Genomic DNA, 111307 nt, shown 5'->3' on the forward strand with positions numbered 1-111307 from the left:
GGTGCCGACCATGAGGGCGGTCGGGGTGGCGAGGCCCAGGGCGCAGGGGCAGGCGATGATCAGCACGGCCACGGCGGCGGTGAACGCGGCGGTCAGGCCCGCGCCGTTGCCGAGCCAGAAGCCGAGCGTGCCGAGCGCCAGGGCGATGACGACGGGGACGAAGACGGCCGAGATCCGGTCCGCGAGGCGCTGGGCCGCCGCCTTGCCGTTCTGCGCGTCCTCGACCAGCTTCGCCATCCGGGCCAGCTGGGTGTCGGCGCCGATCCTGGTCGCCTCGACGACGAGCCGGCCGCCCGCGTTGAGCGTGGCCCCGGTGACGGAGTCGCCGACGCCGACCTCCACGGGCACGGACTCGCCGGTGAGCATCGAGGCGTCCACGGCCGAGGCACCCTCGACGACGGTGCCGTCGGTGGCGATCTTCTCGCCGGGGCGGACCAGGAACCGGTCGCCGACCTGGAGTTCGGCGGTCGGTACGGTCACCTCGCCGCCGCCGCGCAACACGGTGACCTCCTTGGCGCCGAGCTCCAGCAGTGCCTTGAGGGCCGCGCCCGCCTTCCGCTTGGAGCGGGCCTCGAAGTAGCGTCCGGCCAGGATGAAGGCGGTGACTCCGGCGGCCGCCTCCAGATAGATGTTCCCGGCGCCGTCGCTCCGTCCGATGGTCAGTTCGAAGGGGTGCGTCATGCCGACCATGCCCGCCGTGCCGAAGAACAGCGCCCACAGCGACCAGAGGAACGCGGCCGAGGTGCCGACCGAGATCAGCGTGTCCATCGTCGCCGCGCCGTGCCGGGCGTTGGTCCAGGCGGCCTTGTGGAACGGCCAGGCGGCATAGGTGACGACGGGGGCCGTCAGCGTCAGCGAGAGCCACTGCCAGTAGTCGAACTGGAGCGCCGGGATCATCGACATCGCGATCACCGGCACGGCGAGCGCGACGGCGGTCAGCAGCCGCTGGCGCAGGGGCCGCAGCTCGTCGGCCCCGTCGGCCTCGGGGGCGTCCTCCTCGGCGCGTACCGGGGGAGCGGGCTCGTGCGCGGTGTAGCCGGTCTTCTCGACGGTGGTGATCAGGTCCTGTACGGAGATGTCCTCGCCCCGGTAGCTGACCTTGGCCTTCTCGGTGGCGTAGTTGACGGTGGCCTCGACGCCGTCCATCCGGTTGAGCTTCTTCTCGATGCGGGCCGCGCAGGAGGCGCAGGTCATGCCGCCGATCGCGAGCTCGACCTCTGCGGTGCCGGTGGCAGTGCCGGTTGTGGCGGTGTGCGCGGACACGATGTCCTCCCTGGCGGTGACGGTGATACCCCTAGGGGGTATGCATTGCTGATTCAGGTATACCCCCCTCCCCTATGAAACGCAAGGGTGGATATGCCGCACGGGCCCGGATCGTGAGCGTTCGATCACCCGATGTGCGTCTGACCTCACGTATCTTCGCCTGGCATTGAGGCTGCATCCTCGGTGTACCGACCCGTAGGCTGGCCATTGGACTAGACCTATTGATGCTTCCTGGAGGATGGGCCCATGAGCAACCGTGCAGTCCTGGAGGTGATCGCTCTCGACGCGGAGGACGCGGTCGCCGCCCAGGCGGGTGGTGCGGACCGGCTTGAGCTGGTCACCGACATGGCGGCGGACGGTCTGACCCCGTCCTGTGCGACCTTCGCGGAGATCCGGGCCGCGGTGGACATCCCGCTGCGGGTGATGCTCAGGCTGGCGGACGGTTTCGCGGCCGGCGACATCGAGGTGCTGGTGGACCGGGCGCGCGAGCTGCGCGCGGCGGGCGCCGAGGAATTCGTCCTCGGTTTCCTCGACGAGGAGGGCCGCCCGGACCTGGTCGCCGTCGAACGGCTCGTCGCCGAGCTGGACGGCTGCCGCTGGACCTTCCACCGGGCGATCGACCGGGCCGCCGACCGGGACGCCCTGCGCAAGCGGCTGGCGGACCTGCCCGGCCTGGACACGTACCTCACCGCCGGCTCGCCCAAGGGCGTCGACGACGGCATCCCGACACTGCTGGCCGAGGCGGCCCGCAAGGGCGAGCCCGGCTACGAGCCGCAGATCCTGGTGGGCGGCGGGCTGCGCCTGGAGCACCTGCCGGAGCTGCTGGCCGCGGGCATCGACGCCGTGCACATCGGCGGCGCGGCGCGCCCGCACGGGTGGTCGGGGCCGGTGGACGCGGCAGCGGTACGGGAGTGGCGCACCGTGCTCGACGCGTAGCGGGACGGGGATCCGGGGGTGCGGGGGCTCTGCCCCGCACCCCCGCTCCTCAGACGCTGCGTACCAGCTCGGCCGGCAGCTCCGCCGAGTGCACCACCGTCAGCCCCGACACCGCACGCGTCAGCGCCACGTACAGCCGACGCAGGCCCGTCCGTTCGTCCGGTTCGCCGTCGACCACCGCGGCCGGCTCGTCCAGCACCACGTAGTCGTACTCCAGGCCCTTCGCCAGCGACGCCGGGACCAGGGTCAGGCGGGACTCGGCGGTCGTCTCCTCACCGGGCGAGAGATACGCGTGCCCCGCCGCGGCCAGCGCCTGAGCCAGCGCGGGGATCCGCGCGTCGGCCGCGATCAGGCCGATCGAACCCTCCCGCTCCAGCGACTCCTCGCACGCCGCCAGCACCGCCGCGTCCAGCTCCGCCGGACCGCCCGCCGCCCGCACCTCCAGCGAACCCGGCGACTCACGCACCGACTCCACCGCCGCCAGGCCCGGCGAGATCACCGGCAGCAGCCGCGAGGCGTACGCGATCACCTCGCGCGGCACACGGAAGCCCGCCGTCAGCTCCTCCACCACCGCGTCCGACTTGCCGAGATGGTGCAGCGCCTGCGCCCAGCTCTCCGTCGACCACGGCGTCGTGCCCTGGGCGAGATCGCCGAGGACCGTCGCCGAACCCGTGGTGCAGCGCCGCCCCACCGCCCGGTACTGCATGGGGGACAGGTCCTGCGCCTCGTCGAGCACCACATGGCCGAGCGAATGCGTACGCGCCACCAGATCGTTCGCCTCGTCGATCAGCACCGCGTCCGCCGCCGACCACTTCGCCGACTTCACGCTCCGGGCCGGCTTCGTCCACAGGATCGTCTTCTGCTCGTCCTCGCTGAGCAGCCCCTGGGCGTGGGCGGCCAGGAACTCCGCGTCCGACAGCAGCCGCAGCACCAGCTTCGCCGGGTCGACGGCCGGCCAGATCGCCTTCACCGCAGCCTTCACGGCGGGATTGCGGGCCACCGCGTTCTGCACCCGGTCGTCGGGCGCCTCGCCCGCCTCCTCCATCCGGACCAGGACGGAGTGCGCGATGCGCTGCGGAAGCGCGTCGTGGGCGGCCCCGTAGCGCATGTCGCGGGCCAGCAGCTCGGTGACCATCTCCTCCAGCTCGTACGCCGGAACCCGCCAGCGCCGCGAACCGCGCACCACCACGACCGGCTCCGTCGGCGGCGTCACATGCGAACGGATCGCCCGCCGCAGCACTTCGGCCATCCGGGCGTCGCCCTTGACGACGGCGGCGTCCGCCGGGTCCTCCCCGCGCACCTCGATGCCGGCCGTCACCAGGTCGTCGACGGTCGCCTGCTTCACCGCCAGCTCACCGAGGGCCGGCAGCACCTGCTCGATGTACTGGAGGAAGGACCGGTTCGGCCCGATGACCAGGGTGCCGGTACGGGCCAGCCGCTCCCGGTGCGCGTACAGCAGATACGCCACCCGGTGCAGGCCGACGGCCGTCTTCCCGGTGCCGGGGCCACCCTGCACGCACACCGTCCCGCCGAGCTCGCTGCGGACGATCTCGTCCTGCTCGGGCTGGATCGTCGCGACGATGTCCCGCATCGGACCGACACGCGGCCGCTCGATCTCCGCCTGGAGCAGCTTGCTGGTCTGCTCGGCCTCGGCGGGGTCGGTGAGGTGCTCGTCCTCGTACGCGGTCAGCTCACCGCCGGTGTAACCGAAGCGGCGACGCTGCCCCACGTCCTGCGGGTCCTTCCTGGACGCCCGGTAGAACGGCTGCGAGACGGGCGCGCGCCAGTCGATGACCATCGGGTCCCCGCCGGCGTCGTGGACATGGCGGCGCCCGATGTAGAACTGCTCGCCCTCCGCGCCCTCGGCCTGCTCGGCACCGACCCGGTGCAGATAGTCCAGCCGCCCGAAGAAGAGCGGGGTGTGGGCGAGATCGGCGAGCGACTTGATGCGCTCGTCGATCTGCGCCTGCAGGACGGCCGCGTTGACCCAGTTCGCGGTGACATCGCGGATGTCCAGGGCCTGGGCGTCCTCGCGCATGGCGCGCAACGCGGCGCGGGACGCCGTGAGATGGGCGCGTTCGCGGGCCAGGGGATCGGTGGTGGTGTCGCTCTCGTGTTCGTGCGCGGGCACGGTGTTGCCTCCGGCTGTTCAACGCAGGACGGCGGACCGCAGCCCGTCCCCGGCAGGTGCTCGGGGGCGATGCGGTCCGCTGGGGGATCGATCACGGGTACGCGCAGCGGGTGCGCGTACGGCTGTCGGCCGGTTTCCGTCCGGTCGGCGGCGCTCCCCCGGCTGCCGGCGGGACCTTGCGGGCCGCTGCCGGTACCACGGTGCGGGAGGCGGGCAGACCGGCGATTGTATCGACCGCGTCCGCCGGGGGCGAGCGGATTACCGACGGCGTCCATCCCGTAGGGGACGGCATGCGACCGCAGACCTACCCGCGCCGCTCCCGGATTCCGCCCGCGGGCCGATGCCCGTACGAGCCGGACGCAGGACCATGGAACACATGAGCACAGTTCTCCTGAACCCCCGCAGGACCGGCCCCGCGCACGGCGCGACCGCGGCCACCGGTCACCACCGCAGCCACCGCCTCGGCGACGCGGTCCGCGCCGTCAAGGTCTTCGCCCGCGCCGCGTTCGGCGTGGTCGTGCTCGGCGAGTACGCGGAGGAGGCGGGCGTCCGCCGCCACCACGCCCACTGAGCACGACCGGGCACACCCGCGACCGCCGGTCAGCTGTCGGCCAGCAGCTCGTCCGCGTCCACGATCCGGTACGCGTACCCCTGCTCGGCCAGGAACCGCTGGCGGTGCGCCGCGAAGTCCTGGTCGATCGTGTCGCGCGCGACCACCGAGTAGAACCGCGCCTCGTGCCCGTCCGCCTTCGGCCGCAGCACCCGGCCGAGCCGCTGCGCCTCCTCCTGGCGCGAGCCGAAGGTCCCCGAGACCTGGATCGCGACGGTCGCCTCCGGCAGGTCGATGGAGAAGTTCGCGACCTTCGAGACCACCAGGACGTGGAGTTCGCCCTCCCGGAACGCGTCGAAGAGCTTCTCGCGCTGGGCGTTGCTCGTCTCGCCCTTGATCACCGGGGCGTTCAGATGCTCACCCAGCTCGTCGAGCTGGTCGATGTACTGCCCGATGACCAGGGTCTGCTCGCCGCGGTGCTTGCGCACCAGCGCCTCCGTCACCTTCCGCTTCGTCGCGGTCGTCGCACAGAACCGGTACTTCTCCTCGGCCTCGGCGGTCGCGTAGGCAAGCCGCTCCGAGTCCGTCAGATTGACCCGCACCTCGACGCAGTCGGCCGGCGCGATGTAGCCCTGCGCCTCGATCTCCTTCCACGGGGCGTCGAACCGCTTGGGCCCGATCAGCGAGAAGACGTCCGATTCGCGGCCGTCCTCGCGCACCAGCGTCGCGGTGAGACCGAGGCGCCGCCGGGCCTGGAGGTCGGCGGTGAACTTGAAGACGGGCGCGGGCAGCAGATGCACCTCGTCGTAGATCACCAGCCCCCAGTCGCGGGAGTCGAACAGCTCCAGGTGCGGGTAGACGCCCTTGCGACGGGTCGTCAGCACCTGGTACGTGGCGATGGTGACCGGCCGGATCTCCTTGCGCGTACCGCTGTACTCGCCGATCTCGTCCTCGGTCAGCGAAGTCCGCTTCACCAGCTCGTGCTTCCACTGCCGGGCCGAGACGGTGTTCGTCACCAGGATCAGCGTGGTCGCCTTCGCCTGGGCCATGGCACCGGCCCCGACCAGGGTCTTCCCCGCACCACAGGGCAGTACGACGACACCCGAGCCACCGTGCCAGAACCCTTCGACGGCCTGCTTCTGGTACGGCCGCAGCGCCCAGCCGTCCTCGGCCAGATCGATGGGGTGCGCCTCGCCGTCGACGTAACCGGCGAGGTCCTCGGCCGGCCAGCCCAGCTTCAGCAGCGTCTGCTTGATCTGCCCGCGCTCGGACGGGTGCACCGCCACGGTGTCCGGGTCGATCCGCGCCCCGACCAGCGGCTGCACCTTCTTCGACCGGAGGATCTCCTCCAGCACGGGCCGGTCGGTGGAGGTCAGCACCAGGCCGTGCACCGGGTGCTTGGACAGGGTGAGGCGGCCGTACCTGGCCATCGTCTCGGCGATGTCGACGAGCAGCGCGTGCGGAACGGGGTAGCGCGAGTACTGCACGAGGGCGTCGACGACCTGCTCGGCGTCGTGCCCGGCGGCGCGCGCGTTCCACAGCCCGAGCGGCGTCAGCCGGTAGGTGTGGATGTGCTCGGGCGCCCGCTCCAGCTCGGCGAAGGGCGCGATGGCCCGGCGGCAGGCGTCGGCCTGGTCGTGGTCGACTTCGAGGAGCAGCGTCTTGTCGCTCTGGACGATGAGAGGTCCGGTCACGCGCGTCGGCCCTTTCTGCGGGGTGCGGCCACGGATGCGGCCAAACGTCCAGTGTGCCGCATGCGGGCGCGGTCGCGCCGGGTGCGGGCCCGTCCGCCGGTCAGTCCGCCCGGCGGCGGCCCCGTCCTTCGGGGAGCTGCCCCAGGTGTACGGCGGCGTGAACGGTCTGCGCCAGTTGCCGGACGTCCTCGGTGAAGGTGTCGACGCGGATCCTGCGTCCGTCGGTCAGCACGAGGTCACAGGTGAAGCCCACGCCGCGGGCCTCGGCCAGCGGCCGGTCTTCCTCGCCGCGCGCGCCGACGGACGCGATGTCCTGCCACGGGACCAGGGTGACGGTGCCCGCGACGCGGTGGGTCAGCCCCCGTTCGTGGATGTCGAAGCACTGCTCACGGGTACGGAACCCCTGGACCAGCCGCCAGATGCCCAGCCCCAGCCCTATCAGCCCGACGCCGAGCAGCAGGCCGGCCAGCTCCGGAGCCCCGTGGGTGGTGCCGATCGACGCGACGGCCACCGGCACCCCGAAAGCCATGCCCACCGCCCCGACGAGGAGCATCATTCCGGCGTGCCGCAGCCGTCTGCCCCCGTCGGTACGGTGCTCACGGACGAATCCCCCCAGCTGCCTGGCCGCTTCGGTGCGCCGCATGACATCCCCCTCCAGCGTCGTGGACACGACAGAGTGTGCCCTTCGCCCGGCCGGCCCGCCCCCGATTCGCACGCACTGCCACGTCCGGCTGCCACGTCCGGCCGTGGCCGATGGGGAGGGGACGGGGAAGGGGCGGGGAGGTGCCGGGGGCTACGCCGTGGTGTCGTCGGCCAGTTCGGCGACGCCGGTGATGCGGTGCAGCGGGTACGTGCGGACCTCGTCCGCCGTGTGGTCGTACGCCGTGACGAAACCGCCCTCGACCCGGACCGGGGCGATGACGCGCTGGCTGGCGGCGCCGTCCGCGTTCACATAGCCGATCCAGAGCGCCGAGCCGGTCATCGCGGCGGCCTGGACGGTGGCGAGGGTCTCGGCGGAGGTGGTGCGGGGCAGGGCGCCGGGCGCGGTGGCGGGCGATTCCGGGGCGTCCTTGCGGACCACCGTGGCGGCCGTGTCCCCGGCGCGGATCGCCCGGACCGCCGCGCCGAGCAGGGTCTCGTCCGGGACCGGAGGGCCCTCCGGCACGGGGACGGGGGCCGTGCGGGGCGGGGTGCGGCGGGCGCCCGCGCGGGTGATCAGGACATCGCCCTCGGCGGACTCGGCGGCCGGCGCGTACCCCATCTCGCGCAGCCCTTCGAGCAGGGACGCGGGGTCGACCTGGGCGGCCACGGCGGTCGGCGCGAGGCGGCGCAGGCGCAGGGTGGCCGAGCGCTTGTCGGCGAGGATCTCGTTCAGCACGGCCTCGTCGTCGCAGCGCACGTACGAGGAGGCGGCGCCGATCCGGAGGTGGCCGTGGCGGCGGGCCACGTCGTCGATGAGATAGCTGAGCGGCTGCGGGACGGGCGTGCGGCTGTGGGCGGCGAGGAACGCGTGCAGGTCGGCCGCGGACTGCCCGGCGTCCAGGGCGCGGCGTACGGAGCCGGGGGTGAAGCGGTAGACCGTCGCGCCGCCCTTCGACTCGATGTCCGCGAGGGCGGAGAGCATGTCGGCCAGGGGGCGTTCCAGCGGGCCGGGGGCGACGGCCGTCAGGTCGGCCTGGAGCAGTACGTGGTCCAGCGGTTCCGGGATGAGCGGCGCGAGCAGCGCGGCGGCCTCGGCGGGCCCGGTGCCGAGCAGGGCCCGGGTGTGCGTGGCGAGCGCGCCGCGGCCGGTGATGCCGAGGAGCTCGGACTCGTTGAGCGTCCACAGGGCGATCCGGGACCGCAGGTCGACGGTGTCCCCGGCCGAGACGGAGGCGCCGCGCAGGGGGCGTTCCCAGCGCAGCCGGGCGAGGACGGTCTCCGGGTCGGGGGCGGTGCCGGGTTCCAGGGCGGAGAGGAGGGCGAGGACCCGGTGGCGTACTTCGGGGGCGGCGGAGCGGTCGAGTTCGGGGCCCAGCGCGGACAGGGCGCGGCCCTTGGCGTCCTGGCCGCCGACCAGGCCGGAGGTGCGGGTGGCGGCGAGCCAGGCGGTGGCGAGGGCCGTCCAGCGTTCCTGGGCGGGGAGTTCGGCCCAGTCGTCGTACGCGGGCGTCGGCGCGTAGCGTTCGTCGGCCTCCCCGTCGGAGGCGAGCAGCCCGGCCGCGTAGGCGAGTTCGACCCAGAACGCGGCGACCTGCTCGGGGACCTCCAGGGCGGTGGCGGTCTTCTTCAGCTCGCGGACGCTGAGCCCGCCGGCCCGCAGTATCGCGGGGCCGCCGCCGTTCCAGCTCTTCAGCAGCTCCTCGACGGTGTTCACCGCCAGGAACGCCTGGCCGGCCGCGGCGCTGTCCACAGCCTGTGGATCGCGGTTGGCGACCGCCTCCACGGCCGGCGGCCGCGGTTCCGGTACGCGGTGGGCGCGCCCGGCCCGCAGATGCAGGGCGGCCTCGCGGGGCAGCACCACGGTGCGGGTCGACACGGGCAGCAGCAGCCCGTGGTCGCGCAGCCACTTCACGGGCGGGGTGGGGTTCGGGGTCACCTCCCCGTACGGCGGCCCCCACACCAGCCGGTCCAGTACGGACAGGGCCTCGGCCGGGGCGCTGTCCAGCAGCTCTCCCATCCTGGCCCGGTCGGTGAAGAGCGCGGACAAGGCGGCCACGGCGGAGACCGGGTCGTGCGTGGCGGGGAGCCCGGCGGCGGTCAGGATCTCCTGGAGGCGGCCCGGCGACATGCCGGAGGTCGCCTCGGCGACGGTCGGCCCGAGACCGGTGGGGGAGGCGTGCTGCGGGGACGGCGCGAGGATCTCGCGCGCCGTGCGCACCAGCCGCAGCCGCTCGTCCTCGCCCCAGACGAGGGCCTGTTCGCGCAGGGTGGCCAGCGCGCCGGGCAGCGCGCCCGCGATCGCCGCGCCCGCGCCGTCACGGTGCTCGCCGTCGTCCCGGCCGTCGCCGGTGAGCAGCCCGAGCAGCGTCTCGTACGGGGCGGGGTCGGTGGCCACCGCGAGCGCCTCGGCGGTCTGCAGGGCGAACTTGTCGAGGTGCTCCAGCGCGCGTACGACGGAGGCGCGGGTGCCGGCCCTCGTCGCGAGCTGGGTGATGTCGCCCGGCACCGGGTTGAGGAGATCGGGGCGGGCGCGCAGCAGCCCGGCCAGCGACTCGTCGTCCCGGGCGCGAAGAGCTTCGGCGAGCGTCCGCGGTGGTGTGGTCATCCCCATCCGTCCCACGGTAGCCGCTCCGGACAGGCCCGAGAGGCTCCGAGGGCGCTACCGTCGGTGCACGGCGGTAGAGGGGAACGATCGCGTGGGGATCGAGAGCGACCAGCTGGTCTACGACTATCTGAGCCGGGTCGGGGACCTGGCGCAGCAGCAACAGCTGTCCTCGGCCGCCCGGATGAGGCTGGTGGCGACGCTCCGGGGCGAGATCGACCGGCAGCGCGGGAAGCCGTCCGGGGACAGCCCGGCGGCGGTCCGCCGCATCATCGGGAGGCTCGGCACACCGGACGAACTGGTGGCCGCCGCGGCCTCGTCGGGCGACGGCACGGTGGAGATCGCGGGGCGGCCGGAGCCCGCGGCGCAGGAGGGCCGGAGCATCCCCCGGCCGCGCAAGGGGATGCTCCGGAAGGACGGCAAAGACAGTTCGCGCAAGGGCGCGTCGCGGCCCGAGGAGCCCGAGGAGCCCGGGTCCGGTGCGCCGGAGGCGCCGGCCGGCCGGGTGCCCTCGCCGCCGCACATGGCCGGTACGGACGAGCTGGGCCCGTCCGGGAGCGAGCCCGACTGGTGGCGGATCGAGCCGGGGCCGTTCGACGACGGGGTCGCCGTGCCGGGGTTCGTCGGCGGGGTCGAGATCCCGGACATGATGAGGCGGCCGCCGTCCGGGGAAGCGGCAGCGGTGCCGCGCCCGCGCGCGGCGGGGGACGAGGAGCCGGACGGGGAGCCGGGTGCCGGGGAGGAAGAGGCGGAGCAGGAGGCGCCGCGCCGCCGCCGGTTCCCGCGGCTTTGGCGCCGTGCGGCGCGCGAGGACCGGGCGGGTGGCCACGGCTTCTCCCACCCGCTGCTGCTGCTCGCCGCGGTGCTGCTGGTGGCGGGCGCCGTGACGGGTTCCTGGCTGGCCCTGGCGGGCGGCTGGCTGCTCGCGTACAGCTCGCGCACCCTGTCCCGCGTGGAGGCGAAGTGGGCCGCGATGGGGCTGCCGGGCGTGGTCGCGGCGGGTGCCCTGGTCTGGCTGTGGGGCAGGACCGACGGCCGGTGGGGCGAGCCCATCGGGACCGGGCAGATGAACGACGCGATCGACCAGACGTGGCCGTGGGTGGTGCGGGGGGCGGCCGTCGCCTCCGCGCTCTACCTGGTGTGGCGGTCGCGGAGGCCACGGCAGTGACGGCCGGGGCCACGCCCTGGTTGTGCCGGGCGGGTTCGGGACGTCAGCCGGTCCTGGTCGTGTCGGCCGGGGCCGCGTCCCGGTTCCGCTGGGCGGGTTCGGGACGTCAGCCGGTCCTGGTCGTGTCGGCCGGGCTGCGCCCCCGCCGCGCCGGGCGGGGCCGGGACGTCAGCCGGTCATCTTCGCCTGGAACTCGTCGAGGATCCTGCCCGCGGCGGTGTAGCCGATGCCCGCGATCCACAGCCGGTCGTCGACCTTGAAGACCTTCCCGTCCCTGGACGCCTTCAGCCCCTTCCACAGGCCGCTGTTCATCGTGCTGGTGGTCCTCGCCTTCGCCGGGTCGCCGTACGTCGACGTGAAGACGACGTCCGCGTCCGCGAGGTCGATCTTCTCGGGCGACACGTCGTACGAGAAGCCGTCCTTGGCCTTGTCGGTGATCGCGGGGCGGCCCATGCCGAGGTCGGCGAGGATCGAGCCGATGTAGTTCTGCTTGCCGTAGATGCGGATGTCGGCTCCCTCGACGAAGCGGACGAAGTTGACGTCGGTGTCGGCGGCCTTCTTCCTGCCGCCGATCGCCTCGGTCACCTTCGCGACATGGGCGTCGTAGTCGGCGACGGCCTTCTTCGCCTCGGCCTGCTTGCCGAGCGCCTCCGCGTGCAGCTGGAAGTTCTCCTTCCAGGCGGTTCCGGTGGACTCCGTCATGACGGTCGGGGCGATCGCCTTCAGCTGCTCGTAACGGTCGCCGTCGCGGACCTTGGAGGTGAGGATCAGGTCCGGCTTCAGCGAGGCGACGGTCTCCAGGTCGGGGTTGGCGATCTCGCCGACCTCCTTGATGCCCTTCGTCCGGCTCGCGGGCAGGTAGGAGGGGAAGCCGTCCTCCGACGCCGAGTGCGTCGCGCCGACGGGCCGCACGCCGAGGGTGAGCGCGGAGTCCAGTTCACCGGTGTCGAGGACCACGACGCGCTCGGGGGCCACCGGGACCTCGACATCACCCATGGCCGTCTTGACCGTGCGGGTCTTCGCGGAGCCGGCGCCGGAGCCCGAGTCGGAGGAGCCGGTGGCGCTCCCGCCGGACTCGGAGAATCCGCAGGCGGAGAGCGTGAGCGCGCCGGCCAGGGAGAGCGCGCCGAGAACGAGGCCGCGGCGGCGGACGGAGGAGGCCATGGGGTGCCTTTCGTGGGGACGGGGGTGGTCGGTCGTGGATGTTCCGGCGCGCGGGCTCACGCGGCCGGTCCGGCCTGCCACGGGGCGCCCGGCACGACGAGCGGTGAACCGGTCACCGGGTCCGGGACGATCACCGCTTCCAGGCCGAAGACCTCGCGTACGAGTCCGGCGGTGACGATGTCCTGCGGGTGGCCCTCGGCGACGATCCGGCCCGCCTTCATGGCGACCAGGTGGTCCGCGTACCGGGCGGCCTGGTTGAGGTCGTGGAGCACGGTGACGACGGTCCGGCCGCGGCTGCCGTCCGCCGCCGGGGCGGTGAGCCGGCGCACCAGGTCCAGGACCTCCACCTGGTGCGCGATGTCGAGGTACGTGGTCGGTTCGTCGAGCAGCAGCAGATCGGTCTCCTGGGCGAGCGCCATCGCGATCCAGACCCGCTGGCGCTGACCGCCGGACAGCTCGTCCACGGACCGGTCGCCGAGCGCGGTGATGTCCGTACGCGCCATGGCGTCCGTCACCGCCCGCTCGTCCTCGTCGGACCACTGCTGCCACCAGTGCTGATGCGGCTGGCGGCCCCGGGCGACGAGGTCGCTGACGGTGATCGCCTCCGGGGCCACCGGGGTCTGCGGCAGCAGCCCGATCGACTGGGCGATCTTCCGGGTGGGGATCTTCGACAGCTCGGTGCCGTCGAGGAGCACGGCCCCGCCGCGCGGCCTGAGGAGCCGGCCGAGCGCGCGCAGGGTGGTCGACTTGCCGCAGGCGTTCGGGCCGACGATGACCGTGACCCGGCCGTCCGGGACGTCGAGGTCCAGCGCGTCGACGACGGTGCGGTCCTCGTAGGCGAGCGTCAGCCCCCGCGCGGTGAGCCGGCCGGTCGTGGTCCCGGCCACCGTGGCGTCGGACATCGGGGTCGAACTCATGCTGTGCCTCCACTACGGCCGCGACCGCCGCCCTGCCCGCGGATGATCAGCCAGATCAGATACGGGGCGCCGACCGCCGCCGTCAGTACGCCCACCGGCAGCTCGGTGGGGGAGAAGAGCCTGCGTGCCAGCAGGTCCGCGAAGACCACGATCACCGCGCCGAGCAACGCCGAGCAGAGCAGCGGGATCTGTGCGGTGCGGGTCATCCGGCGGGCGATCTGCGGGGCGAGGAGCGCCACGAAGTCGACCGGTCCGGCCGTGCCGGTCGCCACGGACGCCAGGATCACCCCGAGCGCGACCAGACCCAGCCGTACCCGCCCCAGCCGCACCCCGAGCGCGGTCGCGGTGTCGTCGTCCATCGAGACGGTGCGCTGCGCGCGGGCGGCCCACAGGACGGCGGGCAGCAGGATCAGCAGCGTCCAGCCGATCGGGGCGGCCTCGGCCCAGCCACGGCCGTTGAGGGAGCCGGTCATCCAGATGTGCGCCTGCTGGGCGACCAGGTAGTCGCCCTTCGTCAGGAACAGCGTGGTCACCGAGCGCAGCGCGATGGCGAAGCCGATGCCGATGAGGACGAAACGGGTGGCGTGCAGTCCGCCGCGCCAGGCGAAGACGTACACGAGTGCCGCCGCGGCCACCCCGCCGATGACGGAGAGGTACGGCAGCACCGTGTACGAGGTGATGCCGAAGGTCATCGCGCCCACCGTGAGCGCGCTCGCCCCCTGGCTGATGCCGATGATGTCGGGGCTCGCGAGGGGATTGCGGGCGACGGTCTGGATCAGTGCGCCGGCGATCCCGAAGGCCGTGCCGACCAGCAGCCCCACGGTCATCCGCGGCAGCCGCAGCGTGCCGACGACGAGTTCGTCGGGGGACGGCTGTCCCAGGACCACCTTCACGACCTCGCCGGGCGCGACGAAGCTCTCGCCGACGCAGAGGTACGCGACACAGACGGCGGCCAGCAGCACGACGAGCGCGGCGGCGACCAGGGCCGCCCGCCGGTGCAGCAGGAACCGCCCCCGCGCCCCGATCCGTACGACGTGATACCCGGCCGGCCGCACCCGGACCTCGGTCGTGGCGCTCATGCGGGCACCGCCTTCCGGCGTACGAGGGCGACCAGGAACGGCACCCCGATCAGCGCCGTCATCACGCCCGCCGGGACCTCGCTCGGCGGGAAGACGATACGGCCGATCACATCGGACACCAGCAGCATCACGGGCCCGAGCAGCGCCGCCATCGGCAGCACCCAGCGGTGGTCGGAGCCGACGACCGCGCGGGCGATGTGCGGTACGGCGAGCCCGATGAAAGCGATCGGCCCGGCCGCCGCGACACCGACCCCGGTCAGCACCGTGGCTCCGACGCCGCCGACGATCCGCACCGTCGCGACGTTCTGCCCGAGCCCCTTCGCGACGTCCTCGCCGAGCGCCAGCGCGTCCAGCCCCCGCGCGACGGACAGCACGAGCACCGTCCCGAGCAGCACGAACGGCCAGATCTGCCCCGCCACCTCGGCCTCGCGCCCGCCGAGCGAGCCGACCTGCCAGAAGCGGAACTCGTCCAGTGCGGACGCCTTGGTCGTCAGCACCGCCGAGACCACCGACACCAGCAGCGCGTTGATGGCGGCGCCGCCCAGCGCGAGCTTCACGGGGGTGGCGCCCCCGCGCCCGCTCGACGCGATCGCGTACACGGCGACGGAGGCGATCGCCGCCCCCGCGAAGCCGAACCACACGTACCCCGTGAGGCTGTGGACCCCGGCGAACGCGATGGCCAGCACCACACCCACCGAGGCGCCCTGGCTGATGCCGAGGATGCCGGGGTCGGCGATGGGGTTACGGGTGATGCCCTGGAGCACGGTGCCGGCGACGGCCAGCGCGGCGCCGACCATCAGCCCGATCAGGGTGCGCGGGACGCGCATGTTCCGGATGACTTCGGCGTTGTCGGAGTGCCCGCCGTGCAGCAGGGCGTCGAACACTTCGGACGGGGGTATGGAACGGGCCCCCACGGCCAGGCTGAGGAGTACCGCCACGAGCAGCGCCGCAACGGCCGCCGCCGTCGCAAGTGCGCGTCTGGGGCGGCGTGGAGCGGCGGCTGACATCGGACCCAATCAAGTGGCGGAGAACAAGTGGCGTGAACGGCGCAAAGGTAAGGCTTGGCTAAGTCTAAGCACCGTCATTCCGGGCCTGAAGGCCGCACCGGGCACGGACGCGCCGCCCACCCCCGCGACAATGGTGGTCATGCCTTCGCACCCCCTGACGGTCGGCTTCGACCTCGACATGACGCTCCTGGACACCCGGCCCGGCATCAAGGCCGCCTACCTGGCGCTTTCCGCCGAAACGGGGACGCCGATCGACGCCGACCTGGTGGTGAGCCGGCTCGGCCCGCCGGTCGACGAGGAGCTGCGGAACTGGTTCCCGGCCGAGAAGGTGGCCGCGATCGCCGACCGCTACCGCGAGATCTATCCCACACACGCCATCGCCCCCAGCCTCGCGCTGCCGGGCGCCCGGGAGTCGATCGCGGCGATCCGCGAACGGGGCGGCCGGACGATAGTCGTCACCGCCAAGTACCGTCCGAGCGCGGAACTCCACATGTCCCACCTCGGCATCGAGCCCGACGCCGTCATCGGCGGCCTGTGGGCCGAGGCCAAGGGCCACGCCCTGCGCGAGCACGGCGCCCACATCTACGTGGGCGACCACACCGGCGACGTACGAGGCGCCCGCACGGCCGGCGCCCTGTCGGTCGCGGTCACCACGGGCCCCTGCGACGCGACGGAACTCCGGGCGGCGGGCGCGGACGTCGTCCTGTCGTCCCTGACGGAGTTCCCGGCGTGGCTGGAGGAGTACGCGGCGCGCTGAGGTCTGCGGGGGGCGCCTACGCCTTGGCCGCGCACTCGGCCCAGAGCAGTTTCCCGCCCTGCCCCGGCAGTCCGCCGCGCATCGGGTACGCGCCCCAGGACTCCGCGTAGAGCGTGACGAGATACAGCCCCCGCCCGCGTTCGGCCAGTTCCTCCGGTGCCGGAGTGCCCCATCGGAACGGGGCCGGGATGTGCGGATCGGTGTCCCGGACGCTGAGCCGGATGCGGCTGCGTCCGGCGTCGCGCAGGCGCAGGGAGTACGGCCCCGAGGAGTAGAGGTAGGCGTTGGTGACCAGCTCGCTGGCCAACAGTTCGGCGATCTCGGTGAGTTCGGGCATGCCGTGCACGCGCAGGACGTTGCGGAGGGTGGCACGGGCGACGCCGGGGGCGCGGGGATCCTGCGGGAGTTGGAGGGTGTATGTCCAGGGCGGGGATACCGTGGAACCGACCATGGAAGTCTCCGTTCACGGGAGGAAGTTGGATCGCGGATTTCCGATTGCCCGGTGACGAGGCCGCTCCGTCGAGCGGGGTACTTCCGGGCGGGTGGCCTGAGACCCAAGGTAGAGCGCAACATGGAATACATTCCATGAAGTTCGCGGAATAGATGCCAGATACCCTCGTGTGGGTGACGAAGCCGGGGAGAGAGTGATGTCAGCCAGCACAACGCCAACAGCCCGCCGACAGCGGCTGGGAGCCGAGCTTCGCAAGTTGCGTGAGCGTGCTGGGATCACCGCGACCGAGGCCGCCAAGCTCCTCGGCGGCAACCAGGCTCGCATCAGCAACATCGAAGCCGGCCGCTATGGCGTCAGTGCGGAGCGCGTGCGCACACTGTCCAGCCACTACAACTGCCCGGACCACGAGTTGGTCAACGCGCTGGCAGCCATGACCGGCGACCGCAAGCGCGGCTGGTGGGAGGAGTATCGCGAGATTCTTTCCAACGGCCTGCTGGACCTGGCAGAGCTTGAGCATCATGGGGCCGCGCTGCGCACCTCGCACACAGCCGGACTGCCTGGGCTGCTCCAGACCGCAGACCATGCACGTGAGGTGTTCCGCCAGGTTGTTCCCGCTCTGCCTCCTCCGGAGGTCGAGCACCGCCTGTCTTTTCGCATCAAGCGACAAGGCGTCATCTTCCGGGAGGACCCGCCTCCTTACCGTGCGGTCATCCACGAAGCGGCTCTGCACATGGAATTCGGCGGGCCGACCGTGGCCAGGCAGCAACTGGCGCATCTCCTGACCATGAGCGAGCGTGAGCAGGTCACGATTCAAGTGATCCCGTTCAGGGCGGGTGCGTACCCAGGAGCGGGACAGCCCATCTACTACGTTCACGGGCCCGTGCCGCAGCTGGACACCGTTCAGCTGGATCAGGCACACGGCATCGTCCTCCTGGATGCCGAAGCCCAACTCAACAAATACCGCAAGGTCCTGGCCCGTCTGGAGTCGCTTGCCCTGGACGTTGCCGGGTCGCGAGACCTGATACACGCCGTTGCCCACAGCCTGTGAAGGGATCCGAATTGTCGAGTCACATGTGGCAGAAGTCCTCGTACTGCGGCGAGGGCGAGTCCTGCATACACGTAGCCGTCCCCGCCCCGGGTGCGGTCAGCCTGACCGAGTCCGCCGACCCCACCGGGGCGGTACTCCGCACCACACCCGGTGCATGGGCCGACCTCGTACGTACCCTCAGAGAGGGCCGCTGCCAGGGCTGACTCCCGAAGAGCCTGCGGCCGGTCAGGAGATGTCCTTGATCACGGCGTTTCCGGCTTCGGCCGCGCGGGCGTAGAAGTCGCGCAGGGTCGCGAAGTCGGCGGCGAGGCTGCCGTCTTCGGCCATGGTCGACTCGTGCTCGCTGCCGTCTTCCTTCCGGACGGTCGTGTAGAAGGAGTACACGTACACCTCGTCCAGTAGATCGCAGCGCTCCCGGATCATCTCGTCCAGGTCGATGCCTTGAAGAAATCGGTCGACGGCACGGACCTCGTCCGGCATCAGCAGCAGGAGATTGTTCACCGCAGGCCATGGCCACCGCGGCGCCCGACGATGAGGCCTCCCATGATGACGTCGCAGGCAGGCGGTTCACCGGTAGGGGGAGCGAAATCGACCATGTTGACGTTCTCGCACCCGGTCAGCAGCGTGTGGATCGCATCCCAGGTACGTGTGATGCATGTCGACTCCAACGTGCGCAGCAGGGATCCGGGCCGGTGACGGTCGTCGTCGGAGTTCCACTCGTCGCAAACCCGCTCCCTGCCCGCGTCCGGCCCTTCCGGGTGGTCCAGCAGTTGCAGGATTTCTGCGTTCTCGTGCCGGGTGATTCCCATCCAGAAGCCCACTAGCAGTTCCTTTGACGCAGAGGCGCTGCGTAGCTCGCCGGAGTGGTTTGCGTGCCTGCCGCGGACTCGCCTGCCTGGTTCGTCTGCCGGGTGCCATTCACATGGTCGTTGATCTGCCGCAGGCGCTGCCAGGCGGCGGGATCGGTGCCGTCGCCGAGCGCGTAGTGCAGGGCAGGCCGGGCGGCAGGGCCGAGCCGGGTCGGGGCGAAGGGGGTGCGGTCCGCGTCGAGTTCGGCCACGGCGCCGGGGCCGAGGGTGAAGGAGAGCGGTACCGGGGGTGGCTCGTGGTGGGCGGGGGTGGTCAGATCCGCGCGTGCGGTGCGCAGTTGGCCGATCATCGTGGCGAGGTTGTGCCTGGCGGCCAGGGATTCGGCCAGTTCAGGCATGGCGGCCACCGGGGCGTGCTGATCGGCGCGGTAGCCGACGGCCAGCGTGATGTGCTCCTCGACGCCGAGGTGGGTGCGGGCGATGCGCACGGTGGCGATCGCCGGGTGGTCGGGGGTGCCGATCGCGACGGCCCAGGTGGGCAGGGACTGCTGGGCGCGGGTGCGGGCCAGATCGGTCAACTGCCTTGGTGACCAGAGAACGCTGACGGGTTCGGAGGTTGCCCATCCGGCGGGCGGGGCTCCGGTGAGTGTGCGCCAGGCCTGTTCCAGGGCGCCGCCCAGGACGAGATGCTCGTCGGCGGGGTGGACCGTACGGATGGAGAGCAGCAGTTGCCGTTCGCCTTCGGTGCCAGGGCGGGGCCGGAAGGCCTCCGCGACCTGGGGCCTGTCGTCGGCGGCGTGGGTGAATCGCCCGCCGTGCCAGTGCAATACGGTCCCGGAGAGTCCGTCGTAGTAGCCGCATTCGGGGTCGCTCACGACCCAGCGGGAGGGGAGCCCGTCCAGCAGCGTGCGGGCAGGGAAGGTGAGCCGGGTGCTGGGCGGGGTGACGAGCTGGAGTTCGCGTCCGGTGCGGGCCGCGTTGCGCACCACGTCGGTCAGCCAGGTCGTGGCAGCGATCATGGGGCGGCCCTGGATGACGACGGCGGCCTTCTCGGTGAGCAGGTCGACGCCCAGGGGGGTCGCTTCCGCGACGGCCTCGGCGAGATCGGCCACGACATCGGTATGACCGGCCTCGCGCGGCCAGACCTCGCCCCCGTGCACGGCGACCAGCCGCCCGGCGACCGACCCGGCCAGCCGCGCGGCCCCCTCCACAGAACTGGTCGCCCGCGCCTCGGTCCACCACACGGGCGACTCCGCGTACACGTCCGGCCCGAGCAACCGGGCCACCTCGCCCGGTACTTGGACGTACCGGGGCGCCTCGACCGACACCAGCGCCTGCCCGGCAGCCGTGCACAGTTGAGCGACCGACCCGTCGCCCGCCCGGTTCACGAGCAGATCGGGACCGCCGGCGAGGAGCCCGGCCAAGAGCGTCTTGGTGTCCGGCATCTGCGGGGTGAGGGCTATGACGTCCTGGGTCATGTGCTGCTCCTGAAGCGCGGTTCGGCGGGGCAGACTCGGCTTGGTGAGCCGGATTCAGTCATCACTTCTGGCAGGTGAAAGGAACTCGTGGAAAGCGCGAATAGCGCAGAGAAATTCTGACTCCGGGAGTGTGATCGTCTCGAATTGACCATACTGAGACTCGATGGTCACCTTGCCCGCACCTGAAAGTGTTGCCACGGTCGCGTTGAAGGAAACGCCGTTGGGTTCCTCCGGATAGCGCCTCTCGATCTCCCTCCACTCCGACATGAGCCATTCCGTGGAGTGGATATTGCGCACGTCGTCGAAATAATTGGAAACAGCGTCGTTGATGGAGCTGTCGAAGTCGGGGTGGTTGGCGACGATGAAATCGTCTTCGTCGTACGAGAAGGACCACTGGTCTTTGGCTGGAAAAATCAATTACCTCACCCGCCGGGGAAGAACGTAGTCATGCTGCCCTTGTTGAACAACCCGACAACTCGCACCCCGTCATACGTGATCTTCGCTTTGCCCTTCTTCAAGGGTGCCTCTTCCAGGTTCCGGGCCACCTCGGCAATGTCCTTTACCGTCCAGTGCTCCGGAAAGAAAGTATGCTGGGTGCTCACTTTTTGCAACCAGTCCCCGTTGTCGGCACGCATTACTATTTGAGCATTGATGGTGTTGTCGGGATTCTTTCGGATCGTATCAGGGATAATTTTTCGGTCGGGCATCCCTTCGTCGAATGCGTGCCAGCCCTGTGGTTTGAAGTCCTTCACCTCGCCGAAGAGAACATGGTTCATGGCCTCCTTCGGCACTCCGTAGCGTCGCGACAACTCTTCCGCTACCTTGCCTCGTGCTGAGGGAGGGACAGCCGACAGGGGGTGCTCCCCAGCCAGGAGCTGGTCGGTGAATTCGTTGAGATCGCGAGTGGGTGCACCCGGGCGACCCGCGCCGGAGGGATCGGCAGCCCCGTCGCCGTTGCCGGACTCCGCGCCGTTGTTGCGATCAACGGTCTCACGCCTGGAATCAGCCCCGTGGTCGCCATCACCGGTTCCGTGACCAGGCACTGCCTCGCCCCGTGCAGTGCCTGCTGTATGTGATGAACCGCTCCCACCACCCGCGTCATGGCCGCCGCGCGGCGGCAGCCCGTCGCCCGCGTGGGCGGTCGCTCCGGGCGCGCGTCCTCCCACGCCGACCGGCTCGCGGTCGCCGTTCGGCCGGCCTGCGCCCCGTTCGGCGGCGGAGGGTTCGTGCCTGGCCGGATCCAGATTGGGTTTGCCGTCGGGGTCGAGGGGGACGAACTTGCCGTCCTTGTCGACCCGGTAGCGGCTGTCGAGGTCGAAGGTGCCGTCGGGGAACCTGGTCTTCGGTATCTGGAGGTGGTCGCTGACGTTGGCCAGGACCTGGGAGACCTTGGGCAGGCCCGAAAGCGCCTTGGCGGCCTTGAACGTGCCGGAGAGGGGGTCGAGGGCGTCGCCGATCTTCGCCATGGTGCCGGCGGCCTTCGCGATCGTGCCGCCCTTGCCGAGCTTGGCGGCAGCGGCAAAGGGGCCGGTGGCGAGGGTGAGGATGTTGAAGGAGACCACGGCGTGGGCGCGAGCCGGATCCTCGTTCGCCATGTCGTACGCGATGAACTGCTTGCCGAACTCCTTCGCGTACGGCTTGCTGTCGCGCTGCCAGTCGGACAGGTGCTCGTCCTGCCCGAACAGGTCCATGCCGTAGGCGTAGCCGCCGACGGCGGTGCGCCGCAGACCGTCCCATGCCTGGTCGCGGGCCTCGCCGCCATGGAAACCGATCAGGGTGCCCAGACCGTCGATGCCGCCCCAGATGCTGTCCTTGGCTATGCCGTCCCACGCCCAGCTCTTGGCTCCGTGCCCCCACCACTCCAGGCTCCAGCGCTCATAGGTGCGTCCCTCGGGGCTGCCCCAGGGCAGGTCCTTCATGTCCTTGAGCGCGCCGGCGCTCTGGCCGTACATGCCGAGGCCGTGGGTGCCGTCGTCGGTGATCCACGCAGGGCGGCATGCCCCCGGGCTGATCGCGTTGATCTTGTTGGCCGCGTTGCGTTCGGCCTCCTGGAAGCCCTCGCACGCAGCCGCCACGCCGTCCATCAATGCCTGGTGCGCGTCGGTCTTCTTCTCGTCCTCGGTCCAGTCGTCATCGCCCCGGACGCTGTCGACGAAGCCGATCGCATCCAGCTTCAGCTGCTTGAGACGGTCGGCGTGCGGCTTGGCCTCGTGGATGAACGTGTCCAGGGCATCGGCGAGCGACTCGATGTTCCCCGCGAATTCGTCGGCCGTGTCCATGACCGGCCGGGTGGAGGAGAACAGCTTCTCGGCCTCGGGGGCCTTGTAGTACGCGGCCGTCGCCTGGAAGCGGGAGTGGATGTCCCTCCCGCCGTTCCGGATGCCCGTGGCATGCGTACGCAGAGCGGACGCGGCCTTCTCCAACTGACCGAAGTCACCGGTGTACTGGGGTATCCCACCCGGTTCGATCACGGCGGCTACTCCCCGCCCCCGTGGCCGGTCTTCTGCCCGACCGCCCTGATCTCGGCGGGAGTCGGGGCCTTCGCCGCCTCGCGCTGGGCGCGGGCGGCCATGGCCAGATCACCCTCGATGTACTCGGTGGTGGCCTTGACGGTGCCGTCCATCGACTTCTTCGTGCGGGCGGCCATGAACCTGATCCGCTGCTGGGTGTCCGAGATGAAGTTCGCCACCGCGGCGCCGACCGGTCCCGCCGGTGCCTCGCCGCAGTACGGTCCGCTGATCGTCCCCGCGTGCAGCGCGGCGTCCTCCACGCTCTCGCCGTAACCCCTGACGCCCTTGCTCAGGTCGTCGGCGGCCAGCCCCACCAACGACAGAACGGATTCCACCCCGCTCGGCCTGATGTCCCACCCCGTCATGCCGTCCCCCCGCGTCCCCGGCCGATACATCTCGTCGACTGCGCCCGGCAGCACGCATGCCGCCGGCGACAAGATCTTCATCTGTATCAAGCGGGAAGTAGCAATGGCAACGCACTTCAAGCCAATCGCGCGTTGGATCGGGTACGCAGTGTTGCCATGTGGGTGCGATGGGCGAGATGGGTTGCCGGAGCCGGGTGGTTACCTGCCCTCCCTCTCCGGCGCCGTTCGGGGTGGTGATGGCCGGGCGGCGCGGTGGAGTGAGCAACTACGTTTGCGCTCGGGAATTGAGAGTGTGGTGAAGCGCGGGAAACGATGCGAGAGCACCGCCGTGCCTGGGCCCGCGGCTCGCCGCCCCGGGCCGCGAGCCGCGGGTGCGCTCAGTCGAAGGGGACGGCGTCCGCCGGGGAGGTGTGCCAGTTGGTGACGACCGGGCTGTCGACGGTGATGGTGCCGACCCGCAGGGAGACCGGGTCGGAGTCCTCGTCACCGATGGCGACGATGATGCTGTCGAGTTCCTTGCCGCCGTCCGCGTTGGTGGTCTTGGGGTTCACCCCGGCGTAGGCGGTGGTGTTTCCGCTCAGTGTGATCTGCTCGCCGACTGCCTGCTCCGCGGGGCCCGCCTCGGTGCCGTCGGAACCGAAGGCCACGGTCGGGAGCGCGGCGGGCAGGACGCAGGTGATGCCCGACTTCGCCTTCGCGGTGATCAGGATGTATCCGCCTGCCTGGGTCTCGGACTTGGTGCTCCAGGAGATGTCGTTGGCGCCGCAGACCTGCCCGACCTGCTCCCGCTCGCCGTTGCCGGTGTCCGCGCCGGAGCCCTCCCTGTCCGTGGTCCCCTTGCCCGCCGTGTCGGAGCCCTGGGTGGAACCCTTGTCCGTGCCCTGACCGCTGTTCGCGGCGGACGAGCCGGACGAGCCGTTCGGGGTGGCGGACGAGGAATTCTGCGCGGCACCGGTGTCCGTGGCCGCGTCCGTGTCCTGGCATGCCGTCATCAGCATGGCGCCGCCCACGAGTGCCGCGGAGACGAGGAGGGCCTTGCGACGGTTGCCGAACATGAAATCCCCTTGGTGATCAGTGACTGAGGCCGAAGCGGAGTCGGCTTCCCGGTGCTTGCCTGATCACTATGAGGGGCTGTGCGCCGCAAGGACCCTGGAGTCTTCGTTCCAGGACAACGCTGTCGCAGACCAGTGACATGATCACGACGCCGGACCGGTGACGCCCGCTTTGCAGGTGGCGGCCGGACGCATGCCGGTCAGCCGGTGGTCCTGACGGGTGCGCTGCCGCGTCCCTGGCGCCGGCCGCTCAGCTCGGCGTCGAGGGTCTCCTGAGCCACGCGCATGGCCTCGGCGTACACGGGAGTCCGCAGTCGCTTCCACATCTCGTCCTCGGAGATGTCCTCGACGCGGCTGACCACCCACCAGATGTTGCCGAACGGGTCCTTGATCCGCCCTCCACGCTGACCGAAGGCGTCGTCCACCAGAGAAGTGACGACCTGGCCGCCGACTGCGACGGCCCCGGAGAACGCCTCGTCCGCGTCGGTGACGAACACGCGCAACAGGCTCGGCATGGTGGGCCAGTCGGCGCGACGGTCGAAGGCCAGCACGACGGTGTCGCCGACCCGGATCTCACCGTGCCCGATCGAGCCGTCCTCGGTCGACACCCGCGCGAGCTCCTCACCGCCGAACGCCTGGGTGACGAAGTCGAGGAACGCCCCGGTGTCATCGGTGACGACCCAGGGCGCAACGGTGGTGTAGCCCTCTGGCGCGGTGCTGGTCTGCTCGGGCATCGCGGTCCTCTCGTCGCTGTTGCCTGCCGACAGCGACGGTAGGGGCGATATAGGTCCGGCTCCGTCCTACTGGCCCCCGGCCCTACCGCTTCGCGGACCCCGCCCGTACCGACCGGACCACGCCCGCCGCCGCGATCAGGAAGCCGACGCCCATCAGCATGCACAGCGACCAGGCGATGGACGGGAGCGGGTGGGTGCCGAGGAAGAGGGGGGCCATGGTGGCCAGGGTGGACAGCGCGCCGATGAAGAAGACGATCGCGCCGATCCGGACCAGCCGGTCACCGGCGCCAGAAGGTGTAGTACTCACCCCGCCAGGGTAGTTCCCGGCAGCGGCGGACGACCCCGCGGCCGACCCGGCGGGCGACCTCGCGGTCAACCCGGCGGTGACCGGCGTGCGCGGCAGGCGCCGTTTCCGGACAGAGTCCGGATGACCAGGCTTGACGAGGGGTACCCCCCCTGGGGAGGCTGCTGCCAGCAGGGGAGCACCACCACTGGATAGCCTGACCTGCTGAGGATTTGTTCCGGCATACAGGTTGCATACGGGTTCGAGATGGGGTGCGTGCTTTGCCGACTGGCAAGGTCAAGTGGTTCAACAGCGAGAAGGGCTTCGGCTTCCTCTCCCGCGACGACGGCGGCGACGTCTTCGTGCACTCCTCCGTGCTTCCCGACGGTGTCGATGCCCTCAAGCCGGGCCAGCGCGTCGAATTCGGGGTCGTCGCAGGTCAGCGTGGGGACCAGGCGCTCTCGGTGGCGATCCTGGACCCGACCCCGTCCGTCGCGGCCGCACAGCGCCGCAAGCCGGACGAGCTCGCGTCCATCGTGCAGGACCTGACCACCCTGCTGGAGAACATCACGCCGATGCTGGAGCGGGGCCGGTACCCGGACAAGGCGGCCGGCAAGAAGATCGGCGGCCTGCTGCGCGCGGTCGCCGACCAGCTGGATGTCTGATCCCGCTCGATGTCTGAATCCGGGTCTGAATCCGGGTGACGTCCGGCCTTGACCGACGTCTGCCCCCGATCTACCTCTGATCCCGGGGGATGTCTGATTCCGGGCGTTTTCCGACCTCGCTCGGCGTCTGATCCCGGGCGCGGCCCGGGACGAACGTGCGGTCAGACGAACGACAGCGCGTCGGGGCCGAGGGGCGGTACCAGCCCCTCGGCCGCCGCGCGGGTCAGCAGTCCGCGGATCGCCGCGTAGCCGTCCTCGCCGAGGTCGGCCGTGAACTCGTTGACGTACAGCCCGATGTGCTGGTCCGCCACGGCCGGGTCCATCTCCTGGGCGTGCTCCAGCACGTACGGCCGGGACGCCTCCGGGTCGTCCCAGGCCATCCGTACCGAGGTGCGCACCGACTCGGCGAGCAGCTTCAGCGTGTCCGCGCCCAGCGACCGCTTGGCGATGATCGCGCCGAGCGGGATCGGCAGCCCGGTCGTCTCCTCCCAGTGCCGGCCCATGTCGGCGAGGTTGTGCAGCCCGTAGTTCTGGTACGTGAACCGGGCCTCGTGGATGACGAGACCGGCGTCCACCTTCCCGTCGCGCACGGCGGGCATGATCTCGTCGAACGGCATCACGACGATCTCGCCGACACCGCCCGGCACCACCTCGGCCGCCCAGAGGCGGAACAGCAGATAGGCGGTGGAACGCTCGCTCGGTACGGCGACGGTCCGGCCCGTCAGGTCGGTGTCCGCCCCGTCCCTCGTGAGGACGAGCGGGCCGCAGCCCCGGCCCAGCGCCCCGCCGCACGGCAGCAGCGCGTACTCGTCGAGCACCCACGGCAGCACCGCGTACGAGACCTTCAGGACGTCGAGCTCACCGCGCTCGGCCATTCCATTGGTGAGATCGATGTCCGCGAAGGTGACATCGAGGGCGGGCGCGCCGGGGACCCTTCCGTGCGCCCAGGCGTCGAAGACGAAGGTGTCGTTCGGGCACGGCGAGAAAGCGATCCGCAGCGGGGCCGACGGGTCAGAAGTCGTTTCGGTCATGGTGGGTCCAACCTTCCAGTACGGGTACGAGCTTCCCGAACGCCTCGGTGAGCGCGGCCAGCGCGTCGCCGATGCGCCAGGCGTCCCGGTCGCGCGGGCCGACGGCGTTCGAGACGGCCCTGATCTCCAGGACGGGCACGCCGACGCGGTCGGCGGCCTCCGCGACCCCGAAGCCCTCCATGGCCTCGGCGGCGGCCGAGGGGTGCGTGGCGAGCAGGGCGGCGGCGCGGTCGGCGGAGCCGGTCACGGTGGAGACGGTGAGGATTCCGGCGGTGAGCGCGCCGGTGGCGGCGGCCACGTCCCGTACCCGTGCGGGCGGTGGGGTGAACCGGTCGCGTCCGAAGCCAAGGCCGGTGACGGGCACGAAGCCCTCGGGGGTCTCGGCGCCCAGATCGGCGGCGACGATCCCGCTCGCGACGACGAGCGAGCCGACCGGGGCGACGGGGGCGAATCCGCCGCCGATACCGGCCGAGACGACGAGGCCGTACGGTCCGGAGGCGAGGCCGAAGGCCGTCGCGGCGGCCGCGGCGGCCGGTCCCGCGCCGCCCGCCAGGACGTCGAAGGGGCCCGCGCGGTGGATCTCCGCGCCCGGGACCCGACGCACCTGCGCCTCGGGGATGTCCCCGCACGCACGCGTGACCGCGTCCCGTTCTGCGGGGACAGCGGTCACGACGAGCACACGCACGGGGCAGCCTCCGAGGCGCTGGAGAGGATCAGAAGGGCGTCAGGAGGACTTCTTCAGTTCGAAGTGCCAGATGCCGGTCAGCTGCTTGCCGTTGGTCTCCACGATGCTGATCTGCGTCTTGTCCGTGGTCTCGCCGGTCTGGCTGGAGAAGAAGGCGCTGCCCGGGATGGACCGGTAGGTCTTCTTGTACGGCTCCTGCTCGGCCTGCTGGCCGTTGATGAACAGGGTCCAGCCGTTGTCCGCGATCTCCGGGTCGACGCCGAAGCGGACCTTGTCGTCCATCGCGACCTCGACGGACTTCTCCGCCTTCTTGTTGAGACAGCTCTGGTACTCGGACTTCTTGAGCGGCTTGCCGTCGTTGTAGCAGGTGGCCTCGGAGCTCACCGAGTTGCCGCCGACCGTTACGGTCGCGAGCGGCGTCGGCTTGTCGCAGGCGGAGAGGACGAGGAGTCCCGCGGACACGGCACCAAGAGCGACGCCGATTCGGCGGCCCTTACCGGAGAAGAACGCAACGGTCATGGGCCGAAGGCTATCGGTCGCCGAGGTTCACGCCACGCGGGGGTGTGGCGAGCCGCGTCGCGCGGCGCCCAGCAGACCCCTTACGGACGTTGCGGCGCCGAGGGCGAGGATGCCCGCGGCGACCGACATGCCCAGTACGCCGTTGAGGGGGAGGAGGATGCCGATGCCGCCGCCGACCACCCAGGCCATCTGGAGCAGGGTCTCGGAGCGGGCGAACGCGGAGGTGCGCACCTCTTCGGGCACGTCGCGCTGGATCATCGCGTCCAGCGAGAGCTTCGACAGGGCCAGCGTGAAACCCGCGGTGGCGCTGAGCGCGGCGACCATGACCGTGCTGAAGAAGAGCGCGGCGAGCACGGCGACGCCCAGGGCCAGGGTCAGCATCGAGACGACGATCACCTCGGGGCCGCGGGCCCGCAGCCAGGAGCCGACCGCCGTGCCGGACGCGTTGCCCACGCCGGCCGCGACACCGACGATGCCGAGCGAGACGGCGGCGCTCTGCCCGGGGAACGGATGCTCGCGCAGCAGGAACGCCAGGAAGAAGATCAGGAAGCCGGAGAGGGCGCGGTGCGCGGTGTTGGCCTGGAGCCCGTTCAGCACGGACGGGCCCACGGACCGCAGACCGGGCCGCTTCTCGCCGTTGCGCTCCCGGCCCCGGGCCCGGCCCTTCCGGGGCTCCCTCGCCCCGGATCCGGGGGCCGCCGTGCCGTGCGGCGGCACCAGCTGGGCCTTCCGCTCGCCCTTCGCGGAGTCGACCTTGTGCGGCAGCGTGAAGGCGAGAACCGTCCCGCCGATGAAGATCAGGCACGCGCCGTACAGCGGCCAGCCGGAGCCGAGGGTCTGCAGCCCCGCCCCGACCGGGGCCGCGATCCCGGTCGCCAGCAGCCCGGCGAGCGTGACCCGGGAGTTCGCCTTCACCAGGGAGAAACGCGGTGGCAGCAGACGCGGCACCACCGCGCTGCGCACCACCCCGTACGCCTTCGAGCAGACCAGGACGCCCAGCGCGGCCGGATACAGCTCCAGGCCGCCGGTGGCGACCGCGCCGGACATGGTGAGCGCGAGCACCGCGCGGGCCAGCATCGCGGCGGCCATCGCGGCGCGCCGGCCGTGCGGCAGCCGGTCCAGGAGCGGGCCGATCACGGGGGCGAGGAGCGTGAAGGGCGCCATGGTGATGGCGAGGTAGAGGGCGACGCGGCCGCGGGCCTCGTCCGTCGGCACGGAGAAGAACACCGTCGACGCGAGCGCGATCGTGATCATCACGTCGCCCGCGCCGTTCACGGCATGCAGTTCGATCAGTTTGCCGAGCCCGGACTCCCCGGCGCCATGGGCGTACGTCGCCTTCCGGATGCCCCTCGCGGTGCCGGTGAACGGCTGGTGGAGAGCATGGCCGATCACCCGGCCCGTCCTGCGGAGCGGGCCGGGCCCCTCGTGCGACCTGGCGGAAGTCACCCCGTCATAGTGCCCCAGTAGCGGTGGTGGCGAACCGGCATCGGCGCGGGACGCGGTGCACTCCGCCCTGTCGGGTCAGCGGTCCGCCCGCCCGGGGCCGTGACCGTCCGACAGCCGCCGAGGGAGGTCTCCCCAGCGGATTCGACAGGGATTCACGAGGGATTCGCAGCGGGATTCGCCGAGGACACGACACCGGATACGGCCTCGTTTGGGACGGGCAGGTGGGCGGGGGGCGGCGGAGAGGGTAGCGTGCGTAGCGCGCCACCGGCGGTTGTTCTCGGCCGCGCGCCTCTCGGCGATCCCGCAGAATGGATTGCAGAAGGTGCGCCCGAGGCAGGCAGCAACGGGTGTGGACGTCGACGCGGCCCTCTGGTCCGCTCCGCCCGCATCCGTCATGGCCGAAACCGATGGATGTGCTGGCGCGCTCGTGAGACTGGCGTAGGAGAGAAGCGAGACCTGTGAGTGCTGCGACGACGCGAAGCCGTACGGCCCGTACCCCCGTTCCCGACCGTCTGTGCGCCGAGGCGGTAGACCTGGCCCGCGCGGCGGCCGAGGAGGCAGCCGCGCCGGGGATCGTCGGTGAGCATGTGGGCGTGGTCTCCGAGGGAGACCGGGTCGTCACGCACTTCTTCGAGTGCAAGGAGCCCGGCTACCGGGGCTGGCGCTGGGCGGTGACCGTCGCGCGGGCCTCCCGCGCGAAGTACGTCACCCTCGACGAGACGGTGCTGCTGCCCGGCAGCGACGCGCTGCTCGCCCCGGAATGGGTGCCGTGGAGCGAGCGGCTGCGCCCCGGCGACATGGGGCCGGGCGATCTGCTGCCGACCGAGGCGGACGACATCCGCCTGGAGCCCGGCTACACCGGCGAGGACGAGCCGCCGCCGAACTCCGCGGTCTCCGAGATGTCGCAGGAGATGGCCGACCTCGTCGACGCGGAGGACGCGGAGCTGACGACCCGCCCCGCGACGACGGGCCGGGGCTCGATCGCGGCGCTCGCGGACGAGCTCGGCATGCGGCGGGCGCGGGTGCTGTCGCGGTACGGGTTGCACGCGGCGGCCGACCGGTGGGACGAGGCGTTCGGCGCGAAGACGCCCATGGCGCAGGCAGCCCCGGCCTCGTGCGTCACCTGTGCCTTCCTGGTGCCGCTGGCGGGTTCGCTGCGGCAGGCGTTCGGGGTGTGCGCGAACGAGTTCGGTCCGGCGGACGGGCGGGTCGTGTCGCTGTCGTACGGGTGCGGTGGGCATTCGGAGGCGGCGGTGATGCCGAAGCCGCCGAAGCCGGCGCCGCACGCGCTGGACACGATGCAGGTGGACGAGTACCCGTTGCGGCCGGCCCGGGACTCCGGCTCGGTCCCGGCGGAGGCGGACGCGCCGACGGAGGACCTCGGCCACTCGTAGGCGGTGACCGGGGGCGGGGGGCTTCCCGCAGGGCACGCGGTGCTCCGGCGGGCCGGGTCCGCCCTCGATCGCCGGGCGGGCTTGGTTCTGCTGCTCGTCCGGGGGGTTTCGTGTCTGCTCGGCGAACGGGCTTGTCTTCGGTTGCCGGGCGGCTTGGTTCTGCCGTTCGTCCGGGGGTTTCGTGCTTGCTCGGTGAACGGGCTTGTCTTCGGTTGCCGGGCGGCTTGGTTCTGCCGTTCGTCCGGGGGGTTTCGTGCCTGCTCGGCGAAAGGGTCCGTCCTCGGTCGCCGGGCGGGCTCGATTCTGCCGACCGTCCGCCGCCACGGGCCCGAACCGGCCGATGCGCTGTTCCGCCGTCCACGTACGGCGCGAGGACCCGGTACCTTCGGGCGCACACTTGGCGGCATGGGCAGTGCGTAACCGGAAAGAGCGGAGTCAGAGCGTGAGCATGAATGCGACCGAGGGGGCCGACCCGTTCGGGACCGCGCGGCTGCGGCGCGGTGTGCTCGACGCCTGGGGCGCCGGCCCCGCCAGGTTCCGCGAGGACGCCAATGCCGAGGAGGACCTCGCGCTCGGCGGCTACCGCGACCGCCTCGTCGTCGAACTGGCGCAGAACGCCGCCGACGCCGCCGCCCGCGCGCAGGTCCCCGGCCGGCTCCGCCTCACCCTGCACCCGGCGACCCCGGACACCCCCGCGGTCCTCGCCGCCGCCAACACCGGCGCGCCCCTCGACGCCACCGGCGTGGAGTCGCTCTCCACGCTGCGCGCCTCCGCCAAGCGCGAAGGGCACGAAGGCGCCGTCGGCAGGTTCGGCGTCGGGTTCGCCGCCGTGCTCGCGGTCAGCGACGAGCCCGCCGTCGTCGGCCGGCACGGTGGTGTCCGCTGGTCCCTCGCCGAGGCCCGCGACCTCGCCGCCCGGACGGCCGTCGCCAGCCCCGGCCTCGGCGACGAACTGCGCCGCCGCGACGGCCACGTACCGCTGCTCCGCCTCCCGCTGCCCGCCGAGGGCACCGCACCCGACGGGTACGACACCGTCGTGGTCCTCCCGCTGCGCGACGGCGGCGCCGAGGACCTCGTGCTGCGGCTGCTCGACGCCGTCGACGACGCCCTGCTGCTCACCCTGCGCGGCCTCGACGAGATCGTGATCGAGACCCCGGGCACCGTACGGACACTGCGCCGCACCGAGCACGGCCCGTACACCCACGTCGAGGACTCCGCGCACGGCACCAACCGCTGGCGCACCGTCACCCACCACGGCCCCGTCGAGCCCGCCCTGCTCGCCGACCGTCCCCGCGAGGAACGGCTGCGCCCGCACTGGTCGGTCACCTGGGCGGTCCCGGTCGACACGGAGGGCGCCCCGGCGCGCCCCCGCACCCTCCCCGTCGTCCACGCGCCGACGCCCACCGACGAACCCCTCGGCATCCCCGCGCTGCTCATCGCGTCGCTGCCGCTGGACACCGCCCGCCGCCACTTCGCGCCGGGACCGCTCACCGACTTCCTGGTGCAGCGCGCCGCCGACGCGTACGCCGAACTGCTCGCCGGCTGGCAGCCGGTCTCCGTCGACACCATCGACCTCGTACCGGGACCGCTCGGCAAGGGCGAACTGGACGGTGCGCTGCGCGGCGCGATCCTGGAACGGCTGCCGCGCGTCGCGTTCCTGGCGCCCGCCGCCCCGCGCGACACCACCGCCGAGGCGGACCGGTGGGACAGCTGGGACGTGGCGGCGGACGGCCTCCCCGGGGCGGCCACCACCGCGCTGCGGCCCATCGAGGCCGAGGTGCTGGAAGGCGTCGGCGCCGAGACCGTACGGGTGCTCGCCGAGGTACTGCCGTGTCTGCTGCCCGCCGGGCTGGAACGCCGCAGCGAGCTGCGCACCCTCCAGGTCGCCCGGGTCCCGCTGACCGAGGCGATCGACCGGCTCGCCGGTCTGGAGCGCGACCCCGGCTGGTGGCGGCGGCTGTACGACAGCCTGTCCGGCATCGACCCGGACCGCCTCTCCGGCCTGCCCGTACCGCTGGCCGGGACCGCGGAGAGCGCGGACCCCGGGACCCCCGCCGTGCCCCGCACCACCATCGGACCCCGCCAGGTCCTCCTCCCGCTCCCCGACGCGGCCGCCGGTCCGGTGCTGGAGCGCCTGGCCCGGCTCGGGCTGAAGGTCGCCCACCCGGACGCCGCCCATCCGCTGCTGGAGAAGCTGGGCGCCCTGCCCGCCACCCCGCGCGCCGTGCTGACGACCCCGCAGGTGCGGGCGGCCGTCGCCGGTTCGCTGGACGCGGGCGAGATCTGGGACGAGGACGCGCTGGACGGCGACGAGCTCGCCGAGACCGTCCTCACCCTCGTCCGGGACGCCGATCTGGCACCCGGCGACGAGCCCTGGCTCGGTGCGCTCGCCCTCCCCGACGAGGACGGCGAACCGGCCCCCGCAGGGGAACTCGTGCTGCCCGCAAGCCCGTTCGCGGCCGTCATGCGGGAGGGCGAACTCGCCCTCTGCGACCAGGAACTGGCCGACCGCTGGGGCGAGCAGCCGCTCACCGCCTGCGGGGTGCTGGCCACCTTCGCCCTCGTACGGGCCACCGACGTCGTACTGGACCCGGACGAACTGGAGCCGCGCGAGGGCGACTTCGCCGAACCCGACGACGCCGGTCTGCTGGACGCCGTGGACGTGTGGTGCGAGGACATCCTCGACCAGCTGCCCGACACCCCCGTACCGCCGGTCGCCACCGAGATCGTCGCCGTCCGCGACCTGGACCTGGTCGACGACGACGCCTGGCCGCAGGCGCTCGCCATGCTCGCCCGGCCGCCGCTGCGCGACGCGCTGACCCAGCCGGTGCGGGTGCTGCTGCCGGACGGCACCACGCAGTCCGTCCGCCCCTACACGGCCTGGTGGCTGCGCGACCACCCGGTGCTCGACGGCCGGCGCCCCGCCGGGCTGCGGGCCGCGGGCGGCGACCCCCGGCTGGCCGGGCTGTACGACTCCGCCGACGCGACCGGGTTCGACGACGCGCAGGTGCTGCGCGCCCTCGGCGTACGGACCTCCGTGGCCGCCCTGCTCGACGAGCCGGGCGGCGCCGCCGAACTCCTCGGCCGGCTCGCGGACGAGGACCGCCCGGTCGGCCCCGTACAGCTGCACTCCCTGTACACGGCGCTGGCCGACCTCGACCCGGAACAGGTCACGCTGCCCGACGAGCTGCGAGCCGTGGTCGACGGCGAGGCGCGGGTCGTCGACGCGGCGGACGCCGTGATCGCGGACGCCCCCGATCTGCTGCCGCTCACCGAGGGGCTCCCGCTGCTCCCGGTCGCCCCGACGCGCGCCGCGGAACTGGCCGAGCTGTTCCAGGTGCGGAGGCTCGGCGAGAGCATCGAGGCGGAGGTGTCGACGGAGGGCGAGGAACACCAAGTGCCGGACGCGGTACGGGTCCTGCTCGGCGCCGGTACCCCGGACGTGTACGTCGAGCACGGCGAGCTGCGCGCGGGCGGCGTCGAACTGGACTGGCGCCGCACCCCCGACGGCACCGTGCACGCCGCCACGCTGGAGGGTGTCGCGGCGGGTCTGGCCTGGGCCGCGGGGCAGTGGCCGCGCCGCTTCGAGGTCGCGGCGCTGCTGGAGGACCCCTCCCGTACGGAGGAACTGGCCCGGGACCGCTGGTTCGACTGACGGGCGCTCACGCGCACCGGTGGCGGGCACTCACGTGCGCCGGGGTACCTCCACGGAGGGATCTTCGCAAGAAGTTCATCTCCGTGTACAACCCTTCACATGCGTCACGGGTCTGGTTTGACGAGTCAGCAGACTCACTGTCCGAACCAGCCCCGCCCGTGGCGCTTCACGTGCCCGCGGGGCCTTTCTCCACTGGGGAAACACATGCGTATTCGTGCCACCGTGGCCGCCGTCTCCGGCGCCCTGGCCCTGTCTGCTCTGGCTGTCCCGGCCGCGCTCGCCGGTGACCACTCCGTTCCGAACCTGAACAAGCCGACGTCGGGTGCCGAGGCCTTCGGCACCGCCGCCGCCCGGGGCGTCTCGAAGGCCGCCGCGGCCACCGCCGCCGACGCGTCGGAACCCGTCATCTCCAAGGTCGTCGTCAACGGCGGCAAGGACGTCGTCCTGGGCACCACCGCCAAGAAGACGATCTCCATCTCCGTCACCGCCTCGCACGCCACCGGTGTCGTCGACGTCTACGCCGACCTGTGGCACGGCACGAACCCGACGTCGGAGAACACCATCGACGGCGCGATCCTGCCGAACGAGGACGTGTCGAAGTGCACCAAGGTCAACGCCACGACCTCGACGTGCAAGCTGACGTACACGATCGACCCGCGCTACGACCTGTACAAGAACTCCCTGGCCGGCACCTGGCACGTCTCCGCGGGCGCGCTCGCCGGTAACCAGATGGACATCGCCTACACCGACTTCTACAGCACCGCCCGGGTCCAGCGGCTGTCGAAGCTGACCGTCAACGCCTCGCCGGAGCCGGTGAAGAAGGGCAAGACGATCACGGTGACGGGGAAGCTGTCGCGGGCGAACTGGGAGGACCACGCGTACCACGGTTACGCGACGCAGTCGGTGAAGCTCCAGTTCCGCAAGAAGACCAGCTCCACGTACACCACGGTGAAGACGATCAAGTCGAGCAGTGTCGGGAACCTGAAGACCACGGTCAAGGCCTCGGTCGACGGTTACTGGCGTTACAGCTTCGCGGGTACGTCCACCACCCCGGCCGTCACCACCGCCGGTGACTTCGTCGACGTGAAGTAACGACGTGAAGTAGTTCCATCCGGCCGCATCCGGCCACCTGTGATCACCCGTGAGCAGCGGGATCCCTCCGCGAGGGGTCCCGCTGCTCACGCATCCCGCCCCGTGCATCCCATCCGGCCCCCAAGGCCTTTCTCCACGGAGAAACCCCATGCGCATACGTGCCACTGTCGCCGCAGCCTCCGGCGCCCTGGTCCTGTCCGCCCTCGCCGTCCCCGCCGCGCACGCGGCATCGGCCGACCCCGTCATCTCCAAGGTCACCATCAACGGCGGCAAGAGCACCGTCCTGGGGGTGACGGCACCGAGGACCATCACCGTCTCGGTCACCGCCTCGCACGCCTCCGGCATCGAATCCGGCTGGCTGATCCTGTGGCACGGCAAGGACCAGGACGAGGGCATGGACGGCGCCCTGCTGCCGAACGAGGACGAGGCGACGTGCAAGGCCGCGAGCGCGACCACCAGCACCTGCTCCCTCACCATCACCGTCGACCCCAGGGTCGACCTGCCGAAGAACGTGCTCGCGGGTTCCTGGCACGTCCTCGCGGGCGCCGAGGCCAAGGACGGCTCCAGCTACTACTCCGACTTCGCCGCCACCACGAACGTCCAGCGCTACTCGAAGCTGACCGTCAACGCCTCGCCGGAGCCGGTGAAGAAGGGCAAGACGATCACGGTGACGGGGAAGCTGTCGCGGGCGAACTGGGAGGACCACGCGTACCACGGTTACGCGACGCAGTCGGTGAAGCTCCAGTTCCGCAAGAAGACCAGCTCCACGTACACCACGGTGAAGACGATCAAGTCGAGCAGTGTCGGGAACCTGAAGACCACGGTCAAGGCCTCGGTCGACGGTTACTGGCGTTACAGCTTCGCGGGTACGTCCACCACCCCGGCCGTCACCACCGCCGGTGACTTCGTCGACGTGAAGTAACGGCGCGGGGCGACAGGGGGGCGGAGGACCGCCCCCCCTACGCCGGGAAGCGTCGGCTGACCAGCCGCCAGGCGTACTCCAGGCCGGCCGACGCCACCACCGCGATGCCCACGGCGGCCCACGGCATCGTCGTCCCGACCAGCTTCAGCGCGAAGAAGTCCTGGAGCCACGGCACCACCAGCACGACCAGGAACGCCAGCCCCATCGCCAGCACCAGGCCGATCCGCCACCAGGTGTACGGGCGGGCGATGATCGCCAGCACCCACATCGAGACCAGGAAGAGCGTGAGCGTGGCCGCGCTGGTCTCCGCTTCGAGGGCGCCCGTGCCGGTGTAGTGGTGCCGGGCGATCAGATACGTCACGAAGGTGGCGACGGCCGCGATGACGCCCGACGGGATCGCGTACCGCATGACCCGGCGCACGAAGTGCGGGTGCGCCCGCTCCTTGTTGGGGGCCAGGGCCAGGAAGAACGCCGGGATGCCGATCGTCAGCGTCGACAGCAGGGTCAGATGGCGCGGCAGGAACGGGTAGTCGACCTGGAAGCAGACCACCAGGACCGCCAGCAGCACCGAGTAGACCGTCTTGGTCAGGAACAGGGTGGCGACCCGGGTGATGTTGCCGATCACCCGGCGGCCCTCGGCCACGACGGACGGCAGCGTCGCGAAGCTGTTGTTCAGCAGCACGATCTGGGCGACGGCCCGGGTCGCCTCGGAGCCCGAACCCATGGAGACGCCGATGTCGGCGTCCTTCAGCGCCAGCACGTCGTTGACGCCGTCACCGGTCATGGCGACGGTGTGGCCGCGGGACTGGAGAGCGGCGACCATGTCCCGCTTCTGCTGCGGGGTGACCCGGCCGAAGACCGCGTTCTCCTCCATGGCCGTGGCCATGTCGTCCGGATCGGTGGGCATCCGGCGCGCGTCCAGGGTGTGCTCGGCGCCGGGCAGCCCCAGCTTTCCGGCGACGGCGCCGACGGAGACCGCGTTGTCGCCGGAGATGACCTTCGTGGCGACCCGCTGGTCGGCGAAGTACGCCAGGGTCTCCCCGGCGTCGGGCCGCAGCCGCTGCTCCAGGACGACCAGGGCGCTCGGCACGGCACCGGCCGCGATGTCCGGCCCGTCGAGCACACCCTCGGCGCGGGCCAGCAGCAGCACCCGCAGCCCCTGCTCGTTGAGCTGCTCGATCTCGGCGAGCGCCGGGTCCTGCTCGGGCAGCAGCACATCGGGGGCGCCGAGCAGCCAGGACGACTCCCGGCCGCCGCCCTCGTCGAAGGCGGCGCCGCTGTACTTGCGGGCCGAGGAGAACGGCAGCGCCTGCGTGCACCGCCACTGCTCGCCGTCCGGACAGGCGTCGACGATGGCCTGGAGGCTGGCGTTGGGCCGCGGGTCGGACGAACCGATGGCGCCCAGCACACTGCGTATGTACGTGTCGTCCGCCCCGCCCAGCGTCCGCACCTCGGTGACGTCCATGCCGCCCTCGGTGAGGGTGCCGGTCTTGTCCAGGCAGACGACGTCGACCCGGGCCAGGCCCTCGATGGCGGGGAGCTCCTGCACCAGGCACTGCTTGCGGCCGAGCCGTACGACACCGATCGCGAAGGCGACCGAGGTGAGCAGCACCAGGCCCTCGGGGATCATCGGGACGATGCCGCCGACGGTCCGGGCGACCGACCCCTTGAAGTCGTTGTCGTTGACGACGAGCTGGCTGATGATCAAGCCGATGGCGGTCGGCACCATCATCCAGGTGACGTACTTGAGGATCGTGGAGATGCCGGTGCGCAGCTCGGACTGGACGAGGGTGAAGCGGGACGCCTCCTCGGCGAGCTGCGCGGCGTAGGCCTCGCGGCCGACCTTGGTGGCGGTGAAGGCGCCGCCGCCGGCGACGACGAAGCTGCCGGACATCACCGGGTCGCCGGGGTGCTTCAGCACCGGGTCGGCCTCGCCGGTGAGCAGCGACTCGTCGATCTCCAGGCCGTCGGCCTCGGCGACCGTGCCGTCCACGACGGCCTTGTCGCCGGGGCCCAGCTCGACGAGATCGCCGAGGACGATCTCGGAGGTGGAGATCTCGGCCGCGACCCCGTCCCGCCGGACCGTGGGTTTCGCCTCGCCGATGACCGCGAGGCTGTCCAGGGTCTTCTTGGCCCGCCACTCCTGGATGATGCCGATGCCGGTGTTGGCGATGATCACGAAGCCGAAGAGGCTGTCCTGGAACGGCGCGACGATCAGCATGATCAGCCAGAGCACGCCGATGATCAGGTTGAAGCGGGTGAAGACATTGGCGCGGACGATCTCGCGCAGCGAGCGGGACGAGCGGACGGGTACGTCATTGACCTCGCCGCGGGCGATCCGCTCGGCCACCTCGGCCGCACTCAGCCCGCGTGGGTCCACTGCCGGGGCGGGCAGCCTCACCGGGTGGACCGGGTCGAGCTCGGCCCCGGCGTCGATCATGGCCGAGCCGGGGGGGCCGGTGGAGCCGTCTGCTTCGGGAGTCTGCTCACCGAAGGAATGGGGTGCCCGCTGCGTCATGGTTTCGACGGTACGGGGCGATGGTCCGGTTCACCCACTGAGGGGTCCGAAGATCAGACCGGGGGAGGAGGGGAATGGTCCTGTGGTGGTACGGGACCGCCGCGTCGCCCCTAGGCAGTGGCGCCCTTCCCGGTGTCGGGGCCCTCGGCGGACGCCTCGGCGGCTGCGGCCGCCCGCTTGATCGCGGCGTCACGTCCCCGCACGTACCAGATGCCGATCAGGCCGAGCCCCGCACCGGCCAGACAGGTCCACACCCACCACAGGTGGCCGTGGTCGTCGAACCAGTTGTAGAACGGGATCTGGACCAGGAAGAGGACGAACCAGAGGATCGTGCCGCCGGTGATGGTGGCGACGACGGGCCCCTCCAGGGGCTCGGGTGCCTCGTGCTTCGGTGTCCACTTCGCCATGGCCTCAGTGTATGGGGCCCCCGTACGAAGGGTCCGCGGCCAGGGCGGCCCAAGGGTCTACGCGCGGAGATAGCGATCTTCGCCTTATGTATTCATACTGAATCTGCTTACGGCTGACTCGAATTATTCGTGTGAAAGTCCAAAGCTGACCACTTTCATTCCCCCTCTACGCACGACTGAGGTCATACATGTCCCCCTCGGCCACCGCTCCGGTCGACGCCAAGCAGCCCCCGGCTCCCCAGCCGCAAGGCGGCCTGGATCGTTACTTCAAGATCTCCGAGCGGGGGTCGTCTGTCGCGCGCGAGATCCGCGGCGGATTCGCCACGTTCTTCGCAATGGCGTACATCATCGTGCTGAATCCGATCATTCTCGGTAGCGCGAAGGACATGTACGGCCATCAGCTCGACAGTGGCCAGTTGGTCACCGCCACGGTGCTGACCGCCGCGTTCTCCACGCTCCTGATGGGCGTCATCGGCAATGTGCCGATCGCGCTGGCGGCCGGCCTCGGCGTCAACACCGTCGTGGCCCTCCAGCTCGCCCCCCGGATGAGCTGGCCGGACGCGATGGGCATGGTCGTCCTCGCGGGCATCGTGGTGATGCTGCTGGTCGCGACGGGCCTGCGGGAACGTGTGATGCACGCCGTGCCGACCTCGCTCCGCAAGGGCATCGCGATCGGCATCGGCCTCTTCATCCTGCTGATCGGCCTGGTCGACTCGGGCTTCGTCTCCCGGGTCCCGGACATCGCGCACACCACCGTGCCGCTCCAGCTCGGCGGCGACGGCCACCTCAACGGCTGGCCGGTCCTGGTCTTCATCCTCGGCGCGCTGCTCACCCTCGCGCTGATCGTCCGCAAGGTGCCGGGCGCGATCCTGATCTCCATCGTCGCGATGACGGTCGTCGCGATGATCATCGACGCGGTGGCCGACCTGCCGGGCCAGGCCTGGGGTCTGACCGTCCCGCAGTGGCCGGGCAATCCGGTCGCCACCCCGGACTTCGGGCTGATCGGCAAGGTCAGTCTGTTCGGCGGCTTCGACAAGGTCGGTCTGCTCACCGGCATCCTGTTCGTCTTCACCGTGCTGCTGTCCTGCTTCTTCGACGCGATGGGCACCATCCTCGGGGTCGGCGACGAGGCGAAGCTGACGGACAAGGACGGCAACTTCCCCGGCATCAACAAGGTGCTCTTCGTGGACGGCATCGCGGTCGCCGCGGGCGGTGCGAGCTCCGCCTCCGCGGGCACCTGCTTCGTGGAGTCCACGGCGGGTGTCGGCGAGGGTGCCCGCACCGGCTTCGCGAGCATCGTGACGGGCCTGCTGTTCACGGTGGCGCTGTTCCTGACGCCACTGGCGACGATGGTGCCTTCGCAGGCGGCCACCCCCGCGCTGCTGGCGGTGGGCTTCCTGATCATCTCGGGCTCGGTGCGGGACATCGACTGGAGCGACTACACGCTCGCCATCCCGGCCTTCCTGGCCATGGTGATGATGCCGTTCACGTACTCGATCACCAACGGCATCGGCATCGGCTTCATCGCCTTCTCCGTGCTGCGCGTGGCGGCCGGACGCTGGCGCGAGGTGCCGGTGCCCATGTACGTGGTGTCGGCCGTCTTCGTCTTCTACTACGCGATGCCGGCCCTCGGCCTCACGTGACCTCTTCGGTCCTGATCCCCGCGGTCCCCTCGGGGCCGTAGAACCTCTCCGTCTCGTCGACGGCCGCCTTGAAGCGCTCGTCGAAGTCATCGCGAATGAGCGTCCGGACGACATAGTCCTGGACGCTCATTCCGCGTTTGGCGGCATGCTGCCGGAGCCGGTCGAGCAGCTCACCGTCTATCCGCAGGCTGAGCACAGTCGATCCCATGGCAAGCAGGGTTACGGCCCAGCGGGTCGTTTCGCGTCACTTTACGGATCCGACTCACTCGTTCGGGTGACCGATTGGGTGAAGTGCCTCTCGCGCGTGTAACACGAATGGTCTTTAGGGTAGGTAATGAGTTACGCTAATAAACATGCCTGACCTGATCCACGACGGCGACAGTGCGGCCGCCGTGAGCTCCCTTCGCTCCGCCGTGATGCTGCTCAGCCGACGCCTCAAGCACCAGCGCGTCGACGAGTCGCTGAGCCCCACCGAGATGTCGGTGCTCGGCACGCTCGCCAGGTGCGGCTCGGCCACACCGGGCGAGCTGGCCCGCAAGGAGCATGTGCAGCCTCCGTCGATGACTCGCATCGTCGCGCTGCTCGAAGCGAAGGGGCTGGTCAGACTGGAACCGCACCCCGATGACCGTCGCCAGAAGGTGGTCAGCCAGACCGAGCAGGCGGAAGCCATGCTCGAGGAGAGCCGCTCCAAGCGGAACGCCTGGCTGACCGCCCTCGCCGAGGGCCTGGACGAGGACGAGTGGGAGACGCTCCGCAAGGCGGCGCCCGTGCTGGAGAAGCTCGCCCACCTGTAGCGGGACGGGCCGCGCCGGACCACAGCCGGAGCACCGCCCGTACCGCCGCACCCCGTCAGCCAGCGAAACGTATACGCCCGAGGAGGCGAACCCTTTTGAGTACGGGATCCGGAGCAGACTCCGCCCCCGCACCGACTTCCACCCACGAGAGCAAGCCCGGCGGGACCTTCTCGTCGCTGAAGATCCGTAACTACCGCCTGTTCGCCACGGGCGCCGTGATCTCCAACACCGGTACCTGGATGTCCCGCATCACGCAGGACTGGCTCGTACTGAGCCTCACCGGGTCCGCCACCGCCGTCGGTATCACCACGGCCCTCCAATTCCTCCCCATGCTTCTGTTCGGCCTCTACGGCGGTGTCATCGCGGACCGCCTCCCGAAGCGGAAGCTGCTTCTCGTCAGCCAGGCGGCCCTCGGTCTGTGCGGGATCGCCCTCGCGGTGCTCACGCTCTCCGGCGTGGTCCAGGTGTGGCACGTCTACCTCATCGCCTTCCTGCTCGGCATGGTGACGGTGGTCGACAACCCGGCCCGCCAGTCGTTCGTGTCCGAGATGGTGGGACCCGCGCAGCTGCGCAACGCGGTCAGTCTCAACTCGGCGAACTTCCAGTCCGCCCGGCTCATCGGCCCGGCGGTCGCGGGTGTCCTGATCACCACGGTCGGCAGCGGCTGGGCCTTCATGTTCAACGGCCTGTCCTTCGTCGCCCCGCTCATCGGCCTGCTGATGATGCGTCCCGGCGAGCTGCACAAGGCCACCGTCGTACCCCGCGCCAAGGGCCAGCTCCGGGAGGGCCTGCGCTATGTCTCCGGGCATCCCGAGCTGATCTGGCCGATCGTCCTGGTCGGCTTCGTCGGCACCTTCGGGTTCAACTTCCCGATCTGGCTCACGGCCTTCGCGGACGAGATCTTCCACGGCGGCGCCGGGATGTACTCGTTCTTCAACATCCTCATGGCGGCCGGCTCCCTCGCCGGTGCCCTGCTCGCCGCCCGCCGCCGCTCCTCCCGGCTGCGGATGCTGGTGGCCGCGGGCACGGCGTTCGGTCTGCTGGAGATCATCGCGTCCCTGTCGCCGTCCGTCTGGCTCTTCGCGATCCTGCTGGTCCCGATCGGCATGATCGGCCTGACGACCAACATCAGCGCGAACACGAGCGTCCAGATGGCCGCCGACCCGGCCATGCGCGGCCGGGTCATGAGCCTGTACATGATGGTCTTCGCCGGTGGTACGCCGGTGGGCGCCCCGATCGTCGGCTGGATCAGCGACGCCTACGGGGTCCGTACGGGCATGGCCGTCGGCGGCGCGTTCTCGCTGGTGGCAGCGCTCGGTGTCGGCCTGATGCTGGCCCGCGTCGGCGGCCTGCGCCTCCGCGTCGACCTGCGTCCCGGCCGCCCGCACGTCCGGTTCGTCCCGCGGGAGGAGCTGGCCGCGGCGGCGTGAGCGCCGCCTCGTGACGCAGAGGGCGCGGCCCCGACCGGTGAGCACCGGCCGGGGCCGCCGTGCGTCGGGGCGTCAGTCGCGGAGGAAGTCGCCGGTCTTCAGGGTGAGGCCCACCACGGTCGAGGTGAGATCGACCGGGGTGCCGAAGTCGAGGCTCAGCACGCTGCGGTACTCGTCTTCCTTCGGGAGCGTGTGGAGGTGCCAGGTGCCGGTGTACGGGTCGACGATGAGGTACACGGGCACACCGGCGGTGGCGTAGGTGGCCTTCTTCGGTCCGTAGTCGTTGGCGGCGGTGCTCTTCGAGATCACCTCGGCCACGAACTCGATGTCCTGGTACCGGCACCGGCCGTCCGCGTCGTCGACGGCGCCTTCGGCCAGCGCGACGACCTCGCAAGCGAAGCCATTGAGCAGCCCCGGGAAATCGATGCGCACATCCGACAGCAAGCGCTCCAGGGGGTACCTTGCGCGCAACTGCTCGATGACGTCGAGAATGATCCGCCAGTGTGTGCGCCGCTGCGGCGACGTGTAGATGATCCCCTCGACGATCTCGACCTTGAATCCCTCGGGGGTGGGCTCAAGCCACTCGAACATCATGTCCAGAGTGCGCTCGTCGCTGCTGTCGGCCATCTCGATCCTGTCGGTCTCCACGGCGGTCGTCGTGGCGCTCCTCCCCGCTGCCGCGCGGGCGCGGGCAGCCGCGTAGTACAACGATACGTACGGAGGCCGGGACACGCCGGTACGGTGCGACACTCGGCCCATGAGCCGTCTCAGACTCTTCGTCGCCGTGCTGCCGCCCGCCTCCGCAGTCGAGGAACTGCGCCGGGCCGTCGCCCCGCTGCACGCGCTGCCCGAGGCCGAGGGGCTTCGCTGGACCGGGGTGCCCGGCTGGCACTTCACGCTGGCCTTTCTCGGGTCCGTGGACGAGGAGCTGCTGCCCGAGCTGGAGGAGCGCCTCGCCCGGGCCGCCCACCGCACCGACCCCTTCCCGCTGCGCATCCACGGCGCCGGACGGTTCGGCGGGCGGGCGCTCTGGGCGGGGGCCGCGGGCGCGCTCGACACACTGCGGCTGCTCGCCGAGCGCGCCGACGCCGCCGCCCGTCGCACCGGCATTCCGATGGACGAGCACCGCCGCTACAGCCCGCACCTCACCCTCGCCCGCAGCCGCCGCGCCGAGGTCGACCTGCGCCCCTGCGTCGAGGCGCTCGCGGGCTTCGAGGGCACCGGCTGGGAGGTCGGCGAGGTGGCCCTCGTACGCAGCGACCTGCCGGTCGCGGGGGTGCCGGGCGAGCGGCCCAGGTACGAGGTGGTCGCATCCTGGTCGCTGGGCCACTGAGACCGGCGGTTACGCTCGAAGGGTGGATCCGAAGACCAGAAACCGCATCATGGCGGCCGTGCTCGTGCTGATGTTCGTCGTCGTCGCCGTGGCGGCCGCCGTCGGGGCGTGACACGGCCGGGGCCGCCGGGCCCCCTCGGCCGCTGCGCCGCAGCCTGCGGATCCGGCGGCGAAGGCCCCGCAACGGCCGCCGCGCGGGCTCCCGCCGACGGCGTACGCCCTGATCGGCGGGGTCCACCGGCCGCCGGGCGCCGTCCGGCGACCAGGCCGGGACCTGGCGCTCCGCCGGGGCCCTGATCGCGTGGTACGCCCGGTGCGCGGTGCCCTGGCAGGCCTCGTCGCAGGAGGCCGGGGCGCTCAGGGCCGAGCCCGTGACGCCGCGCCGCCGGGCGACGACCGTCGGCCGGCCGCAGAAGCCCGTCACGGCGGCCGGTGCGGCGACGATCACGAGCGGCGCAACGAGTTCACCCATGGCACGAGCGCAGGAGCGTCCACGGCCGCTCCCCGCCACACCCTCACCCTGACCGGCGCGGGGGGCGAGGAGCTGCGGCGACGCCTGCGGGAGGCCGACGAGGTGGACATCAGCGACGAGAACCGCTGGTTCACCGTTCTCGCCTTCCTGCGCCATCTGCCCTCGGCCACCGAGCAGGCGCAGGTGCTGCGCCGCAGGCTCTCGTTCCTGGCGGAGCCGAGCAGCTTCTTCTACGAGGGGGAGCGGCCGCTCGGCGCCGAGTCCTTCGACGACCCCTTCCGGCGCGGGCTGCTGAGGATCGCCCGCGCGACCAGCGAGGCGGAGCTGGACTGGCTGGCGGCGACCTTGAAGGAACTGGAAGCGTCCTGACCCGGGCACGGAAAAAGGCCGCCACCGCCCCGCCGGAGGCGAGAGCGACGGCGGCCTGTCGGGCGGCGGCCTGTCGGGCGGCGGCCCGTCAGGTACCCCGGTCTGTCAGGTACCGGCCCGTCAGGTACCCCGGTCTGTCAGGTACCGGCCCGTCAGGCACCGGCCTGTCGGACAGCCGTCCTCACCAGGCGAACGCCTCCGGCGAAGGCCCCGGCCCCGGGAAGATCTCGTCCAGCGACGCCAGCAGCTCCGCCGGGAGATCGAGCTCCAGCGCCCGCAGTGCCGAGTCCAGCTGCTCCCGGTTGCGCGGCCCGACGATCGGCCCCGTCACCCCCGGCCGGGTGAGCAGCCAGGCCAGGCCGACCTCGCCCGGCTCAAGGCCGTGCTGGTCGAGCAGATCCTCGTACGCCTGGATCTTCGCGCGCTGCGCCGTGTCCTTCAGCGCGTCCGCGCTGCGGCCGGAGACCGAGCGTCCGGCCGTGCCCTCGCGCTCCTTCTTCAGCACACCGCCCAGCAGCCCGCCGTGCAGCGGGGACCACGGGATGACGCCGAGGCCGTACTCCTGCGCCGCCGGGATGACCTCCATCTCGGCACGGCGCTCGATCAGGTTGTAGATGCACTGCTCGCTGACCAGTCCCAACGAGCCCCGCCGGGCCGCCAGTTCATTGGCCCGGGCGATCTGGTATCCGGCGAAGTTCGACGAACCGGCGTACAGGATCTTGCCCTGCTGCACCAGGACGTCGATCGCCTGCCAGATCTCCTCGAAAGGGGTGTTCCGGTCGATGTGGTGGAACTGGTAGAGGTCGATGCGGTCCGTCTGGAGCCGCTTCAGCGAGGCGTCGACGGAGCGCCGGATGTTCACGGCGGAGAGCTTGTCGTGGTTGGGCCAGGCCTCGCCGCCCATGTTCCCGTACATCTTGGTGGCCAGGACCACCCTGTCGCGGCGTTCGCCGCCCTTGGCGAACCAGGTGCCGATGATCTCCTCGGTGCGGCCCCTGTGCTCGACCCCGCCGTACACATTCGCGGTGTCGAAGAAATTCAGACCCGTGTCCAGCGCCGCGTCCATGATGGCGTGGCTGTCCACCTCATTGGTCTGCGGGCCGAAGTTCATGGTGCCGAGGACGAGGCGGCCGACCTTGAGTCCGGTACGTCCGAGCTGCGTGTACTCCATGGACGTCAGCCAACGCCTTCGAGTCCGCTCGAAGCAAGGGGACCGGCATGCGACTGCCCCCGGCGGAGCAGCGGAGCGCCGGGGGCAGTGCGTCATGCCGTGCGGGCTACTTCAGATACACGATGCCGTCGGTGGTGACCGTCGGCCGGCCCGAGGTGGCGACGACGACGATCCTGACGGTGTGCTTGGCACTGGACGACCAGCTCTTCGTCCACAGTGCGTCGCGGTACTTGGTGGTGCTGGACTTCAGGTCCACCGTGGACACCTTCACCCCGTCCACATAGACGTACGCCTGCCCGGACGTGTTCGCCCGGGAGGCCACCAGGGCGACCGAGCGGCCGGTGAACGTCCAGCTCAGCGAGGCACCCTTCGACGTGCTGGAGTACGACTTGCCGCCGAGGTAGCTCGACGAGGACCGCGTCGTCCACGAACCGGTCTTCGTAGCCGAGCTCTCCTGCACGATGACCGGCGTACCGGCGACCGAGGCGGTGGCGGTGTTGCCCGCCTGGTCGTACGCCTTCATGGACCAGGTGGTCGCCGCGCCGGACCTGGCGGTGTGCGAGGCACTGGTGGTCGCCGGGCCGTACGTCCTGGCCACCGGTGCGGTGAGCCGGACCTCCTTGAGCGAGGCGGTGTCGGCGGCCTTCCACTTCAGGGTGAGCGGGACGGCCGTGGTGTCGACCGTGCCGGTGCGCAGCGCCAGGTTCGGCTTGGTGGGGAACGTGGGCGCCGTCTGCTCGGCGACCACGGTGGCCGCCGCCGACGTGGTGACCTTGCCCGACTGGTGCGTGGCGCGGACCTGGACCTTGTGGGAGCCGATGGCGAGGGTGGCCGGCGCGGAGGTCGCGGTGCCCGCGGTGGTGGCCACGGACCTGCCGTCGACCAGCAGCTCGTACCTGGAGACGAACGCGCTCGGGGTGCTCGCCGACCAGCCCACGGTGACCGCGGACCTGGTGTAGTACGTCGTGCCCGAGAGCCCGGCGCCGGTCACCGACTTGACGGCCAGCCCGGTGACGGGGCCCGCGGCGAGAGCGCGGATCGACTTCAGCTGCCCGTACAGCGCGGTGCCGGGGCACTGGGTGTTGAAGCCGTCGCGGTGCCCGGAGATCTGGCTGAAGGGGTACTTCGTACCGGCGGTGAACTTCGTCCCGAAGTAGTTGCTGCCGGTGGCGCCCGCGGTGAGCACGGTGCTGCCCGCCGGGTCGCCCTTGTACTGGCCGAGCTTCCACGCGGCGACCCGGGCCACCGCCGTGGTCACCGCGCCGGGCGCGGCCGCGTCCGTGTACGTGCCGATGACCGCGATGCCGGCCGAATCCCGGTTGAAGCCGTAGGTGTGCGCACCGAACACCGGCCGGTCCACACCGCCCTTACGGCCCTCGAAGACCGTCCCGCACTTGTCGACCAGGAAGTTGTAGCCGATGTCCTTCCACTTCTCGCTCTTGACGTGGTACGCGTACAGGCTGCGCACCACCGCCGCGGAGTCGGCGCAGGAGTAGGTGTTGCTCCCCGCGGTGTGGTGGACGAAGACGGCCTTGACGCCGTCCAGGTACTCCGGTGCCTCCGGGCTGATCGACTCGTCGGCGCCCCAGCCGGCCCGCGAGACGATCGGCGGCTTCGGCACGGTCGAGGCAGGCGCGGGCGGCAGGGTCTCGGCCGGGGAGGAGCTCGGCGACGCCGAGGGGCTCGGGCTCGCCGGGGCAGTGGGCTCCTGGCTGGCCGGTTCGGACGGGGCCGGTGACGCCGGTTCGGCCGGCGTGGGCTCGGCGGGCGCTTCCGTGCCGTCGCCCGGCGCGGCCGGGTCGGACGGGACCGGGACCGGGTCCGTCGGTTCGGCGGTGGGCGTGGCCGTCGGGTCCTCGGCGGGCAGGTCGGCCGCGAAGGCGGCCGGTTCCGCGACGGGCGAGCCGCTCCGGCCCGGGTCCACGGTGTCCAGCCGCAGCCCCGCGGGCAGCCTCGCGGACACCGTGCCGCCCGCGTTGATCCGTACCTCCACACCGTTGGAGGGCCCCACCCAGCGGGGCTCGGTGCTTCCCCGGACGCCGGACCGGCCGGTCTCCGTACGCCCGTCCAGGTCGGTTTCGAGCTCCACCCAGGGCGTCCAGTTCCCGCTGGTGGCGGACTTGGTGCGGACCTCCACGGCTCCGGCGATCCTCGCCGCCGGGTCGGTCCAGGTGACACCCAGCATGCTGAACGGTGCGGTGTCCCGCCTGCCGAGGGCGGCGGACGTGCCGTCGTCGCCGACCTTCAGCGAGGTGGCGCGTACATCGGCCTTCGGCGGGCCGGACTTGGCGTCGGCGTCCACCGAGGAGTTGCCCGTCACCCCCTCGAAGACCAGGACACCGGCGACCGCGGAGGTCGCCACCGCGGCCGTGATCCGGATTCTTCGCTTGGAGAAGGGCTGGTTCGGGATTCTGCGCTTCGATCTCAAGTCGTACCCCAGGGATCGTCTTCGACATTCGGTTCATGACCCGCTGCGACAAGCGACGGCACAGGTCACAGGTGACCAGTGGGGGGTACGAGTGCCGGCGCGCGCATACAGCGGAACCACAGCTTCCCACGCGTCTGCGGCACCCCGGCACAGCCCCCTGCCGGGGCGTAGCCTGGCTGCCGTGACCTCCGTACCGCGTGTTCTGGCCGTGCTCGACGAGCTGCTCCGCGACGCCGGCCCCGACCGGCGCGGAGCGCTGTGGCAACTGGCCGAGCAAGGACGCGAGTTGGATGCCAACCTGGTACGCCTGCCGCCCGGCGGCGAGGTCGGCGAGCACCAGGAGGACGTGCTGGACGTCCTCCTGGTCGTCGTCGCGGGCAGCGGCCGGATCACGGCCATGGGCGAACCGCTGGAGTTGACGCCCACCACCGTCGTCTGGCTGCCCCGGACCTCCCGCCGCGCCCTCGCCGCCGGCCCGGACGGCCTCACCTGTCTGACCGTCCACCGCCGCCGCCCCGGCCTGACCATCAGGTCCGCGGCCGCCCCCGCCCCGTCGCACGAGGGCGGCGAGTCCCCCTGCATGCTGGACCGGGTCTGCCCGGGGTGCGGCCGGCTCTCGCCGGACCCGGAGCCGGTGTTCTGCAGCCGGTGCGGGGAGCGGTTCGCCGAGAGGTGAGCGCGGCCGGCCGGGAGCAGCCGCGAGGTGACCGGAACACAAGTGCTGTGCGCCGCAGCGCATATGACCGAACGTCTAGTCTGTTGCCACCATGTAGTCCACAGGGGGTCGCATGCACAGCGAGGGTACGGCCGGCCGCGATTCGGAGCACGGACAGGGCGAGGATTCCCCGCGTGGCGCCGACGGCGGCCGGGCGGGCGACTTCCTCCGGAGCGATTCGAGCGAACACGCGCGGTCATGGCCCCCGGCGGAGCCGGAGCCGTCCCAGGCGCCGGACCGGGCGGCGGCTCCCGCTCCGCACCATGTGATCGACGGACGTTACGAGCTGCTGCACAGCCTCGGGCGCGGTGGCATGGGCGAGGTCTGGGAGGCGCTGGACACGCGCCTGGACCGTCATGTCGCGGTGAAGGGGCTGCTGGGCCGGGACGTCGTCGGGGCGGCCACGCAGGAGCAGATGATGCAGCGGGCCCGGCGGGAGGCCGCGGCCATCGCCAAGATCAAGCACCCGAACGTGGTGGCGGTGCACGACCGGGTCGAGTCCGGCAACCAGGTCTGGATCGTGATGGACCTGCTCGACGCGCGTTCGCTGGCGGAGCTGATGCGCGCGGAGCAGCGGCTGCCGGTGCGCCGGACGGCCGCGATCGGCCTACAGGTGCTGAGCGGGCTGCGGGCGGTGCACGAGGCGCGCGTGGTCCATCGCGACGTGAAGCCGGCCAACATCCTCTTCGCCAAGGAGGACTTCGCGATCCTGGCGGACTTCGGGATCGCGACCTTCGACGGCGCCGCCCCGCTCACCAGGGCGGGTGAACTCATCGGCACCTTCAAGTACCTGGCGCCCGAACTGCTCGCCCAGACCTCGCGGGAGAGCACCGCGACACCCGCCTCCGACCTGTGGTCGCTGGGCGTCACGCTGTACGAGATGGTCGAGGGCAGGCACCCCTTCGACCGGCCGAACGAGTACGAGGTGCTGGTCGCCGCCTGCCAGTCCGACCCGCTGCCGATGGAACACGGCGGCGACCTGGCCGATGTGGTGGTCCGGCTCATGCACAAGGACCCGCGCCGGCGCCTGAGCGCCCACAGCGCGGAGGAGATGCTGCGGAAGATCCTCCGCGACACCGCCGCGAAGCCGGACCCCGTACCGGAGCCCGAGCCCCCGCCCGTACCCCCGCAGGCACCACCCGTGCCCGTGCCGCCCCCGCCCCGGCGGCCGGGGAAGGGCGTCCCGGGATGGCAGAAGCTCTCGGCGGCCGTGGTGTGCGGGGCCCTGCTGGCCGGTCTCGGCTGGTTCGCCGCGGACCGGATGCGGGGCGACGGAGGGGCGGGGACCGACGCCCGGCCGGGCCGCGGTTCCCAGCCGGAGCCGTACATCAGGACGCACCCGATCCTGAAGGTGGGCGTCAAGGCCGATCAGCCCGGACTGAGCGAGCGGACCAAGGACGGTACCTACCGCGGGTACGAGATCGAGGTGGCCTACGCCGTCGCGCGCGACATGGGCTACAGCCGTGACCGGGTCACCTTCGAGCCCGTGAGCAGCGAGAACCGGAGCACGATACTGCAGAAGGGCGATGTGGATCTGGTCATCGCCACCTACAGCATCACGCCGGAGCGCAAGCACGCGAAGGCGCCCGACTACAGCGTCGCGTTCGCCGGCCCGTACTACGTGGCCAGCCGGAGCTTCATGGTCCGCAGGAAGGCGAAGACGGTGTCGATCGACGACTCCAGGATGCTGCGGAACGAGCAGTTCGAGGTGTGCACCGCGCGGAGTTCGACATACGAGTCATGGCTGCCCAAGGCGGGCTACCACATGACGGAGTCGCTGCCGAACGGCTACGACCGGTGCGTGCGCGACCTGCTGGACCCGGCGTCGTCGGTCTACGCGGTGAGCACGGACGACGTCATCCTCGCCGGGTTCGTCAAGAACAACCCCTCCGAGCTGAAGCGGCTGGACAGCGGTCCCGGCGCGGAGGGCTACGGCGTCGCGATGAAGCCGGACGAGAAGGGGCTCAAGGGGGAGGTGTGTTCGGCGCTGAAGAAGATCATGACCGACGGGGTCTGGGAGAAGCTGTACGCCGACCACATCGCCCCGCTGCTCAACAGGCCGAACCCGCCGAACAAGCCGAAGCTGGCGGAGTGTTCGTCCTGACGCCCTGAGCCATGGTCCGGTTCAGCGGTCGACCGCCCACGCCGCGTCGGCCGGGGGCCGGCCGACGGCGAGGATGTGGCGGACGATCCGGAGGGCCTCGTCGAGCGGAACGGTGTCCGCGTCGGGGTATTCGTCGGCCTGCCCGTTCGAGAGGACGAACCCGTCGCTCCACTCCTCGGCCCCCGGATCCGTGGCGTGCTCGCCCGGGTCGCCCGGGTGATCGAGCAGCATCACCATCGCCCGCTCGGTGTTGCTCACGACGAACAGCGTCCGCCCGGCCGAACTCTCCAGCAGCGATTCGAGCTTCCCGCCGGCGATCCTCGCCCGGACCGCTTCCGCCACCGCGTCGGCGGACACGGCGACCGTGTCACCGGCGAAGCCCCACGACTCCGCTGCCCCGACCGTTCCCGCCGAATCCACCATGCGCAGGACGATCTCACACCGTAGCCTCGTGCCATGGGGCTCGACATCACGGTGCTGATCGCCGACTGGTCGTGGCTGGGCGAAGTGCGCGAGCGCGAGCGGCTGTTGCGGCTGAGGAATGCCTGGTACGCCGACGGGACGGGGCTGTGGGACCACGACGCCCCCGTGGTCGAGGGTGACTGGAAGTGGCCGAAGGGGCCGGACGGCTCCTTCTTCGGCATCTACGAGTTCCAGGACACCCTCGGCTCGTACAAGCCGCACTTCTGGGCCACGCACTTCTGGGAGTGCGTCCGTGACCACGCCGATCCGCCGCTGCGGGCCGGGCTGGACGCCTTCCTGCTCGGGCTGATCCGGGACGGCATGGACGGTGAGTCGGGGGAGACGGACAGGGACTTCTTCTCCGACGACCCGGAGGTCGCGTACGGCCTGCTGGTCGCACGGTCGCCGGACGGTGTCCGGGGGCTGGCCACGACCTGGGAGGACGTACGGCCGCGGCTCGACGGGCTGCGCGAGGCCTTCACCGTGTACTCCGCCGTTCCCGACGGCCGGGGCGGCGACTTCGACGAGTTCGCCCTCCTGCTGACGGAGTGGGGACATGTCCTCACCGACGCCGCCCGGCGGGGCTGGGGTGTTGTGGGGCTGAGCGAGTAGGGGGAACTCGTGGAGCAGGGGTGCCGCAGGTACTCCCTCCGGCCGCCTCAAAACATGTGGAGGCGCACCGGTGGCGGCGGACATGATGACGGCATGAGCAATCGCGTACTTCCCGTGCAGGCACTGATCGTTGTGGACGTCCAGGAGGACGCGGTCCGCGGCGACCGGGCGGTTCCCGAGGCGGCCCGGCTCGTCGACCGGACGGCCGGGCTGATCGCGCGGGCGCGCAAGGACGGGGCGCTCGTCGTCCACGTACAGAACGACGGGCGGCCCGGTGCCGGGGACGAGCCGGGGACGCCCGGATGGGAACTCCACCACACCGTCGAGGCCTCGCCCACGGAGGCCGTGATCCGCAAGCTGAGGGACGACGGGTTCCACGGGACCCCGCTGGGCGACCTGTTGAGGGACTCGGGGGTGCGGGCGCTCGCCATCTGCGGAGTGATGTCCGAGATGTGCGTACAGGCGACGGCCCGTACGGCGCTGGAGCTGGGGTACCGGGTCGTCATGCCGCACGACGCGCACGCGACGCACGACATCCCGGCCGCGCCCGGGATCAGCGGGCCCGTCCCGGCGGCCGCGGTCTCACGGGTCGCCGAATGGGCCCTCGGCAGCGATCTGGAGGTCGTGGCGCACGCCGCGGACGTGGAGTTCGCCGCACCGGACCCGCGCGGAGGCTGAATCCGATGGAGCGGGAACCGCGGCGCCCGGTCCCGTCGTCCTCACGCGCGCGCCACCATGCGCGGGCCGCGCCGAGTGCAGTGCGGGCCGCGCCCCATACCCGAACTCCGAGGAGCAGTATGAGAGTCAACGGCAGCACGCGACCCCTCAGCGGCAGCCGAAGCACCACCGTTTCCTCTCCGCGACGCAGCTCCCGCAGGGCTCTCCTGAACGGCTCGAAGGCGGTGCTGGCCGTCGCGCTCGTCCTCGGCGCGGCCTCCGCCTGCGGCAAGGACAGCGGCGGGGTCCATGCGACCAAGGACTGGAAGGTCGGCGACTGCGCCGGGCCCGACAGCAGCGCGAAGGACGCCTACCAGCCCCTGGACTGCGGGGACTCCGGGGCGACGATCAAGGCCCTGGAGATCAAGGACGGCGCGATCTTCTCCGACTCCATCCAGTGCCCGGCCGGTACGGACGCGATCATCTCGGTGAAGGTCTCCTTCGGGTCCGGCGGCGACGCCAAGTCCGGCATCCCCAGCAAGACCATCTGCGGCCGCAACCTGAAGGGCGACCACCCCGGTGACGCCGGTGCGGGCGGCGGTCAGCTGGTGAAGGGCGACTGCGTGGACGACCAGGCCAAGGAGGTCGCCTGCGGCAGTGGCGGCAGCGGTGTGAGCAAGGTGCTCGACCTGACGAAGACGGCCGAGCAGTGCCCGGCCGGGAGCAAGCCCCTGGAGCTGTTCCCCAGCCCGGGGCGGCCCTACGACGCGATCTGCACCGGCAAGGCCTGACCGGTACGGAACGACGCCGCGGCCGGTGAAGCACCCGCTTCACCGGCCGCGGCGCGTCCGGCCCTCAGGCCGGGGCCGGGAACGCGAACCGTACGCCGGTCAGGCGTTCCGACAGTTCCCACAGGCGGTGTCCTGTGTCGGCGTCCGCCGCCGCGGGGGACAGCCGGACCCGGTCCGGCCGGCCGCGCAGCTCGGCCATGCCGTCCGGCCCGATGAACTCGCCGCCCCGCACGTCCGGGTGGGTCGCCGCGTAGAGCTGCGGAAGCGCGCCGCGCGCCGGGGTCTGGGCGAGCGGGCGGAGCAGGTGGCCGTACAGCAGCCTCACCGGGCCGACCGGGGCGCTCGTCTGCAGGTTGGTGGAGGTGTAGCCGGGGTGGGCGAGCAGGCTGAGCACCGGGCTGCCTGCTCCGGTGAGCCGCAGATGGAGTTCCCGGCCGAAGACGGCGTTGGCGAACTTCGACTGGTTGTAGAACCCCATCGGCGAGTACGCGCGCTCTCCCGAGAGGTCGTCGAGGAAGAGCCGGCCCTGCCGGTGGTTGGGCGAACTGACGGTGACCACACGGGGGTCGCGCCCGGCGGAAAGCGTGTCGAGCAGCAGTCCGGTGAGCGCGAAGTGGCCCAAGTGGTTCGTGGCGAACTGGAGTTCATGGCCCTGTGCGCTCAGTGACCGGGGCGGTGCCATCACCCCGGCGTTGTTGACGAGCACGTCCAGCCGTGACCGGTCGGCGTGGAACCGGTCGGCGAAGGCGCGGACCGAGTCGAGGTCGGCCAGGTCGAGACGGCGCACCTCCAGGTCGGCGTCCGGCTGTTCCCCGGTGATCTCCGCGGCGGCCCGGCGGCCCTTCTCCTCGTCGCGTACGGCGAGGATCACACGTGCGCCCCTGCGGGCGAGCGCCCGGGTGGTGGCCAGGCCCAGGCCGCTGTTGGCTCCGGTGACGACGAACACCCGGCCGGTCTGGTCCGGGATCCGCTCGGTGGTCCAGTGCTGTTGCCGTGTCATGCGGCACACATTGCCGACGTTGGCACTTGGTGTCAAGAGGCGCCCGAGTGCCATGAAAGGCATGGGGTTACCATGGGTGGGTGAGTTCCCGTCCTGAAATGACCATGGCCCAGCGCAAACGCCGTCTCGTCTCGGGCGAGCTGACCGAGGCGGCGCTGCAACTGCTCGCGGCGAAAGGCTTCGACGCGGTCACCGTCGACGAGATCGTGACCGCCGCCGGTGTGTCCAAGCGGACGTTCTTCCGATACTTCGCGTCCAAGGAGGACGTGGTCGTCCAGTTCCTGGCCGACATGGGCGCCGGTATGTGCGAGGAGCTGGCGGCCCGGCCGGCCGGGGAGCGCCCCTCGGAGGCGCTGCTGTGCGCCGTCTCGGTCCCGCTGGCCGCCTGCGCCCACCCCGACCACGCGGAGCGGGCGCTGCGCGTGGTCCGGCTGATCCTGCGTACGCCCGCCCTGCGGGCCCGCTTCATGGAGCGTCAGGCACAGTGGTGCGACGATCTGACGGCGCAGCTGGCAGACCGTACGGGGCTCGGGCCCGACACCGAGCTGTACCCGCGGCTGGCCGCCGGGATGGCGCTGACCGCGTTCGACGCGGTGCTGTGGCGGTGGAGCGCCGGTGACGGCGCCGAGGACCCGGTGGCGCTGCTGGACCGGGCCTTCGCCGTGATCGCCCCGGCGCTGGACGCCGATCCGGGCCGGGGCGGTGCTGCGGCTTCCTGACGCCGTGTCCGGGCCGGGTCAGGCGGTCTCTGCGGCGGGCCGGCGGAACAGGGCCGTCCAGAGGAAGGGTTCGCCGAAGAGCGGGGAGCCGGACGGTTCGTCGTGCATCCGGCGGAGCTCGGTCTCCGTCAGCTCCGAGAAGATCCGGCGCAAGGACTCCGGTGTGTAGGCGAGTCCGCCCTGGAGCCCGCCCCGGTCGTAGAAGGCCTCGTCGGGGAGCTCGGAGCCCATGCCGCCCTCGCCGGACGCGAAACAGGTGAGGGCGAAGCAGCCGCCGGGGGCGAGGACCCGGTCGAGCAGGGCGAGGTAGCTGACGCGGCGGTGCGGCGGCAGGTGGTGGAAGCAGCCGGAGTCGTAGACGAGGTCGTACGGGCCGGTCAGCTCCGTCGCCGTGAGGGCGAAGACATCGCCGTGGTGGAACCGGACCTCGGCCCCGGCCTCGCGGGCGCGGTCCTTCGCCCAGGCGAGGGCCGTCGGGGAGAGGTCCACCGCGTCGACCTCGAAGCCCAGGGACGCCAGATGGACGGCGTTGCGGCCCGGCCCGCAGCCCAGCTCCAGGACGCGGCCGGGGGCGATCAGCCCGCGGTCGACGTACGAGACGAGGTTCTCGTCCGGCTTCGCCACGAAGAACGGCACGGGCCGCTCCCGGTCCGCGTAGAAGCCGTCCCACCAGGAGCCGGCGTCGGCCGTCCACCGGTCGGCGCCGCGTGCGAACAGGCCGTCCATGAGGCGCAGTACGTCATCCGTCGTGCGTATGTTCCGGTCCACGCGGACCTCCTTTCCACCAGGGAGAATCGTAGATTCGCAAGGTCTCCGCGCCCAGTTGCGCAGAGCCCGGCGAAACAGCCCGGGGGCGGCCTGCCGGGCGGCGGGGACCGGGCCGACGTCCCTGGTCGTACCGGCCCGGTCCGGGGGCGGGGGCGCCTGCGCCGAGGCGTGAAGAGGCAGGTCTCGCGCCCCCCGGGGGTTGTTTCTTGGAGAGTTCCGGCGGCGGGGGAGCGCGGGAAGTGATGGAGTCCTCAGTGCGTGGCGGACCCACCACCGACCGTGCGGAGCGGGAAGAGTGGGGACAGCGGTACGGACGACGAAGGAGGACCGATGACGGGTGTCGTGGCGAGCCGGCGGAACGGGACGGTCGGGCAGTCCATGGAGCTCCTGGGAGCACGGGACCGACTCCTGCGGGCAGGGCGTGAGTTGTTCGGGGCGTACGGGTACGCGCACACGGGCATCGAGGAGTTGTGCGCCCGCGCGAAGGTGCCCGTCCATGTTTTCCACCAGGAGTTCCTCTCCCGCGAAGTGCTGTTGATGGCGCTGTACGACGAGGTGGCGACCTACGGGCTGCGCGCGGCCGAGAACGCCCTGATGGCGGAGGGCATGGAGGACTGCTCGACGGAGGAGCGGGTCCGGCTGCTCTTCGAGGCCTATGTGAAGGCGGTCACCGAGGACCGGTGCGCGGCCAGGGTCGCCTTCGTCGAGGTGCTCGGGGTGAGCCGGGAGGTGGACAAGCACCTCGCGACCTGGCGGGCGATGTGGATCGAGTTCCTGACGTCCGAGGCCGAGCGTGCCGTGCGCCGGGGCGAGGCGGTGGCCAGGGACCACACGGTGACCGTCACGGTGCTCAACCACTCGGTGGACGAACTCATGGCCCACCACGGCCGCCGGCCCCGCCAGGTCGACGCCGAGTGGCTGACCGACGAGCTGACCCGGCTCTCGCTGGCCATGATCCTGTCGTCCTGACGCGCCCGGTTGCCGGGTCGGCAAATAATGGACCCATGGAAGACGGCGCGGAGCACGCGGAACGACCCGACGACGAGATCACGACCGTTCTGACGGGCGTCGGTCCGCGCCTGCGGGCCCTGCGCCAGGAACGCGGCACGACCCTGGCGCAGCTCAGCGAGACGACCGGGATCTCCCTGAGCACCCTCTCGCGCCTGGAGTCCGGCGGCCGCAAGCCCACCCTCGAACTGCTGCTGCCGCTGGCGAAGGCGTACGGGGTGCAACTGGACGAGCTGGTCGGCGCCCCGGCCACCGGCGACCCGCGCATCCACTTCCGCCCCTTCACCCGCGACGGCATGACGTTCGTACCGCTCACCCGGCACCTCGGCGGGCTGCACGCGTACAAGCAGATCCTGCCCGGCGGGCGCGGGTCCACCGGACCGCTGGAACAGCGGGTGCACGAGGGATACGAGTGGCTGTACGTGCTGGCGGGGCGGCTGCGGCTGCTGCTGGGCGAACACGATCTGGTGCTCACGGCCGGTGAGGTCGCCGAGTTCGACACACGTACGCCGCACGCGTGGGCCAGCGCCGGGCCCGAGCCGGTCGAATTCCTCAGCCTGTTCGGACAGCAGGGCGAGCGGATGCACGTGCGGGCCCGGCCCTCTTCGGACGGCCGGTAGGAAGTCCCGGGCTCAGACCCGGAGTTCGGGCGGGAAACCCGTCCAGCACAGCTCCTCGGGCAGATGCCGCATGTCGTTGGAGACCAGGACCGACGCCGGGCGGCCCGGGGCGTAGCGGATCACCGTCAGCGAGGCATTGCCGTGGTTGAGGCCGAGCCAGCGCCACTTCGGCGCGTCCATGGCGTCCCGTATCAGCCAGGACACCAGGAAGCTGTGGGTGACGACGAGTTCATGGACGTCCTCGTCGCCCTCCGGCGGACCGGTGAGCTCCGCCAGGGCGCGGCGCGCCAGCTCCGGTCCCCGCACCCGCTCCTCGGCGGTGCACGGTTCCAGGAACCGCAGGAAGCGGTCGGCGCTGTCGGCGGGCAGCTCCGCCCGGCCGGGGAAGTGCGGAACGTAGTCGTCGGCGGTCTCCGCGACCCGGACGGGGACGTCGTCGAGCTGTTCGACGATCAGCTGCGCCGTCAGGGCGGCCCGGGGCAGCGGGCCGTGACGCACCACCGAGATCGGGTGCTCGCGCAGCCGCCGGCCGAGCAGCTGCGCCTGCCGGCGCCCGGCCTCCGTCAGCGTGCAGTCGTCGTCCTCCCCCGCAGCCTCGCCGTGCCGGACGAGATAGAGGTGCCGGGTGGCCGTTCCTGTCATGTCGATTCCTCCGTGTCCGGTCATGGACGCGGCGTGTACGGGCCGCCCAGCCCCCACGCCTGATGCATCGCACCGGCGAAGGCGCCCGCCAGCGCGTGCTCGCCGGTGGGGCCGGGGTGCGTTCCGTCGTACGTGTCCTCGTGGATGTCGTATCCCGGGGGGCGGGAGGCCAGCAGGACCGGGGACATCGGGTCGTCCAGGTCGGCGACGGCCTTCGCCAGGAGTTCGTTGAAACGGTCGCACTCGGCGGCGAACGGGGCGTCCGACTCGGCCCGGATGTTCGGTATCACGGGCATCAGGACCATCTTGACGTGCGGGTTCGCGGTGCGTGCCGCCGTGATGAACGCCCGTGCGTTCAGGGCGGTCCGGTCGCTGTCCGTGTAGAACCCGAGGTCTATCAGGCCGAGCGAGACGAGCAGGACGTCCGTGCGGTACCCGGCCACCGTGCCGGCGATCACCGGGGCCATGTGCAGCCAGCCCTCGCCCCAGCCGGCCAGGTGGGTGCGGGCCTCGTCGGGGAAGTCCGGTGCGCCGTACGCGTGACTGACCGGGGCGCCCGCCACCGTGTCGTACAGCGTGCTGCGCGGCCCGACGATCGCGAACGGCGTACCGAGGGTGGAGGCGAGGTGCTGCCACATCCGGTAGCGCCAGGTGAAGTCGCCGGCGCAGCCGATGGTCATGGAATCGCCGACAAACGTGAACCGCATGGCGTCATCATCGCGGATCACTCCTGCCGCCTGCGACGTGACGATGGACACTTGTGCCATGCGTTCGTACCTGACTGTGTCCGGAGCCGCCGCGCTGCTCCTCCTGTTCACCGGTGCGGTCCCGGCCGTGGCCGACGACGGGGCCGACCGGAGCTTCACCATCGAGGACCCCCGGATCACCGAGTCCAGCGGCCTCGCCGCGAGCCGCGTCCACCCCGGCATCTACTGGACGCACAACGACAGCGACGACGGGCCGTACGTCTACGCCGTCGACTCCCGGACCGGGAAGACCGTCGCGACGATCACCATGAAGGGGGTGGGCGAGCCCCGCGACGTGGAGGCCATCTCGCTGGGACCCGACGGCGATCTGTACGTCGGTGACATCGGCGACAACCTGAACGGCAGCTGGGACCACGTCTGGATCTACCGCTTCCCGGAGCCGAAGGAGCTGAAGGACGCGACGGTCCGGGCCACCCAGTTCGACGTGAAGTACGCGGACGGCCCGCGCAACGCCGAGGCGCTGATGGTCCACCCGAAGACCGGGCGCGTCTACATCGCGTCGAAGAACGAGGACGGCGGCGGGCTGTACGAGGGCCCGGCGAAGCTGACCACCGGGGCCACCAATGTCTTCCGGCGGGTGGGCGAGGTGCCGTGGGTGACGGACGGGGCGTTCTCGCCGGACGGCAAGGAGCTGGTGCTGCGCTCGTACTTCAGCGCCCGGGGCTACGTCTTCGAGAACGGCAGGCTCGGCGCCGACCACGCGGTCCGGGCCCCGCTCCAGCGGCAGGCGGAGTCCGTGACGTACACGGCGGACGGCTCGGCGCTGATGTTCGGCTCGGAGGGGGAACGGAGCGATGTGGAACGGGTGGACGTGGAGGGCCGCGACGGGGGCGGCTCCACGTCGCCGTCCCGGGGCGGCGACGGGTCGGCCTCGTCCGCCGGAGCGGCGGGCGACGGCACCGGGGACGTGAAGGGGACGACCCTGACCGGGGTGCTCGTGCTCGCCGGCATCGGTTTCCTGGTCTTCATGGGGCGACGCAGGAAGGGGAACTGAGGGAATGGACCGTGATCCCGGGCCGTTCGGTACCGCGCGGCTGGACGCGCTGCCGCTGCGGGTCGCGTACGCGGACGAGATGGCGGCGGTGCTCGGCGACCCGGCCCTGCACACGTACACCGGAGGCGCCCCGGAGACCGCCGACGAGCTGCGGGCCCGCTACCGGCGCTGGAGTGCCGGCTCTCCGGACCCCGGGGTGCGGTGGTGGAATTGGGTGCTACGGGTGCGCGACGGGGGCCGGCTGGCCGGATACGTGCAGGCGACGGTGGACGTGCCGGGTGCGGAGGCGGAGATCGCCTGGGTGGTCGGGACACGGTGGCAGGGGCGCGGGTACGCGAAGGAGGCCGCGGCGGGACTGGTGGCGCACCTGCTGGGGACGGGGCCGGGGACGGTGCGGACCGTCCTCGCCCACATCCGTCCGGACCACGACGCCTCCGCCGCCGTGGCCGGTGCGGCGGGACTGGTGCCGACGCAGAAGTGGTGCGACGGCGAACGGCGCTGGGAGCGGGGAGCGGAGAACGGCTGAGCGCCGGCCCGCCGTTGTCAGTGGTGGGTGCGAGAGTGGCCCACGTACGGACAGCGCTTGCGGAGGGAACCTCATGGGCACCTGGGACACCGGCCATTTCGACAACGACAGCGCCGCGGACTTCTCCGGGGCGGTCGACGACGCGCCGGAGGCCGAGCGGGCGGCGGTGCTCCGCAACGCCCTGACCGTCGCGATCGAGGCGGACTACCTGGACAGTGACGAGGGCGCTCCCGCCGTCGCGGCGGCCGCGCTGATCGCCGCCCAGTGCCCGGGAGGCGAGCCGGTGACCACCGCGTACGGCCCCGACAAGCCGCTGCCCACGCTCCCGACGGAGCTGCGCCCCCTCGCGGTGAAGGCCCTCGACGCGGTGCTGGGCGAGAATTCGGAGCTGCGCGAGCTGTGGGACGACGGGGGAGACAAGGAGTGGGCCGCGGGCATAGCCCGGCTGAGGGAGGTCCTGGTGGCGGCGGCCGGCTGATCAGGCGCGGGGGCGGCCGGCCTGGATGAGCTTGTCGACGTCGAGGGTCACCGGGGCGCCGATCGACTCGGGGAGGGTGACGGTCTGCCCGGGGGCGTACACCTGGTGGCTCTCGTAGCCACCGCCCATGGGCTCGGTCAGGACATGAACCCGGCTGTGCTTCCGGTCGATGATCACGTAGACCGGGATCTTGGCCTCGGAGTAGGCGGCGACCTTGTTGCGCAGGTCGTTGTTGTAGTTGCTGAAGGTGACCTCCAGCACGAGGCGGAAGACGGCGGGGTCGTAGCAGTTGTTCTCGACCAGATGCTCGTCGAGATCGGCGTCGACGATCGACAGGTCGGGGATGGCGAAGTCCGTAGGGCCGCCGGGGAGCCACACGCCGATTCCCTGGAAGACCTCCGTCTCGCCGTCGTCGAGACCGGCTGCGATGAACGGACGCATGATCTTGGTCAACACGCGGGCGTGCGGAGCGTCCGGCGATGGGGCCACGGTGATGACGCCTCCGATGATCTCGACGCGGTAACCCGGGTTCTGCTCCGCGAGCCTGTCGGCCATGGCGAGCAGCGATTCCGGTTCACCGTCACAGGGGTGCTCGACTGCTGCTGCAGACATTGCGGGCCTCCTGAAGGGTTGATGCCGAGGTCATCATCGTAGGCAGATCCGTTCGTCAGGGCCCGAAAGCCGTTCCGCCACCCGGCCGAGTGAACGACGAAGGGCCCCGCGCGCCGCGGGGCCCTTCTCGTGCGACTACCTCGTCACAGCTTCTCGATCACGTAGTCGATGCAGGCGGTCAGCGCCTGGACGTCCGACGGGTCGATCGCCGGGAACATCGCCACGCGCAGCTGGTTGCGGCCCAGCTTGCGGTACGGCTCGGTGTCGACGATGCCGTTGGCGCGCAGGGCCTTGGCGACGGCGGCGGCGTCGATCTCGTCCGCGAAGTCGATCGTGCCGATGACCTGCGAACGCTTCGCCGGGTCGGTGACGAACGGGGTCGCGTACTTCGACTCCTCGGCCCAGCCGTACAGGTTCTGCGCGGAGGCGGCCGTGCGGCCGGTGGTGAAGTCCAGGCCGCCCTGGGTGTTCATCCAGGTCAGCTGCTCGTTCAGGAGGAACAGCGTGGCCAGGGCCGGGGTGTTGTACGTCTGGTTCTTCAGCGAGTTGTCGATCGCCGTGGGCAGGCTGAAGAACTCCGGGATGTGGCGGCCGGAGGCGTGGACGCGCGCGGCGCGCTCCAGGGCCGCCGGGGAGAAGACGCCGATCCACAGGCCGCCGTCGGAGGCGAAGGACTTCTGCGGCGCGAAGTAGTAGACGTCCGACTCGGTGATGTCGACCGGCAGGCCGCCCGCGCCGGAGGTGGCGTCCACCAGGACCAGGGAACCCTCGTCGGCGCCCGCGACGCGCCTGACGGGCGCGGCGACACCGGTCGAGGTCTCGTTGTGCGTGAAGGCGTACACGTCGACGCCCGCCTCGGCCCGCGGGTCCGGGTGGGTACCCGGGTCGGAGGCGATCACGGTCGGGTCGGCCAGCCACGGGGCGAGCTTGGCGGCCTTCGCGAACTTCGACGAGAACTCGCCGAAGTTGAGGTGCTGGGACTTCGTCTCGATGAGTCCGTGCGTCGCGATGTCCCAGAAGGCGGTGGAGCCGCCGTTGCCCAGGATCACCTCGTAGCCCTCGGGGAGGGAGAAGAGGTCGCGTACGCCCTGACGCACCGCGCCGACCAGGTTCTTGACCGGGGCCTGGCGGTGGGACGTACCGAGAAGAGACGTACCGGTGGCGGCCAGCGCGTCGAGCGCCTCCGTCCGCACCTTGGAAGGACCGGCGCCGAAGCGTCCGTCGGCGGGCTTGATGTCAGCGGGAATCTGGATATCGGCCACGAACCGGAGCGTAGTGCCTCACGGACACGGCCGAGCACCGTGTCCGTCGGATGAGACGCCCGCTCCGGTCCCCGGACCGCTTACGGGGCCCGCCCGTCAGCCCAGCTCCACCGGCAGCTCGTGCAGGTCGTTCTGGGTGACGATCGGCTTGTTCCGCAGCTCGGACGCGGGTACGGCCAGCTCCAGCTCCGGGAACCGCTCGTACAGCGCGGGCAGCGCCACGCCCGCCTCCAGCCGGGAGAGCGCCGCACCCGGACAGACGTGCGGTCCGTGACCGAACGCGATGTGGCGGTTGGGGGAGCGGGTGACGTCGAAGTCACCGGCCGTCGGACCGTGCTGCGCCTCGTCGCGGCCGAGCGCGCCGAAGGAGACGATCAGGGCCTCGCCCTTGGGCAGGACCTTGTCGCCCACCTCCACGTCCTCGGTGGCGAACCGGATCAGGACGTGCGACGTGGGCGTGTTCCAGCGCAGGGTCTCCTCGATCACGTTCTCCCACGGCACCTGACCGCCGAGCACCTGCTCGCGCTGCTCGGGGTGCGTCTGGAGTGCGACGACCGCGTTCACGATCAGGCTGATCGTGGTCTCGTGACCGGCCGCGATGATCAGCTGGAGGGTGTTGACGATCTCCTCGTCGGTGAGCTGGTCACCGTTCTCGGAGGCCGCGATCAGGGCGCTGGTGAGGTCGTCGCCCGGGTTCTGCCGCTTGCCGTCGACGATCTTCGTGAAGAGCTCGCCGAGGTCCGCCATCATCTGCGGGACCTCCTGGGGCGGCGTCTGCGTCGAGAAGAACTTCTCGAACAGCTCCTTCAGCCGCGGGTGGTCGGCGCTGTCCACGCCCATCAGCTCGCTGATCACGTTCATCGGCAGCGGGTAGGCGAACTCCGCCTTCAGGTCGACCCGCTCGCCCTTCGGCAGCGCGGCCAGCCGGTCCAGGCTCGCCGTGGTCAGCGCCTCGATGCCGGCCCGCAGCCGCTCCACCCGCTTCACCGTCAGCGCCTGCGCGACCAGGGTGCGCAGCCGGCGGTGGTCCGCGCCGTCGACCGTGAGCATGGAGCGGCCCGGGTTGGCGAGGCCGATCAGCGGCCAGTCCATGGGTATCTCGCCGCGCTGCCAGGCGTTCCAGACGTCGATGTCCTTCACGATCCGGCTGTCGGTGAGCAGCTGCCGCGCCTCGGCGTGGTGGGTGACCGCGTAGCAGTGCACCCCGCCCGGCAGTTCCACCTCGGCGAGCGGGCCCGCGGCACGCAGCCGGGCGCTCTCGCCGTCGAGGTCGGCGACGAAGGGGTCGAGGGCGATCCGGGTCATCTCTGGCCTCCGGTGGCGGTTTCCGCGGTGGGTCCCAGCGCGAGGGTGGGCGTGAAGGTCAACGGCAGGCCGGTCAGGCCCCGCAGCCACGGGGACGGGCGCCGGGTGAGCTGTTCGGCGGGTACGGCGAGGTCGATGTCCGGGAGCCGGTCGAGCAGTACCTCGATGCCGGTACGGGCGATGACCTCGGCGGTCTCCTGGGCCGGGAACGGGCAGCGGTGCTCGCCGTGCCCGAAGGAGAGGAAGGCGTTGTTGCCGCCGGTCAGGGTGGAGCCGTCGGTGCGGACCTGCGGGTCGTAGTTGGCGGCGGCGATGCCCAGCAGCAGCAGGTCGCCCGCCTGGATGTGGCGGCCGCCGAGGCGGGTGTCGCGCGAGGCCCAGCGTCCCGCGACGTTCTGCGTCGGGGTGTCCTCCCACAGGACCTCGTTCATGGCCTCGGCGACGCTGTGCCGGCCGCCCGAGAGGGAGGCGGCGAACCGGTCGTCGGTGAGCATCAGCCGCAGCGAGTTGCCGATCCAGTCGGCGGTCGGCTGGTGGCCCGCGGCCATCATGACCATCAGGTCCTGGGCGACCTCCTCGTCGGTGAAGTGGCCGCGGTCGGCGATCATCCGCGAGGCGACGTCGTCGCCGGGCTCGGCGTGCTTGTCGGCCAGCAGCTGGAACATGGACGAGGCGAGGTGCTGCTGGCCGGCCAGCGCCCGCTCCCGGCCGTCGATCATGTCGTTGAGCGAGGCGACGAGCGCGTGGCCGACGGTGTCGCTGAAGCCGTAGATCTTCGCCAGGACGAGGGCGGGCAGCAGCATCGCGTACTCGGCGATGATCTCGGTGCCGCCGGTGGCGCAGAACCGGTCGATGAGACCGTCGGCGAACTCCTCCGCGTACCGCTTCAGCGCGAACGGGTCGACGGCCTCAAGCGCGTTGCTGATCATCGCGGCGCGCTCGGTGTGCCGGGGGCCGACCGTGTACAGGATCGACGGCTGCTTGCGGCCGATCATCGGCAGCAGCGGCCAGTCGTCGGGGATGCGGTCCCACTGGTTCCACAGGTCGGAGTCGCGGCTGAACAGCACCGGGTCGCCGGTGACCTGGTGCAGTTCGCGGTAGCCGAGCACGAGCCAGGCGGGGACGTCGCCGTCGAGCACGACCGGCGCCACGGCCCCGTGGTCGCGGCGCATCTCCCGGTAGAGCCGGGTCGGCTCGGTCTGGAACCGGGGGCCGGAGAGCGGCTCGCGGTGCGGGGAGACGGGGCATCCTGCGGGTGGCGCCGGGGGCTGGGTCACGGGGTGGGCTCCGGGGTCTTCTCCGGCGCGATCTCCGGACGGGCGGCGGCGGACCGGGCGGCAGCCCCGCCCTGCGAGAGGGTGTGGAGGTACTCGACCAGCGTGATCAGTACGTACTTGCTGGACGAACGGTCCCGGGCGTCGCACTCGACCAGGGGCACGTCGTCCGAGAGGGCGAGCGCCTCGCGTATCTGCTGTTCGGTGTGGAGCGGGCCGCCGAAGTCGTTGCAGGCCACGATGAACGGCGTGCCGTGGTGCTCCAGCCGGTCGATCGCGTACCAGGAGTCGGCGAGCCTGCGGGTGTCGACGAGCACGACGGCGCCGAGCGTGCCGGAGAACAGCCGGTCCCACAGGAACCAGAAGCGTTCCTGGCCGGGGGCGCCGAAGAGGTACAGCACGGAGCGCTCGTCGAGCGAGATCCGGCCGAAGTCGAACGCGACGGTCGTGGAGGTCTTCGACTGCACGCCGTCGAGATGGTCGACGGCCTCGCCCGCGCGGGTCATGGTCTCTTCCGTGTTCAGCGGACGGATCTCGCTGACGGAGCGGACCATGGTGGTCTTGCCGACGCCGAAGCCGCCGACGACGACGATCTTCAGTCCGTTGTCGGCCGTCGCCCGCAGGGCGGCACGGTCAGAGGTTGCGGAGTCCAACGAGCACCTGTTCCAGGATGTCGGGGTCGGGGAGCCGGTCCGCGACACGGGCAGTACGGGGGTGGCGGGCGCTGATCCGTCCGGTGTCCAGCAGGTCGGACAGCATGATCCGGACGATGCTGACGGGCAGGCCGAGGCCCGCCGCGATCTCCACGACCGCGGTGGGCAGTTGACACATCCGCAGGATCGTGACGTGCTCCGACTGCATGCCGGGGGCCGGCTCGCACTCGGAGACCACCAGCGTCACCAGGTCGAACGCGTCCGAGTCGGACCGGCTGCGGCCCCCGGTGAGGGTGTACAGCCGGTCCGGATCGTCGTCCCGGCCGGGGCGGCGGGGGCGGGTCATACGGCCGCGTCGGCGTCGGCGGCGGTGGCCGCGGGGGAGCGGGGCGGGGCGCTGAGGTGCTCGCCGAGCTGCTCGACGAGCTCGCTCATGTTGTGGCCGATGAGGCCGACGTCGGAGTCCTCGGAGGCGACGACCGCGAGATGGGCGCCCGCGCCCGCCTCGACGATGAACAGCACACCGCCGTAGAACTCGGCCATCGCGGACCGTACGCCGCCGGTGCCGTCACCGAACTCGACGGAGGCGCCGTGGGAGAGGCTCTGGATGCCGGCCGAGATCGCGGCCAGCTGGTCGGCCTGGTCGACGGAGAGCTCGGGGGTGCGGCACAGCTTGAGGCCGTCCCTGGACAGGACGAGGGCGTGACGGGTGCCGGGGGTGCGCTCCAGGAGCCCCTCCAGCAGCCAGTTGAGCTTCTCGTCGGTGGTGGCGGTCATCGGGTGTTGCCTTCTTCCGGGTGCGGGGTATTGGGCCGGACAGCCTGGCGGAAGCTGCTGAAGCGGGCTGCCTGTTCCTTGGGGTCGGAGGTGCGGGGCCGGGGGGCCGCGTCGCCGTCGCCGTGGGCGTTGGCGCGGGCCTCGGCGGCGGCGAGAGTACGGCCGCGGGGGCGCTTGGGCAGCCCGCTCTCGCCGAACCGGGGGAGACTGCCGGTGGTCTCGGACGCGGGGGTGTCCGCGGCGGGGGCGGCAGGTTCGGCGGGGGCCGGTGCGTGCTGCTGGTGCTGGGCCCCGGACGCGGGAGCCGCCGTTGCGCCGGCCGCCGTACCCGTCTCCGCCGGGGCGGTGCCGTGCGTGGGCTCCGGCTCGGGGACCGGCCGGGACACCGGCTCCGGGACCGCTACGGGGGTCCGGGTGAGGAGCTCCTGCGGGAGCATCAGCAGGGCGCCCGTGCCGCCGCGCGCGGACGGCCGGAACGAGACGGTCAGACCGTGCTTGCGGGCCAGCCGGCCGACGACGGCGAGGCCGAGCCGGGTGCCGGAGAGCCCCGTCAGGTCCTGGTCGGTCGCCGACACCGCGCGCTCGGCGCGGCGCAGCTGCACATCGCTCATGACCAGGCCGCTGTCCTCGACGGTCAGGACGATGCCGGCCGGCACCTCCTCGACGTACACATGGACCTCCGCCGTGGGCGGCGAGAAGTTGGCGGCGTTGTCGAGGAGTTCGGCGAGCGCGTGCATGACGCCCTCGGCGGCGTGGCCGGCGACCGCGACATCGCTGGTCGAGTGGAGCCGCACCCGCTGGTAGCCGCTGATCCGGCCCATCGCGCCGCGCAGGATCGACTCCATCACGATCGGCTTCGCCCAGCGCCGCCCGGAGCGGGCGCCGGTCAGCACGGCGATGGAGTCGGCGAGCCGGCCCGCCTGGGCGGTGCGGTGGTCGAGGTGGAGGAGGTCTCCGAGCACGTCCTCGGCGGAGTGCCGGTGCTCCATGTCGCGCAGGTCGGCGAGCATGCTGGTGGCCAGGGCCTGCATCCGGCCCGCGGCGTTGGCGCAGGCGGCGACCGCGGCGGAGCGCTCGGTCTCGCTGCGGGTGGCACGGGCGGTGAGCCGCGCGATGTCCGCGGTGAGCCGTTCGGTCTCGGCGGCGGCATGCGCGGTGAGCCGTGCCGTCTCCGCCTCGTACGCGGACCTGAGGCGTGCCGTCTCGGCCGCCGCCGCGGACTTGATGCGGGCGGTCTCGGCGGTGAACCGCTGGCCCTCGGCCGCCGAGGCGGACACGAGGCGGCTGATCTCACCGGTGAACCGCTGGGTCTCCGAGGTGAGCCGGGCGCGCAGACGGCCGGCGTTGGCGCGGGCCTGGACGGCGGCGGCCACGGCGGCGGACAGCGCCACGGCGGCGGCACCCGCCCCCCACGCCAGCTCGGTCCGTACCGAATCGGGGGCGGCGGTGACCGCCCACAGGCACAGGGATCCGGTGACGGCCAGCGATATCAGCAGGGCCACTGCGGTCGGCCGGGATGAGGGGCTCAATGGGAGTCCTTGGGGCGGACGGGTGCGGATGGACGGAACGGGACAGGTGGGGCAGGTCGGACGGATCGAACGGTACAGATATGGACAGTTCGGAACCGCCAGACTGAATGCGGCAACTGGAGCTGACAATTCCAAGGCAAGTCTCGGTCACTATATGAGAATTGACGCTCTCTTTGGGAAGATCTTGTGGCCTTCTCTGTTACGTATGTGACTACGCGTCCGACGTATTCCGACGTATTGACGTATTCAGGGGAAACGGGCGGCGCCGTACGGCCCAGTGGCCCGATCAACGGCATCCTGGGCGCCATGGCCGCACATCGGAATCCGACAGAACGCGCCGAACTCGCACAGGCCCTCGGCGCCGCGGTCCGCGGGGAGGCCGACTTCGGCACCACCGCACGGGCGTTGACGACGATGGACGCCTCCAACTACCGCCGCGTACCGCTCGGCGTCGTCTTCCCGCGCGACGCCGAGGACGTGGCCGCCGCCCTCGCGGTCTGCCGCGCACACGGTGTCCCCGTGGTGCCGCGCGGCGGCGGCACCTCCATCGCGGGACAGGCCACCGGCACCGGCGTCGTGCTCGATCTCACCCGCCATCTGCGCGGGATCGTCGAGCTGGACCCCGGCTCCCGTACCGCCGTCGTCCAGCCGGGCGTGGTCCTGGACGAGCTGCGCGCCGCCGCCGCACCGCACGGCCTCACCTTCGGCCCCGACCCCTCCACGCACAGCCGCTGCACGCTGGGCGGCATGATCGGCAACAACTCCTGCGGCGCGCACTCGGTCGCCTGGGGCACCACCGCCGACAACACGCTCGCCCTGACCGTGACCCGCTACGGCGGCGACACCCTGCGCCTGGGCCGGGGAACCGTCCCCGAGGCCCTGACCGGCCTCCCCGAACTCATCCGCACCCACCTCGCCCCGCTCCGTACGGGATTCCCCGAACTCCCGCGCCGCATCTCCGGGTACGCGCTGGACGCCCTCCTGCCCGAGCGCGGGACCGACCTCGCCCGCGCCTTCTGCGGCAGCGAGGGCACGCTCGGTGTGGTGACGGAGGCGACCGTGCGACTGGTCGGGGCACCGGCCGCCCGCGCGCTGGCCGTACTCGGCTACCCCGACGAGGCCGCGGCCGCCGAAGCCGCCCCCGGCCTGCTCCCGCACCACCCGCTCACCGTCGAGGGCATGGCCGCCGATCTCGTACGGGAACCGGCCGGGCTGCCGCGCGGCGGCGCCTGGCTCTTCGTCGAGACGGGCGGCGCCACCCCGGCCGAGGCGCGGGCGCACGCCGAGCGCGTGCTGCGGGCGGCCGACGCGCTGGACGGCACGGTCGTCACCGACCCGGCCGGGCAGCGGGCCCTGTGGCGCATCCGCGAGGACGCGGCGGGCACCGCGACCCGGATGCCGGACGGCACGGAGGCCTGGCCCGGCTGGGAGGACTGCGCCGTACCGCCCGCCCGCCTCGGCCCCTACCTCCGCGACTTCCGCGCCCTGCTCGCCGGACACGGGCTGCGCGGCACCCCGTACGGGCACTTCGGCGACGGCTGCATCCACGTCCGGATCGACTTCGACCTGCTGAGCACGGAGGGCGTCGTCCGCTTCCGCCGTTTCTCCGAGGACCTCGCGGGACTGGTCGTCGCGCACGGCGGATCACTGAGCGGCGAGCACGGCGACGGCCAGGCCCGCGCCGAACTGCTCCCGCGCATGTACGGGGACGAACTGGTCGCCCTCTTCTCCCGCTTCAAGGACATCTGGGACCCGGACGGCGGCATGAACCCCGGCATCCTCGCCCGCCCCGCCCGCCTCGACGAGAACCTCCGCTTCGAAGTGCTGCCGAGACGCCCCGTGGACGTCGCCTTCGGCTATCCGCACGACGGCGGCGACTTCTCGGCGGCGGTACGCCGCTGCGTGGGCGTCGCCAAATGCCGTACGGCACAGCCGGCCGGCGCGGGTGTGATGTGCCCGTCGTTCCGGGCGACCGGGGAGGAGGCCCACTCCACCCGCGGCCGGGCCCGGCTGCTGCACGAGATGCTCGCGGGCGACGCGGGCGGGGTGATCACGGACGGCTGGCGCTCGACGGAGGTACGGGACGCGCTCGACCTCTGCCTGTCCTGCAAGGGCTGCCGGAGCGACTGCCCGGTCGGCGTCGACATGGCCACGTACAAGGCCGAGTTCCTGCACCACCACTACCGGCGACGGCTGCGCCCGGCCGCCCACTACACGATGGGCCGGCTGCCGGTGTGGCTGCGCCTGGCGGCCCCGTTCGCGCCCGCCCTCAACGCCCTGGCCCGGGTGCGCCCCCTCGCCGCCCTCGCCAAGCGGTCGGCGGGCATCGCGCCGGAGCGCGGGATCCCGCTCCTGGCGCGGGAGACGTTCACCCGGTGGCTGGACCGGCACCGGCGCAAGGGCACGTTCGTCCTCCCGGACGACGAGGTGGCCGTGGTCTGGCCCGACACCTTCACCGAGCACCTCTCGCCCGAGGTGGGCCGGGCGGCGGTGCGGGTCCTGGAGGCGGCGGGCCGCAGGGCGCTGGTCCCCGGCCGGGGGCTGTGCTGCGGCCTCACCTACGTGTCCACGGGCCAGCTGGACAAGGCCCGCAAGGTCATGCGCCGCACCCTGGACCAAATGGGTTCCTTCCTGGGCGACCCGCTGGTCGTCCTCGAACCGAGCTGCGCCGCCACCCTCCGCACGGATCTGCCCGAACTCCTCCCCGATGACCCGCGCTCCGCCGAACTGGCCGCATCCGTGAGGACGTTGGCGCAGTACCTGGAGGAGTACGCCCCCGACTGGCGGCCGCCCAGCCTGAACCGCCCGGTCACCGGCCAGACCCACTGCCACCAGCACGCGGTCCTGGGCGACGCGGCGGAACGCCGACTGCGTGAACGGGCCGGTCTGAGCGGAGAGTTGAGCGGCGGCTGCTGCGGCCTGGCCGGGAACTTCGGCTTCGAGCGGGGCCACTGGGAGGTGTCGGCGGCCTGCGCGGAGGAGAGCCTGCTGCCCTCGGTGAGGGCGTCGGAACCGGGTACGGCCTTCCTGGCGGACGGGTTCTCCTGCCGGACGCAACTGGCGCAACTGGGCGGCGTGCGGGCCCGCCACCTGGCGGAAGTGCTGGCGGAGGGGCTGGACGGCGGGCCCCCGCCCGCCGGGCCTCCCGGCCCGTCCGGATCGAGCGGCGCGGGATGGGGCCGCTGACGCACCACTGTTCAACCGGGTGCGTACGAAGGTTCCTCGGCACTCGGGCGGGCCGCGGCGGGCGCCCGCGGGATGCCGGTGGTGTCACCGGCGTCCGGCGGGTCAGGAAGGTGCGCCGGCCAGGACCTCCACCTTGCCGGTGTCGAGGAGGTAGTAGGCGCCGACCACGGCAAGGGTGCCCTTTCCCACGAGCGGGGCCAGGTCCTGGTTGGAGCGCAGGCCGGCCGCGGTCAGTTCGACCTGGGCGCGGGCCATGGTCTCGACCGGGTCGGCACCGCCCTGGCGGACCGCCCGCTCGTACGCCGGCTGCAGGGCCCTGGCGATCGCCTCCAGGTTGCCGGGCAAGGGCTTGCCGTCACGGATGGACTTGTACGCCGCCGCGACGGCGCCGCAGCGCTGATGCCCGAGGACCACGACGAGCGGAGTGCCGCTCGTCATGGGCCCGTACTCCACGGACCCGGTGACCACCGGACCGACCGCCTCCCCGCCGGTACGCATCACGTAGAGGTCACCCAGTCCGGTGTCGAAGAGGAGTTCGGGCGGCACCCGGGAGTCGATGCACGAGAGGACCGATCCGAAGGGTTCCTGCTTCTGGGCCACGAACTCGCGCCGGTCCGGGTCGCGGTCGGGATGCCGGAGGTCTCCGCTCACCCAGCGCTTGTTGCCCTCCACCAGTCTCGCGAGCGCCTCTGCGGGTGTGGCCGGCCGTGCTTCCGGCGATGTGCCGGCCGCCATCGGGGTGGCGCTCGTCGCCGTGCACCCCGCCAGTGCGGCCGAGGCGACCGCGAATCCGCCGGCGAGCAGCGTTCTGCGACCCGGACGTGCAGCTCTGTCCATTTCGGTGGTTCCCCTCAGTCCGCTGGGATGCGTCCGTGCGTCTTGGCCAAGGCGATTGTTCAGCGCGGTGCGGGAACCCGGTCACAGGCGCAAGCGGGCGCGGGCCGCTTTGCCACCGACGGCCCACAGAACCGGCTCGGGCGGCGGGGCGGGATACGGATATCCGCACTCCTTCGTGGCGCGGACCGAGCCGCCTGAGCGCCTGAGGGCGCAACGGCAGCGGGCCCCGCTCATCCGGTTCTCCGCACGATCTCGCGGGCGAGCGCGACCAGCTTCGGCAGCGCGGGATGCCCGGGAACATCCCGCCGGGCCAGCAGCACCGGAACGCTCGGGGCGTCGACGAGCGGACGGTAGGCGACCCCGGAGTGCGGATGCATGCCGGCGGTGGAGGCGGCGGAGACCCCGACGCCGCGACCCGCCGCGATGGCGGTCAGCCAGTCGTCGGTGTTGGCGACGGTGAGGGTCGCGGTGGGCCGCGCGTCCGGCGGCCACAGGTCGACGGTGGTGGTGCCCGAGACGGTGTTGAGGACGACGGTCTCGCCCGTCAGGTCGGTGAGACGGAGCGCCGCGCGGTCCGCGAGCGGGCCGTCCGCCGCGACCGCCGCCACCCGGTCCTCCTCGAACAGCGCCTCGGTGACGAGGCCGGGCGCCTCGACGGGCCCCCGCAGCAGCGCGGCGTCGACCTCCCCGCGGGTCAGGCCGGCGGTGCGGTCGTCGATCCGCAGCAGTTCGAGCGGGGTCTGCGGATACAGCTCCTGCCAGCGGCGCAGCAGCGGTGTGGTGTACGGGCCGAACGCCGACCAGGCGTGCCCGAGCCGCAGCGGCCACCGGCGCAGCCCGCCGGAGTCGAGCGCCTCGTCGAAGGCGGCGACCGCGGCGGCGGCCTTGTCCCGGAAGACGACGCCCTCGGGGGTGAGGGCGAGATGGTGGGTGGACCGGTCGACGAGCCGGACGCCGAGGTGCTGTTCCAGGGCGGAGAGGGTGCGGGAGACCGCGGGCTGGGTGAGGCGGAGGCGGGCCGCGGCGCGGGTGACGTTGCCCTCGTCGGCCACGGCGAGAAAAGCGCGCAGATGCCGCACTTCGATGCCACGACCAGCGCTTTGTCCGGAACGTCCGATGCTCATGCGCGGGGAGCATAACCAGAGCGCGATCGACATTTCACGTGGCACGCGGAGGTACCTACCGTAAGAGGACGTACCGCATGGGTCGAGTGCAGTATCTTCGATCGAACGGTGCATTGAATTGAACTATCGGATTCGGGAGGAACACCGCAGGTGCACGACCAGCGCAGTGCAACAGGGGCCGCGGCGGCCGTGGAGCGGGCCGCAGCCGTCGCCGTACCCGAGGCGGCCCCCGCCCTGGGTGACGCGGCGGGCCGTGCGGGCTCCAAGGGCCGGGGTGCGGCGCTCGCCCCGGTCGCGCTGGTGGTCGCGGGCGGCCTCTCGGTCCAGTTCGGCTCCGCCGTCGCGGTGCTGCTGATGCCACGGGCCGGCGCGCTCGGCGTCGTCACCCTGCGCCTGGCCGTGGCCGCGCTCGTACTCCTGGTCGTCTGCCGTCCGAAGGTGCGCGGCCATTCGCGCGCCGACTGGGGCACGGTCCTCGCCTTCGGGCTGGCCATGGGCGGCATGAACACGCTCTTCTACCAGGCCGCCGACCGGATTCCGCTGGGTGCGGCCGTCACCCTGGAGGTGCTGGGCCCGCTCGCCCTCTCGGTGTTCGCTTCCCGCCGCCTGGTCAACGTGGTCTGGGCCGGCCTCGCGCTGGGCGGTGTCGTGCTGCTGGGCGGCGGAGGCTTCGACCGTCTCGATCCGGTGGGCGCCGCCTACGCCCTGGGCGCGGGCGCGATGTGGGCGACGTACATCGTCTTCAGCGCCCGTACCGGACGCCGCTTCCCCCAGGCGGACGGCCTGGCCCTGGCCATGGTCGTCGCCGCGCTCCTCTCGCTGCCCCTCGGCATCATGGAGTCGGGCTCGAAGCTGCTGGTCCCGTCCACGGTGGGGCTGGGCGCGGCGGTGGCGCTGCTGAGCTCGGTGCTTCCGTACACCCTCGAACTCATGGCGCTGCGCCGCCTGCCCGCGCCCACCTTCGCGATCCTGATGAGCCTGGAACCGGCGATCGCCGCCACGGCCGGCTTCCTCATCCTCGACCAGGCCCTGACGACCACCGACGCGCTGGCGATCGCGCTCGTCATCGGCGCGAGCATGGGCGCGGTACGCAGCCAGACCCGGCGCCCGGGGCCCCGGGCGCGCGGCTGACGCGAGGGGGCGGGCCCTTGTCGGCCCGCCCCGTGCACGGGATCATGTTGGCCCTCGCACCGGTCACGCTTGGGGGGTCCATGGTCGTCGTCGCCGCCATCTATTTCGTCGTCGCCGTGGGAGCGGCCGTGATGTCCGGGAGGAGTCTGGACCGTCAGCTCCAGGGCCCCCGGCTCCGGGCCATCTGGGCGCAGGGCCGCACGGCCGAGGCCCGGTGCACCGCGCTGCGTACCGAGGAGGCCCAGGACGCCGAGGGCGGCTTCGTCCTGCACACCCACCCCACCCTGGAGTTCCGCACGGACGACGGGCGCACCGTCAGCTTCGAGGAGCGCCGGTCGCGCCCTGTGCCGGCCGAGGGCGACGTCGTGACCGTCCACTACAGCGCCGTGAACCCGCAGGACGCGACCACCCGGGCCCCGTCCTTCGGCATGCGCCACGCCAGGACCGTGATCACCGCGGCGGGCTGCTTCTTCGCCCTGGTCTCCGCGGTCGTCATCGGCGTGGTCGGCTGAGCGCGGCACTCGTCGGTTCCCCGTGGGACTCGCCCCACGGCAGGGCCTGAGGGAAGGCGCCGCCGGAGCAGAAAATCATGCAAGCGTGCTTGATTGTTTATTGCTCCGCTGCCATGCTCCTGGGCACACCGCCACGCCCCGAGGGGAGCGCACCGTGTCCCAAGTCGCAGCCGTGATCGACGATCTGCGCGACGAGAGCGATGAACTCGACGCACTGGTACGGGAGTTGAGCGCGGAGCAGTGGGCCGCGCCGACGCCCGCGCCCGGCTGGAGCATCGCGCACCAGATCGCCCACCTCACCTGGACCGACGAGGTCGCGCTGCTGGCCGCCACCGATGCCGACGCCTTCGCGGTGGAGGTGGCCAGGGCCATGGAGGCGCCCGAGTCCTTCGTCGACCGGGGCGCCGAGGAGATCGCCACGGCGCTGGACCCGGCGGCGCTGCTCGCACGGTGGCGCGGCGGGCGGGAGCGGCTGGAGTCGGCGCTGCGGGACGCCCCGGCGGGCACGCGCATCCCCTGGTACGGGCCGCCGATGAGCGTCGCGTCCATGGCGACCGCCCGGATCATGGAGACGTGGGCGCACGGCCAGGACATCGCCGACGCCCTCGGGGTCACCAGGACCCCCACCGCCCGGCTGCGGCACGTGGCCCGGATCGGGGTGCGGGCCCGCGACTACGCCTATCTGGTACGGGGGATCAAGGCGCCCGAGGAGGAATTCCGGGTCGAACTCCGCTCTCCGGACGGGGAGTCGATCGCCTTCGGGGAGCCGGATGCCCCGCAGCGTGTCACCGGGCCGCTCCTCGACTTCTGCCTCCTCGTCACCCAGCGCGCCCACCGCGACGACCTCGCCGTCCGGGCGGTCGGCCCCGACGCCGACCACTGGCTCGACATCGCCCAGGCCTTCGCCGGGCCCGCCGGACCGGGCCGGGCACCCAGGGGGGACGCCGCGTGAGCGACGTACTGCGGATCGGCAACGCCTCAGGGTTCTACGGCGACCGCTTCGACGCCGTACGCGACATGCTCACCGGCGGCCCCCTGGACATCCTCACCGGGGACTACCTCGCCGAGCTGACCATGCTCATCCTCGGCCGGAGCAGGCTCAAGGACCCCGCGCGCGGCTACGCCACCACCTTCCTGCGCCAGCTCGAAGAGGGTCTCGGGCTCGCCCACGAACGCGGGGTGAAGATCGTCGCCAACGCGGGCGGCCTCAACCCGGCCGGACTCGCCGACGCCGTGCGGGAGCTGGCGCAGAAGGTCGGCGTCCCCGTGCGCGTCGCCCACGTCGAGGGCGACAGCCTCCCCGTGCCCGAGGGGTTCCTCACCGCCAACGCCTACCTCGGCGGCGCCGGGATCGCGGCCTGCCTCGACGCGGGCGCGGACATCGTCGTCACCGGGCGGGTCACCGACGCGGCCCTCGTCACCGGGCCCGCCGCCGCCCGCTTCGGCTGGGGGCCCGGCGACCTGGACGCGCTCGCCGGGGCCGTCGTCGCCGGACACGTCCTGGAGTGCGGCACCCATGCCACCGGCGGCAACTACTCGTTCTTCCGGGGCCACGACCTGCGCCGGCCCGGCTTCCCCGTCGCCGAGATCCACGCCGACGGCTCGTCCGTCATCACCAAGCACGACGGCACCGGCGGCGTCGTCGACATCGGCACCGTCACCGCCCAGCTGCTGTACGAGACCGGCGGCGCCCGGTACGCCGGACCGGACGTCACCGCCCGGCTCGACACCGTACGGCTGACCCAGGACGGACCCGACCGGGTCAGGATCTCCGGGGTGCGCGGCGAGGCCCCGCCGCCCACCCTCAAGGTCGGGCTGAACCGGCTCGGCGGCTGGCGCAACGAGGTCGTCTTCGTGCTCACCGGTCTCGATGTCGAGGCCAAGGCCCACCTGGTGCGGCAACAGTTCGCGGACGCGCTCGCCCGCTCGGGCGCCGAACCCGACGAGGTGCGGTGGGAGCTGTCCCGGACCGACCGGGCCGATGCCGCCACCGAGGAGAGCGCGAGCGCCCTGCTCCGGCTCGTCGTGCGCGACCGGGACCAGGAGACCGTCGGGCGCGCGGTCTCCGGCGCCGCGATCGAGCTGGCGCTCGGCAGCTACCCCGGCTTCCACGTCACCGCCCCGCCCGGCAAGGGCGCACCGTACGGGGTGTTCGAGGCGCGGTACGTACCGGCGGGCGAGGTCCCGCACATCGCCGTGCTCCCCGACGGGCGGCGACTGGACCTGGTGCCGCCCGCGACGACACAGCCGCTCCGGGACGCCGGGGAACCGCCGCTGCCCGCGCCCCTGCCGGACCCCGGCCCCACCCTGCCCGCCCCGCTCGGCCGGATCGCGGGCGCCCGCAGCGGCGACAAGGGCGGGGACGCCAACGTGGGCGTATGGGCCGTCGACGAGGACGCCTGGCGGTGGCTGGCCCACGAGCTGACCGTCGAACGGTTCCGGCAACTGCTCCCGGAGACCGCCGCCCTCACCGTCGTACGCCACCTGCTGCCGAACCTGCGCGCCCTGAACTTCACCGTCCACGGGCTGCTCGGCGAGGGCGTCGCCGCCCAGCACCGGTTCGACCCGCAGGCCAAGGCCGTGGGGGAGTGGCTGCGCTCCCGGCACCTGCCCATACCCGTATCGCTGCTGGAGACCGTCCACGCACCGGAGGCGCACGCATGACCGTCCTGCCCACCGCGCTCGACACCACGGGCCCCGAATACGCCGCGAACCGCACGGCGATGCTCGCGAAACTCGACGAACTGGCGGCCGAGCACACCAAGGCTCAGGCCGGCGGCGGGGAGAAGTACGTGGCGCGGCACCGCTCGCGCGGCAAGCTCCTGGCCCGTGAGCGGATCGAGCTGCTGATCGACGAGGACACCCCGTTCCTGGAACTCTCGCCGCTCGCCGCCTGGGGCAGTGAGGCCCCCGGGTACACCGTCGGCGCCTCGCTCGTCACCGGGATCGGGGTGATCGAGGGCGTGGAGTGCCTGATCACCGCCAACGACCCGACCGTACGAGGCGGCGCCTCCAACCCCTGGACCCTGAGGAAGGCCCTGCGGGCCAACGAGATCGCCTTCGCCAACCGGCTGCCCTGCGTCAGCCTCGTCGAGTCGGGCGGCGCCGACCTCCCCTCGCAGAAGGAGATCTTCATCCCCGGCGGGGCGCTGTTCCGCGACATCACCCGCCTCTCCGCGGCCGGAATCCCGACCGTCGCCGTCGTCTTCGGGAACTCGACCGCGGGCGGGGCGTACGTCCCCGGCATGTCCGACCACACCGTCATGATCAAGGAACGGTCCAAGGTCTTCCTCGGCGGACCGCCCCTGGTGAAGATGGCGACCGGCGAGGAGAGCGACGACGAATCGCTCGGCGGCGCCGAGATGCACGCCCGCACCTCCGGGCTCGCCGACCACTTCGCCGTCGACGAGCAGGACGCGCTGCGCCAGGCCCGCCGGATCGTCGCCCGCCTCAACTGGCGCAAGGCGCACGCCGATCCGGGCCCCGCGCAGCCGCCGAAGTACGACCAGGACGAGCTGATCGGCATCGTGCCCGGCGATCTGAAGGTGCCCTTCGACCCCCGCGAGGTCATCGCCCGGCTCGTCGACGGCTCCGACTTCGACGCGTTCAAACCGCTGTACGGGACCAGCCTCGTCACCGGCTGGGCGCGGCTGCACGGCTACCCCGTCGGCATCCTCGCCAACGCGCAGGGCGTGCTGTTCAGCGAGGAGTCGCAGAAGGCCGCCCAGTTCATCCAGCTCGCCAACCAGCGCGACATCCCGCTGCTCTTCCTCCACAACACCACCGGCTACATGGTCGGCAGGGAGTACGAGCAGGGCGGCATCATCAAGCACGGCGCGATGATGATCAACGCGGTGTCGAACTCGAAGGTCCCGCACCTGTCCGTGCTGATGGGCGCCTCGTACGGGGCCGGGCACTACGGCATGTGCGGCAGGGCGTACGACCCGCGCTTCCTCTTCGCCTGGCCCGGCAGCAAGTCCGCAGTCATGGGCCCGCAGCAGCTCGCCGGGGTGCTGTCCATCGTCGCCCGTGCCTCCGCCGCCGCCAAGGGGCAGCCCTACGACGACGAGGCCGACGCCGGACTGCGGGCCATGGTCGAGCAGCAGATCGAGTCGGAGTCGCTGCCGATGTTCCTGTCCGGGCGGCTGTACGACGACGGGGTCATCGACCCGCGCGACACCAGGACCGTCCTCGGGATGTGCCTGTCCGCGATCCACACCGCCCCGGTCGAAGGCGCCCGCGGCGGCTTCGGAATCTTCCGGATGTGAGGCGAGGGATGACCGAGATGATCTCCACACTGCTGGTCGCCAACCGGGGCGAGATCGCCTGCCGGATCTTCCGCACCTGCCGTGCGCTCGGCATCGCCACCGTCGCGGTGTACTCCGACGCGGACGCCGACGCGCTCCACGTACGGGAGGCCGACACCGCCGTACGGCTGCCCGGCGCCGCCCCGGCCGACACCTATCTCCGCGGCGACCTCGTCGTACGCGCCGCGCTCGCAGCCGGTGCCGACGCCGTCCACCCCGGCTACGGCTTCCTCTCCGAGAACGCCGGATTCGCCCGCGCCGTGCAGGACGCCGGCCTCGTCTGGGTCGGCCCGCCGGTCGAGGCCATCGAGCTGATGGCGTCAAAGACCCGCGCCAAGGAACTGATGGCCGCCGCCGGGGTACCGCTGCTCGCCCCCGTCGACCCGGAACGGGCCACCACCGACGACCTGCCGCTGCTGCTCAAGGCGGCCGCGGGCGGCGGCGGGCGCGGGATGCGGATCGTCCGCGAACTCGCCGAACTGCCCGCCGAGTTGACGGCGGCCACGGCCGAGGCGACCGCCGCGTTCGGGGACGGCGAGGTCTTCGCCGAACCGTACGTGGAACGCGGCCGGCATGTCGAGGTCCAGATCATGGCCGACGGGCACGGCGGGGTCTGGGCGCTCGGCACCCGCGACTGCTCCCTCCAGCGACGCCACCAGAAGGTCGTCGAGGAGGCCCCCGCACCCGGACTAGACGACGCGCTGCGGACCCGGCTGCACGACGCCGCCGTGGCCGCCGCACAGGCCGTCGGCTACCGGGGCGCGGGCACCGTCGAATTCCTCCTCGCCGCCGACAGGCGCCCGTACTTCCTGGAGATGAACACCCGCCTCCAGGTCGAACACCCCGTCACCGAAGCGGTCTTCGGACTCGACCTCGTCGCCCTCCAGATCCGCGTCGCCGAAGGCGAGCCCCTGCCCGCCACCGCACCCCCCGCACCGCGCGGCCATGCCGTCGAGGCCCGCCTCTACGCCGAGGACCCCGCCCGCGACTGGCAGCCGCAGACCGGAGCACTGCACACACTCCACGTACCCGGGGAACCCGGACTGCGCCTGGACACCGGATACACCGGCGGTGACACCATCGGCGTGCACTACGACCCCATGCTCGCCAAGGTCGTCGCCCACGCCCCCACCCGCACCGAAGCCGTACGCCTCCTCGCCCGCGCCCTGGAACGCGCCCGCATCCACGGCCCGGTCACCAACCGCGAGCTGCTCGTACGGTCCCTGCGCCACCCCGACTTCCTCGCCGCCCGCCTCGACACCGGCTTCTACGACCGCCACCTGGACGCCCTCACCCCGGGCCCGGCCTCGTCCCTGTCCCCGGACGGAGCCGGGCCGCGCCTCGCCGCCCTGGCCGCCGCGCTCGCCGACGCCGCCGCCCGGCAGCACGGCCCCGGACCGGGCACCGTCCGCCTCGGAGCCTGGCGCAACATCTCCTCGCAGCCCCGGACCAAGCGCTACCGCTCCGAACCCGACGGCACCGAACACGAGGCCGCCTACCGCACCACCCGCACCGGCCCCGTCCCCGAGACCGGAGAACGCGTCGTCGCCGCCGGGCCCGACCGCGTCACCCTCGAAACCGGCGGCGTCACCCACCACTTCGACATCGCCGTCCACGGCGACAAGGCGTACGTGGACACCGCCACCGGCTCGTACACCTTCACCGCGCTGCCCCGCTTCACCGACCCCACCGACCGGACCGAACCCGGCTCACTGCTCGCCCCCATGCCCGGCACCGTCGTCCGTATCGCCGACGGCCTCACCGCCGGGACGGCGGTCACGGCCGGGCAGCCCCTGATCTGGCTGGAGGCGATGAAGATGGAACACCGCATCCTCGCCCCCGCCTCCGGCACCCTCACCGCACTCCACGCCGCACCCGGCCTCCAGGTGGAGGTCGGCGCCCTGCTCGCCGTCGTGCAAGACGTACAGGAGGAACCGAAGCCGTGAGCACCGATCTCGAAACCGAAGAGCACCAGGCCCTGCGCGCCGCCGTCGCCGCACTCGGAAAGCGCTACGGACGCGACTACATGACCTCCGTCGTCCGCGACGGCGCCCACCCGCGCGAGCTGTGGACCGAGGCCGCCAAGCTCGGCTACCTCGGTGTGAACCTCCCCGAGGAGTACGGTGGCGGAGGCGGCGGCATGGCGGAACTCTCCATAGTCCTGGAGGAGTTGGGGGCCGCAGGCAGTCCGCTGCTCATGATGGTGGTCTCCCCGGCGATCTGCGGCACCGTCATCGCCCGCTTCGGCACCGGGGCCCAGAAGCAGCAGTGGCTCCCCGGCCTCGCCGACGGCAGCCTCACCATGGCCTTCGGCATCACCGAACCCGACGCCGGATCCAACTCCCACCGCATCACCACCACCGCCCGCAAGGACGGCGAGGACTGGCTGCTCACCGGCCGCAAGGTCTTCGTCTCCGGCGTCGACATCGCCGACGCCACCCTCGTCGTCGGCCGCACCGAGGACGCCAGGTCCGGCAGGCTCAAGCCCTGCCTCTTCATCGTCCCCCGCGACGCCCCGGGCTTCGGGCGCTCGCAGATCGACATGGAACTCCAGGCCCCGGAGAAGCAGTTCGAGCTGGTCCTCGACGACGTACGGCTCCCCGCCGACGCGCTCGTCGGCGACGAGGACGCCGGCCTCCTCCAGCTCTTCGCCGGACTCAACCCCGAACGCATCATGACCGCCGCGTTCGGCATCGGCATGGGCCGCTACGCACTCGCCCGCGCCGTCGACTACGCGAAGACCCGTCAGGTGTGGAAGGAACCCATCGGCTCCCACCAGGCCATCGCCCACCCCCTCGCCCAGGCCCACATCGAACTGGAACTGGCCCGGCTGATGATGCAGAAGGCCGCCCGGCTCTACGACGACGGCGACGACATCGGCGCGGGAGAGGCCGCCAACATGGCGAAGTACGCGGCCGGCGAAGCCTGCGTCAAGGCCGTCGACCAGGCCGTGCACACCCTCGGCGGCAACGGCCTCACCCGCGAGTACGGCCTCGCGTCCCTGGTCACCGCGGCCCGCGTCGCCCGGATCGCCCCCGTCAGCCGGGAAATGATCCTGAACTACGTGTCCCACCAGTCCCTGGGGCTCCCCAAGTCGTACTGAGCCACGGCAGTCTGTCTCCCCACACCGCCGCCCCGAAGGGACCCGCCATGGTGCACGTGTTCCACAGCGACCACCCCGCCGTACCCGCACTCGACACGCCCATCCATGACGCGGTCCTGGGAGACGCCACCACCGCGTACGGCGACACGGTGGCCCTGATCGACGGGACGGACGACAGCTCCACCCTCACCTACCGGCAGCTCGACACCTTCCACCGCAGGATCGCCGCCGCGCTCGCCGGGGCCGGGGTGCGCAAGGGCGACGTGCTGGCCCTGCACAGCCCCAACACCATCGCCTACCCGGCCGTGTTCTACGGCGCGACCCGGGCCGGCGCCACCGTCACCACCGTCCATCCGCTCGCCACGGCGGAGGAGTTCGCCAAACAGCTCCGCGACTCCTCCGCCCGCTGGATCGTCACCGTCTCCCCGCTCCTGGCGACGGCGCGCGAGGCCGCCCGGCTCGCCGGCTCCATCGAGCAGATCTATGTCTGCGACCGGGCCGAGGGACACACCTCCGTACTCGACATGCTCGCCACCACCGCCCCCGAACCCCGCGTCACCCTCGACCCCGGCGAGGACATCGCCGCCCTGCCCTACTCCTCCGGCACCACCGGAACCCCCAAGGGCGTCATGCTCACCCACCGCTCCATGGGCACCAACCTGGAGCAGCTCCGCCCCTTCGCGCCCATGGGCCCCGGCGACCGCATCCTGGCCGTGCTCCCGTTCTTCCACATCTACGGGCTGACCGCCCTGATGAACGCCCCGCTGCGGATGGGCGCCACCGTCGTCGTACTGCCGCGCTTCGACCTCGGCCAGTTCCTCGCCACGATCGAGAAGTACCGGATCACCGGGCTGTACGTGGCCCCGCCGATCGTCCTCGCCCTCGCCAAGCACCCCTTGGTCGACCGGCACGACCTGTCCTCGCTCCAGTACGTCGTCAGCTCCGCCGCCCCCCTCGACGCCGCGCTCGCCGCCGCCTGCTCCCAGCGCCTGGGACTGCCACTCGTACGCCAGGCCTACGGCATGACGGAACTCTCGCCCGGCACCCATGTCGTCCCGCTCGCCGCCGAGAACCCGCCCCCGGGCTCGGTCGGCAGACTCCTGCCCAGCACCGAGATGCGGATCAGCTCGCTCGGTGACGACACCGAGGACGCCCCGCCCGGCACCGACGGCCAGATCCTGATCCGCGGCCCGCAGGTCATGAAGGGCTACCTCGGCCGCCCCGAGGCCACCGCCGACATGATCGACGCCGAGGGCTGGCTGCGCACCGGCGACATCGGACACGTCGACGCCGACGGCTGGCTGTTCGTCGTCGACCGGGTGAAGGAACTCATCAAGTACAAGGGCTACCAGGTCGCCCCCGCGGACCTGGAGGCCCTGCTGCTGACCCACCCGTCCGTCGCCGACGCCGCCGTCATCGGGGCGTACGACGACGAGGGCAACGAGGTCCCCAAGGCGTGCGTCGTCCGCCAGCCGTTCGCACCGGACCTCGCGGCGGACGACGTCATGGCGTACGTCGCCGAGCGCGTCGCCCCGTACAAGAAGGTCCGGCAGCTCGAATTCGTCGACACGATCCCGCGCGCCACCTCCGGCAAGATCCTCCGCCGCGAACTGCGCGACCGGGAGCGGACCCGCAGGACCACCAGCGGCTGAGGACCCACCAGAAGGAGACGACCGACCCATGACGGCGCTCGCCGGCCCCACCCATGACCGGGGCATCACCACACTCACCCTCGACTCGCCCGCCAACCGCAACGCACTCTCCGCAGCCCTGGTCGGCGAGCTCGCCGACGCCCTGGACGCGTGCGCGGCCGACGCCACCGTGCGGGCCGTCGTCCTCACCCACACCGGCAACACCTTCTGCGCGGGCGCCGACCTCACCGCACCGCCCGACCCGCACGTCCTCGTCGCCCTGATGCGGCAGATCGTCGCCCTGCCCAAGCCCGTCGTCGCCCGGGTCACCGGACACGTACGGGCCGGCGGACTGGGCCTGCTCGGCGCCTGCGACATCTCCGCGGCCGGCCCCGACGCCTCCTTCGCCCTCACCGAATCCCGTCTGGGCCTGGCCCCCGCCGTGATCTCGATGCCCCTGCTGCCCCGCATCGACCCGCGCGCCGCCGCCCGCTACTACCTCACCGGAGAACGCTTCGACGCCGCCGAAGCCGCCCGCATCGGCCTGGTCACGCTCGCCGCCGAGGACGTGGACAAGGGCCTCGCCCCTGTCCTGGACGGGCTGCGCAAGGCGTCCCCCCAGGGGCTGGCCGCATCGAAGAAGCTGGTCACGGCTACTGTGCTGGAAAGCTTCGACCAGGACGCCGAAGACCTCATCGCCCGCTCGGCGGCCCTCTTCGCCTCCGCCGAGGCCCGGGAAGGAATGACGGCCTTCCTCGAACGACGGGAGCCCGCATGGGTGTTGTGACGCCCCCCACCGACCGGACCCCCAAGCAGGACCGCAGCCGGGCCACCCGCCGCCGGCTCCTCGAAGCCGCCGTCGCCTGCCTCGCCGAACACGGCTGGGCGGGCTCCACGGTCTCCGTCGTCGCCGAACACGCGGGCGTCTCGCGCGGCGCGGCCCAGCACCACTTCCCCACCCGCGAGGACCTGTTCACCGCCGCCGTCGAATACGTCGCCGAGGAACGCTCCGCCGCCCTGCGCGCCCTGCCCGTCCAGGGCCGCAAGGACGTCGTCGCCGCCCTCGTCGACCTCTACACCGGCCCGCTCTTCCGCGCCGCGCTCCAGCTCTGGGTGGCCGCCTCCAACGAGGCACAGCTCCGCCCCCGCGTCACCGAACTCGAAGCCCGCGTCGGCCGCGAGACCCACCGCATCGCCGTCGAACTCCTCGCCGCCGACGAGACGAGGCCCGGCGTACGCGAAACCGTCCAGGGCCTCCTCGACATGGCCCGCGGCCTCGGCCTCGCCAACGTCCTCACCGACGACACGGCCCGGCGCCGGAGGGTCGTGGAGCAGTGGGCGGCACTGCTGGACGACGCACTCGACTGACCGCGGGGTACCGGGCCGGGGGCGGGACACGGCCCGGAACCGCCCGGCCCGGCACCGGCGCTCAGTTCCCCAGATCCGCGAGCTGGTCGTACCCCTCGATCTCCCGGGGATCGCGCGAGCCGGGGCCCACGTACCGCGCCGAGGGACGCACCAGCCGCCCCGTCCGCTTCTGTTCCAGGATGTGCGCCGACCAGCCCGCCGTACGCGCGCAGGTGAACATCGACGTGAACATGTGCGCCGGAACCTCCGCGAAGTCCAGCATGATCGCCGCCCAGAACTCCACGTTCGTCGCCAGCACCCGGTCCGGCCGCCGCGCGTGCAGCTCCTCCAGCGCGGCCCTCTCCAGCGCCTGCGCCACCTCGAAGCGCGGCGCGCCCAACTCCTCCGCCGTGCGCCGCAGGACCCGCGCCCGCGGGTCCTCCGCCCGGTAGACCCGGTGCCCGAAGCCCATCAGCCGCTCGCCCTTGTCCAGGGCCTTCTTCACGTACGCGGCGGCGTCACCGGTCCGCTCGATCTCCTCGATCATGCCGAGCACCCGGGACGGCGCACCACCGTGCAGCGGCCCCGACATCGCACCCACCGCGCCCGACAGCGCCGCCGCCACGTCGGCCCCGGTCGACGCGATGACACGGGCGGTGAACGTCGAGGCGTTCATGCCGTGCTCGGCGGCCGACGTCCAGTACGCGTCGACGGCCTTCACGTGCTTGGGGTCCGGCTCGCCCCGCCAGCGGATCATGAACCGCTCGACCACGGAGTTCGCCTTGTCGATCTCGCTCTGCGGGACCATCGGCAGCCCTTGCCCGCGCGCCGACTGGGCGACGTACGACAGCGCCATCACGGCGGCCCGCGCCAGATCGTTGCGGGCGGTCTCCTCGTCGATGTCGAGCAGCGGCTTCAGGCCCCACACGGGGGCGAGCATCGCCAGCGCGGACTGCACATCGACCCGGATGTCCCCCGAGTGCACCGGGATCGGGAACGGCTCGGCCGGCGGCAGACCGGGGTTGAACGCCCCGTCGACCAGCAGGCCCCAGACGTTGCCGAACGACACATGGCCGACGAGATCCTCGATGTCGACACCCCGGTATCGGAGCGCACCGCCTTCCTTGTCCGGTTCGGCGATCTCCGTCTCGAACGCGACGACTCCCTCTAGTCCCGGTACGAAGTCGGACATGGCGGCTCCCTCGGTCGACGGCTCTGCGCGGGCCACAGTGGCCTGCCTCAGATACTGGCGGGTCACCCGGGACGCGGGGAAGCGTGACATCCGGCACAGCACCCCGAATCGGCCCCGCCCCACAACACCCCTCCTTGCCGGGCCGGTCCTGCCCCTGCGGCAGGATGACCCCGTGCCCACCGCAGATTCCCCCTCCGATTCCACCACCGATCCGGCCGCGATGCGCGAGCAGTACCGCTCCGAGGGCTTCACCGAGGACACGCTGGCCGCCGACCCGATGCAGCAGTTCGCCCACTGGTTCCGGCAGGTCGCCGTCGGCGGGCTGCTCCACGAGCCCAACGCCATGGTGGTCTCCACCGCCACCCCCGAGGGGCGGCCCTCCTCGCGCACCGTGCTGCTGAAGAAGTACGACGAGCGGGGCTTCGTCTTCTTCACCAACTACGAGTCCCGCAAGGGCCGCGAGCTGACCGCCAACCCGTATGTCTCGCTGCTCTTCCCCTGGCACCCGATGGCCCGCCAGGTCGTCGTCACCGGCCGGGCGGCCCGCGTCGGCCGCGAGGAGACGGTCGCCTACTTCCGCACCCGCCCGCACGGCTCCCAGCTGGGCGCCTGGGCGAGCCCGCAGTCCACGGTGATCGGCTCCCGAGAGGAGCTGCTCGCCCGTTACGAGGAACTGGAGGCCCGCTACCCCGAGGGCGAACACGTTCCCGCGCCCCCGCACTGGGGCGGCTTCCGCGTCGTCCCCGACACGATCGAGTTCTGGCAGGGCCACGAGAACCGGCTGCACGACCGGCTGCGGTACGTACGCGAGGGCGAGCAGTGGCGCGTCGAGCGCCTGTGCCCGTAGCGGCCCCGTCCGGACATGCAGAGACCCGCAGGCTCTGGTCCCTCCTTGCGGAGGAGCCGGCCGGACTTACCGGCGAGCCTGCGGGTCGGTGACTGCTTGGGATTGGCCGACGACCGGCCTGCACTGCGAAGTGCGCGACAACGGGCGTCAGCCCGCAGCCACCTCACGAGTCCGAGAAGAAATCACTTCTGGAACACCTCCTTTCGTTCGCTGGAAGCAGCCTAGGAACACCACTGGCACCGCACAAGCGAATTAATGCGCACGTCGATTTCCGGGAAGTCGGTGTGGGCTGGGTCACCTTCGAGTTCAATGGTCTGACGTGCGGAAATGCCGAATGCGTCCTGCGGGGGGTACGGGGTGAGTGCGTCCACAAGCAGTGGAACGGCCGAGGCGCTCGGGCCCGACGAGGGACCGAAGGCGGGGCCCGGGGCCGATCTGCTCGCCGCGTTGCTCGACGGGATGGACACCGCGCTCTGCGCGTTCGACGCGAACGGCACGATCACCCACTGGAACCGCCAGGCCGAGCGGATCCTGGGCTGGTCCGCCGAGGAGGCCGTGGGGCGGACCGGCTTCGCCGGGTGGGCGGTGCGGCGGGCGGACGCGGGCGAGGTGCAGGGGCGGCTGATGGCGGCCATGGACGGGGCGGGCCGCCGGGTCCATGAGTTCGCGCTGCTGCGCAAGGACGGCGGGCGGGTGCTGGTGCGGACCCAGTCGGCCGGGGTCCGGGGCGCGGACGGCGGACCGGCCGGGGTGTACTGCGCGTTCAGCGAGGTGCATGCGCAGATCGATCTGGAGCGCTCGATCGCGCTCAGCGAGGCCTTGTTCGAGGACGCGTCCTGGGGTGTGGTGCTGGTCGACGCGGATCTGCGGCCGACGATCGTCAACGCGCATGCGGCCCGGGCGCTGGGCGGTGGCCGTACGACGCTGCTGGGGCGCCCGCTGGGGGAGCTGATCATGCAGGGCGTCGAGGAACTGGAGGGCGCGTTGCAGCATGTGCTCGCCGAGGGCGCACCACCGGCGCCCGTCGAGTTGTGGGTGACGGTGCGGACGGCGCAGGGGGAGCGGCGGCGCTGCTGGCGCAGTGGTTTTCTGCAGCTGACGTCGCCGCTCGCCGAGGAGCCGGTGCCGCTGGGGGTCGGCTGGCTGTTCCAGGACGTGACGGCCGAGAAGCTGGCGGCGCAGGAGGCGGACCGGATGAGGTTCCGGTCGAACCAGCTGCACCGGGCCTCGCGGTCGGCGTCCGAGTGCGAGGACCCGATGGAGGCGGCGACGTCCTATCTGGACTACGCGCTGGCGGGCTTCGCGGACCACGCGCTGGTCGATCTGGTGGCGGGGGAGCGGCTGGTGCGGGTGGCGGCGACCCCGTCCGGTGAGCCGGGCCCGTGCCTGCCGGTGGCGGGCGGGTCCATTCCACTTCGGTACGTGGCGGGGCACCCGGCGCTGCAGGCGGTGGACCGGACGGGTTCGGTGCGGGCCAGCGCGGGGGCCGGGTCCGGGGCGGGGGTGTGGGCGGCGGAGCGGCAGTGGCCGGGAGACGCCGTGCACGCGCTGTGCACGGTGCTGCGGAGCAGGGGGCGCACGCTGGGGGTGGTGACGTTTCTGCGCTCGGCCCACCGCGCGGCCTTCGAGCGTCCTGACGCGGCGTACGCGGAGAGCGTGGCGGTGCGGGTGGCCGCGGCGGTGGACCTGGCGCAGGTGATGAAGCGGCGGTAGGCGACGAAGCGGCGGTGGGCGACGAAGCGGCGGTGGGCGACGCGGTCCGGCCGGGGCGTGCCGGGCCCGGTGCGGGGCCGGCACCCCCCGGCCGGTGCCCGGCTCACGCCGCGTGCAGTGCCAGCGTCGGTGAGAGACGGGACGCCCGTATCGCCGGGTAGAGGCCCGCGATCGTGCCGATCACCAGCGTCGCGCCGAAGCCACCGCCGACCGCCCACGGCGGCACCACCCAGGGCAGCCCGCCGGAGTACGCGTACACGCCCGTCGCCGCCGCACCGAGTGCCACGCCCGCCAGGCCGCCCAGGCCGGAGAGCATCAGCGACTCCGTGACGAACTGGATGCGGATCTGGCCCCGGGTCGCGCCGAGCGAGCGGCGCAGCCCGATCTCGTACCGTCGCTCCAGGACCGAGATGATCATGGTGTTGGCGACCCCGACGCCGCCGACGAGCAGCGCGATGCCGCCCAGGCCCAGCAGCATGCTGCTGAACGCCCCTTCGGTCGCCGCCTTGGCCTGGAGCGCCGACGACGGGTCGGTGACCTTCACGTTCTGCGGGTACTGGGGGTCGACCGTCGCCGCCATGACCTTGCGCACGTCCTGCACCGCCGCATCGGCCGAGCGCTCGTACACCGATGTCGGATGGCCCTCGAAGCCCAGCAGGCGCTTCGCCCCCTCCCAGCCGACCAGGGCGGAGCGTTCGATCTCCGGCGCGAGAGGCAGCGGGGCGAGGATGCCGACCACGGTGAAGTACCGGCCGCCGATCCACACCTGCCGGCCCGGAGCGGTGATGCCGAGACGCTCCGCGGAGACATGGCCGAGCACGACGGAGGGGTAGCGTCCGGTCGCGTTGTCGAGCCAGCGGCCGCTGCGGACCTCGCCGCGCAGCACCCGCAGCAGGTCTTCGGTGGTCGCCTTGACGGTGATCCCGCCCGTATCGTCCTTGTCGATCTTCTCGGTGCGGCGTGCGGTCGTGTCGAGGTCGGCGGTCGCGCCCACCTCCTGGACGCCCTTGATGCGGCCCACCATCCCGACCGCGTCCTCGGGCAGCTCGACTTCCTCCCCGGCGAACATCGAATCGCCGGGGGAGGCCACGAGCAGGTTGGTGCCCAGCTTGTCGAGCTCCCGGAGCAGTTGGGCCTGGCTGGAGGCGGAGATGCCCACCACCGAGATCATCGTCGCGATGCCGATGGCGATGCCCAGCGCGGAGAGCACGACCCGCATCGGTCGGCTGCGCAGCCCCGCCGAGCCGACGTGCAGCACGTCCCGGGGGCGGAGCCGGGCCGCTTTCAGCCGCCCCCGCCCCCGGCCCCGGCCGCCGGCGTCACGGTCCGCGCGCCGCGCCCTCACTGGTCCGCTCCCGTCGCGGCGGCGGAGCGGTGGTTTCCGGAGCCGTCGCGCACATCCGTCGACGGAGCGAGCATGCCCGTGGACGGATCGTGTCCGTCCACGGACGGATTGCGTACGTCCGCGACCACCTGGCCGTCCCGGATGCGCACCTCGCGCGGCAGGTCCCGGGCGATCTCGGTGTCGTGCGTGATGACCGCGATGGTAGCGCCCTCCCGGTTGAGATCGCGCAGCAGCTTCATCACCGCTTCCCCGGACGCCGAGTCGAGCGCCCCGGTCGGTTCGTCGGCCAGCAGCAGCGCGGGTTCCCCCACGACGGCCCGCGCGATGGCGACCCGCTGTTTCTGTCCGCCGGAGAGCTGGTGCGGCTTGTGGTCGAGGCGGTCGGCGAGCCCGACCCGCTCCAGCGCTTCGGCGGCCCTGCGGCGGCGTACGGCGCGGGACAGGCCCGAGTACAGCAGGCCCTCCGCGACGTTGTCGCGGGCGCTGACGCCCGGCACCAGGTGAAACGCCTGGAAGACGAAGCCGACGTGCTGGGCACGGAGCGCGGAGAGCCTGCGGTCGGGGAGCGCCGCCACGTCGTGCCCCGCGATGTGCACGGACCCGGCGGTGGGGCGGTCCAGGGTGCCGATGATGTGCAGCAGCGTGGACTTGCCGGAGCCGGACGGGCCGACGATGCCGAGGAGTTCGCCCTCCTCGACGGTGAGGTCCACCCCGCGCAGGGCGGCGACCGGGCCCGGGTACTCCTTGGTGACGCCCGTGAGGCCGACGACCGTGTTCATATCTTCGGCACCCCGACCTTCATTCCCTCGCGCAGACCGCCGCCGGACACCTCGACCCGGCCCTCGGCGAACATGCCGAGCTCGACCTTCACGTCGCGGACCGTGCCGCCCCGGACGACCTGGAGGCCGAAGCCGCCGCCGGGCAGCGCGAGCAGCGCGTTCACCGGGACGCTGAGAACGTCCTTGTGCAGCTCGCCGGTGAGATTCACCGTGACCGGCGCCTGGTCGAAGCCGTCGACCTCGTCCGGCTTGTCGAAGGAGACGGTCAGGGTGACCTTGGGGCTGTTGTCCTGCGGGTCCTTGCCGGGCTTCGCCGTCCGGCCGACCGAGGAGACCGACCCGGCCGCGCTGCTGCCGTCCGGCAGTTCGACGGTGACCTCGGTGCCCGCCTTGGCGAGCCGGCTCTCGGCGACGTCGAGCTCGAACGTCACGATGCGCTCGGAGCCGGTCGTGGTGAGGACCGGAGCGCCGGGCTGGGCCAGTTCGCCGACGGCCGCCTCGACGCTCTTGATCCGGACCTTCCCCGGGGCGAAGGCGATGTCCTGCGGCCCCACCGTTCCGGTCTGCTTGCTGTCGTGGGACTTCTGCCAGCGCTTGACGGCGGCCGCGGTCAGCTCGGTGTACTCGTCGTCCGGGGTGAAGCCGGTGTAGCCGAGCTCCGCGAGATTGCGCTCCAGCTGCTCCACGTCCCGGCCCCGGTCGCCGGGCTTCAGCGTCCGGTACATCGGTCCCGAGCCGTACATCAGCCACACCGCCCGGCCGTCGACCTCGTACAGCCGCTCGTTCCGCTCGACGGTCGAGCCGGTGCGCGGGGTCCAGGTCATGGTGCCCGCCGCGCCGGCGTTGACCTTGCGCTGCTTGTCGTAGCCGAGCGTCCCGTCCGCCTGGGCGTTGTCGCGCAGGTCGCCGCGCTCGATCGAGGCGGTGGCCGGGGGCAGCCCGGCGTTCTTCGGGCCGCCCGTCTCCCCGGCGGATCCGAACTGGGTGAGAGCCAGTGACCCGGCCGCCACGGCGAGCACCGCCGCGGCGGCCACCATGACGCGTCCGCGCCTCACCGCCCGGCGCTTTCGCACGCCGCGTTGGCCTTCTCGAACTTCTTCATGTCCTTCTGTTGCAGCGCGGGCGCCTGCGCCATCCCGCCGTCGAACTTCGGGTCGGGCATGTCGATGCCGTTCTTGCGCATGCACCGGGCGAAGGCGAGCATCTTGTCCTTCTGGGCCTGGGTGATCTCCTTGGACCCGCCGACCGATTTGTCCTGACAGGCCTTGAACGCCTTCTCCATCTCCTTCTTGCTCTTGCCGCCGCCGTTGATGGTTATTCCGCGGCTGTCCTCGCCCGGCTTCGGCTCCGGGATGTCCAGCCCCTGCTCCCGCAGGCACTTGCGGTGCTCCAGGGCCTGGTCCTCGTCCGTCTTCTTGGTGTCCGAAGCCGATCCGGCGCTCTTGGTTCCGCTTCCGCTTCCGCCGCCGTCGCCCGAGCAGGCGGTGGCCGACAGGACGACGGCGGCGGCGATCAGACAGGCGGCGACGCCGCGACTTTGTGCGCGGGAGGTGGTCCGGCGGGGAAGGGTCGGGTTCATGAGGGCTCCTCGTCCGTTGCTGACAGGCCGGGTACGAACGGCTTGAGCGTGCGCGAGGACGCGGTTTCGTTTCTCTCAGCCCGGATGCTTACACCGACGAAACGTCGCTTTCGGCTAAACAGGGCCCATGCGTGTGCTGGTGGTGGAGGACGAGGAATTCCTGGCCGGGATGATTGCCGAGGGGCTGCGCCGCGACGCCGTCGCGGTGGACATCGCCCCCGACGGCCGGGCGGCGCTGGACCGGCTCCGGTTCGGCGCGTACGACGTGATGATCCTCGACCGCGATCTGCCGGGGCTGCACGGTGACGAGGTGTGCCGACGGGTCGTCGGCATGCGCCTGCTGACCCGGATCCTGATGCTCACCGCGTCCGGAACGGTACGGGACCGGGTGGCCGGCCTCGGGCTCGGCGCCGACGACTACCTGACCAAGCCGTTCGCGTACGACGAACTCCTCGCCCGGGTCCTGGCGCTCGGCCGCCGTGCCCGCCCCGCTCTCCCGCCGGTCCTGGAACGGGCCGGGCTGACGCTCGACACCGCCCGCCGCCAGGTCTGCCGCGACGGCCGTTACCTCTCGCTCTCCCGCAAGGAGTTCGCCGTGCTGGAGGCCCTGCTGCGGGCCGAGGGCGCGGTCGTCAGCGGCGACGACCTGATCGAGGAGGTGTGGGAGCAGGACACCAGCTACCGCACCAACGCGGTCCGGGTCACCCTGTCCAAGCTCCGCGCCAAACTGGGCACGCCTCCGGTGATCGAGACGGTCCCCGGGGCCGGTTACCGCATCGCGGACGGGCCGGTGAACAGACCGGCGGACCAGCCGGATGACGGCTCCGCGAACCGGCCGGGGGAGAGCCGGTGAGGAGCGAGCGCGCCCGGCTCACCGCGCTGTACGGCGGGCTGCTGGTGCTGGCCGGCGCCCTGCTGATGGGGCTGGTCTACCTGCTGGTCAGCGAGCGCCTCTATGCCAGCGTGCTGACCGCGGTGGCACCGGCGGTCCCCCACGGGGCCGCCCCCGCCGTCCGCTCGGGCGTGGCCTCCATGCCCGAGCCGCCGTCGTCGGACTGGGCACAGACCGTGGTCATGGAACCCGGGCAGTACGCGATGGCGAAGAAGGTCACCACCGCGGCCGGGGACGCCGCGCTCAGCCAGCTGCTGACGGTCTCCGGGGTCTCCCTCGCCGTCTACTCGGTGCTCTCCGTCGCGCTCGCCTGGTGGATGGCGGGCCGGGTGCTGCGGCCGGTCGGCGTCATCACCGCCCGCGCCCGCCGGCTCTCCGGCAGCAACCTGCACGAACGCCTCGCGCTGAAAGCCCCGCCCGGCGAGCTCAAGGAACTGGCCGACACCTTCGACGGGATGCTCGACCGGATCGAGGAGCTGGTCGCCGCCCGGCAGCGGTTCGCCGCCAACGCCGCCCACGAGCTGCGCACCCCGCTCGCCGTCCAGCGGGCCGCAGCCGAGATCGGCCTCGCCGACGACCCGCCGCCCGAGAAGGTCGCCTGGATCCGGGACAAGCTCATCGACACCGCGGCCGACAGCGAGCAGCTCATCGAGGGGCTGCTGCTCCTCGCGGTCTCCGACGAGGGCCTGCGGCGACGCGAACGGGTCGGACTGGACGCGACCGCGACCACGGTGACCAAGGCGCTGGAGCCGGAGGCGAGGGAACGATCCATCACCGTCGAGACGGAAGCCCGGCCGCTGCCGGTCGAGGGCGACCCGGTCCTGCTGGACCATCTCGTGCACAACCTGGTCGCCAACGCGCTGCGCCACAACCACCCCGGCGGAACGGTACGGGTCCGGGTGGGGCCGGGCGGTCTGGAGGTCGCCAACACCGGGCCGGTGGTGGACCCGGCGACCGTGCCCCTGCTGTTCGAGCCGTTCCGCCGGGCGCAGGCCCGCCGCCACGCTCCCGGTGAGGGGGCCGGCCTGGGGCTGTCCATCGTGGCGTCGATCGCGAGGGCGCACGGCGGCGAGGCGAGTGCGACGGCGAACCCGGGCGGCGGTCTGACGGTCCGGGTCGCGCTGCCGGCGTGCCGTAGCCACTGATGTGCCCGCAGCGGGGGCGGCCGGCGGCCCGGCGGGATCAGCGGCGGTAGAAGATCCGGTCCCGGTACTCCGTCATCACGCGCCCGTTCCACTCGTGGCCGCCGTCGACGTTGGCCGAGCGCAGCAGCGGCGGCTCCACGCCCCGCTCCACGAGCTGTTCCGCCGCGGCGGCCATCATCGCCTGCATCAGGGCGCTGGTGACCACCGTCGACGCGGGGGCGAACGGTGCCTCGATCCCGTCGAAGGTCAGCTCCGCGTCACCGATGGCGATCTTGCTGTCGAGCACGATGTCGCAGTGGTCCCGCAGGAAGCCGCCCGAGACGTGCCGGGAGCGGGTGCCCTCCGCGTACGCCACCGAGGTCACGCCGATGACCTTCAGGCCGAGCGCCCGTGCGTTCTGCGCCATCTCCACCGGGAGCGCGTTGCGCCCGGAGAGCGAGATGACCACGAGTACGTCGCCGGCCCGGGCGGGGCTGGAGTCCAGCACGGCCCCCGCCAGTCCGTCGACCCGCTCCAGCGCGGAGCCGAGGGTCGCGGGCATGACGTCGACGCCGACCGTGCCCGGGACGGCCAGCAGGTTCATCAGGGCGAGGCCGCCCGCTCGGTAGACGACGTCCTGGGCGGCGAGCGAGGAGTGCCCGGCGCCGAAGGCGAAGAGCCGGCCGCCCGCCGCGACGGCGTCGGCGATCGCGGCACCGGCGGCCGCGATGTTGCCGGACTCCTCGTCGCGTACCCGCTCCAGCAGGCCGATCGCTGCGTCGAAGAACTGACCGGCCAGCTTGCTGTCGCTCATCGAGGTGGCCCTTTCCGGCGGGAGAGAGAGTGTTCACGGGTGTCCGTGCCGCGGATCACGTTGCGGTCTGGACCAGTGACCTGTCAATACCGCCCCGGCGGCTCCGCTGCACGGTGTTCGCCGGGCGCGGCACGGTTGTCGGCGGTATGCGTCAGAATTGGGTCAGGGCCAGCGCGCAGCGCGTACGACGTTTTCATGTCACAGCATCGAGGGGCACGAATGTCCGGACTGATCGACACCACGGAGATGTACCTCCGCACCATCCTCGAACTCGAAGAGGAAGGCGTGGTCCCCATGCGCGCCCGGATTGCGGAACGGCTGGACCAGAGCGGTCCGACGGTCAGCCAGACGGTGGCGCGCATGGAGCGCGACGGTCTGGTGCAGGTCGCGGGCGACCGGCACCTGGAGCTGACCGACGAGGGCCGCCGCCTGGCGACGCGCGTGATGCGCAAGCACCGGCTCGCCGAGTGCCTGCTCGTCGACGTGATCGGCCTGGAGTGGGAGCAGGTCCACGCCGAGGCCTGCCGCTGGGAGCATGTGATGAGCGAGGCGGTGGAGCGGCGGGTGCTGGAGCTGCTGCGCCATCCGACGGAGTCGCCGTACGGGAATCCGATCCCGGGCCTGGAGGAGCTGGGCGAGAAGGCCGAGGCCGACCCCTTCCTCGAAGAGGGCATGGTGAGCCTGTCGGAGCTCGACCCGGGTGCCGAGGGCAAGACGGTGGTCGTGCGCCGGATCGGTGAGCCGATCCAGACGGACGCCCAGCTGATGTACACGCTGCGGCGTGCGGGTGTGCAGCCCGGCTCCGTGGTCAGCGTGACCCAGTCGCCCGGCGGCGTGCTGGTCGGCAGCAGCGGCGAGGCGGCGGAGCTGGACACCGAGGTCGCCTCGCACGTGTTCGTGGGCAAGCGCTGAGCGCCTCGTCCGCGCGTACCACCGCTTGGCCGGATGCCGTCGGCGGGGTGTTCACGGGTGCGTTCCGCTTTCCCTTTTTCCGTCCGGAACTACAGCGCCCGGACGGATCGCGTGCCAGGCTGTGCCTGAGGCATACCTGAGAGTGTCGGTCGACTGGCCGCGCGGTCGGGAGGGAGCAGGCGCATGCGCCCGTCGTACTGGCGCGCCCGGCACGTCCGGCGCGCGTTCCTGAACGGGGCTGCCGCCGCGTTCCCGAACGGGGCTGCCGTGGTCCCGGCCGTCCGGGCAGCGCGCGGCAGTGCCCGCGGAAGCATCCGCGCTTCGCCCGCCGTCGCCCGCGAAAGCGGTGCCGCCGCCCGTCGCCGCGCACCGGCGCCGGCGGCCTCCCGGAAGACAGAGGGCCCCGGCGCCTCGCGGCGCCGGGGCCTGTCCTCCCCTGTTTCGACCTGGAGCCCCGAGCTCTCGAGGTCGATCCCCACGGGCCCTCATCCCCGAGTGGCCCGCCTCCCGGAGAAGATCTCCCCTCCGCCGCCCCGGTCAATCCTTGACAGCGGTCACTCGAACGAGCGGTGTTGGGTGGCGGAAGGCGGTGTTCGAATACAAGTTCGATAGTCTGGCGTGACGCGACCACGCGGTGATCGAGCAGTGCATCAAGCGGTGATCGAGGACCAGAAGGGGGTGCCAGGACATATGGTGCGGCGCATCGATGTGACCGGGACCGGCGGCGTACGCCTCGCGGCCTGGGAGTTCGCCGACCCGCCCAAGGGGCGCGCGGAGGGCGAGCGCGCCCCCGGGGTCTTACTGCTCCACGGCCTGATGGGAAGGGCCGCGCACTGGGCCCCCACCGCCCGCTGGCTCGCCGGGCGGTACCGCGCCGTCGGCCTCGACCAGCGCGGGCACGGCCGCAGCGACAAACCGGCCGAAGGCCCGTACACCCGTGACGCGTACATCGCCGACGCCGAGACGGCGATCGAACAGCTGGGCCTGGCCCCCGTCACCCTCGTCGGACATTCGATGGGCGCGCTGACGGCCTGGCAGCTCGCCGCGAAGCGCCCCGATCTCGTCCGGGCCCTGGTCATCTGCGACATGCGGGCCTCCGCGCTCGGCGCGGCCTCGCAGCGCGAGTGGGAGGACTGGTTCAAGACCTGGCCGGTGCCGTTCGCGACGCTCTCCGACGTACGGAAGTGGTTCGGCGAGGACGACCCCTGGGTGGAGCGGCCCAACCCGGCCCGCGGCGAGTTCTTCGCCGAGGTGATGGCCGAGCGGGCCGACGGCTGGCGCCCCGTCTTCTCCCGCCGCCAGATGCTCCGGTCCCGCGCCACCTGGGTGTTCGACGCGCACTGGGAGGAGCTCGCGCAGGTCCGCTGCCCGACCCTGGTCCTCCGCGGCCTCGACGGCGAGCTGGGCCGGGCGGAGGCCCAGGAGATGGTCCGCGTACTGCCGCGCGGGCAGTACGCGGAGGTGGCCGACGCCGGTCATCTCGTCCACTACGACCAGCCCGAGGGCTGGCGTGCGGCGGTCGAGCCCTTCCTGGAGCAGTTCGCCGAGGACTCCCGGGTGGACCGCGAGCCCGTCCCCTCGTAGCGCGCCACCAGGACGGGCGCGGACGGGGCCTGCGGCGGACCGGGGCCTGATCCGGCCCTGATCCGCCGCACGGGCCGACAGGCCCTCAGCCCTTGCTGACCGCCGCCAGGATCTCCGGGAGCCGGTCCGCCGTGCGGGGCGCGGCGATGCGCAGCCCCACCCAGGAGATCAGCGCCCCGTACACCGCCCCCACGGGCAGCAGCAGCCACAACCACTGCTCCAGATCGGCGACATGCAGCCAGATCGTCATCGCGATCACGGGTGCGCAGAGCAGGCCCGCCGAGACCATGCCGCCGAAGATCGAGATCCAGGCGAGCCCGGCCTGTCCCGGCGCCACGTTCTTGAACGCCCCGTCCTGCGGGATCGAGTACGGGAAGTTCGCCGACGCCACCGCGCCCGTCGCCAGCATCCCGCCCAGCAGGGCGAGCGACAGCCCCATGACCTCCGGCAGATCGCCCCAGTCACCGAGCACCCCGGCGGTCACCACCGTCACCAGGACCGTGTACGGCAGTGTGATCAGCAGCAGCGCCAGCGCCCGCGCCCGCAGTTCCAGATAGGCGTCACGGGCCGAGGAGATCGTCAGCGCCACCATCCAGAACGCGGAGGTGTCCTGCCCGAACTGGTTGTACATCTGGATGCCGAGCATCCAGGCGGCGAAACAGGCGAAGTAGATCGACCCGGTGCCCTGGAGCGCGTTGAGGATCGGCACGATCAGTCCGATCGCCAACGCGGTGGTCCAGGCGGCCTTGGTCTTCGGATCACGTGCGATGTACCGCAGACTGCGCTCCATCACCGGCCCCGTGCGCCCCTGGGGCAGGAGCGCGGAAAGCCTGGAGCCGTCCTTGCCGGCCTTCTCGCGGCCCGGCCCGGCGGCGGACAGGGTCGAACCGTCCGGGGCCGTCATCAGCTTCACCAGGCTCCGCTGCCACAGCCACAGCAGCGCGGCCAGCGCCGCGACGGACAGCAGCAGTTGTACGAGGGCCTGTCCGTACGAGCCCCGCGAGGCCGAGTCCACCGCGCCGACCGCCGAGGCGGGCGGCAGCCAGCGCACCACGTCCGCGGCGGGGTCGAGCGCGGCGAGCCCGCCCGCCCGGCCGAGCCGCTGCGCACCGAAGTTGACGACCTGGAAGCCCACCGCGATCAGCAGCCCGCTGAGCACCGCGAGGTCACGGCCCTTGCGCGAGGTCAGCAGCCGGGTGTTGGCCGTGGCCACGGCCCGTGTCAGCGCCACGCACACCAGCAGCGTGAGTGGCGCGGCCACCACGGCGAACACCGCCCCGGCCGCCCCGCTCGCCACCGCGAAGGCCGATCCGGCCGCCAGGCAGAGTGTGAACAGCGGCCCGATCCCGACCAGCGAGGCCGTCAGCAGCGCCCCGATCAGCGGGCGCGGCCGCAGCGGCAGCATCACCAGCCGGCTCGGGTCGAGGGTCTCGTCCCCACTGGGGAAGAACAGCGGCATCACCGTCCAGCCGACCGCCACCACCCCCGCCAGCAGCACGACGAGGGAGGCCGCGTGGGCGTGCCCGTGCAACGCGATCAGCCCGAGCAGCAGGCCCGCGGCGCACAGCAGGGCGAAGACGACGGAGGTGATGTAGGCGGCCCGCCGGCCGGCCGACTGCCGCAGCCCGTTGCGCAGCAGGGTCAGTTTCAGCCGTACGAAGACACCGACGAGCCCCTCGCCGGCACCGGCCGGTCCGGGCACGGCCCCGGCCGGGGCGTCGAGCACGCTCATCGCTTGCCGCCCAGCCAGTCCAGGGAGTCGCCGTCGGCGCGGGAGCCCGCGCCGACGAGTTCGAGGAAGGCGTTCTGCAGCGAGGGCGCCTCGCCGCGCACCTCGGCGAGGGTGCCCCGGGCCCGGATCGTGCCGGCCGCCATGACGGCCACCCAGTCGCAGAGGGACTCGACGAGTTCCATCACATGGCTGGAGAAGACAACGGTCGCCCCCGAGCGGGTGTAGCGCTCCAGGACCTCGCGGATGGTCTGCGCCGAGACCGGGTCGACGCCCTCGAACGGCTCGTCCAGGAAGAGCACTTCGGGATTGTGCAGCAGCGCCGCCGCGAGCCCGATCTTCTTCCGCATGCCGGTCGAGTAGTCGACGACCAGCTTGTGCTGGGCGCCCGCCAGGCCGAGCACGTCCAGGAGCTGGGTGGCCCGCTTGTCGACCTCGGCGCCCGGCAGCCCGCGCAGTCTGCCGGTGTACGCGAGGAGTTCGCGGCCCGAGAGACGCTCGAAGAGCCGCAGCCCCTCCGGGAGCACCCCGATCCGGCTCTTCACCGCGACCGGGTCGCGCCACACGTCGTGACCGGCCACCTCCACGGTCCCCTGGTCGGGGCGGAGCAGCCCGGTGACCATCGACAGAGTGGTGGTCTTGCCGGCGCCGTTGGGCCCGACCAGACCGATGAACTTGCCCGCGGGCAGCTCCAGATCGATCCCGGCCACCGCGGTCTGTTCCCCGAACCGCTTCCACAGCCCCTGTACGCGCACGGCGGGCGGCGGCGTGGCCGGTCCGCCCGCCTCACCCGCCCGCGTCGCTCTGTCGGTCTCTGCCCGGTCCTGCATGATGCACTGCCTTTCGATGGCCCCGTTTTCAGGGACCACCCTACGAAAGGGCGCTTCGCGGGGGGCGGGTCCGTGCGTCGGCCGCTTCCCTGGCGCAGGCGTAGGCGAGCGGGCTGATGAGCTCCTCCGCGTCCGGCAGCCACCGGTTGGCGGGGGTGGGACGGCGGGCCCACTGCACCGCTCCGTGTCCGCCGACCCGGGTCGGCGGACCGGTCACGTACTGGCCGTCGCCGCGGCCGACCAGATCGATGGCGGTGGCCCGCCAGCCCAACTGCCGTACGAGGCCGTCCGACTTGGCCGCAGCGCCCGGCAGCACGAAGAAGAACATCCGGCGGTCGGGGCTGCAGGTGACGGGGCCCAGCCGCAGGCCCATCCGCTCCATCCGGGCCAGCGCCAGGAAGCCCGCCGACTCCGGTACGTCGATGGCGTCGAAGGTGCGCCCGGTGGGCAGCAGGATCGACGCCTTCGGGTGCCTGGACCACATCCGGCGGGCCGCGGCACCGCTGCCGGTCGCCCGGCCCGCCCAGTCCGGGCCGGCGGGATGGGCGCCGGGAGCGGCGCAGCCGGTGTCGCCGCAGGAGCACCGCTCGCTCCCCTCCACCGCCTCCAGCCAGGTGCCCGGGCACACGTCCCAGTGCCGCTCCTCCGCGTACCGCACCGCCGCGTCCAGCAGTTGCCCGCCCCGCTGCAGGGGGACCTTCACGGCTTCCGTGACGACGACGGGCTCTTCGACTCCGATGGGCTCTTCCACGCAGAGCACAACTACGGCCAACGCCCTGGGTTACGGGCGCGCGAGGCGCGGACGCGGCGTACCGGTCCGGCACGCGGGGCGCATGGATGCATGGGCGGGGGCGCGCGTGAGGCGGTGCCCGGCGGGGCGGGTAGCCACATACGGGCAACCGCCGGGCGGCCGATGTGCGGGTCCGGAACGGTCGGCCTCTGTCATATGCCGACATGAATGACAAGGAACACGACGCACGTGACGAACACGATGAATCTGTGCATTTTCCGCGTAATCGCCGGGCAGTGATCGGCTCAATGATCACTGCGGCCTCAGGGGGAAACATGGCAGCCAGGCCTCTCGTCGCACGCCAGCCGAACGAACGGCTCCAGGCGCTCATCCAGGAAGCCGGATGCTCCAACGCCGGCCTCGCCCGCCGCGTCAACATGGTCGGCGCGGAACGTGGGCTCGACCTGCGCTACGACAAGACGTCCGTGGCCCGTTGGCTCCGCGGACAGCAACCACGCGGCAGGGCACCGGGAATCATCGCCGAGGCGCTCGGCCGAAAGCTCGGCCGTACGGTCACGATCGACGAGATCGGGATGGCCAACGGCAAGAATCTGGCATCGGGCGTCGGCCTGCAGTTCGCCCCGACCGTGATCGGCGCGATCGAGCAGGTCTGCGAGCTGTGGCGCAGCGATGTCGGCCGCCGCGACTTCCTGTCCGGCTCGGCGGTCGCCTCCTCCGCGCTCGTCGAACCCAGCCGCGACTGGCTGATCACCGGAGCCGACCCGCAGGTGGCGCGGGCCGCCGGGTCCCGGGTCGGGATGCCGGACGTGGAGGCGGTGCGGGCGATGACGGCCGCGCTGGTCGACCTCGACCACCGCTTCGGCAGCGGACATGTGCGGCCGGTCCTGGTGCACTACCTGAACAGCGTGGTCTCCGGGCTGCTCTCCGGGGCGTACCGGGAATCGGTCGGCCGGCAGCTGTTCGGGGCGGTCGCGCGGCTCACCGAACTCGCCGGGTACATGGCGGTCGACACCGGCCAGCCGGGGCTCGCCCAGCGCTACTACATCCAGGCGCTGCGCCTGGCCCAGGCGGCGGGCGACCGGGCGTACGGCGGTTATGTGCTGGCCGCCTCGATGAGCCATCTCGCCGCGCAGCTCGGCAATCCCCGGGAGATCGCCCAGCTGGCCCGGGCCGCGCAGGAGGGCGCGCGCGGGCGGGTCACCCCGAGGGCGGAGGCGATGTTCTACGCGGCGGAGGCCCGCGGCCACGCCCTGCTCGGCGACGCCCGCACCTGCCAGGCGGTGACGGGCCGCGCGCTGACGGCCATGGAGCAGGCCGAACCCGGCACGGGCGACGACCCCGACTGGATCGCCCACTTCGACCACGCCTATCTCGCCGACGAGTTGGCGCACTGCCACCGTGATCTCGGCCAGGCCGAGGCCGCCGCGCGCCGGGCGAAGGAGTCCCTGGCGGGCCATCCGGAGTCCCGGGCCCGCCGGCGCGGCATCGGTCTGGTGCTCCTGGCCACGGCCCAGGTCCAGATGCGCGAGGTGGAGCAGGCCTGCCACACGGGTACGCGGGCGATGGAGCTGCTGGGGTCGGTGCGCTCCAGCCGGGGCGCGGAGTACCTGGACGATCTGCAGCAGCGGTTGCTCCCGTACGGGGACGAGGCGGCGGTGCGCGAGTTCGGCGCGCGGCTGGAGCTCCAGGCGGCCTGACCGGGGTGCGCGGAAAGCCGCCCCTTTAACTGCGTCCCGGGAGCGCTGAGCGTTACAGCACCTGTGAAGGGCTGGTGAGTGAGAGCACACGCTTGGCGGACGGCGGCAAGCACCCGATAGCGTGAGCCGACGATTCCGTAGGTTTACACGTAGGAGTCCCGGTGACGCAGAGCGGACAGGGTGACGAGCAGCAGCTCCCTGCTGTACGGCCCGCGCACGAAGGTGTCGTGCTGCCCGCGGGTGGCGGCGAGCCCTGGATACCAGGGGGGCCCGCGGATCAGGCCGCCCCGGCGGGCGGCCAGCCGTGGGGACAGCCCTGGGGGCCGCAGGCGGCGCACCAGGACGCCCCGCAGCAGTCCCAGCCGCTGCCGCAGCCCCAGGCGCCCGGCCAGGGGCCGGAGGCGTACGGGCAGGGACCGTACGGACAGATGCCGCCGGGGCAGGGATACGGACAGCCGCCCGCCCCGCACCACGCGCAGATGCCGCAGGCCCAGCCGCTGCCGCCGGTACAGCCCCAGCAGCCCTACCAGCCCCAGCAGCCCTACCCGCCGCACCAGGCGCACCAGCAGCAGCCTCCGTATGCGCAGCCGCAGCCGCAGCAGCAGCCTCCGCAGGCCCACCAGCAGCAACCGCAGTCCTTCGGGCAGCCGTTGCCGCCCGAGGCCGGGCCCGGGGCGGGTCCCGGCGGGGACGCGGAGGCCACGCAGTACATCGCGCCGGTGCCCGGCGGTCCCGGGCCGGGCGGACTGCCGCCGCAGAACCCCGCGGAGCCGACCCGCTTCCTCGACGGTTCGGCGCCGCAGCAGCAGGCGTACCAGCAGCAGCCCGGTCAGGGCGGCGACGCCGAGGCGACCCAGTACATTCCGCCGGTCCCGGGCGGCGCCCCGTACGGCATCAGGCCCGGGGCCCCGGGCGACCGGCAGCCGCCCGCCGAGTTCGACAACCTGTTCCGCAGCGACGAGCCGGCCGGCGCCACCCAGCAGATGCCCCATCTCGACCCCGGACCCCGCTACCAGGGCGACCGGCAGCCCCCGCAGGCCCCGCAGCCCCCGTACCAGCCGATGGACGAGGAGCCGCAGCAGCCGCGCAAGAAGCGGGCGCACGTCACGCTCATCGCGGCGGTCGTGGCCGGCTGCGCCGTCGTCGGTCTCGGCGCGGGTGCGCTGATGAGCGGCGGCGACGACAAGGGCAAGGACGACAAGCAGCCGGTGGCCGCGGCGAGTTCACCCGTCGGGGAGCCCGAGACCAAGGCCGCGTCCGATCCGGCGAAGCCGCAGGCCGAGGCGCTCGACAAGCTGCTCGCGGACAGCAACAACAGCCGCGCGGCGGTCATCGGGGCCGTGGAGAAGACCAAGAGCTGCACGGACCTGGACCAGGCCGTGACCGATCTGAAGGGCGCCGCCCAGCAGCGCCGCGATCTGGTGACCCGGCTGGAGGGACTGTCGGTCGACAAGCTGCCGGACCACGCGCAGTTGACCGCCTCCCTCACCAAGGCCTGGCGGGCCTCCGCCGCCGCCGACGAGCACTACGCCGCATGGGCCGCGCAGGCCAAGAACGGCAAGAAGGTGTGCAAGCACGGGAGGGCGCGCACGACCTCCGAGACGCAGGAGGCCACCGTGCAGAGCGGCGAGGCCAGCAAGGCGAAGCGGCAGGCGTCGGAGCTGTGGAACTCGATCGCGTCGAAGTACGGGCTGACCCGTCGGGCGGCCACCGAGCTGTGACGGCGGGCGGGGCGGGGGAGTCGGGAACGGGCCCGCCGCCCCGCGCCCCGCGTCGTGCGGAGGGGCCGGAGCGCGGCGGTCAGCTCTTGGCGCTGGCGTCCGACAGGGTCTTCGCGACGTCCACGAAGCCCTTCCGGTCCGCGACGAGCCGTCCGTCGCGCACCACCTGGAACGTCACCCGGGTGTTGACGATGCGCGGATACGAGGACGAGCCCAGCACATCCTCGAAGCTCCAGCGCAGCACCGGGGTGAGGCCGCCGGTGTCGGCCGGGGTGCCCGCGTTGAGGGCGGCGGCGAGCTTCCAGGCGTTGATCTTCGGGGAGTCGATCGCCGCCACGATCTCCTTCAGCACGGTGAACGCGACCCAGGTGGTCTGCACGCCCGTGTCGTCCGGGTCGATCCGGTTGTCGCCGAAGGCGTGCTCACGGATCACGTTCCGCATCCCGTCCCAGCGGGCGTCGCCCGCGTCCGGGTACCAGCCGGTGATGTAGGCCCCCTCGAACGGGCTCTTGCGGCCGCCGGTGCTGTCGATCAGCGGCTGGTCGACACTGCCGAGCACGGAGGAGATCCGTACGCTGCCGCTCCCGTACGACGGTTCGAGCCGCCGGAAGGAGTCGAAGAAGGTCTCCGTGCGCTTCCCGAGCACGGCCGTCACACAGCCGTCGGCCGCCCCCGCCGCTTCGAGTGCCGGCCCGGCGGCCGTGTCGTAGGAGGTGGCGGACTCCGACGCCCGGATGTCGGCGGGCGCGGGCCGGCCGGCCTCGGTGAGCCCCGTCCTGAGGAGCCAGGCCTGGGCGTCGCCGCTCAGGGTGTCGGGCCGGACCACGGACACCCGCTCGCAACTGCGCGCCAGCTGCCGGGCGTTGCCGGCGAGCAGGGCCGGCTGGCCGCCGTTGACCGGATAGGAGGTGTAGCTGCTGAACTCCTCGTCGGAAGCGCCGTACCCGCCGATGTAGGGGATTCCGGCGGCCTCCAGCGGCGGCATGAACGCCGAGCCGTGCCGGCTGTACGAGCCGACGACCGCCACCGCCTTCTCCTTGACGGCCCGCCTGGCGCAGTTCGCCGCGCCGATCGAGGTGTCCTCCTCGTCGCAGGTGACGACGCGCAGCCGGTGGCCGTCCAGCCCGCCGTTGTCGTTGGCCCAGCGGGCATAGGTGCGCGCCATGGCGGTCATGCCCGCCATGTTCACCGCGTCCGGCCCCGCGACCCCGCTCGGGGCCCATGTCACCACGGTGACGGGCTCCCTGGAGCCCCCCGTGGCCCCAGGGAGTACGCCGCAGCCGGTGACCAGCAATGCCCCGGCCGCCGCCGCGCTTGTGAGGAACTTGTAGGGGCGGGGAGAGGTGGGGCGTCGCCATCCGGTCATGGGCATGAACGTTTCCGGCCGCGGGGTAACGCCGCAGTGTGCCCCGCTCAACGCTCGGTGACATCCAGGTGAATTACGGGGGCCTGTGCGGAAGGCCGAAAAGGGAACGTACGATCGATGACCGTGCAGCAAGGTTCGGAGAACTCTTCCCGTCGCGGCCGTCGCTCCTCCACCATGGGCGGCATGCCGCTGAATGACATGCCTTGGTGGCGCTGGCGCAGCAACGTGCGCTCGGCGCTGCACATGCTCTCCGACCCCGTCTTCCACCACGAGTGCTGGCTGGCCGGCCGGGAGGGGTACGGAGACGTCACCGACGCCGTGTACCGCCTGGTCGAGGACACCTGGCTGGACAACTGGTCCGCCGAGAAATACATAGGGACGATCTTCCGCGACGCGGGCGAGGCCGCCCTCGTGGACGTCGCGGTACTCCGGGTGCTGCGCATCATGCACCAGGTCGGCGCGGACGCCCCCGTCTCGGCGTATCTGGAGCACCAGGGCTGGCAGGAGGCCGTGCAGGCCGCCCGCGAGGCCCATGTGCTGCTCGCCGGAAACGACGGCGAGGATCCCGACACGCCGCCGCGCTCCCTCGACGTGCTCCGCATTCTGACCAGGTCGGCCTGAGAACGGCCAGGTGTGGCACGCTACGGGGATGACCGTGCCGCAGCCTGCCGAGACCGTTCCCGAGCAGTACGTCCTCACTCTCTCCTGCCCTGACAAAAAGGGCATCGTGCACGCCGTGTCGAGCTATCTCTTCATGACCGGCTGCAACATCGAGGACAGCCAGCAGTTCGGCGACCACGACACGGGTCTGTTCTTCATGCGGGTGCACTTCTCGGCGGACGCCCCGGTGACGCCGGAGAAGCTGCGGGCCAGTTTCGCCGCGGTCGGCGACTCCTTCCGGATGGACTGGCAGATCCACCGCTCCTCGGACCGGATGCGGATCGTGCTGATGGTCAGCAAGTTCGGGCACTGCCTCAACGACCTGCTGTTCCGCTCCCGGATCGGGGCACTGCCGGTCGAGATCGCCGCCGTGGTCTCCAACCACACGGATTTCGCCGAGCTCGTCGCCTCGTACGGCGTTCCCTTCCGGCACATCCCGGTGTCCAGGGAGACCAAGGCCGACGCGGAGGCCGAGCTGCTGGAGCTGGTCCGCGAGGAGAACGTCGAGCTGGTGGTCCTCGCCCGCTACATGCAGGTCCTCTCGGACGACCTCTGCAAGCAGCTGAGCGGCCGGATCATCAACATCCACCACTCCTTCCTGCCGAGCTTCAAGGGCGCCAAGCCGTACCACCAGGCGCACGCCCGTGGTGTGAAGCTGATCGGGGCGACGGCGCACTATGTGACCGCGGACCTCGACGAGGGGCCGATCATCGAGCAGGAGGTCGAGCGGGTGGGCCACGGCGTCACGCCGGACCAGCTGGTCGCCATCGGGCGCGATGTGGAGTGCCAGGCGTTGGCGCGGGCCGTGAAGTGGCACGCCGAGCGCCGCATCCTGCTCAACGGCCGCCGTACGGTGATCTTCGCGTAGGCCCTGATCCGCCGGACGGGCCGCGGCCGGGGGCCTACAGGCGGCTCAGCGAGGCCGCCGTGAAGAGCACGTCGCGGATCGCCTCGCGGTCGCCCTCCTGACCGGCCGCCGCTTCCACCGGCGGCACATGCCCGGCCACCAGTCGGCAGAACTCCACGCCGTCGAGCGCCACCTGCGCCACGGTGTGCGCGGGGGAGCCGAGCGCGGCCGGGGAGTCCAGCGGGATGTACCAGTCGCCGCCGCCCGAGCCCTCGACCTCCAGATGCAGCGAACGGCCCGGTGAACCGGCCGTCACCAGATGGCGGGCGGGCCCGGCGAGACCGGTTCTGCGGCGCTCGGCGAGTGCGGCGGGCAGCAGCCGGGCCGCGAGGTCGATCATCCGGTTGAGGTGGGCGGCGGACGGCGCCTCGTACGGATAGTCCACCGCGTTCGCGATGTCGCCGCCGTGCACCCAGCACTCGAAGGCCCGGTCCAGCAGGGAGTCGTGCATCGGCAGGGCGAAGTCCCCGTACGAGACGGAGAGCTCGGAGACCCCGCGGCCGGCGAAGGACACCGTGCGGATGAGGGTGTGGCTCTGCTCGCGCCACGGTTCGTGGATCCGCCGGGTGGGCGGGCGCCGGGCGGCCGACCAGTACTTCTCGGTGCGGACGGTGGGCGAGAGCGGCCAGTCGGCGCCGGGGCCGCGGCTGCCGTCGCCGAGTGCCACGTCGAGGCCGAGGGCGGCGCCGACCAGTCCGTCGACGGTCATGAGATGGCCGATGACGCCCGCGACCGTGGTCTTGCGGGTGGTCTCCTGCTCGCCCTCGAACCACTTCAACCGGACCGGGGCGTGCCACTCCGAGTCGCCGATGTCACGGAGCAGCGCGTCGAGCCGCGCGGTCTCCGCGTCGTACGGGGAGGCCCAGTCCGGCACCGGGATGTCGGCCGGACGGCGGCTGAGACAGGCGTCGATCACCCGGGTGCGCAGCGTCGGATCGAGGTCCAGGCTGCGGTCGGTGTGCAGCAGCCCGACCGCGTCGCGCAGCCGCAGGGCCTCGTCGGCGCAGGCGGCGCACTCGGTCAGATGCGCCTCGACGGCCTCGGTCTCCTCCGCCGAGCAGGCCGCCAGGGCCCACGCGCCGAGGAGCGCCTTCAGGACGCGGTGCCCCAGCACCGGCGGGCCGGAGGGGTCCGCCGGGTCGGAGGGATCGGACGGGTCCGGTGGTGGCACGGCGGTTTCCGGTTCCGGTGTCGTCGGCTGTGGGCCCGGCCACGGCTTCCCGGGCGGGGGCGCATGGACGGGCGGTGGCAGCGGTACGGCGGAGAGGTCGAGGTCGTCCGCGGCGGACCGTGGTCCCGGTATGCGCCGCGCGCCCCGCACCTCGTCCTCGCGTCCGCCGTCCTCGCGTCCGTTCGCGTCGTCGTCGGTCACAGGGGCCGTCCGTATCCGGGCGGCGACATCCCTTCGAGCGGGCGGGTGTGTGCGGTGGAGAGCAGTTGCAGCCCGAGCCGGAGCCGGCGACGGGCCTCGTCCTCGGTGACCCCGAGGTCGGCCGCGGTCTGCCGGTAGTCCCGGCGCTGGATGTACGCGAGCTCCAGTGCGGCCCGCAGCGGGGCGGGCATGGACGCGACGATGTAGTCGGCCCGCGCCGCGGCCGTGGCCCGGTGCACCCGTTCCTCCAGCCCGATGCCGTCCTCGTCCTCGCGCAGGCCGTCCTCCTCGCGCAGCCGCCGCACGGACTGGCGGTGCGTGAGCCGGGCCACCCAGGAGCGCATCGAGCCCTGCCTGGGGTCGTAGGCGTCGGGGTTCTCCCACACGTAGCCGAAGACCTCGCGGGTCACCAGGTCGGCGGCGGTCTCGTCGTCGAGCATCCGGTGGGCCTGGCTGTGCACGAGCGAGGCGAACCGGTCGTAGAGCTCGCCGAGAGCGGCCGCCTCACCGCGTGCCAGCCGCTGCTGCATCTTGCGGTCCCAGCGGGGTGGTGCGTTTCCAGCCATGCGACCCCCAGCCCTGTTCCCCTCGTCACACCGAATGTAGTCGGCGGTGCCGGAAAAGCACGTCCCTTTGTGCCAAGTGCGCCCGTGAAGAGGCCTGGGATGGTAGGGAATGCGTCCTGGAGCAGTGACGGAATCCGAGTCGAAGTGATCATTTCCACCTGAATCCGGCTGAGTCCTGACAGGCCGCCCGGTGTTTCATGGGGGTGCGGCCGGGGCAGCCGCGAGAAAGAGAAGGAACGGAAACTTCCGGATCGTCGGAATCCCCGGAGCGAGAGGGCCGGTCGCGTGACACTGAGAGTGGCCGAGAGCGTGCAGGGTGAATGGACCGTGCTGCGGGTACGCGGCGAACTGGATCTGGTGACGTCGCCCGCCGTGCGCCAGTCCGTCCACGAGGCGGTCGCCGACGGCCGCCACGACGTGGTGCTCGACCTCGCCGAGGTCCTGTTCTGCGATTCGAGCGGCGTCGGCGTACTGATCGCCGCCCGTCGGCTGATGCACTCCTGCGGGGGCCGGCTGCGGCTGATCCTGCCGGCCCGGGGCGCGGAGGAGGGCTCCCACGTCAACCGGGTGCTCGCCGCCCTCGGCGTACGCCGTCTCTTCGACGTCTACCCCGACCGGTACACGGCCGTCGACGAGCGGGCCCGGCCGCTGACCGCGTGAGACCGCCCCGGTCGCGGTGGTCGTGACGGGCAGTGAGCGGCACCGGTGAAAGCGCGTAAGTGACACGTGACGCCTTCCGGCGTCGTACGCTCCCCGCATGGACAGCGCAGAGTATGAGCGCAAGATCGCCTTCCGCTTCGCCGCCTTCGACCAGGACGGCAGCGGATACATCGATCGCGCGGATTTCAATGCCGCCGCCG

106 protein-coding genes (1 of these 106 cut by a window edge) are annotated in these 111307 nt (G+C 72.0%); 50 read left to right on the forward strand and 56 right to left on the reverse strand.

Going from position 1 to position 111307, the window contains the following annotated elements; translation table 11 throughout:
* Nucleotides 1-1263 (reverse strand): HAD-IC family P-type ATPase (locus AB0D53_RS04490; protein ID WP_362439996.1); only part of this gene is annotated, 1263 nt, incomplete at its 3' end.
* Between the two features lie 246 nt (nucleotides 1264-1509).
* On the opposite strand from AB0D53_RS04490, the gene AB0D53_RS04495 reads away from it, so the two are divergent.
* Entirely contained in the window at nucleotides 1510-2199 is a 690-nt protein-coding gene (locus AB0D53_RS04495; protein WP_329813446.1) for a copper homeostasis protein CutC, read from the forward strand.
* A gap of 49 nt (nucleotides 2200-2248) precedes the next feature.
* Here the strand turns inward: AB0D53_RS04495 and AB0D53_RS04500 are convergent, their stop codons facing one another.
* A complete protein-coding gene (locus AB0D53_RS04500; RefSeq protein ID WP_362439999.1) occupies nucleotides 2249-4330 on the reverse strand; it encodes a UvrD-helicase domain-containing protein in 2082 nt (693 codons plus the stop codon).
* Between the two features lie 376 nt (nucleotides 4331-4706).
* On the opposite strand from AB0D53_RS04500, the gene AB0D53_RS04505 reads away from it, so the two are divergent.
* Nucleotides 4707-4901: a hypothetical protein gene (locus AB0D53_RS04505; RefSeq protein WP_362440002.1), complete on the forward strand. Its 195-nt coding sequence runs from the start codon at nucleotides 4707-4709 to the stop codon at nucleotides 4899-4901.
* 29 nt (nucleotides 4902-4930) lie between these two features.
* On the opposite strand, the gene AB0D53_RS04510 is transcribed toward AB0D53_RS04505, so the two are convergent.
* From AB0D53_RS04510 to AB0D53_RS04520, 3 genes are all read right to left on the reverse strand, one after another.
* Entirely contained in the window at nucleotides 4931-6574 is a 1644-nt protein-coding gene (locus tag AB0D53_RS04510) for a DNA repair helicase XPB (protein ID WP_362440006.1), read from the reverse strand.
* Between the two features lie 100 nt (nucleotides 6575-6674).
* A complete protein-coding gene (locus tag AB0D53_RS04515) occupies nucleotides 6675-7217 on the reverse strand; it encodes a hypothetical protein (protein WP_362440010.1) in 543 nt (180 codons plus the stop codon).
* 150 nt (nucleotides 7218-7367) lie between these two features.
* Nucleotides 7368-9827: a helicase C-terminal domain-containing protein gene (locus AB0D53_RS04520; protein ID WP_362440013.1), complete on the reverse strand. Its 2460-nt coding sequence runs from the start codon at nucleotides 9825-9827 to the stop codon at nucleotides 7368-7370.
* Nucleotides 9828-9912: 85 nt separating this feature from the next.
* Here AB0D53_RS04520 and AB0D53_RS04525 point away from each other — a divergent pair, with 85 nt between their 5' ends.
* The gene (locus AB0D53_RS04525) at nucleotides 9913-10986 is read left to right on the forward strand and encodes a hypothetical protein (protein ID WP_362440016.1); all 1074 of its coding nucleotides are present in this window, start codon (nucleotides 9913-9915) and stop codon (nucleotides 10984-10986) included.
* Nucleotides 10987-11154: 168 nt separating this feature from the next.
* Here AB0D53_RS04525 and AB0D53_RS04530 read toward each other — a convergent pair whose 3' ends face one another.
* Genes AB0D53_RS04530 through AB0D53_RS04545 form a run of 4 tightly spaced genes read right to left on the reverse strand, consistent with a single transcriptional unit; the run spans nucleotide 11155 to nucleotide 15153 of the window.
* Nucleotides 11155-12150 carry an iron-siderophore ABC transporter substrate-binding protein gene (locus tag AB0D53_RS04530; protein ID WP_362440019.1) on the reverse strand — a complete coding sequence of 332 codons (996 nt, stop codon included), beginning with the start codon at nucleotides 12148-12150 and terminating at the stop codon, nucleotides 11155-11157.
* 56 nt (nucleotides 12151-12206) lie between these two features.
* The gene (locus tag AB0D53_RS04535; protein ID WP_362440022.1) at nucleotides 12207-13067 is read right to left on the reverse strand and encodes an ABC transporter ATP-binding protein; all 861 of its coding nucleotides are present in this window, start codon (nucleotides 13065-13067) and stop codon (nucleotides 12207-12209) included.
* A complete protein-coding gene (locus AB0D53_RS04540) occupies nucleotides 13064-14146 on the reverse strand; it encodes an iron chelate uptake ABC transporter family permease subunit (RefSeq protein WP_362440025.1) in 1083 nt (360 codons plus the stop codon). Before AB0D53_RS04540 ends, AB0D53_RS04535 begins: the two co-directional genes overlap by 4 nt.
* Nucleotides 14143-15153 (reverse strand): iron ABC transporter permease, encoded by a 1011-nt coding sequence (locus AB0D53_RS04545; protein WP_362440028.1) that lies wholly within the window; start codon nucleotides 15151-15153, stop codon nucleotides 14143-14145. The genes AB0D53_RS04540 and AB0D53_RS04545 overlap by 4 nt, the downstream gene beginning before the upstream one ends.
* A gap of 139 nt (nucleotides 15154-15292) precedes the next feature.
* On the opposite strand from AB0D53_RS04545, the gene AB0D53_RS04550 reads away from it, so the two are divergent.
* Nucleotides 15293-15910, forward strand: a complete 618-nt coding sequence (locus AB0D53_RS04550; RefSeq protein WP_362440031.1) for an HAD family hydrolase — start codon at nucleotides 15293-15295, stop codon at nucleotides 15908-15910.
* Between the two features lie 16 nt (nucleotides 15911-15926).
* Here AB0D53_RS04550 and AB0D53_RS04555 read toward each other — a convergent pair whose 3' ends face one another.
* On the reverse strand, nucleotides 15927-16361 hold the full coding sequence (locus AB0D53_RS04555) for an ATP-binding protein (RefSeq protein WP_362440034.1): 435 nt from the start codon (nucleotides 16359-16361) through the stop codon (nucleotides 15927-15929).
* Between the two features lie 196 nt (nucleotides 16362-16557).
* On the opposite strand from AB0D53_RS04555, the gene AB0D53_RS04560 reads away from it, so the two are divergent.
* The gene (locus AB0D53_RS04560; protein ID WP_362440037.1) at nucleotides 16558-17409 is read left to right on the forward strand and encodes a helix-turn-helix transcriptional regulator; all 852 of its coding nucleotides are present in this window, start codon (nucleotides 16558-16560) and stop codon (nucleotides 17407-17409) included.
* 11 nt (nucleotides 17410-17420) lie between these two features.
* Nucleotides 17421-17612 (forward strand): DUF397 domain-containing protein, encoded by a 192-nt coding sequence (locus AB0D53_RS04565; RefSeq protein WP_362440040.1) that lies wholly within the window; start codon nucleotides 17421-17423, stop codon nucleotides 17610-17612.
* Between the two features lie 22 nt (nucleotides 17613-17634).
* Here AB0D53_RS04565 and AB0D53_RS04570 read toward each other — a convergent pair whose 3' ends face one another.
* The 9 genes from AB0D53_RS04570 to AB0D53_RS04610 form a co-directional block, all read right to left on the reverse strand.
* On the reverse strand, nucleotides 17635-17910 hold the full coding sequence (locus tag AB0D53_RS04570; protein ID WP_362440043.1) for a DUF1877 family protein: 276 nt from the start codon (nucleotides 17908-17910) through the stop codon (nucleotides 17635-17637).
* On the reverse strand, nucleotides 17907-18230 hold the full coding sequence (locus tag AB0D53_RS04575) for a DUF1877 family protein (protein WP_362440046.1): 324 nt from the start codon (nucleotides 18228-18230) through the stop codon (nucleotides 17907-17909). The genes AB0D53_RS04570 and AB0D53_RS04575 overlap by 4 nt, the downstream gene beginning before the upstream one ends.
* Nucleotides 18230-19696, reverse strand: coding sequence for a DUF6177 family protein (locus AB0D53_RS04580; protein ID WP_362440049.1), 1467 nt, complete (start codon nucleotides 19694-19696; stop codon nucleotides 18230-18232). The genes AB0D53_RS04575 and AB0D53_RS04580 overlap by 1 nt, the downstream gene beginning before the upstream one ends.
* Before the next feature lie 54 nt (nucleotides 19697-19750).
* On the reverse strand, nucleotides 19751-20113 hold the full coding sequence (locus AB0D53_RS04585) for a hypothetical protein (RefSeq protein WP_329813424.1): 363 nt from the start codon (nucleotides 20111-20113) through the stop codon (nucleotides 19751-19753).
* A 5-nt stretch (nucleotides 20114-20118) separates the two neighbouring features.
* Complete coding sequence (locus AB0D53_RS04590) at nucleotides 20119-22167, reverse strand: EndoU domain-containing protein (RefSeq protein ID WP_362440053.1); 2049 nt, start codon at nucleotides 22165-22167, stop codon at nucleotides 20119-20121.
* Nucleotides 22168-22172: 5 nt separating this feature from the next.
* Entirely contained in the window at nucleotides 22173-22571 is a 399-nt protein-coding gene (locus tag AB0D53_RS04595) for a DUF6507 family protein (RefSeq protein ID WP_362440056.1), read from the reverse strand.
* Between the two features lie 377 nt (nucleotides 22572-22948).
* Nucleotides 22949-23626 carry a DUF4232 domain-containing protein gene (locus tag AB0D53_RS04600; RefSeq protein ID WP_362440059.1) on the reverse strand — a complete coding sequence of 226 codons (678 nt, stop codon included), beginning with the start codon at nucleotides 23624-23626 and terminating at the stop codon, nucleotides 22949-22951.
* 197 nt (nucleotides 23627-23823) lie between these two features.
* The gene (locus AB0D53_RS04605; protein WP_362440062.1) at nucleotides 23824-24357 is read right to left on the reverse strand and encodes a VOC family protein; all 534 of its coding nucleotides are present in this window, start codon (nucleotides 24355-24357) and stop codon (nucleotides 23824-23826) included.
* Nucleotides 24358-24439: 82 nt separating this feature from the next.
* Entirely contained in the window at nucleotides 24440-24664 is a 225-nt protein-coding gene (locus AB0D53_RS04610; RefSeq protein WP_362440065.1) for a hypothetical protein, read from the reverse strand.
* Nucleotides 24665-24921: 257 nt separating this feature from the next.
* Here AB0D53_RS04610 and AB0D53_RS04615 point away from each other — a divergent pair, with 257 nt between their 5' ends.
* Nucleotides 24922-25305 carry a cold-shock protein gene (locus tag AB0D53_RS04615; RefSeq protein ID WP_072485776.1) on the forward strand — a complete coding sequence of 128 codons (384 nt, stop codon included), beginning with the start codon at nucleotides 24922-24924 and terminating at the stop codon, nucleotides 25303-25305.
* A 161-nt stretch (nucleotides 25306-25466) separates the two neighbouring features.
* On the opposite strand, the gene AB0D53_RS04620 is transcribed toward AB0D53_RS04615, so the two are convergent.
* The 4 genes from AB0D53_RS04620 to AB0D53_RS04635 are packed head-to-tail and all read right to left on the reverse strand — an operon-like array spanning nucleotide 25467 to nucleotide 28986.
* A complete protein-coding gene (locus tag AB0D53_RS04620) occupies nucleotides 25467-26336 on the reverse strand; it encodes a 1,4-dihydroxy-6-naphthoate synthase (RefSeq protein ID WP_329813420.1) in 870 nt (289 codons plus the stop codon).
* Nucleotides 26317-27021: a futalosine hydrolase gene (locus AB0D53_RS04625; RefSeq protein ID WP_362440069.1), complete on the reverse strand. Its 705-nt coding sequence runs from the start codon at nucleotides 27019-27021 to the stop codon at nucleotides 26317-26319. Before AB0D53_RS04625 ends, AB0D53_RS04620 begins: the two co-directional genes overlap by 20 nt.
* A 39-nt stretch (nucleotides 27022-27060) precedes the next feature.
* A complete protein-coding gene (locus AB0D53_RS04630) occupies nucleotides 27061-27540 on the reverse strand; it encodes a DUF2771 domain-containing protein (protein WP_329813418.1) in 480 nt (159 codons plus the stop codon).
* A 27-nt stretch (nucleotides 27541-27567) separates the two neighbouring features.
* The gene (locus AB0D53_RS04635; protein WP_362440073.1) at nucleotides 27568-28986 is read right to left on the reverse strand and encodes an MFS transporter; all 1419 of its coding nucleotides are present in this window, start codon (nucleotides 28984-28986) and stop codon (nucleotides 27568-27570) included.
* 458 nt (nucleotides 28987-29444) lie between these two features.
* Between AB0D53_RS04635 and AB0D53_RS04640 the strand changes: the two genes are divergently transcribed.
* From AB0D53_RS04640 to AB0D53_RS04655, 4 genes are all read left to right on the forward strand, one after another.
* Nucleotides 29445-30380 (forward strand): DUF3027 domain-containing protein, encoded by a 936-nt coding sequence (locus AB0D53_RS04640; protein ID WP_362440076.1) that lies wholly within the window; start codon nucleotides 29445-29447, stop codon nucleotides 30378-30380.
* Between the two features lie 448 nt (nucleotides 30381-30828).
* The gene (locus AB0D53_RS04645; protein ID WP_362440969.1) at nucleotides 30829-34035 is read left to right on the forward strand and encodes a molecular chaperone Hsp90; all 3207 of its coding nucleotides are present in this window, start codon (nucleotides 30829-30831) and stop codon (nucleotides 34033-34035) included.
* 204 nt (nucleotides 34036-34239) lie between these two features.
* Nucleotides 34240-35127 carry a calcium-binding protein gene (locus AB0D53_RS04650; protein ID WP_362440079.1) on the forward strand — a complete coding sequence of 296 codons (888 nt, stop codon included), beginning with the start codon at nucleotides 34240-34242 and terminating at the stop codon, nucleotides 35125-35127.
* A 148-nt stretch (nucleotides 35128-35275) separates the two neighbouring features.
* A complete protein-coding gene (locus AB0D53_RS04655) occupies nucleotides 35276-36049 on the forward strand; it encodes a DUF5707 domain-containing protein (protein ID WP_362440082.1) in 774 nt (257 codons plus the stop codon).
* Nucleotides 36050-36086: 37 nt separating this feature from the next.
* Here the strand turns inward: AB0D53_RS04655 and AB0D53_RS04660 are convergent, their stop codons facing one another.
* Both AB0D53_RS04660 and AB0D53_RS04665 read right to left on the reverse strand, forming a co-directional pair.
* Nucleotides 36087-38567: an HAD-IC family P-type ATPase gene (locus AB0D53_RS04660; RefSeq protein ID WP_362440085.1), complete on the reverse strand. Its 2481-nt coding sequence runs from the start codon at nucleotides 38565-38567 to the stop codon at nucleotides 36087-36089.
* A 110-nt stretch (nucleotides 38568-38677) separates the two neighbouring features.
* Entirely contained in the window at nucleotides 38678-38974 is a 297-nt protein-coding gene (locus AB0D53_RS04665; protein WP_362440088.1) for a DUF2530 domain-containing protein, read from the reverse strand.
* 188 nt (nucleotides 38975-39162) lie between these two features.
* Here AB0D53_RS04665 and AB0D53_RS04670 point away from each other — a divergent pair, with 188 nt between their 5' ends.
* On the forward strand, nucleotides 39163-40617 hold the full coding sequence (locus tag AB0D53_RS04670) for an NCS2 family permease (RefSeq protein ID WP_362440091.1): 1455 nt from the start codon (nucleotides 39163-39165) through the stop codon (nucleotides 40615-40617).
* Here the strand turns inward: AB0D53_RS04670 and AB0D53_RS04675 are convergent.
* The gene (locus AB0D53_RS04675) at nucleotides 40610-40825 is read right to left on the reverse strand and encodes a ribbon-helix-helix protein, CopG family (protein ID WP_093540363.1); all 216 of its coding nucleotides are present in this window, start codon (nucleotides 40823-40825) and stop codon (nucleotides 40610-40612) included. The two genes, AB0D53_RS04670 and AB0D53_RS04675, sit on opposite strands and share 8 nt — an antisense overlap.
* Before the next feature lie 145 nt (nucleotides 40826-40970).
* Here AB0D53_RS04675 and AB0D53_RS04680 point away from each other — a divergent pair, with 145 nt between their 5' ends.
* Nucleotides 40971-41411 (forward strand): MarR family transcriptional regulator, encoded by a 441-nt coding sequence (locus AB0D53_RS04680; RefSeq protein WP_072485764.1) that lies wholly within the window; start codon nucleotides 40971-40973, stop codon nucleotides 41409-41411.
* A 95-nt stretch (nucleotides 41412-41506) separates the two neighbouring features.
* Nucleotides 41507-42841, forward strand: a complete 1335-nt coding sequence (locus AB0D53_RS04685; RefSeq protein ID WP_362440094.1) for an MFS transporter — start codon at nucleotides 41507-41509, stop codon at nucleotides 42839-42841.
* 72 nt (nucleotides 42842-42913) lie between these two features.
* On the opposite strand, the gene AB0D53_RS04690 is transcribed toward AB0D53_RS04685, so the two are convergent.
* Nucleotides 42914-43468 (reverse strand): Uma2 family endonuclease, encoded by a 555-nt coding sequence (locus AB0D53_RS04690; RefSeq protein WP_362440972.1) that lies wholly within the window; start codon nucleotides 43466-43468, stop codon nucleotides 42914-42916.
* A 130-nt stretch (nucleotides 43469-43598) separates the two neighbouring features.
* Between AB0D53_RS04690 and thpR the strand changes: the two genes are divergently transcribed.
* Both thpR and AB0D53_RS04700 read left to right on the forward strand, forming a co-directional pair.
* Complete coding sequence (thpR, locus tag AB0D53_RS04695; protein WP_362440097.1) at nucleotides 43599-44174, forward strand: RNA 2',3'-cyclic phosphodiesterase; 576 nt, start codon at nucleotides 43599-43601, stop codon at nucleotides 44172-44174.
* A gap of 313 nt (nucleotides 44175-44487) precedes the next feature.
* On the forward strand, nucleotides 44488-45015 hold the full coding sequence (locus AB0D53_RS04700; protein WP_362440100.1) for a PadR family transcriptional regulator: 528 nt from the start codon (nucleotides 44488-44490) through the stop codon (nucleotides 45013-45015).
* 181 nt (nucleotides 45016-45196) lie between these two features.
* Here the strand turns inward: AB0D53_RS04700 and AB0D53_RS04705 are convergent, their stop codons facing one another.
* Nucleotides 45197-46186 carry an aldo/keto reductase gene (locus AB0D53_RS04705; protein WP_362440103.1) on the reverse strand — a complete coding sequence of 330 codons (990 nt, stop codon included), beginning with the start codon at nucleotides 46184-46186 and terminating at the stop codon, nucleotides 45197-45199.
* A gap of 106 nt (nucleotides 46187-46292) precedes the next feature.
* Nucleotides 46293-48371 carry an N-acetylmuramoyl-L-alanine amidase gene (locus tag AB0D53_RS04710; RefSeq protein WP_362440975.1) on the reverse strand — a complete coding sequence of 693 codons (2079 nt, stop codon included), beginning with the start codon at nucleotides 48369-48371 and terminating at the stop codon, nucleotides 46293-46295.
* A gap of 424 nt (nucleotides 48372-48795) precedes the next feature.
* Here AB0D53_RS04710 and AB0D53_RS04715 point away from each other — a divergent pair, with 424 nt between their 5' ends.
* Nucleotides 48796-49290 (forward strand): hypothetical protein, encoded by a 495-nt coding sequence (locus AB0D53_RS04715; RefSeq protein WP_362440106.1) that lies wholly within the window; start codon nucleotides 48796-48798, stop codon nucleotides 49288-49290.
* Nucleotides 49291-49402: 112 nt separating this feature from the next.
* Nucleotides 49403-51433, forward strand: a complete 2031-nt coding sequence (locus AB0D53_RS04720) for a serine/threonine-protein kinase (protein ID WP_362440109.1) — start codon at nucleotides 49403-49405, stop codon at nucleotides 51431-51433.
* A gap of 21 nt (nucleotides 51434-51454) precedes the next feature.
* On the opposite strand, the gene AB0D53_RS04725 is transcribed toward AB0D53_RS04720, so the two are convergent.
* Nucleotides 51455-51856, reverse strand: a complete 402-nt coding sequence (locus tag AB0D53_RS04725) for a hypothetical protein (protein ID WP_362440112.1) — start codon at nucleotides 51854-51856, stop codon at nucleotides 51455-51457.
* Between the two features lie 33 nt (nucleotides 51857-51889).
* Here AB0D53_RS04725 and AB0D53_RS04730 point away from each other — a divergent pair, with 33 nt between their 5' ends.
* From AB0D53_RS04730 to AB0D53_RS04740, 3 genes are all read left to right on the forward strand, one after another.
* Entirely contained in the window at nucleotides 51890-52507 is a 618-nt protein-coding gene (locus AB0D53_RS04730) for a hypothetical protein (RefSeq protein ID WP_362440115.1), read from the forward strand.
* 93 nt (nucleotides 52508-52600) lie between these two features.
* Nucleotides 52601-53185, forward strand: coding sequence for a cysteine hydrolase family protein (locus tag AB0D53_RS04735; RefSeq protein WP_362440118.1), 585 nt, complete (start codon nucleotides 52601-52603; stop codon nucleotides 53183-53185).
* A gap of 119 nt (nucleotides 53186-53304) precedes the next feature.
* A complete protein-coding gene (locus AB0D53_RS04740; RefSeq protein WP_362440121.1) occupies nucleotides 53305-53955 on the forward strand; it encodes a hypothetical protein in 651 nt (216 codons plus the stop codon).
* 64 nt (nucleotides 53956-54019) lie between these two features.
* Here the strand turns inward: AB0D53_RS04740 and AB0D53_RS04745 are convergent, their stop codons facing one another.
* Entirely contained in the window at nucleotides 54020-54955 is a 936-nt protein-coding gene (locus tag AB0D53_RS04745) for an oxidoreductase (protein WP_362440124.1), read from the reverse strand.
* Nucleotides 54956-55053: 98 nt separating this feature from the next.
* Here AB0D53_RS04745 and AB0D53_RS04750 point away from each other — a divergent pair, with 98 nt between their 5' ends.
* Entirely contained in the window at nucleotides 55054-55674 is a 621-nt protein-coding gene (locus tag AB0D53_RS04750) for a TetR family transcriptional regulator (protein ID WP_362440978.1), read from the forward strand.
* Nucleotides 55675-55692: 18 nt separating this feature from the next.
* On the opposite strand, the gene AB0D53_RS04755 is transcribed toward AB0D53_RS04750, so the two are convergent.
* A complete protein-coding gene (locus AB0D53_RS04755) occupies nucleotides 55693-56442 on the reverse strand; it encodes a class I SAM-dependent methyltransferase (protein WP_362440127.1) in 750 nt (249 codons plus the stop codon).
* 378 nt (nucleotides 56443-56820) lie between these two features.
* On the opposite strand from AB0D53_RS04755, the gene AB0D53_RS04760 reads away from it, so the two are divergent.
* Complete coding sequence (locus AB0D53_RS04760) at nucleotides 56821-57411, forward strand: TetR/AcrR family transcriptional regulator (RefSeq protein WP_329820626.1); 591 nt, start codon at nucleotides 56821-56823, stop codon at nucleotides 57409-57411.
* A gap of 35 nt (nucleotides 57412-57446) precedes the next feature.
* Nucleotides 57447-58070, forward strand: coding sequence for a helix-turn-helix domain-containing protein (locus tag AB0D53_RS04765; protein WP_362440130.1), 624 nt, complete (start codon nucleotides 57447-57449; stop codon nucleotides 58068-58070).
* Nucleotides 58071-58082: 12 nt separating this feature from the next.
* Here AB0D53_RS04765 and AB0D53_RS04770 read toward each other — a convergent pair whose 3' ends face one another.
* A complete protein-coding gene (locus AB0D53_RS04770; RefSeq protein WP_362440133.1) occupies nucleotides 58083-58712 on the reverse strand; it encodes a histidine phosphatase family protein in 630 nt (209 codons plus the stop codon).
* Nucleotides 58713-58732: 20 nt separating this feature from the next.
* Complete coding sequence (locus AB0D53_RS04775) at nucleotides 58733-59419, reverse strand: GDSL-type esterase/lipase family protein (RefSeq protein ID WP_362440136.1); 687 nt, start codon at nucleotides 59417-59419, stop codon at nucleotides 58733-58735.
* A 58-nt stretch (nucleotides 59420-59477) separates the two neighbouring features.
* On the opposite strand from AB0D53_RS04775, the gene AB0D53_RS04780 reads away from it, so the two are divergent.
* From AB0D53_RS04780 to AB0D53_RS04790, 3 genes are all read left to right on the forward strand, one after another.
* Nucleotides 59478-60473, forward strand: coding sequence for a WD40 repeat domain-containing protein (locus AB0D53_RS04780; RefSeq protein ID WP_362440139.1), 996 nt, complete (start codon nucleotides 59478-59480; stop codon nucleotides 60471-60473).
* Nucleotides 60474-60477: 4 nt separating this feature from the next.
* On the forward strand, nucleotides 60478-60999 hold the full coding sequence (locus AB0D53_RS04785; protein WP_362440142.1) for a GNAT family N-acetyltransferase: 522 nt from the start codon (nucleotides 60478-60480) through the stop codon (nucleotides 60997-60999).
* Between the two features lie 73 nt (nucleotides 61000-61072).
* Nucleotides 61073-61477 (forward strand): DUF4259 domain-containing protein, encoded by a 405-nt coding sequence (locus tag AB0D53_RS04790; protein ID WP_362440145.1) that lies wholly within the window; start codon nucleotides 61073-61075, stop codon nucleotides 61475-61477.
* Here the strand turns inward: AB0D53_RS04790 and AB0D53_RS04795 are convergent, their stop codons facing one another.
* From AB0D53_RS04795 to AB0D53_RS04830, 8 genes are all read right to left on the reverse strand, one after another.
* Nucleotides 61478-62089 carry a Uma2 family endonuclease gene (locus AB0D53_RS04795; protein ID WP_362440148.1) on the reverse strand — a complete coding sequence of 204 codons (612 nt, stop codon included), beginning with the start codon at nucleotides 62087-62089 and terminating at the stop codon, nucleotides 61478-61480.
* Nucleotides 62090-62232: 143 nt separating this feature from the next.
* A complete protein-coding gene (serC, locus tag AB0D53_RS04800; RefSeq protein ID WP_329820537.1) occupies nucleotides 62233-63351 on the reverse strand; it encodes a phosphoserine transaminase in 1119 nt (372 codons plus the stop codon).
* 96 nt (nucleotides 63352-63447) lie between these two features.
* Entirely contained in the window at nucleotides 63448-64656 is a 1209-nt protein-coding gene (locus AB0D53_RS04805) for a cytochrome P450 (protein WP_362440153.1), read from the reverse strand.
* Nucleotides 64653-65933, reverse strand: a complete 1281-nt coding sequence (locus tag AB0D53_RS04810; protein WP_362440156.1) for a cytochrome P450 — start codon at nucleotides 65931-65933, stop codon at nucleotides 64653-64655. The genes AB0D53_RS04805 and AB0D53_RS04810 overlap by 4 nt, the downstream gene beginning before the upstream one ends.
* Complete coding sequence (locus AB0D53_RS04815; protein ID WP_266415878.1) at nucleotides 65930-66583, reverse strand: ATP/GTP-binding protein; 654 nt, start codon at nucleotides 66581-66583, stop codon at nucleotides 65930-65932. The genes AB0D53_RS04810 and AB0D53_RS04815 overlap by 4 nt, the downstream gene beginning before the upstream one ends.
* Nucleotides 66564-66929, reverse strand: a complete 366-nt coding sequence (locus AB0D53_RS04820) for a DUF742 domain-containing protein (protein ID WP_362440161.1) — start codon at nucleotides 66927-66929, stop codon at nucleotides 66564-66566. The genes AB0D53_RS04815 and AB0D53_RS04820 overlap by 20 nt, the downstream gene beginning before the upstream one ends.
* Nucleotides 66926-67360 (reverse strand): roadblock/LC7 domain-containing protein, encoded by a 435-nt coding sequence (locus AB0D53_RS04825; protein ID WP_362440164.1) that lies wholly within the window; start codon nucleotides 67358-67360, stop codon nucleotides 66926-66928. Before AB0D53_RS04825 ends, AB0D53_RS04820 begins: the two co-directional genes overlap by 4 nt.
* Nucleotides 67357-68889, reverse strand: a complete 1533-nt coding sequence (locus AB0D53_RS04830) for an ATP-binding protein (protein ID WP_362440167.1) — start codon at nucleotides 68887-68889, stop codon at nucleotides 67357-67359. Before AB0D53_RS04830 ends, AB0D53_RS04825 begins: the two co-directional genes overlap by 4 nt.
* Nucleotides 68890-69195: 306 nt before the next feature.
* On the opposite strand from AB0D53_RS04830, the gene AB0D53_RS04835 reads away from it, so the two are divergent.
* Nucleotides 69196-72075 carry an FAD-binding and (Fe-S)-binding domain-containing protein gene (locus AB0D53_RS04835; protein WP_362440170.1) on the forward strand — a complete coding sequence of 960 codons (2880 nt, stop codon included), beginning with the start codon at nucleotides 69196-69198 and terminating at the stop codon, nucleotides 72073-72075.
* A 102-nt stretch (nucleotides 72076-72177) separates the two neighbouring features.
* On the opposite strand, the gene AB0D53_RS04840 is transcribed toward AB0D53_RS04835, so the two are convergent.
* On the reverse strand, nucleotides 72178-72912 hold the full coding sequence (locus tag AB0D53_RS04840; RefSeq protein WP_362440173.1) for a carbonic anhydrase: 735 nt from the start codon (nucleotides 72910-72912) through the stop codon (nucleotides 72178-72180).
* A 230-nt stretch (nucleotides 72913-73142) separates the two neighbouring features.
* A complete protein-coding gene (locus AB0D53_RS04845; protein WP_362440176.1) occupies nucleotides 73143-74036 on the reverse strand; it encodes a LysR family transcriptional regulator in 894 nt (297 codons plus the stop codon).
* A gap of 150 nt (nucleotides 74037-74186) precedes the next feature.
* Between AB0D53_RS04845 and AB0D53_RS04850 the strand changes: the two genes are divergently transcribed.
* The 10 genes from AB0D53_RS04850 to AB0D53_RS04895 all read left to right on the forward strand — a co-directional run bounded on the left by AB0D53_RS04850 (nucleotide 74187) and on the right by AB0D53_RS04895 (nucleotide 86088).
* Nucleotides 74187-75167 carry an EamA family transporter gene (locus AB0D53_RS04850; protein WP_362440179.1) on the forward strand — a complete coding sequence of 327 codons (981 nt, stop codon included), beginning with the start codon at nucleotides 74187-74189 and terminating at the stop codon, nucleotides 75165-75167.
* Between the two features lie 44 nt (nucleotides 75168-75211).
* On the forward strand, nucleotides 75212-75679 hold the full coding sequence (locus AB0D53_RS04855) for a DUF3592 domain-containing protein (protein ID WP_362440982.1): 468 nt from the start codon (nucleotides 75212-75214) through the stop codon (nucleotides 75677-75679).
* Nucleotides 75680-75833: 154 nt separating this feature from the next.
* Nucleotides 75834-76631: a TIGR03084 family metal-binding protein gene (locus AB0D53_RS04860; RefSeq protein WP_362440182.1), complete on the forward strand. Its 798-nt coding sequence runs from the start codon at nucleotides 75834-75836 to the stop codon at nucleotides 76629-76631.
* Nucleotides 76628-78343 carry an acyclic terpene utilization AtuA family protein gene (locus AB0D53_RS04865; RefSeq protein WP_362440185.1) on the forward strand — a complete coding sequence of 572 codons (1716 nt, stop codon included), beginning with the start codon at nucleotides 76628-76630 and terminating at the stop codon, nucleotides 78341-78343. Before AB0D53_RS04860 ends, AB0D53_RS04865 begins: the two co-directional genes overlap by 4 nt.
* Nucleotides 78340-79947 (forward strand): carboxyl transferase domain-containing protein, encoded by a 1608-nt coding sequence (locus AB0D53_RS04870; RefSeq protein WP_362440188.1) that lies wholly within the window; start codon nucleotides 78340-78342, stop codon nucleotides 79945-79947. The genes AB0D53_RS04865 and AB0D53_RS04870 overlap by 4 nt, the downstream gene beginning before the upstream one ends.
* 17 nt (nucleotides 79948-79964) lie before the next feature.
* On the forward strand, nucleotides 79965-81932 hold the full coding sequence (locus tag AB0D53_RS04875; protein WP_362440191.1) for a biotin carboxylase N-terminal domain-containing protein: 1968 nt from the start codon (nucleotides 79965-79967) through the stop codon (nucleotides 81930-81932).
* Nucleotides 81929-83089 carry an acyl-CoA dehydrogenase gene (locus AB0D53_RS04880; protein WP_362440194.1) on the forward strand — a complete coding sequence of 387 codons (1161 nt, stop codon included), beginning with the start codon at nucleotides 81929-81931 and terminating at the stop codon, nucleotides 83087-83089. Before AB0D53_RS04875 ends, AB0D53_RS04880 begins: the two co-directional genes overlap by 4 nt.
* 47 nt (nucleotides 83090-83136) lie before the next feature.
* The gene (locus AB0D53_RS04885; protein WP_362440197.1) at nucleotides 83137-84741 is read left to right on the forward strand and encodes a 4-coumarate--CoA ligase family protein; all 1605 of its coding nucleotides are present in this window, start codon (nucleotides 83137-83139) and stop codon (nucleotides 84739-84741) included.
* A 28-nt stretch (nucleotides 84742-84769) separates the two neighbouring features.
* Nucleotides 84770-85507 carry an enoyl-CoA hydratase family protein gene (locus AB0D53_RS04890; RefSeq protein WP_362440200.1) on the forward strand — a complete coding sequence of 246 codons (738 nt, stop codon included), beginning with the start codon at nucleotides 84770-84772 and terminating at the stop codon, nucleotides 85505-85507.
* On the forward strand, nucleotides 85495-86088 hold the full coding sequence (locus AB0D53_RS04895) for a TetR/AcrR family transcriptional regulator (RefSeq protein WP_362440203.1): 594 nt from the start codon (nucleotides 85495-85497) through the stop codon (nucleotides 86086-86088). The genes AB0D53_RS04890 and AB0D53_RS04895 overlap by 13 nt, the downstream gene beginning before the upstream one ends.
* Before the next feature lie 61 nt (nucleotides 86089-86149).
* On the opposite strand, the gene AB0D53_RS04900 is transcribed toward AB0D53_RS04895, so the two are convergent.
* Nucleotides 86150-87259 carry a citrate synthase 2 gene (locus AB0D53_RS04900; protein ID WP_362440206.1) on the reverse strand — a complete coding sequence of 370 codons (1110 nt, stop codon included), beginning with the start codon at nucleotides 87257-87259 and terminating at the stop codon, nucleotides 86150-86152.
* 220 nt (nucleotides 87260-87479) lie between these two features.
* Here AB0D53_RS04900 and pdxH point away from each other — a divergent pair, with 220 nt between their 5' ends.
* Entirely contained in the window at nucleotides 87480-88106 is a 627-nt protein-coding gene (pdxH, locus tag AB0D53_RS04905; RefSeq protein WP_362440985.1) for a pyridoxamine 5'-phosphate oxidase, read from the forward strand.
* 357 nt (nucleotides 88107-88463) lie between these two features.
* Nucleotides 88464-89819 carry a PAS domain-containing protein gene (locus tag AB0D53_RS04910; protein WP_362440209.1) on the forward strand — a complete coding sequence of 452 codons (1356 nt, stop codon included), beginning with the start codon at nucleotides 88464-88466 and terminating at the stop codon, nucleotides 89817-89819.
* Nucleotides 89820-89922: 103 nt separating this feature from the next.
* On the opposite strand, the gene AB0D53_RS04915 is transcribed toward AB0D53_RS04910, so the two are convergent.
* The 4 genes from AB0D53_RS04915 to AB0D53_RS04930 are packed head-to-tail and all read right to left on the reverse strand — an operon-like array spanning nucleotide 89923 to nucleotide 93522.
* Nucleotides 89923-91107 carry an ABC transporter permease gene (locus tag AB0D53_RS04915; RefSeq protein ID WP_362440988.1) on the reverse strand — a complete coding sequence of 395 codons (1185 nt, stop codon included), beginning with the start codon at nucleotides 91105-91107 and terminating at the stop codon, nucleotides 89923-89925.
* A gap of 53 nt (nucleotides 91108-91160) precedes the next feature.
* Nucleotides 91161-91943: an ABC transporter ATP-binding protein gene (locus AB0D53_RS04920; protein WP_362440212.1), complete on the reverse strand. Its 783-nt coding sequence runs from the start codon at nucleotides 91941-91943 to the stop codon at nucleotides 91161-91163.
* On the reverse strand, nucleotides 91940-92980 hold the full coding sequence (locus tag AB0D53_RS04925) for a peptidoglycan-binding protein (RefSeq protein ID WP_362440215.1): 1041 nt from the start codon (nucleotides 92978-92980) through the stop codon (nucleotides 91940-91942). Before AB0D53_RS04925 ends, AB0D53_RS04920 begins: the two co-directional genes overlap by 4 nt.
* Before the next feature lie 14 nt (nucleotides 92981-92994).
* Nucleotides 92995-93522: a hypothetical protein gene (locus AB0D53_RS04930; RefSeq protein WP_362440218.1), complete on the reverse strand. Its 528-nt coding sequence runs from the start codon at nucleotides 93520-93522 to the stop codon at nucleotides 92995-92997.
* A 127-nt stretch (nucleotides 93523-93649) separates the two neighbouring features.
* On the opposite strand from AB0D53_RS04930, the gene AB0D53_RS04935 reads away from it, so the two are divergent.
* Complete coding sequence (locus tag AB0D53_RS04935) at nucleotides 93650-94375, forward strand: response regulator transcription factor (protein WP_362440221.1); 726 nt, start codon at nucleotides 93650-93652, stop codon at nucleotides 94373-94375.
* Nucleotides 94372-95559 (forward strand): ATP-binding protein, encoded by a 1188-nt coding sequence (locus tag AB0D53_RS04940; protein WP_362440224.1) that lies wholly within the window; start codon nucleotides 94372-94374, stop codon nucleotides 95557-95559. Before AB0D53_RS04935 ends, AB0D53_RS04940 begins: the two co-directional genes overlap by 4 nt.
* Before the next feature lie 37 nt (nucleotides 95560-95596).
* On the opposite strand, the gene AB0D53_RS04945 is transcribed toward AB0D53_RS04940, so the two are convergent.
* Entirely contained in the window at nucleotides 95597-96352 is a 756-nt protein-coding gene (locus AB0D53_RS04945; RefSeq protein WP_329820578.1) for an SIS domain-containing protein, read from the reverse strand.
* Nucleotides 96353-96571: 219 nt separating this feature from the next.
* On the opposite strand from AB0D53_RS04945, the gene AB0D53_RS04950 reads away from it, so the two are divergent.
* Both AB0D53_RS04950 and AB0D53_RS04955 read left to right on the forward strand, forming a co-directional pair.
* Nucleotides 96572-97264: a metal-dependent transcriptional regulator gene (locus tag AB0D53_RS04950; RefSeq protein ID WP_362440228.1), complete on the forward strand. Its 693-nt coding sequence runs from the start codon at nucleotides 96572-96574 to the stop codon at nucleotides 97262-97264.
* A gap of 690 nt (nucleotides 97265-97954) precedes the next feature.
* Nucleotides 97955-98848, forward strand: a complete 894-nt coding sequence (locus AB0D53_RS04955) for an alpha/beta hydrolase (protein WP_362440991.1) — start codon at nucleotides 97955-97957, stop codon at nucleotides 98846-98848.
* 85 nt (nucleotides 98849-98933) lie between these two features.
* Here AB0D53_RS04955 and AB0D53_RS04960 read toward each other — a convergent pair whose 3' ends face one another.
* The 3 genes from AB0D53_RS04960 to AB0D53_RS04970 are packed head-to-tail and all read right to left on the reverse strand — an operon-like array spanning nucleotide 98934 to nucleotide 102158.
* The gene (locus tag AB0D53_RS04960; protein WP_362440231.1) at nucleotides 98934-100580 is read right to left on the reverse strand and encodes a transporter; all 1647 of its coding nucleotides are present in this window, start codon (nucleotides 100578-100580) and stop codon (nucleotides 98934-98936) included.
* A complete protein-coding gene (locus AB0D53_RS04965; RefSeq protein WP_362440234.1) occupies nucleotides 100577-101407 on the reverse strand; it encodes an ABC transporter ATP-binding protein in 831 nt (276 codons plus the stop codon). Before AB0D53_RS04965 ends, AB0D53_RS04960 begins: the two co-directional genes overlap by 4 nt.
* A 40-nt stretch (nucleotides 101408-101447) precedes the next feature.
* Nucleotides 101448-102158, reverse strand: a complete 711-nt coding sequence (locus AB0D53_RS04970) for a bifunctional DNA primase/polymerase (RefSeq protein ID WP_362440238.1) — start codon at nucleotides 102156-102158, stop codon at nucleotides 101448-101450.
* 314 nt (nucleotides 102159-102472) lie between these two features.
* Here AB0D53_RS04970 and AB0D53_RS04975 point away from each other — a divergent pair, with 314 nt between their 5' ends.
* Together AB0D53_RS04975 and AB0D53_RS04980 are read left to right on the forward strand one after the other, a co-directional pair.
* Complete coding sequence (locus AB0D53_RS04975) at nucleotides 102473-103855, forward strand: transcriptional regulator (protein ID WP_362440241.1); 1383 nt, start codon at nucleotides 102473-102475, stop codon at nucleotides 103853-103855.
* A 161-nt stretch (nucleotides 103856-104016) separates the two neighbouring features.
* Complete coding sequence (locus AB0D53_RS04980) at nucleotides 104017-105576, forward strand: hypothetical protein (protein ID WP_362440244.1); 1560 nt, start codon at nucleotides 104017-104019, stop codon at nucleotides 105574-105576.
* A gap of 79 nt (nucleotides 105577-105655) precedes the next feature.
* Here the strand turns inward: AB0D53_RS04980 and AB0D53_RS04985 are convergent, their stop codons facing one another.
* Nucleotides 105656-106942, reverse strand: a complete 1287-nt coding sequence (locus AB0D53_RS04985; protein WP_362440247.1) for an ABC transporter substrate-binding protein — start codon at nucleotides 106940-106942, stop codon at nucleotides 105656-105658.
* A gap of 174 nt (nucleotides 106943-107116) precedes the next feature.
* Here AB0D53_RS04985 and AB0D53_RS04990 point away from each other — a divergent pair, with 174 nt between their 5' ends.
* Nucleotides 107117-107563, forward strand: coding sequence for a hypothetical protein (locus AB0D53_RS04990; RefSeq protein ID WP_329820632.1), 447 nt, complete (start codon nucleotides 107117-107119; stop codon nucleotides 107561-107563).
* 28 nt (nucleotides 107564-107591) lie between these two features.
* Complete coding sequence (purU, locus tag AB0D53_RS04995; protein ID WP_362440250.1) at nucleotides 107592-108470, forward strand: formyltetrahydrofolate deformylase; 879 nt, start codon at nucleotides 107592-107594, stop codon at nucleotides 108468-108470.
* Between the two features lie 34 nt (nucleotides 108471-108504).
* Here purU and AB0D53_RS05000 read toward each other — a convergent pair whose 3' ends face one another.
* On the reverse strand, nucleotides 108505-109881 hold the full coding sequence (locus AB0D53_RS05000; protein WP_362440253.1) for a zf-HC2 domain-containing protein: 1377 nt from the start codon (nucleotides 109879-109881) through the stop codon (nucleotides 108505-108507).
* On the reverse strand, nucleotides 109878-110447 hold the full coding sequence (locus AB0D53_RS05005) for a sigma-70 family RNA polymerase sigma factor (protein ID WP_362440256.1): 570 nt from the start codon (nucleotides 110445-110447) through the stop codon (nucleotides 109878-109880). The genes AB0D53_RS05000 and AB0D53_RS05005 overlap by 4 nt, the downstream gene beginning before the upstream one ends.
* Nucleotides 110448-110732: 285 nt before the next feature.
* Here AB0D53_RS05005 and AB0D53_RS05010 point away from each other — a divergent pair, with 285 nt between their 5' ends.
* Nucleotides 110733-111107, forward strand: a complete 375-nt coding sequence (locus tag AB0D53_RS05010) for an STAS domain-containing protein (protein WP_362440259.1) — start codon at nucleotides 110733-110735, stop codon at nucleotides 111105-111107.
* Nucleotides 111108-111204: 97 nt separating this feature from the next.
* On the forward strand, nucleotides 111205-111307 hold the 5' end (the start) of the coding sequence (locus AB0D53_RS05015) for an EF-hand domain-containing protein (RefSeq protein WP_329820594.1). The gene runs 419 nt beyond the window's last position; 103 of the gene's 522 nt are visible here — the first part of the coding sequence; the start codon lies at nucleotides 111205-111207; its stop codon lies off the right edge, out of view.

This window comes from Streptomyces sp. NPDC048295, assembly GCF_040652135.1.
Taxonomy (GTDB): Bacteria; Actinomycetota; Actinomycetes; order Streptomycetales; family Streptomycetaceae; genus Streptomyces.

What these genes read in the sequence shown, in the direction of transcription:
- AB0D53_RS04675 (WP_093540363.1), bottom strand. Translation starts at nt 40,825, where the DNA reads ATGGGATCGACTGTGCTCAGCCTGCGGATAGACGGTGAGCTGCTCGAC.
- AB0D53_RS04840 (WP_362440173.1), bottom strand. Translation starts at nt 72,912, where the DNA reads ATGGACAGAGCTGCACGTCCGGGTCGCAGAACGCTGCTCGCCGGCGGA.
- AB0D53_RS04520 (WP_362440013.1), bottom strand. Translation starts at nt 9,827, where the DNA reads ATGGGGATGACCACACCACCGCGGACGCTCGCCGAAGCTCTTCGCGCC.
- AB0D53_RS04890 (WP_362440200.1), top strand. Translation starts at nt 84,770, where the DNA reads ATGACGGCGCTCGCCGGCCCCACCCATGACCGGGGCATCACCACACTC.
- AB0D53_RS04925 (WP_362440215.1), bottom strand. Translation starts at nt 92,980, where the DNA reads ATGGTGGCCGCCGCGGCGGTGCTCGCCGTGGCGGCCGGGTCACTGGCT.
- AB0D53_RS04985 (WP_362440247.1), bottom strand. Translation starts at nt 106,942, where the DNA reads ATGACCGGATGGCGACGCCCCACCTCTCCCCGCCCCTACAAGTTCCTC.
- AB0D53_RS04680 (WP_072485764.1), top strand. Translation starts at nt 40,971, where the DNA reads ATGCCTGACCTGATCCACGACGGCGACAGTGCGGCCGCCGTGAGCTCC.
- AB0D53_RS04580 (WP_362440049.1), bottom strand. Translation starts at nt 19,696, where the DNA reads ATGACCCAGGACGTCATAGCCCTCACCCCGCAGATGCCGGACACCAAG.
- AB0D53_RS04495 (WP_329813446.1), top strand. Translation starts at nt 1,510, where the DNA reads ATGAGCAACCGTGCAGTCCTGGAGGTGATCGCTCTCGACGCGGAGGAC.
- AB0D53_RS04545 (WP_362440028.1), bottom strand. Translation starts at nt 15,153, where the DNA reads ATGTCAGCCGCCGCTCCACGCCGCCCCAGACGCGCACTTGCGACGGCG.
- AB0D53_RS04760 (WP_329820626.1), top strand. Translation starts at nt 56,821, where the DNA reads ATGGAGCTCCTGGGAGCACGGGACCGACTCCTGCGGGCAGGGCGTGAG.
- AB0D53_RS04930 (WP_362440218.1), bottom strand. Translation starts at nt 93,522, where the DNA reads ATGAACCCGACCCTTCCCCGCCGGACCACCTCCCGCGCACAAAGTCGC.
- AB0D53_RS04855 (WP_362440982.1), top strand. Translation starts at nt 75,212, where the DNA reads ATGTTGGCCCTCGCACCGGTCACGCTTGGGGGGTCCATGGTCGTCGTC.
- AB0D53_RS04835 (WP_362440170.1), top strand. Translation starts at nt 69,196, where the DNA reads ATGGCCGCACATCGGAATCCGACAGAACGCGCCGAACTCGCACAGGCC.
- AB0D53_RS04720 (WP_362440109.1), top strand. Translation starts at nt 49,403, where the DNA reads ATGCACAGCGAGGGTACGGCCGGCCGCGATTCGGAGCACGGACAGGGC.
- AB0D53_RS04650 (WP_362440079.1), top strand. Translation starts at nt 34,240, where the DNA reads ATGCGTATTCGTGCCACCGTGGCCGCCGTCTCCGGCGCCCTGGCCCTG.
- AB0D53_RS04845 (WP_362440176.1), bottom strand. Translation starts at nt 74,036, where the DNA reads ATGAGCATCGGACGTTCCGGACAAAGCGCTGGTCGTGGCATCGAAGTG.
- AB0D53_RS04785 (WP_362440142.1), top strand. Translation starts at nt 60,478, where the DNA reads ATGGACCGTGATCCCGGGCCGTTCGGTACCGCGCGGCTGGACGCGCTG.
- thpR (WP_362440097.1), top strand. Translation starts at nt 43,599, where the DNA reads ATGAGCCGTCTCAGACTCTTCGTCGCCGTGCTGCCGCCCGCCTCCGCA.
- AB0D53_RS04515 (WP_362440010.1), bottom strand. Translation starts at nt 7,217, where the DNA reads ATGCGGCGCACCGAAGCGGCCAGGCAGCTGGGGGGATTCGTCCGTGAG.
- AB0D53_RS04550 (WP_362440031.1), top strand. Translation starts at nt 15,293, where the DNA reads ATGCCTTCGCACCCCCTGACGGTCGGCTTCGACCTCGACATGACGCTC.
- AB0D53_RS04955 (WP_362440991.1), top strand. Translation starts at nt 97,955, where the DNA reads ATGGTGCGGCGCATCGATGTGACCGGGACCGGCGGCGTACGCCTCGCG.
- AB0D53_RS04885 (WP_362440197.1), top strand. Translation starts at nt 83,137, where the DNA reads ATGGTGCACGTGTTCCACAGCGACCACCCCGCCGTACCCGCACTCGAC.
- AB0D53_RS04780 (WP_362440139.1), top strand. Translation starts at nt 59,478, where the DNA reads ATGCGTTCGTACCTGACTGTGTCCGGAGCCGCCGCGCTGCTCCTCCTG.
- AB0D53_RS04950 (WP_362440228.1), top strand. Translation starts at nt 96,572, where the DNA reads ATGTCCGGACTGATCGACACCACGGAGATGTACCTCCGCACCATCCTC.
- AB0D53_RS04540 (WP_362440025.1), bottom strand. Translation starts at nt 14,146, where the DNA reads ATGAGCGCCACGACCGAGGTCCGGGTGCGGCCGGCCGGGTATCACGTC.
- AB0D53_RS04620 (WP_329813420.1), bottom strand. Translation starts at nt 26,336, where the DNA reads ATGACCGAAACGACTTCTGACCCGTCGGCCCCGCTGCGGATCGCTTTC.
- AB0D53_RS04745 (WP_362440124.1), bottom strand. Translation starts at nt 54,955, where the DNA reads ATGACACGGCAACAGCACTGGACCACCGAGCGGATCCCGGACCAGACC.
- AB0D53_RS04690 (WP_362440972.1), bottom strand. Translation starts at nt 43,468, where the DNA reads ATGGCCGACAGCAGCGACGAGCGCACTCTGGACATGATGTTCGAGTGG.
- AB0D53_RS04730 (WP_362440115.1), top strand. Translation starts at nt 51,890, where the DNA reads ATGGGGCTCGACATCACGGTGCTGATCGCCGACTGGTCGTGGCTGGGC.
- AB0D53_RS04660 (WP_362440085.1), bottom strand. Translation starts at nt 38,567, where the DNA reads ATGACGCAGCGGGCACCCCATTCCTTCGGTGAGCAGACTCCCGAAGCA.
- AB0D53_RS04705 (WP_362440103.1), bottom strand. Translation starts at nt 46,186, where the DNA reads ATGGAGTACACGCAGCTCGGACGTACCGGACTCAAGGTCGGCCGCCTC.
- AB0D53_RS04960 (WP_362440231.1), bottom strand. Translation starts at nt 100,580, where the DNA reads ATGAGCGTGCTCGACGCCCCGGCCGGGGCCGTGCCCGGACCGGCCGGT.
- AB0D53_RS04795 (WP_362440148.1), bottom strand. Translation starts at nt 62,089, where the DNA reads ATGTCTGCAGCAGCAGTCGAGCACCCCTGTGACGGTGAACCGGAATCG.
- AB0D53_RS04825 (WP_362440164.1), bottom strand. Translation starts at nt 67,360, where the DNA reads ATGACCGCCACCACCGACGAGAAGCTCAACTGGCTGCTGGAGGGGCTC.
- purU (WP_362440250.1), top strand. Translation starts at nt 107,592, where the DNA reads ATGACCGTGCCGCAGCCTGCCGAGACCGTTCCCGAGCAGTACGTCCTC.
- AB0D53_RS04555 (WP_362440034.1), bottom strand. Translation starts at nt 16,361, where the DNA reads ATGGTCGGTTCCACGGTATCCCCGCCCTGGACATACACCCTCCAACTC.
- AB0D53_RS04630 (WP_329813418.1), bottom strand. Translation starts at nt 27,540, where the DNA reads ATGACCGTTGCGTTCTTCTCCGGTAAGGGCCGCCGAATCGGCGTCGCT.
- AB0D53_RS04770 (WP_362440133.1), bottom strand. Translation starts at nt 58,712, where the DNA reads ATGACAGGAACGGCCACCCGGCACCTCTATCTCGTCCGGCACGGCGAG.
- AB0D53_RS04935 (WP_362440221.1), top strand. Translation starts at nt 93,650, where the DNA reads ATGCGTGTGCTGGTGGTGGAGGACGAGGAATTCCTGGCCGGGATGATT.
- AB0D53_RS04895 (WP_362440203.1), top strand. Translation starts at nt 85,495, where the DNA reads ATGGGTGTTGTGACGCCCCCCACCGACCGGACCCCCAAGCAGGACCGC.
- AB0D53_RS04605 (WP_362440062.1), bottom strand. Translation starts at nt 24,357, where the DNA reads ATGCCCGAGCAGACCAGCACCGCGCCAGAGGGCTACACCACCGTTGCG.
- AB0D53_RS04535 (WP_362440022.1), bottom strand. Translation starts at nt 13,067, where the DNA reads ATGAGTTCGACCCCGATGTCCGACGCCACGGTGGCCGGGACCACGACC.
- AB0D53_RS04775 (WP_362440136.1), bottom strand. Translation starts at nt 59,419, where the DNA reads ATGCGGTTCACGTTTGTCGGCGATTCCATGACCATCGGCTGCGCCGGC.
- AB0D53_RS04600 (WP_362440059.1), bottom strand. Translation starts at nt 23,626, where the DNA reads ATGTTCGGCAACCGTCGCAAGGCCCTCCTCGTCTCCGCGGCACTCGTG.
- AB0D53_RS04645 (WP_362440969.1), top strand. Translation starts at nt 30,829, where the DNA reads ATGAATGCGACCGAGGGGGCCGACCCGTTCGGGACCGCGCGGCTGCGG.
- AB0D53_RS04560 (WP_362440037.1), top strand. Translation starts at nt 16,558, where the DNA reads ATGTCAGCCAGCACAACGCCAACAGCCCGCCGACAGCGGCTGGGAGCC.
- AB0D53_RS04820 (WP_362440161.1), bottom strand. Translation starts at nt 66,929, where the DNA reads ATGACCCGCCCCCGCCGCCCCGGCCGGGACGACGATCCGGACCGGCTG.
- AB0D53_RS04670 (WP_362440091.1), top strand. Translation starts at nt 39,163, where the DNA reads ATGTCCCCCTCGGCCACCGCTCCGGTCGACGCCAAGCAGCCCCCGGCT.
- AB0D53_RS04790 (WP_362440145.1), top strand. Translation starts at nt 61,073, where the DNA reads ATGGGCACCTGGGACACCGGCCATTTCGACAACGACAGCGCCGCGGAC.
- AB0D53_RS04870 (WP_362440188.1), top strand. Translation starts at nt 78,340, where the DNA reads ATGACCGTCCTGCCCACCGCGCTCGACACCACGGGCCCCGAATACGCC.
- AB0D53_RS04920 (WP_362440212.1), bottom strand. Translation starts at nt 91,943, where the DNA reads ATGAACACGGTCGTCGGCCTCACGGGCGTCACCAAGGAGTACCCGGGC.
- AB0D53_RS04975 (WP_362440241.1), top strand. Translation starts at nt 102,473, where the DNA reads ATGGCAGCCAGGCCTCTCGTCGCACGCCAGCCGAACGAACGGCTCCAG.
- AB0D53_RS04750 (WP_362440978.1), top strand. Translation starts at nt 55,054, where the DNA reads ATGACCATGGCCCAGCGCAAACGCCGTCTCGTCTCGGGCGAGCTGACC.
- AB0D53_RS05005 (WP_362440256.1), bottom strand. Translation starts at nt 110,447, where the DNA reads ATGGCTGGAAACGCACCACCCCGCTGGGACCGCAAGATGCAGCAGCGG.
- AB0D53_RS04505 (WP_362440002.1), top strand. Translation starts at nt 4,707, where the DNA reads ATGAGCACAGTTCTCCTGAACCCCCGCAGGACCGGCCCCGCGCACGGC.
- AB0D53_RS04990 (WP_329820632.1), top strand. Translation starts at nt 107,117, where the DNA reads ATGGGCGGCATGCCGCTGAATGACATGCCTTGGTGGCGCTGGCGCAGC.
- AB0D53_RS04665 (WP_362440088.1), bottom strand. Translation starts at nt 38,974, where the DNA reads ATGGCGAAGTGGACACCGAAGCACGAGGCACCCGAGCCCCTGGAGGGG.
- AB0D53_RS04595 (WP_362440056.1), bottom strand. Translation starts at nt 22,571, where the DNA reads ATGACGGGGTGGGACATCAGGCCGAGCGGGGTGGAATCCGTTCTGTCG.
- AB0D53_RS04655 (WP_362440082.1), top strand. Translation starts at nt 35,276, where the DNA reads ATGCGCATACGTGCCACTGTCGCCGCAGCCTCCGGCGCCCTGGTCCTG.
- AB0D53_RS04965 (WP_362440234.1), bottom strand. Translation starts at nt 101,407, where the DNA reads ATGCAGGACCGGGCAGAGACCGACAGAGCGACGCGGGCGGGTGAGGCG.
- AB0D53_RS04725 (WP_362440112.1), bottom strand. Translation starts at nt 51,856, where the DNA reads ATGGTGGATTCGGCGGGAACGGTCGGGGCAGCGGAGTCGTGGGGCTTC.
- AB0D53_RS04530 (WP_362440019.1), bottom strand. Translation starts at nt 12,150, where the DNA reads ATGGCCTCCTCCGTCCGCCGCCGCGGCCTCGTTCTCGGCGCGCTCTCC.
- AB0D53_RS04710 (WP_362440975.1), bottom strand. Translation starts at nt 48,371, where the DNA reads ATGCTGGGTGTCACCTGGACCGACCCGGCGGCGAGGATCGCCGGAGCC.
- AB0D53_RS04765 (WP_362440130.1), top strand. Translation starts at nt 57,447, where the DNA reads ATGGAAGACGGCGCGGAGCACGCGGAACGACCCGACGACGAGATCACG.
- AB0D53_RS04945 (WP_329820578.1), bottom strand. Translation starts at nt 96,352, where the DNA reads ATGAGCGACAGCAAGCTGGCCGGTCAGTTCTTCGACGCAGCGATCGGC.
- AB0D53_RS04740 (WP_362440121.1), top strand. Translation starts at nt 53,305, where the DNA reads ATGAGAGTCAACGGCAGCACGCGACCCCTCAGCGGCAGCCGAAGCACC.
- AB0D53_RS04805 (WP_362440153.1), bottom strand. Translation starts at nt 64,656, where the DNA reads ATGACCCGGATCGCCCTCGACCCCTTCGTCGCCGACCTCGACGGCGAG.
- AB0D53_RS04735 (WP_362440118.1), top strand. Translation starts at nt 52,601, where the DNA reads ATGAGCAATCGCGTACTTCCCGTGCAGGCACTGATCGTTGTGGACGTC.
- AB0D53_RS04875 (WP_362440191.1), top strand. Translation starts at nt 79,965, where the DNA reads ATGATCTCCACACTGCTGGTCGCCAACCGGGGCGAGATCGCCTGCCGG.
- pdxH (WP_362440985.1), top strand. Translation starts at nt 87,480, where the DNA reads ATGCGCGAGCAGTACCGCTCCGAGGGCTTCACCGAGGACACGCTGGCC.
- AB0D53_RS04900 (WP_362440206.1), bottom strand. Translation starts at nt 87,259, where the DNA reads ATGTCCGACTTCGTACCGGGACTAGAGGGAGTCGTCGCGTTCGAGACG.